The sequence below is a fragment of the Henriciella sp. genome, from assembly GCF_029937755.1.
Taxonomy (GTDB): domain Bacteria; phylum Pseudomonadota; class Alphaproteobacteria; order Caulobacterales; family Hyphomonadaceae; genus Henriciella.
In genome coordinates this window covers 339,013-451,605 of sequence record NZ_JAPYPG010000003.1, presented here as the reverse complement: position 1 = coordinate 451,605, position 112,593 = coordinate 339,013, and the positions used below count along the sequence as shown (strand labels likewise).

General features: G+C 61.4%; 105 protein-coding genes, 1 tRNA gene and 1 riboswitch (2 of these 107 cut by a window edge). Of the genes, 53 read left to right on the top strand and 53 right to left on the bottom strand.

Annotated features, from left to right (window positions below):
- The 3 genes from Q1K29_RS09765 to Q1K29_RS09755 form a co-directional block, all read right to left on the bottom strand.
- Positions 1-48: the beginning of a hydantoinase B/oxoprolinase family protein gene (locus Q1K29_RS09765; RefSeq protein ID WP_300394020.1), read on the bottom strand. Its footprint begins 3,576 nt before the window's first position; the window shows 48 of its 3,624 coding nt (coding positions 1-48); the start codon lies at positions 46-48; its stop codon lies off the left edge, out of view.
- Complete coding sequence (locus Q1K29_RS09760; RefSeq protein ID WP_300394017.1) at positions 45-1,277, bottom strand: divalent metal cation transporter; 1,233 nt, start codon at positions 1,275-1,277, stop codon at positions 45-47. Before Q1K29_RS09760 ends, Q1K29_RS09765 begins: the two co-directional genes overlap by 4 nt.
- Positions 1,278-1,352: 75 nt before the next feature.
- The gene (locus tag Q1K29_RS09755) at positions 1,353-2,948 is read right to left on the bottom strand and encodes a tetratricopeptide repeat-containing sulfotransferase family protein (RefSeq protein WP_300394014.1); all 1,596 of its coding nucleotides are present in this window, start codon (positions 2,946-2,948) and stop codon (positions 1,353-1,355) included.
- A gap of 150 nt (positions 2,949-3,098) precedes the next feature.
- On the opposite strand from Q1K29_RS09755, the gene Q1K29_RS09750 reads away from it, so the two are divergent.
- Positions 3,099-5,651: a TonB-dependent receptor gene (locus Q1K29_RS09750; RefSeq protein ID WP_300394011.1), complete on the top strand. Its 2,553-nt coding sequence runs from the start codon at positions 3,099-3,101 to the stop codon at positions 5,649-5,651.
- Between the two features lie 74 nt (positions 5,652-5,725).
- Here the strand turns inward: Q1K29_RS09750 and Q1K29_RS09745 are convergent, their stop codons facing one another.
- The 6 genes from Q1K29_RS09745 to Q1K29_RS09720 are packed head-to-tail and all read right to left on the bottom strand — an operon-like array spanning position 5,726 to position 11,488.
- Positions 5,726-6,160 carry a hypothetical protein gene (locus Q1K29_RS09745; RefSeq protein WP_300394008.1) on the bottom strand — a complete coding sequence of 145 codons (435 nt, stop codon included), beginning with the start codon at positions 6,158-6,160 and terminating at the stop codon, positions 5,726-5,728.
- The gene (locus Q1K29_RS09740; protein ID WP_300394005.1) at positions 6,157-7,374 is read right to left on the bottom strand and encodes a class I SAM-dependent methyltransferase; all 1,218 of its coding nucleotides are present in this window, start codon (positions 7,372-7,374) and stop codon (positions 6,157-6,159) included. Before Q1K29_RS09740 ends, Q1K29_RS09745 begins: the two co-directional genes overlap by 4 nt.
- A 13-nt stretch (positions 7,375-7,387) precedes the next feature.
- On the bottom strand, positions 7,388-8,647 hold the full coding sequence (locus Q1K29_RS09735; protein WP_300394003.1) for a class I SAM-dependent methyltransferase: 1,260 nt from the start codon (positions 8,645-8,647) through the stop codon (positions 7,388-7,390).
- A gap of 11 nt (positions 8,648-8,658) precedes the next feature.
- Positions 8,659-9,714: an NAD(P)-dependent oxidoreductase gene (locus Q1K29_RS09730; protein ID WP_300394000.1), complete on the bottom strand. Its 1,056-nt coding sequence runs from the start codon at positions 9,712-9,714 to the stop codon at positions 8,659-8,661.
- Positions 9,638-10,495, bottom strand: a complete 858-nt coding sequence (gene rfbF, locus Q1K29_RS09725) for a glucose-1-phosphate cytidylyltransferase (protein WP_300393997.1) — start codon at positions 10,493-10,495, stop codon at positions 9,638-9,640. Before rfbF ends, Q1K29_RS09730 begins: the two co-directional genes overlap by 77 nt.
- Positions 10,496-10,525: 30 nt before the next feature.
- Complete coding sequence (locus tag Q1K29_RS09720; protein WP_300393994.1) at positions 10,526-11,488, bottom strand: glycosyltransferase family 2 protein; 963 nt, start codon at positions 11,486-11,488, stop codon at positions 10,526-10,528.
- Positions 11,489-12,012: 524 nt separating this feature from the next.
- Between Q1K29_RS09720 and groES the strand changes: the two genes are divergently transcribed.
- On the top strand, positions 12,013-12,327 hold the full coding sequence (gene groES / locus Q1K29_RS09715) for a co-chaperone GroES (protein ID WP_300393991.1): 315 nt from the start codon (positions 12,013-12,015) through the stop codon (positions 12,325-12,327).
- Positions 12,328-12,365: 38 nt separating this feature from the next.
- Positions 12,366-13,994, top strand: a complete 1,629-nt coding sequence (groL, locus tag Q1K29_RS09710) for a chaperonin GroEL (RefSeq protein ID WP_300393988.1) — start codon at positions 12,366-12,368, stop codon at positions 13,992-13,994.
- 258 nt (positions 13,995-14,252) lie between these two features.
- Here the strand turns inward: groL and Q1K29_RS09705 are convergent, their stop codons facing one another.
- The gene (locus tag Q1K29_RS09705; protein WP_300393985.1) at positions 14,253-15,047 is read right to left on the bottom strand and encodes a crotonase/enoyl-CoA hydratase family protein; all 795 of its coding nucleotides are present in this window, start codon (positions 15,045-15,047) and stop codon (positions 14,253-14,255) included.
- 232 nt (positions 15,048-15,279) lie between these two features.
- Between Q1K29_RS09705 and Q1K29_RS09700 the strand changes: the two genes are divergently transcribed.
- Positions 15,280-15,666: a globin gene (locus Q1K29_RS09700; RefSeq protein WP_300393982.1), complete on the top strand. Its 387-nt coding sequence runs from the start codon at positions 15,280-15,282 to the stop codon at positions 15,664-15,666.
- A gap of 193 nt (positions 15,667-15,859) precedes the next feature.
- Entirely contained in the window at positions 15,860-16,276 is a 417-nt protein-coding gene (locus tag Q1K29_RS09695) for a CBS domain-containing protein (RefSeq protein ID WP_300393979.1), read from the top strand.
- Between the two features lie 16 nt (positions 16,277-16,292).
- On the opposite strand, the gene Q1K29_RS09690 is transcribed toward Q1K29_RS09695, so the two are convergent.
- The 4 genes from Q1K29_RS09690 to Q1K29_RS09675 form a co-directional block, all read right to left on the bottom strand.
- Positions 16,293-17,525, bottom strand: coding sequence for a GGDEF domain-containing protein (locus Q1K29_RS09690; RefSeq protein ID WP_300393977.1), 1,233 nt, complete (start codon positions 17,523-17,525; stop codon positions 16,293-16,295).
- A gap of 164 nt (positions 17,526-17,689) precedes the next feature.
- A complete protein-coding gene (locus tag Q1K29_RS09685; protein WP_300393974.1) occupies positions 17,690-18,028 on the bottom strand; it encodes a TraR/DksA C4-type zinc finger protein in 339 nt (112 codons plus the stop codon).
- Between the two features lie 12 nt (positions 18,029-18,040).
- A complete protein-coding gene (locus Q1K29_RS09680; protein ID WP_300393971.1) occupies positions 18,041-19,369 on the bottom strand; it encodes a cytochrome P450 in 1,329 nt (442 codons plus the stop codon).
- A gap of 89 nt (positions 19,370-19,458) precedes the next feature.
- Entirely contained in the window at positions 19,459-20,328 is an 870-nt protein-coding gene (locus Q1K29_RS09675) for an ROK family protein (RefSeq protein ID WP_300393968.1), read from the bottom strand.
- A gap of 89 nt (positions 20,329-20,417) precedes the next feature.
- On the opposite strand from Q1K29_RS09675, the gene Q1K29_RS09670 reads away from it, so the two are divergent.
- The gene (locus Q1K29_RS09670) at positions 20,418-22,052 is read left to right on the top strand and encodes an alpha-glucosidase family protein (protein WP_300393966.1); all 1,635 of its coding nucleotides are present in this window, start codon (positions 20,418-20,420) and stop codon (positions 22,050-22,052) included.
- Positions 22,053-22,062: 10 nt separating this feature from the next.
- Here Q1K29_RS09670 and Q1K29_RS09665 read toward each other — a convergent pair whose 3' ends face one another.
- Complete coding sequence (locus tag Q1K29_RS09665; protein ID WP_300393963.1) at positions 22,063-25,188, bottom strand: efflux RND transporter permease subunit; 3,126 nt, start codon at positions 25,186-25,188, stop codon at positions 22,063-22,065.
- A complete protein-coding gene (locus Q1K29_RS09660; RefSeq protein WP_300393960.1) occupies positions 25,185-26,285 on the bottom strand; it encodes an efflux RND transporter periplasmic adaptor subunit in 1,101 nt (366 codons plus the stop codon). The genes Q1K29_RS09665 and Q1K29_RS09660 overlap by 4 nt, the downstream gene beginning before the upstream one ends.
- Positions 26,286-26,586: 301 nt before the next feature.
- On the opposite strand from Q1K29_RS09660, the gene Q1K29_RS09655 reads away from it, so the two are divergent.
- The 6 genes from Q1K29_RS09655 to Q1K29_RS09630 all read left to right on the top strand — a co-directional run bounded on the left by Q1K29_RS09655 (position 26,587) and on the right by Q1K29_RS09630 (position 36,570).
- Positions 26,587-27,897 carry a D-arabinono-1,4-lactone oxidase gene (locus tag Q1K29_RS09655; RefSeq protein ID WP_300393958.1) on the top strand — a complete coding sequence of 437 codons (1,311 nt, stop codon included), beginning with the start codon at positions 26,587-26,589 and terminating at the stop codon, positions 27,895-27,897.
- The gene (locus Q1K29_RS09650) at positions 27,894-29,075 is read left to right on the top strand and encodes an alanine racemase (RefSeq protein ID WP_300393955.1); all 1,182 of its coding nucleotides are present in this window, start codon (positions 27,894-27,896) and stop codon (positions 29,073-29,075) included. The genes Q1K29_RS09655 and Q1K29_RS09650 overlap by 4 nt, the downstream gene beginning before the upstream one ends.
- Before the next feature lie 85 nt (positions 29,076-29,160).
- Positions 29,161-29,775: a TetR/AcrR family transcriptional regulator C-terminal domain-containing protein gene (locus tag Q1K29_RS09645; RefSeq protein WP_300393952.1), complete on the top strand. Its 615-nt coding sequence runs from the start codon at positions 29,161-29,163 to the stop codon at positions 29,773-29,775.
- Positions 29,776-29,916: 141 nt separating this feature from the next.
- Positions 29,917-33,267, top strand: a complete 3,351-nt coding sequence (locus tag Q1K29_RS09640) for a transglutaminase family protein (RefSeq protein WP_300393949.1) — start codon at positions 29,917-29,919, stop codon at positions 33,265-33,267.
- 3 nt (positions 33,268-33,270) lie between these two features.
- Positions 33,271-35,673, top strand: coding sequence for a circularly permuted type 2 ATP-grasp protein (locus tag Q1K29_RS09635; protein ID WP_300393947.1), 2,403 nt, complete (start codon positions 33,271-33,273; stop codon positions 35,671-35,673).
- 9 nt (positions 35,674-35,682) lie between these two features.
- Positions 35,683-36,570 carry a transglutaminase family protein gene (locus Q1K29_RS09630; RefSeq protein ID WP_300393944.1) on the top strand — a complete coding sequence of 296 codons (888 nt, stop codon included), beginning with the start codon at positions 35,683-35,685 and terminating at the stop codon, positions 36,568-36,570.
- Here the strand turns inward: Q1K29_RS09630 and Q1K29_RS09625 are convergent.
- From Q1K29_RS09625 to Q1K29_RS09615, 3 genes are all read right to left on the bottom strand, one after another.
- Positions 36,567-37,487 (bottom strand): oxygenase MpaB family protein, encoded by a 921-nt coding sequence (locus Q1K29_RS09625; RefSeq protein ID WP_300393941.1) that lies wholly within the window; start codon positions 37,485-37,487, stop codon positions 36,567-36,569. The genes Q1K29_RS09630 and Q1K29_RS09625 overlap by 4 nt on opposite strands.
- A 155-nt stretch (positions 37,488-37,642) precedes the next feature.
- Positions 37,643-40,237 carry a TonB-dependent receptor gene (locus Q1K29_RS09620; protein WP_300393938.1) on the bottom strand — a complete coding sequence of 865 codons (2,595 nt, stop codon included), beginning with the start codon at positions 40,235-40,237 and terminating at the stop codon, positions 37,643-37,645.
- A 123-nt stretch (positions 40,238-40,360) separates the two neighbouring features.
- Positions 40,361-41,563: an acyl-CoA dehydrogenase family protein gene (locus Q1K29_RS09615; protein ID WP_300393935.1), complete on the bottom strand. Its 1,203-nt coding sequence runs from the start codon at positions 41,561-41,563 to the stop codon at positions 40,361-40,363.
- Between the two features lie 113 nt (positions 41,564-41,676).
- On the opposite strand from Q1K29_RS09615, the gene Q1K29_RS09610 reads away from it, so the two are divergent.
- Positions 41,677-42,432 (top strand): helix-turn-helix transcriptional regulator, encoded by a 756-nt coding sequence (locus Q1K29_RS09610; RefSeq protein ID WP_300393932.1) that lies wholly within the window; start codon positions 41,677-41,679, stop codon positions 42,430-42,432.
- A 106-nt stretch (positions 42,433-42,538) separates the two neighbouring features.
- Positions 42,539-43,396, top strand: a complete 858-nt coding sequence (gene cpaB / locus Q1K29_RS09605; protein ID WP_300393929.1) for a Flp pilus assembly protein CpaB — start codon at positions 42,539-42,541, stop codon at positions 43,394-43,396.
- Between the two features lie 78 nt (positions 43,397-43,474).
- Here cpaB and Q1K29_RS09600 read toward each other — a convergent pair whose 3' ends face one another.
- The 10 genes from Q1K29_RS09600 to Q1K29_RS09555 all read right to left on the bottom strand — a co-directional run bounded on the left by Q1K29_RS09600 (position 43,475) and on the right by Q1K29_RS09555 (position 55,035).
- Positions 43,475-44,416: a type II secretion system F family protein gene (locus Q1K29_RS09600; RefSeq protein ID WP_300393927.1), complete on the bottom strand. Its 942-nt coding sequence runs from the start codon at positions 44,414-44,416 to the stop codon at positions 43,475-43,477.
- 17 nt (positions 44,417-44,433) lie between these two features.
- Positions 44,434-45,387 carry a type II secretion system F family protein gene (locus tag Q1K29_RS09595; RefSeq protein ID WP_300393925.1) on the bottom strand — a complete coding sequence of 318 codons (954 nt, stop codon included), beginning with the start codon at positions 45,385-45,387 and terminating at the stop codon, positions 44,434-44,436.
- A gap of 10 nt (positions 45,388-45,397) precedes the next feature.
- Positions 45,398-46,837 carry a CpaF family protein gene (locus Q1K29_RS09590; RefSeq protein WP_300393922.1) on the bottom strand — a complete coding sequence of 480 codons (1,440 nt, stop codon included), beginning with the start codon at positions 46,835-46,837 and terminating at the stop codon, positions 45,398-45,400.
- On the bottom strand, positions 46,837-48,027 hold the full coding sequence (locus Q1K29_RS09585) for a hypothetical protein (RefSeq protein ID WP_300393920.1): 1,191 nt from the start codon (positions 48,025-48,027) through the stop codon (positions 46,837-46,839). Before Q1K29_RS09585 ends, Q1K29_RS09590 begins: the two co-directional genes overlap by 1 nt.
- Positions 48,024-49,445: a type II and III secretion system protein family protein gene (locus Q1K29_RS09580; protein WP_300393917.1), complete on the bottom strand. Its 1,422-nt coding sequence runs from the start codon at positions 49,443-49,445 to the stop codon at positions 48,024-48,026. Before Q1K29_RS09580 ends, Q1K29_RS09585 begins: the two co-directional genes overlap by 4 nt.
- A 146-nt stretch (positions 49,446-49,591) precedes the next feature.
- Positions 49,592-50,965 carry an NAD-dependent succinate-semialdehyde dehydrogenase gene (locus tag Q1K29_RS09575; protein WP_300393915.1) on the bottom strand — a complete coding sequence of 458 codons (1,374 nt, stop codon included), beginning with the start codon at positions 50,963-50,965 and terminating at the stop codon, positions 49,592-49,594.
- A 24-nt stretch (positions 50,966-50,989) separates the two neighbouring features.
- Positions 50,990-52,228, bottom strand: coding sequence for an ectoine hydrolase (gene doeA, locus Q1K29_RS09570; RefSeq protein ID WP_300393912.1), 1,239 nt, complete (start codon positions 52,226-52,228; stop codon positions 50,990-50,992).
- A complete protein-coding gene (locus Q1K29_RS09565; RefSeq protein ID WP_300393909.1) occupies positions 52,225-53,448 on the bottom strand; it encodes an aspartate aminotransferase family protein in 1,224 nt (407 codons plus the stop codon). The genes doeA and Q1K29_RS09565 overlap by 4 nt, the downstream gene beginning before the upstream one ends.
- A gap of 37 nt (positions 53,449-53,485) precedes the next feature.
- Positions 53,486-54,724, bottom strand: a complete 1,239-nt coding sequence (gene doeB2, locus Q1K29_RS09560) for a N(2)-acetyl-L-2,4-diaminobutanoate deacetylase DoeB2 (protein WP_300393907.1) — start codon at positions 54,722-54,724, stop codon at positions 53,486-53,488.
- 128 nt (positions 54,725-54,852) lie between these two features.
- Positions 54,853-55,035, bottom strand: a complete 183-nt coding sequence (locus tag Q1K29_RS09555) for a NepR family anti-sigma factor (RefSeq protein ID WP_300393904.1) — start codon at positions 55,033-55,035, stop codon at positions 54,853-54,855.
- 191 nt (positions 55,036-55,226) lie between these two features.
- Between Q1K29_RS09555 and Q1K29_RS09550 the strand changes: the two genes are divergently transcribed.
- On the top strand, positions 55,227-55,847 hold the full coding sequence (locus Q1K29_RS09550; protein ID WP_300393901.1) for a TetR/AcrR family transcriptional regulator: 621 nt from the start codon (positions 55,227-55,229) through the stop codon (positions 55,845-55,847).
- A gap of 12 nt (positions 55,848-55,859) precedes the next feature.
- Here Q1K29_RS09550 and Q1K29_RS09545 read toward each other — a convergent pair whose 3' ends face one another.
- Positions 55,860-56,483 carry an exopolysaccharide biosynthesis protein gene (locus tag Q1K29_RS09545; protein ID WP_300393899.1) on the bottom strand — a complete coding sequence of 208 codons (624 nt, stop codon included), beginning with the start codon at positions 56,481-56,483 and terminating at the stop codon, positions 55,860-55,862.
- A gap of 67 nt (positions 56,484-56,550) precedes the next feature.
- Positions 56,551-57,255 (bottom strand): TetR/AcrR family transcriptional regulator, encoded by a 705-nt coding sequence (locus Q1K29_RS09540; protein WP_300393896.1) that lies wholly within the window; start codon positions 57,253-57,255, stop codon positions 56,551-56,553.
- Between the two features lie 32 nt (positions 57,256-57,287).
- Here Q1K29_RS09540 and Q1K29_RS09535 point away from each other — a divergent pair, with 32 nt between their 5' ends.
- From Q1K29_RS09535 to Q1K29_RS09505, 7 genes are all read left to right on the top strand, one after another.
- Positions 57,288-58,523 (top strand): efflux RND transporter periplasmic adaptor subunit, encoded by a 1,236-nt coding sequence (locus Q1K29_RS09535; protein ID WP_300393893.1) that lies wholly within the window; start codon positions 57,288-57,290, stop codon positions 58,521-58,523.
- A 12-nt stretch (positions 58,524-58,535) separates the two neighbouring features.
- Complete coding sequence (locus Q1K29_RS09530) at positions 58,536-61,676, top strand: efflux RND transporter permease subunit (protein ID WP_300393890.1); 3,141 nt, start codon at positions 58,536-58,538, stop codon at positions 61,674-61,676.
- On the top strand, positions 61,673-63,094 hold the full coding sequence (locus Q1K29_RS09525) for an efflux transporter outer membrane subunit (protein WP_300393887.1): 1,422 nt from the start codon (positions 61,673-61,675) through the stop codon (positions 63,092-63,094). The genes Q1K29_RS09530 and Q1K29_RS09525 overlap by 4 nt, the downstream gene beginning before the upstream one ends.
- 76 nt (positions 63,095-63,170) lie before the next feature.
- Positions 63,171-64,679, top strand: a complete 1,509-nt coding sequence (locus Q1K29_RS09520; protein ID WP_300393885.1) for an NAD(P)/FAD-dependent oxidoreductase — start codon at positions 63,171-63,173, stop codon at positions 64,677-64,679.
- Positions 64,680-64,753: 74 nt separating this feature from the next.
- Positions 64,754-64,830 (top strand) — tRNA-His (locus Q1K29_RS09515).
- Positions 64,831-65,064: 234 nt separating this feature from the next.
- Positions 65,065-66,279: an OmpA family protein gene (locus Q1K29_RS09510; protein WP_300393882.1), complete on the top strand. Its 1,215-nt coding sequence runs from the start codon at positions 65,065-65,067 to the stop codon at positions 66,277-66,279.
- A gap of 323 nt (positions 66,280-66,602) precedes the next feature.
- Positions 66,603-67,835 (top strand): OmpA family protein, encoded by a 1,233-nt coding sequence (locus Q1K29_RS09505; RefSeq protein ID WP_300393879.1) that lies wholly within the window; start codon positions 66,603-66,605, stop codon positions 67,833-67,835.
- Between the two features lie 341 nt (positions 67,836-68,176).
- On the opposite strand, the gene Q1K29_RS09500 is transcribed toward Q1K29_RS09505, so the two are convergent.
- The 4 genes from Q1K29_RS09500 to Q1K29_RS09485 all read right to left on the bottom strand — a co-directional run bounded on the left by Q1K29_RS09500 (position 68,177) and on the right by Q1K29_RS09485 (position 72,099).
- Positions 68,177-70,447, bottom strand: a complete 2,271-nt coding sequence (locus tag Q1K29_RS09500; protein WP_300393876.1) for a S9 family peptidase — start codon at positions 70,445-70,447, stop codon at positions 68,177-68,179.
- 96 nt (positions 70,448-70,543) lie between these two features.
- Positions 70,544-70,921: a limonene-1,2-epoxide hydrolase family protein gene (locus tag Q1K29_RS09495; protein ID WP_300393873.1), complete on the bottom strand. Its 378-nt coding sequence runs from the start codon at positions 70,919-70,921 to the stop codon at positions 70,544-70,546.
- 103 nt (positions 70,922-71,024) lie between these two features.
- Complete coding sequence (gene msrB / locus Q1K29_RS09490; protein WP_300393870.1) at positions 71,025-71,447, bottom strand: peptide-methionine (R)-S-oxide reductase MsrB; 423 nt, start codon at positions 71,445-71,447, stop codon at positions 71,025-71,027.
- 196 nt (positions 71,448-71,643) lie between these two features.
- Positions 71,644-72,099 carry a MaoC family dehydratase gene (locus Q1K29_RS09485; protein WP_300393867.1) on the bottom strand — a complete coding sequence of 152 codons (456 nt, stop codon included), beginning with the start codon at positions 72,097-72,099 and terminating at the stop codon, positions 71,644-71,646.
- A 194-nt stretch (positions 72,100-72,293) separates the two neighbouring features.
- On the opposite strand from Q1K29_RS09485, the gene Q1K29_RS09480 reads away from it, so the two are divergent.
- Entirely contained in the window at positions 72,294-72,647 is a 354-nt protein-coding gene (locus tag Q1K29_RS09480; protein ID WP_300393864.1) for a DUF4870 domain-containing protein, read from the top strand.
- 114 nt (positions 72,648-72,761) lie between these two features.
- Here the strand turns inward: Q1K29_RS09480 and Q1K29_RS09475 are convergent, their stop codons facing one another.
- The 5 genes from Q1K29_RS09475 to Q1K29_RS09455 all read right to left on the bottom strand — a co-directional run bounded on the left by Q1K29_RS09475 (position 72,762) and on the right by Q1K29_RS09455 (position 77,508).
- Positions 72,762-74,312, bottom strand: coding sequence for an acyl-CoA synthetase (locus Q1K29_RS09475; protein ID WP_300393860.1), 1,551 nt, complete (start codon positions 74,310-74,312; stop codon positions 72,762-72,764).
- Between the two features lie 126 nt (positions 74,313-74,438).
- Positions 74,439-74,939, bottom strand: coding sequence for a hypothetical protein (locus Q1K29_RS09470; RefSeq protein WP_300393858.1), 501 nt, complete (start codon positions 74,937-74,939; stop codon positions 74,439-74,441).
- Between the two features lie 149 nt (positions 74,940-75,088).
- Positions 75,089-75,274: a hypothetical protein gene (locus Q1K29_RS09465; RefSeq protein ID WP_300393855.1), complete on the bottom strand. Its 186-nt coding sequence runs from the start codon at positions 75,272-75,274 to the stop codon at positions 75,089-75,091.
- Positions 75,275-75,453: 179 nt separating this feature from the next.
- Complete coding sequence (locus Q1K29_RS09460; RefSeq protein ID WP_300393852.1) at positions 75,454-76,413, bottom strand: sterol desaturase family protein; 960 nt, start codon at positions 76,411-76,413, stop codon at positions 75,454-75,456.
- Between the two features lie 171 nt (positions 76,414-76,584).
- Entirely contained in the window at positions 76,585-77,508 is a 924-nt protein-coding gene (locus Q1K29_RS09455) for a sterol desaturase family protein (RefSeq protein ID WP_300393850.1), read from the bottom strand.
- 134 nt (positions 77,509-77,642) lie between these two features.
- Between Q1K29_RS09455 and Q1K29_RS09450 the strand changes: the two genes are divergently transcribed.
- Together Q1K29_RS09450 and Q1K29_RS09445 are read left to right on the top strand one after the other, a co-directional pair.
- Positions 77,643-78,560 carry a crotonase/enoyl-CoA hydratase family protein gene (locus Q1K29_RS09450; RefSeq protein WP_300393847.1) on the top strand — a complete coding sequence of 306 codons (918 nt, stop codon included), beginning with the start codon at positions 77,643-77,645 and terminating at the stop codon, positions 78,558-78,560.
- Between the two features lie 159 nt (positions 78,561-78,719).
- On the top strand, positions 78,720-79,157 hold the full coding sequence (locus tag Q1K29_RS09445) for a GFA family protein (RefSeq protein WP_300393844.1): 438 nt from the start codon (positions 78,720-78,722) through the stop codon (positions 79,155-79,157).
- Between the two features lie 56 nt (positions 79,158-79,213).
- Here Q1K29_RS09445 and Q1K29_RS09440 read toward each other — a convergent pair whose 3' ends face one another.
- Complete coding sequence (locus Q1K29_RS09440; protein WP_300393841.1) at positions 79,214-80,671, bottom strand: MFS transporter; 1,458 nt, start codon at positions 80,669-80,671, stop codon at positions 79,214-79,216.
- Between the two features lie 182 nt (positions 80,672-80,853).
- Here Q1K29_RS09440 and Q1K29_RS09435 point away from each other — a divergent pair, with 182 nt between their 5' ends.
- From Q1K29_RS09435 to Q1K29_RS09365, 15 genes are all read left to right on the top strand, one after another.
- Positions 80,854-81,318 (top strand): hypothetical protein, encoded by a 465-nt coding sequence (locus Q1K29_RS09435; RefSeq protein ID WP_300393838.1) that lies wholly within the window; start codon positions 80,854-80,856, stop codon positions 81,316-81,318.
- 84 nt (positions 81,319-81,402) lie between these two features.
- Positions 81,403-82,602, top strand: coding sequence for a DUF2336 domain-containing protein (locus Q1K29_RS09430; protein WP_300393835.1), 1,200 nt, complete (start codon positions 81,403-81,405; stop codon positions 82,600-82,602).
- A 133-nt stretch (positions 82,603-82,735) separates the two neighbouring features.
- Entirely contained in the window at positions 82,736-83,239 is a 504-nt protein-coding gene (locus Q1K29_RS09425; RefSeq protein ID WP_300393832.1) for a Na+/H+ antiporter subunit E, read from the top strand.
- Complete coding sequence (locus tag Q1K29_RS09420) at positions 83,236-83,550, top strand: monovalent cation/H+ antiporter complex subunit F (RefSeq protein WP_300393829.1); 315 nt, start codon at positions 83,236-83,238, stop codon at positions 83,548-83,550. Before Q1K29_RS09425 ends, Q1K29_RS09420 begins: the two co-directional genes overlap by 4 nt.
- Positions 83,543-83,908, top strand: a complete 366-nt coding sequence (gene mnhG / locus Q1K29_RS09415) for a monovalent cation/H(+) antiporter subunit G (protein ID WP_300393826.1) — start codon at positions 83,543-83,545, stop codon at positions 83,906-83,908. Before Q1K29_RS09420 ends, mnhG begins: the two co-directional genes overlap by 8 nt.
- The gene (locus Q1K29_RS09410) at positions 83,908-84,507 is read left to right on the top strand and encodes a DUF4040 domain-containing protein (protein WP_300393823.1); all 600 of its coding nucleotides are present in this window, start codon (positions 83,908-83,910) and stop codon (positions 84,505-84,507) included. The genes mnhG and Q1K29_RS09410 overlap by 1 nt, the downstream gene beginning before the upstream one ends.
- The gene (locus Q1K29_RS09405) at positions 84,504-84,962 is read left to right on the top strand and encodes a Na(+)/H(+) antiporter subunit B (protein WP_300393820.1); all 459 of its coding nucleotides are present in this window, start codon (positions 84,504-84,506) and stop codon (positions 84,960-84,962) included. The genes Q1K29_RS09410 and Q1K29_RS09405 overlap by 4 nt, the downstream gene beginning before the upstream one ends.
- Complete coding sequence (locus Q1K29_RS09400; RefSeq protein WP_300393817.1) at positions 84,963-85,502, top strand: cation:proton antiporter subunit C; 540 nt, start codon at positions 84,963-84,965, stop codon at positions 85,500-85,502.
- On the top strand, positions 85,499-87,034 hold the full coding sequence (locus Q1K29_RS09395) for a monovalent cation/H+ antiporter subunit D family protein (RefSeq protein WP_300393814.1): 1,536 nt from the start codon (positions 85,499-85,501) through the stop codon (positions 87,032-87,034). The genes Q1K29_RS09400 and Q1K29_RS09395 overlap by 4 nt, the downstream gene beginning before the upstream one ends.
- Positions 87,031-88,509, top strand: coding sequence for a proton-conducting transporter membrane subunit (locus Q1K29_RS09390; RefSeq protein ID WP_300393810.1), 1,479 nt, complete (start codon positions 87,031-87,033; stop codon positions 88,507-88,509). The genes Q1K29_RS09395 and Q1K29_RS09390 overlap by 4 nt, the downstream gene beginning before the upstream one ends.
- On the top strand, positions 88,509-88,895 hold the full coding sequence (locus Q1K29_RS09385; RefSeq protein WP_300393807.1) for a hypothetical protein: 387 nt from the start codon (positions 88,509-88,511) through the stop codon (positions 88,893-88,895). Before Q1K29_RS09390 ends, Q1K29_RS09385 begins: the two co-directional genes overlap by 1 nt.
- Entirely contained in the window at positions 88,892-90,640 is a 1,749-nt protein-coding gene (locus Q1K29_RS09380) for a Na(+)/H(+) antiporter subunit D (RefSeq protein WP_300393805.1), read from the top strand. The genes Q1K29_RS09385 and Q1K29_RS09380 overlap by 4 nt, the downstream gene beginning before the upstream one ends.
- 198 nt (positions 90,641-90,838) lie before the next feature.
- Positions 90,839-91,255, top strand: a complete 417-nt coding sequence (locus tag Q1K29_RS09375; RefSeq protein WP_300393801.1) for a MucR family transcriptional regulator — start codon at positions 90,839-90,841, stop codon at positions 91,253-91,255.
- 168 nt (positions 91,256-91,423) lie between these two features.
- A complete protein-coding gene (locus tag Q1K29_RS09370; protein WP_300393799.1) occupies positions 91,424-91,918 on the top strand; it encodes a PAS domain-containing protein in 495 nt (164 codons plus the stop codon).
- Between the two features lie 92 nt (positions 91,919-92,010).
- Positions 92,011-92,388: a helix-turn-helix domain-containing protein gene (locus tag Q1K29_RS09365; RefSeq protein WP_300393796.1), complete on the top strand. Its 378-nt coding sequence runs from the start codon at positions 92,011-92,013 to the stop codon at positions 92,386-92,388.
- Here the strand turns inward: Q1K29_RS09365 and Q1K29_RS09360 are convergent.
- Together Q1K29_RS09360 and Q1K29_RS09355 are read right to left on the bottom strand one after the other, a co-directional pair.
- The gene (locus Q1K29_RS09360; protein ID WP_300393793.1) at positions 92,351-92,776 is read right to left on the bottom strand and encodes a SufE family protein; all 426 of its coding nucleotides are present in this window, start codon (positions 92,774-92,776) and stop codon (positions 92,351-92,353) included. The genes Q1K29_RS09365 and Q1K29_RS09360 overlap by 38 nt on opposite strands.
- Before the next feature lie 89 nt (positions 92,777-92,865).
- Positions 92,866-93,888, bottom strand: coding sequence for a hypothetical protein (locus tag Q1K29_RS09355; RefSeq protein ID WP_300393791.1), 1,023 nt, complete (start codon positions 93,886-93,888; stop codon positions 92,866-92,868).
- 152 nt (positions 93,889-94,040) lie between these two features.
- Here Q1K29_RS09355 and Q1K29_RS09350 point away from each other — a divergent pair, with 152 nt between their 5' ends.
- Positions 94,041-95,729, top strand: a complete 1,689-nt coding sequence (locus tag Q1K29_RS09350) for a HAMP domain-containing sensor histidine kinase (RefSeq protein WP_300393788.1) — start codon at positions 94,041-94,043, stop codon at positions 95,727-95,729.
- Positions 95,730-95,737: 8 nt separating this feature from the next.
- Here the strand turns inward: Q1K29_RS09350 and Q1K29_RS09345 are convergent, their stop codons facing one another.
- Entirely contained in the window at positions 95,738-95,989 is a 252-nt protein-coding gene (locus tag Q1K29_RS09345; RefSeq protein ID WP_300393785.1) for a hypothetical protein, read from the bottom strand.
- 110 nt (positions 95,990-96,099) lie between these two features.
- Between Q1K29_RS09345 and Q1K29_RS09340 the strand changes: the two genes are divergently transcribed.
- From Q1K29_RS09340 to Q1K29_RS09330, 3 genes are all read left to right on the top strand, one after another.
- Entirely contained in the window at positions 96,100-96,441 is a 342-nt protein-coding gene (locus Q1K29_RS09340; protein ID WP_300393782.1) for a DUF1491 family protein, read from the top strand.
- Positions 96,442-96,497: 56 nt separating this feature from the next.
- Positions 96,498-97,082 carry a thymidine kinase gene (locus Q1K29_RS09335; RefSeq protein ID WP_366524190.1) on the top strand — a complete coding sequence of 195 codons (585 nt, stop codon included), beginning with the start codon at positions 96,498-96,500 and terminating at the stop codon, positions 97,080-97,082.
- Between the two features lie 174 nt (positions 97,083-97,256).
- Complete coding sequence (locus Q1K29_RS09330) at positions 97,257-97,802, top strand: rhodanese-like domain-containing protein (protein ID WP_300393777.1); 546 nt, start codon at positions 97,257-97,259, stop codon at positions 97,800-97,802.
- Between the two features lie 58 nt (positions 97,803-97,860).
- On the opposite strand, the gene Q1K29_RS09325 is transcribed toward Q1K29_RS09330, so the two are convergent.
- Complete coding sequence (locus Q1K29_RS09325; protein ID WP_300393774.1) at positions 97,861-98,340, bottom strand: hypothetical protein; 480 nt, start codon at positions 98,338-98,340, stop codon at positions 97,861-97,863.
- Positions 98,341-98,548: 208 nt separating this feature from the next.
- Between Q1K29_RS09325 and Q1K29_RS09320 the strand changes: the two genes are divergently transcribed.
- Both Q1K29_RS09320 and Q1K29_RS09315 read left to right on the top strand, forming a co-directional pair.
- On the top strand, positions 98,549-99,364 hold the full coding sequence (locus Q1K29_RS09320) for a ferredoxin--NADP reductase (RefSeq protein ID WP_300393771.1): 816 nt from the start codon (positions 98,549-98,551) through the stop codon (positions 99,362-99,364).
- 15 nt (positions 99,365-99,379) lie between these two features.
- The gene (locus Q1K29_RS09315; protein ID WP_300393768.1) at positions 99,380-99,847 is read left to right on the top strand and encodes a GNAT family N-acetyltransferase; all 468 of its coding nucleotides are present in this window, start codon (positions 99,380-99,382) and stop codon (positions 99,845-99,847) included.
- Here the strand turns inward: Q1K29_RS09315 and aroC are convergent.
- Positions 99,844-100,932: a chorismate synthase gene (gene aroC / locus Q1K29_RS09310; protein ID WP_300393764.1), complete on the bottom strand. Its 1,089-nt coding sequence runs from the start codon at positions 100,930-100,932 to the stop codon at positions 99,844-99,846. The genes Q1K29_RS09315 and aroC overlap by 4 nt on opposite strands.
- Before the next feature lie 150 nt (positions 100,933-101,082).
- Between aroC and Q1K29_RS09305 the strand changes: the two genes are divergently transcribed.
- Entirely contained in the window at positions 101,083-101,841 is a 759-nt protein-coding gene (locus Q1K29_RS09305; protein WP_300393758.1) for an SDR family oxidoreductase, read from the top strand.
- Between the two features lie 19 nt (positions 101,842-101,860).
- Positions 101,861-102,532, top strand: a complete 672-nt coding sequence (pdxH, locus tag Q1K29_RS09300; RefSeq protein WP_300393755.1) for a pyridoxamine 5'-phosphate oxidase — start codon at positions 101,861-101,863, stop codon at positions 102,530-102,532.
- Positions 102,533-102,542: 10 nt separating this feature from the next.
- On the opposite strand, the gene Q1K29_RS09295 is transcribed toward pdxH, so the two are convergent.
- From Q1K29_RS09295 to Q1K29_RS09280, 4 genes are all read right to left on the bottom strand, one after another.
- Positions 102,543-103,415, bottom strand: coding sequence for a fatty acid desaturase (locus tag Q1K29_RS09295; protein WP_300393753.1), 873 nt, complete (start codon positions 103,413-103,415; stop codon positions 102,543-102,545).
- Positions 103,415-103,609, bottom strand: a complete 195-nt coding sequence (locus tag Q1K29_RS09290; RefSeq protein WP_300393749.1) for a hypothetical protein — start codon at positions 103,607-103,609, stop codon at positions 103,415-103,417. The genes Q1K29_RS09295 and Q1K29_RS09290 overlap by 1 nt, the downstream gene beginning before the upstream one ends.
- A gap of 177 nt (positions 103,610-103,786) precedes the next feature.
- Entirely contained in the window at positions 103,787-104,236 is a 450-nt protein-coding gene (locus Q1K29_RS09285; protein WP_300393746.1) for a glyoxalase superfamily protein, read from the bottom strand.
- 208 nt (positions 104,237-104,444) lie between these two features.
- Positions 104,445-105,452 (bottom strand): glycerophosphodiester phosphodiesterase family protein, encoded by a 1,008-nt coding sequence (locus Q1K29_RS09280; RefSeq protein ID WP_300393743.1) that lies wholly within the window; start codon positions 105,450-105,452, stop codon positions 104,445-104,447.
- A 105-nt stretch (positions 105,453-105,557) separates the two neighbouring features.
- Between Q1K29_RS09280 and Q1K29_RS09275 the strand changes: the two genes are divergently transcribed.
- From Q1K29_RS09275 to Q1K29_RS09265, 3 genes are all read left to right on the top strand, one after another.
- Positions 105,558-107,183: a long-chain-fatty-acid--CoA ligase gene (locus Q1K29_RS09275; RefSeq protein ID WP_300393740.1), complete on the top strand. Its 1,626-nt coding sequence runs from the start codon at positions 105,558-105,560 to the stop codon at positions 107,181-107,183.
- Between the two features lie 95 nt (positions 107,184-107,278).
- Positions 107,279-108,181: a DUF1499 domain-containing protein gene (locus tag Q1K29_RS09270; protein WP_300393737.1), complete on the top strand. Its 903-nt coding sequence runs from the start codon at positions 107,279-107,281 to the stop codon at positions 108,179-108,181.
- A 30-nt stretch (positions 108,182-108,211) separates the two neighbouring features.
- A riboswitch (ZMP/ZTP riboswitch) is annotated at positions 108,212-108,293 on the top strand.
- A 21-nt stretch (positions 108,294-108,314) separates the two neighbouring features.
- Positions 108,315-109,016, top strand: coding sequence for a DJ-1/PfpI family protein (locus Q1K29_RS09265; RefSeq protein ID WP_300393734.1), 702 nt, complete (start codon positions 108,315-108,317; stop codon positions 109,014-109,016).
- Here Q1K29_RS09265 and Q1K29_RS09260 read toward each other — a convergent pair.
- From Q1K29_RS09260 to Q1K29_RS09250, 3 genes are all read right to left on the bottom strand, one after another.
- A complete protein-coding gene (locus tag Q1K29_RS09260; protein WP_300393731.1) occupies positions 109,013-109,924 on the bottom strand; it encodes an MBL fold metallo-hydrolase in 912 nt (303 codons plus the stop codon). The two genes, Q1K29_RS09265 and Q1K29_RS09260, sit on opposite strands and share 4 nt — an antisense overlap.
- Before the next feature lie 48 nt (positions 109,925-109,972).
- Positions 109,973-110,908: a hypothetical protein gene (locus Q1K29_RS09255; protein WP_300393728.1), complete on the bottom strand. Its 936-nt coding sequence runs from the start codon at positions 110,906-110,908 to the stop codon at positions 109,973-109,975.
- Positions 110,909-111,032: 124 nt separating this feature from the next.
- Positions 111,033-111,443 carry a TIGR01244 family sulfur transferase gene (locus tag Q1K29_RS09250; protein ID WP_300393725.1) on the bottom strand — a complete coding sequence of 137 codons (411 nt, stop codon included), beginning with the start codon at positions 111,441-111,443 and terminating at the stop codon, positions 111,033-111,035.
- A 122-nt stretch (positions 111,444-111,565) separates the two neighbouring features.
- Here Q1K29_RS09250 and Q1K29_RS09245 point away from each other — a divergent pair, with 122 nt between their 5' ends.
- Together Q1K29_RS09245 and Q1K29_RS09240 are read left to right on the top strand one after the other, a co-directional pair.
- A complete protein-coding gene (locus Q1K29_RS09245; RefSeq protein ID WP_300393722.1) occupies positions 111,566-112,537 on the top strand; it encodes an ABC transporter permease subunit in 972 nt (323 codons plus the stop codon).
- Positions 112,537-112,593 carry the 5' portion of an ABC transporter permease subunit gene (locus tag Q1K29_RS09240; protein ID WP_300393719.1) on the top strand. 846 nt of this gene lie beyond the right edge of the window, so the window shows 57 of its 903 coding nt (coding positions 1-57); it begins with the start codon at positions 112,537-112,539; its stop codon lies beyond the right edge, outside the window. The genes Q1K29_RS09245 and Q1K29_RS09240 overlap by 1 nt, the downstream gene beginning before the upstream one ends.

Sequence of the window (112,593 nt, the reverse complement as noted above, 5' to 3'; positions counted from 1 at the left end):
CCAGAACTGCCAGCCCGGCTTCATCGCCCCTGGTGACGTTGCGCTCATAGAGAGGACAGCCCCGTCTCTATGGCCCGCCAGATACCTCGCGCGCCGAGGATCGCTGCAACCAGCACAACCAGGCCGCCAGCCATGTTGGCCAGCTGGCCATTGGCATGGTCCCCAAGAAGGTTACGGCGGTTCATGACGTAAAGCAGGAAGACAGCGATGATCGGAAGCAGCAGGCCATTGGCAGCCTGCGCAATGAGAATCAAGGACACCGCCTTGACGCCAGTGAGCGCGATGCCTGCCCCGATTGCGACGACGGCCAGCGCGATGATACGGAAGCGCGTGGCCGACTTTGAGACATCCTTTCCCGGTATCAGTTCATTCAGCGCGTAGGCGGTCGCCATGGGGGCGGTAACCGCTGAGGTCAGCCCGGCGGCAAACAGGCCTGCGCCGATGAGGTATCTCGCGGACGGGCCAAAGGCGGGCTCGATGGCGAGCGCCATGTCCCGGGCGCTGGAGACATCGATCCCCATGGCGAAAAGACTGGAAGCGGCGGTCGACAGGATCAGGATCGACACAAGGCCTCCGACGCCGATGGAGACGGCCGATTCCCGGCGCGCATCTGTTACGCTGGTCGGGTCGTCATTCCAGCGCTGGCGCGCCGCTGCTGCGTGAAGGAAGAGATTGTACGGTACGATTGTGGTGCCGATCAGCGCGATCGTCGTCAGCAAACCGTTTTCGGGGATGGTCGGCCAGAGGCCGCTTAGAAGATTCAGGGGATCAGGCCGCACGAGAATGGCCGCGAGCGCGAAGGCGGCTGACATGATCAGAACAAGGACGACGAGGATGCGCTCAATCGGTTTGTAACGTCCGATCAGCAGAATGGCGGACGCTGTAACGGCGATGGTCAGGATAAGGAGCCTCCGTGCGCCTTCGCCTGTCATCGCTTCCACGCCCAGGACGCCGCCGACGATATTGCCGCTCTCATAGGCGGCGTTGCCAATGGCGAGCGCGGCGATAATCAGGCCACCGGCGATTGCCGTCCCAAGCGAGCCGGGAGCTGACTTGATGAGCGCTTCACCAAGGCCAAGTCGCGCGCCTGCTCCGAGACGGGCAGACATGTCCTGCAGGATGATGGTCGAGATGGTCGCAAAGATCAGTGCCCAGACCAGCGCGAAACCAAAATTCGCGCCAGCGAGAGTGCACGTCGTTACCGTGCCGGGGCCGATAAAGGCAGCGGCGACCAGTGTGCCGGGGCCTGCCTGAAATCGTTTGCGCCGTGCCGCCATCCGCCGTCCTTGTAACGTCTTGCTGCCTCCAGTCATCCGTAGAGCCTGCAGGATACGGATCAAGGGTTTGGCTCGTCAGCTTTCGATATCGGATTCCTCAAGCAGGCCGGCCTCCTGGAGGATAGCGATGGCAGGCGCGAGCTGTTCGGCAACCTTCCGCCACCGCCCAAGCGAGGATGAATAGAGCGGCTTGCGGACCTGTACCGAACTTGCTGTTGCGACGGGTGCCGCATTTTCATGGAAGGAGAGGCAGGCCGGATCGAATTCCAGGCCGCAGAAGGCCAGCAGGCGGCGGGTCTCACCTTCCTGGTTGGCGATAATTCCTTCGTAATGAACCTCGGTGAACCGGTCGGAAGGCAGCGTATCGCGAAAGTGCGCGATCATGCGGTCAAACCCGGCATAATATCTGGCCGCGGTTTCCAGATCGAGCGCGTAATTGTAATAGGAAAAGCTGGTCGCAAAGAGCTGGCGGTAATTCGAGAGCACGGTATCCAGTGGATGGCGGCGCAGGCAGATGACGCGTGCCTTTGGAAGCGCCTTCAGCATCAGGGGTACATAGAAGGCGTTGAGCGGCATTTTGTCGATAAAGCGCCCCTGTATACCGAGTGTAGCGCGGACCTGCCGGATATAGTCTCTGCCAAGGGTGCCCATATCGGCGCGAGACGATGATGTGAGTGTTTCCGCGTCCAGAACAAATCGCGACGGGGTGTTCAATTGGCGCTTCAGGCAAAGGGCGAAGTCGCTCAGCTCGCCTGCCGAGGTGATGTCCGGGTGACTCGACAGGATGCGATCAACCAGTGTTGTGCCCGTGCGCGGCAGGCCAACGATGAAGATTGGGGCGCTCGGCTCAACCCCCTCGGCGAGCTCGTGATCTGTCGTCGCTATTGCAGCGGTGAACAGCGCTTGATCCTGGGCGAAACTGTAGTCGAGCGTGGCGCGTTTGGCGGCCTTGCCGCGCGCGAACCAGTCCATAGCTTTGGCAGGGCGTCCAAGGTCCTCGAGCGTTTTGCCGATTGCGTGGCAGATATGCAGGAGAGCATCGGCGGCCTGCTCAGGCGGGCGTTTTGAAATCTCGCGGTAGGCTGCTTCGAGGCGGTCCAAATGGTTGCCGTCAAAGGTCTGGCGAGAGACCTGGACGAGCCCTGTCAGAGCGCGCGTATCGGTGGGGGCCAGAGAGAGACACTTTTCATAAGCCTCGCGCGCTCCGTCCATCTGCCCGACGAATTGAAGCGCGACCGCAAGGTTGTAGTGATGATGTGCTGACTGCGGTGCAGCGGCGACAGCCTTTTCATACCAGGGCAGCGCAAGGGCATGCAGTCCAGCTCTGCTGAAGACCACTCCGATCATGTCTAACGTGCTGGCGCTAGTGGGCTGGTAGGTTGCGGCGTCTTTCACGCAGGCGAGCGCCTGGTCTCGTCGATTGAGCGCAATCAAGCTGCGCGCTTTTTGGGCAAGAGTTTCCGCAGGCTCCGCATCCAGGGCAAGTGCACGATCATAAAGATCGATCGCCTTTGCATGATTGTGGTGGTCGGCAGCAACGACACCTAACAGGACATAAGGCTCGCCGAGGTCCGGGTCCTGCTGCAGTGCCTGCAGGCATAGGGCATGAGCCTCCCGATATGCCTGCTTTGCGAGCAAGATTCGCGCTTGAGAGAGCGGGGAAGAGGGCATTTGCTGTCCAGAAATTGATCACTCCTTCACTACAAATGTCACATTCAGTTCACAAGGGCAGAATTCCGGTCAGAGTCCCAAAATTGATTGGGATGACACATTAGCCTGCGGAAGGCTCTCACCTGCTTCGAGTTTAGGAGGAGGTCCAAAATGAAGACAAGTTGGCTTTTGGGAGCGAGTGTGCTTGCCCTCGGTGCGGGAGGGCTCGCATCCCCTGCAATGGCGCAGGAGACAGATGGCGAGGATGAAGTTGCCCGTCAGGACGTGGTGACGGTCACCGCGACCCGCCGTGCCGGAACAGTGCAGGATGTACCCATCAATGTTGCCGCCGTCGGGGCCGCGCAAATTGAAGAGCAGGGACTAGACGAACTCTCCGACCTCATCGCTTTCGTTCCAGGCATCAACATCGTTGACCGTGGCGCCCGTCAGGGTAACCCGATCATCGTTCGTGGCCTGAATGCCGATCCGATCGGATCGGGCGATGGTGACAATAGCGGTGGTGGGACAGTCGCCACCTATCTCGGCGAGGTTCCGCTCTTCATTGATCTCAAACTCAATGACATGGAGCGCGTCGAGGTGCTGCTAGGGCCGCAGGGCACGCTCTATGGGGCAGGCACGCTGGCCGGCGCCATCCGCTACATTCCGGTGAAGCCGCAATTCGACGAGACCATGCTCGAGGCGCGCACGGACATCTACCAGTATTCTGAAGCCGACAGCCTGTCCTATGACACGGGCTTTACCTTCAACCACAGTATCGGTGACCGCTTCGCTATCCGTGGCTCAATCGATTATCTCGACGATTCCGGTTTCGTGGATCAGCCCTATCTGCTGCGCGAAATCGGTGTTTCCAATCCGGACCCGGATTTCTCCGACCCGGCGGATGTAAGCGCCAATCTGCGCAGCGCAGAGGACATCGATACCGAGGAAGCTGTGTCTGGCCGGTTTGCTGCCCGCTGGATGCCGGTGGACTGGATTGATGGCACGCTGACCTATTACTTCCAGGATGTGGATGTTGGCGGGCGCCGGATTTCATCGCAGCGGGCGACTTATCCTGGTGCCGGACCTGAAATCTTCTCGGCCGGTGCTTTCGAAAACGGCAAACGCGTTCCTGAGCCGAACGAGATCAGCAACGAACTTCTGGCGCTTGAGGTCGTGGCCGATCTCGGCTTTGCGGAGCTTACGTCAGCCACTGGGTTTTCCAAGTTTGAGGATGACGGCCAGCGCGACCAGAACGACCTTCTGGTCTCGCTGGAATATTCCTATGAGCTTTTCCCGGCATTTGGGTCGTTCACTCACGAGGTCGGCGAGACGGAAACGTTCACTCAGGAACTACGGCTGGTTTCGACCACAGACAGCAGGTTCAACTGGATTGTGGGCGGATTTTATTCTCAGCAAGAGTCAGTTGCTACGTCAAAGGAGTTTACGCCCGGCTATCCTGACTATGCTGGCTTTGTGACGCCGCGGCCGGATGCGCTCGAATATTTTTCGATCGGCCATAATGAGCTCACGGAATCGGCACTGTTCGGGGAGGTTGGATACGAATTTACCGACAAGCTGACAGTCACGGTAGGCGGACGCTACTATGAGTATGAATTGCTCGATGGCGCCATTACCGAGCGATACTACCCGTCAGGCGATCCGGATGAACCGAATACCACAACGGTTTTCTTCCCGCTCTTCGAGCCATTGGATTTCGAATCTATTTCCCTCAATCAGATTAAGGGACTGCCCTACGATCCGTTTTTGACACAGGAAGACGATGGCTTCCTCTATAAGTTCAATGTTGCCTACGACGTGACGGACGACTTTCTTGCCTATTTCACGGTTTCGGAAGGATATCGCACTGGTGCTTCGAACGGCATCGGTGCTTGTGGAGCGTTCGATTCTACAGCCAATCAAGGCGCGTGCGCTCTTGCACCGGGACAGCAATATGGTCCAAACCCTGAAGACATCGCCCAGTTCGACGAACGCCAGTTCGGTCCGGACAAGACGCGCAACTACGAGATTGGTGCAAAGACGGCCTGGCTTGGTGGAGATCTGATCCTCAACGGGGCAGTCTTCTATGTCGAATGGACCGATCCGCAGGTCGCCTCCGCAACGGTCAACGCCAATATCCCGATAACCGTCAACGCCGCTGGCGCGGAATCGAAGGGTGTCGAGCTGCAGGGCAGCTGGCGGGTCACCGACCAGTTCAACCTTCGGGGCACATATTCATATGCCAAGACCGAGCTGACGGAGGATGTGCCCTTTCTGATCCGTACGATCACCCCGCCGGGCTTTGATACAGCTTTTGAAGACGGTGAAGTGGGTGACCGACTTCCGGGATCACCTGAGAGCCAGTTCTCTGTCTTCGGCAAATATGAAGTCCCGCTCGAGAACGGCAACAGCCTTCTCTTCGATGCAAGCTACGCCTGGCAGGACGACGTTCTGACCCGAACCGGCGGGCGCGGATCTTCCGTGAGCATCCCTTCTTATGGGGTGGCCAATGCCAAGGCGACCTATCAGGCGGAAGACTGGTCAGTGTCCTTCTACGTGAACAATCTGTTCGATGAATACATCGAGACGGGCATTGTCGGCACGCCGCTATCTAACCAGATCGTGTCGGACGAGAATGGCGATCCAGTCACCGTTCGCACGCACTATGCGACGCTGGGGCCACCGCGCACGATCGGTGTCCGGGCGAAGATTCGCTTCGGCAGCTAGGCGCCGGTCCAACGATTGAAGCCCGCCTGGCATAGCACCGGGCGGGCTTTTTTCCTGGCGCGAGGCATCCCTGCTCAGGCGTGGTGGAACATGCCGATCAGTTCATAGCGGCCGGTATTGATTGCCCAGTTCATGGCCAGCGCGAAGCCGCAGAGGCCGATCAGCGCCACAGCGAATGACCGGCCTTTCATCTGTGACACGACAATGCCGGCAATGATGCCGATAAGCGACGCGGAAACATCGCTCATGCTTGCTGTGCGCGAGGCGGAGAAGACCTGCTGGAGGACTTCGATCGCAATCGCGCCTGAGACCATAATCGGAAGCAGGAATTCCATGCGCGCCAGAAAGGTGCGTGAGCGCAGACACAGAATGGTCATCGCGGCAAATGCCATGATGTGTTCGGTCTTGTCGCCGAGCGGATGACGCCAGCCGGGCAGCATGGCAAGCGCCAGGATGATGAGCGCGAAAGCCGCGAGACCTGCAAGTCGAATTAGGGTCGTCCGGTTCACAGACACTTGATCGTCGGCGAAAGGCCGAGCGCCTTCAGGTCGGCGGTGATCTCATCCTCGTAGATGCGGTTCATGACGATGACGAGATCCGGTTTTATCTCGGCCAGTTCGGCGGGCGGCACGATGCGTTGGCCCGTGCCCGGCATGTAGTGATTGTGCCGGTTCGGGTTGATATCGGTGACATGATCGACCTTGTCGCCGAGACCGAGTGAGGTGAGGAAAGAGACAGCCTTGGAACCGGAACCCCAGAGGAGAACCGTTTCTCCCCGCCCTTTCGCGGCGTCGACGACGCCCTGCCAGTCATGCTTTGCCGCCTCGACCCGTTTGGGGAAGGTTTCGACAAGAGAGGCAATTTCGTCGAGGTCATCCTCGATCTCCAGCATTTCGCCGCCAAAACCAGGTACGGCCTCAATGGTCAGATACTGGTCATCATACTCGGTGGAGATATCCGTCACGCGGAATCCGCACGACCGGAAGAGGCGTCCCAGCGAGCCCGGCGTGAAGTAGGAGCAATGCTCGTAATAGATGTCCTCGAAAGCGCAGTGTCGCAGGATACGTAGAGATTCCGGGATCTGGAAGAAGACGGTCGTTCCACCGCCTTCGGTAAGCCCATCACGGATCTGGCGGATGAACTGGGCAGTATTGGTGATGTGCTCAAGCGTCATCTTGCAGCACAGGAAATCAGGCTCGCGCGCGCAATGGGATGGGTCGAAATATTCCGGGATCAATGTAACCCGCTCAGCGCCCTCGACCCCTTCCAGCCGCTCTGGAATGGCACTCGGATCGACGCCAATGCCGGTATTCTCGCCGAGCTGAGAGAGTAGAACCAGAAACTCACCCTTGCCGCAGCCGATTTCCATGACGTTGCGGCCGTGGATGTCATGACGTTCAATCAGCCGCTTGGCGAGATTGGTGTGGAACTTCGAGAAAGTCGGCGAGAAGCCCTGCGTTTCTTCATAGCGCCCGGAATATTCTGTCAGCTCCTGCGTAAAGGCTGCATTGAAAATGAAGCCGCAATCAGGACAGTGGCAAAGCCGCATCTCGCCGGTCTTGCAGGCCAGCGCCTCTTCCTTCGTCGAAAACAGGATACAGGAATTGGTTGGTACATTATCGAGCGCATAGAACAGGTCGGTCTCCGCTGCGCCACAGCTCGGGCAGGCGGCGTGACCGGATGTCTTTTTGATCTGTTCGAGCGGAGCGGTATCGGCAGCCACGGCGAGCTTCCTTCTAGACAATTCTTGGAGAGGGAACCGGAATGATGAATTTGCCCCCGGCGGCGCGGTATTCGGCCTGCTGGGCGAGGATCTCGTCAGCAAAATTCCAGGCCAGCATCAGCACATAGTCGGGCTGTTCGTTGATCAGGGCTTCAGGCTCACGGATTGGCAGGTGGGCACCTGGCATCAGCCAGCCCTGCTTGTTGACGTTCCGGTCGACGACAAAATCAATCTGGCTGGTGTCGAGCCCGCAGAAATTGAGCATGGTCGCGCCTTTGGCGGCGGCGCCGTAAGCGGCGATCGAGTAGCCCTTGGAGTGCAGGTCCGTGATCATCAGATTGAGATCGGTGCGTAGTTTTTCGACGCGCTTGGAGAAGCCTTCGAAATAGGCTGGAGAGTCGAGGCCGATAGCTTTTTCATCCGCAAGCATGGTTTTCACACTGTCCTCGACGGCCTCGAAAGGCTGGACGAACACCCGAAGCGAGCCGCCATGGATGGCAAGTTGCTCAACGCGGTTCAGGTAAAGGCCATGACGGCGGAAAAGGTGGTCGAGTGCTGTCAGCGAGAAGTAGCAGAGATGCTCGTGATAGATCGTGTCGAATTCGACGTGTTCGATGAGTGGCCGCAGGTAGGGCATCTCGATCACGGCGACGCCATCCGGCTTCAGGATCGTGCGGATGCCCTCAACGAAGCCGTTCGTATCCGCCACGTGGGCGAGCACGTTGTTGCCATGCACGATGTCGGCAGGTCCATGCTCTTCACGGACCTTGCGGGCGAGATCGAGCGTGAAGAAGTCATTCAGTGTGCGAACGCCAATTTTTTCGGCCGCTGCCGCTGGTCCGTCCGCCGGGTCGATCCCAAGAACCGGGACGCCTGCCTCGACATAATTGCGCAGGAGATAACCGTCATTGCTGGCCAGCTCGATAACGAGGCTATCGCCACCAAGTGGCTTTTCTTCAAGGCGCGCCAGCACATTGTCGCGTGAATGCGCCATCAGGGCAGGCGAGAACGAGGAATAGTACGGATAGGCGTCAGCAAACAGGACTTCGGGCTTCACCGTCTCGGTGATCTGTACGAGAGAACAGTCAGGACAGACGGCCACGACGAGCGGAAAGCTCAGTTCCGGTGTGTCCTTGTCATTCTGCCGGACCAGTCGGTCGGCCAGCGGTGTGATGCCAAGGTCAAGAAAAGGCGTCAGCGCCTTTGAATCACAGGAGCGGCACGCGGTCTCGGTTTTGGACAGGGCCTCGGGCCGCATCATCGTGTCTGCCATGCTCGTTTCCTTCACGCCGTTTCGAATTGATCGACGGCCTTGAGCTCTCCCGTCAGCGATCCTTCGGCGATCCGCCGCTTGATATGCGCAATGCGCTTGAAGCGTTCACCCTCGAACTCTTCCAGAGTTACGCGCGTCGCGCGATAGGCGTCCAGCAGCTGTTCGACGCCCCTCCGGCATGTCCATTGCGGTTTGAAGCCATGCAGCTTGCGCGCAATGTGATTGCAGTCGACACGGTAGTTACGCTTGTCAGGGCCGGCATCGGTTGCGAAGCCGACCTTCGAGCCCGGAACCACATCGCGCACGATCTCGGCGATTTCGCGGATCTGGTAGTTCTCAGTGGTCTGGCCGACATTGAAGGCTTCCAGGTGGACATCCTCACGCGGGGCTTCGATTGTCGCAATGTAGGCGCGGGCGATGTCCTCGACATGCACGATCGGTCGCCATGGTGAGCCGTCGCTTTTGAGATAGACCTCACCCGTGGTGTAAGCCCAGGCAGTCAGATTGTTTACCACGAGGTCAAAACGCAGGCGCGGAGACACGCCATAAGCGGTCGACGCGCGCAGGAAGGTCGGGCTGAAATCCTCGTCGGCGAATTCTCGCACCGCAAGCTCCACCTCGACCTTGGATGCGCCATACGGCGTGACCGGATTGAAGGTGCCGTTCTCGGCGATGAAGTTGTCGCTGGAAGCGCCATAGTTTGAGCACGAGGAAGCAAAGACAAAGCGCGGCACACCGGCTGATTTGGCCAGCTTTGCCATCCTGATAGATGCCTCAGCATTAATCGTCTGTGTCAGCTCGGGACGGTAGTCACCGAGCGGATCATTTGACAGGCCCGCCAGATGGATGACCGCGTCGAAGCCGCGTAGCTTCTCGACCGCGTCCGGCGATACCACGAAGTCGCGCACATCCAGCTTCCAGCACGGGATGTCAGCAATATCGCCGGTGAATGTGCAGGCCCCGAAAAGGTCACTGTCGAGGCCGTGAACCTCATGCCCTCGCGCGAGCAGGAGCGGGGTCAGAACTGTCCCGATATACCCCAGATGACCTGTGACCAGCACTTTCATCGCTTTCGTCCTTCCATACTTTCCAGGGCGCACTTCCCGAGGCCCAGAGATCATTGAGAATTTGTTTTTCGCGCATCGTATCCATGCACTGCCAGAAGGAGGTGTGCCGGTACGCCATGAGCTGTCCGTCGGCGGCCAGACGCGAAAGCGGCGCTTGTTCGAACATCGTGTCGTCGTCGTCGATATAATCCATCACGCCCGGTTCAAGCACGAAGAAGGCACCGTTGATCCAGCCTTCGCCGATTTGCGGTTTTTCGGTGAAGGTCGTGATCTTGTCGCCATCGAAATTAAGATGGCCATAGCGCGCAGGTGGGCGCACTGCTGTCAGCGTGGCGAGCTTGCCGTGTGAGCGGTGGAATTCGAGCAGCTTGTCGATTTCGACATCTGCGACGCCGTCGCCCCAGGTGACCATAGCCGTCTCGTTGCCAAGCCAGGGTGCCAGACGCTTGATGCGTCCGCCAGTGCCAGTGCTGGCGCCGGTTTCGACCAGGTCCACGGACCAGTCTTCCACCGCGGTGTCAGCATGCTGGGTAATCTCGCCCGAGCGGGTCTGAACGGTCACCGAACCCGAAACGCTGTGATAGTCGCGAAACCAGCGTTTGATATAGTCGCCCTTGTAGCCGAGCGCGACGGCGAAATCGTTGAGGCCGTAATGGGCATAAGTCTTCATGATGTGCCAGAGGATCGGCATGCCGCCAATCTCGACCATCGGTTTGGGCCGGATGTCTGTCTCTTCAGAAAGACGCGAGCCAAGCCCGCCTGCAAGAATACCTACTTTCATGTCCCCAAACTCCCCGCTCTTGTTATGGCCTTAGTGGCTAGTTGATTGACGATGCCGGTTCGGAGAACTCGGTCCTGGGCGTGAGAATGCAGATTTCAGGCCGACTGCGAGTTTCGGTGAAATCATGCTCGTGAGCTCCAGGCTGTATCGCCCCAGTTCACGGGGCCGCAGGCTGCGTGCCCAAAGTACGCGGCGAAGGCGTCTTGGTGAGGCGATGTCACCATGCCGGCGCGCGATCTCGAAGAGGTGGCGTGCCAGATTGATATGCTCTGCAGCGGCTAGCCGGCTCGCCTGACCGTTTTGCCATTTACTGCGCGCGACCTTGTCGTCGATATTGATCGAGCGCACAGGGTGCTCACGATTATAAAAGATGGCCTCATCGACCCGCTTGAACCCCCCGAAGATTGCCATCTCGGCGAGCAAGGCGCGGTCAGACCCGTAATAGGAACGGTGTAGCGTGGACTGTTCGAGCTGAGCCCGGCGGAAAACACCGAAGATCGGAAAGCACGTCCCACTCATTGTGATCGCTTCGCGAAAGCGTTGCGCCGCGTCGTCGGAGAGAATTGATTGCGTTTCATGCCCTGTCGCCACGATTTCCGTGCCGTCGAGGTCTATCCCCGTGGTTGAGGCAAAAGCGACCGCAAGAGATGGATCTGCATCGAGCGTCGCGATGCAGGCTTCCAGAAAATTCGGACTTAGCCGGTCATCATGGGCGCACCATTTGAGATATTCACCAGAGCCGAGTTCAAAGCCACGATTATAGTTCGCCGCGGCGCCAATGTTGCGCTCGTTACGGACATAGCGAACACGCTCGTCGGCTTTCGCGAACCGCTCAATGATCGCGGGGGTTTCGTCATCAGACGCATTGTCAGTGATGATCAGTTCAAAGTCGGTCCAGGTCTGGGCAAGGATGGACTCGATTGCTTCGGCAATGAAATTCGCGCCGTTGTACACGGGCATGGCCAGCGTGATGCGTGCGTCTTTTTTTGTCATGAATATCCCCTCTCCGTACGCGACATCGAAATACTCGAAGCTGTGCCCCGGCATTCTTCGACAGCGACGGATTTTGATTTCTGCGGCAATTCCCCAACTGCCGCGGTCCCTGACCATTTCATATGTGCTACCTAACCTGACTGTCCAGAAATTTCTTTGCATCAGCCATACCAACCGGCCCTATACATCTTTGGGTCGACGCCCGGCCAGTATCGGCACAAGCTGGGGTAGTATCTGGCCTGTTGATGCTGTGCTGAACGGTGGCATTGAGCGTTGACCTTGCGGCAATGCCAGGCGCCTGTTTCAGGCTGATGCGCACCCTGATTCATGCCGTTCTCGATTTGAAACAGCCAAGCCGGAAGATTACGCCAAATTCATGGAGATTGCTAATTGAAAACGATCTCATTCCGGCCCACTTAACAGCATCGTTAGCAGTCTCCGGGCGAGAGTGCCAAAACCGCCCAAAGGGCTGCTGGCGACCATGTTTCTTTAAAACCAACCAGGACTTTTAGGAGGCATCAGCCATGTCATTCCGTCCGCTCCACGACCGCGTTCTCGTGCGTCGCATCGAAGAGAGTGCAACGACTGCGGGTGGCATCATCATCCCCGACACCGCCAAGGAAAAGCCGCAGGAAGGCGAAGTCGTCGCTGTCGGCAAAGGCGCTATTGGTGATGACAATGCGATCATTCCGCTGGACGTCAAAGCCGGTGACCGCGTGCTGTTCGGCAAGTGGTCCGGCACTGAAGTGAAGATCGATGGCGAGGAGCTGCTCATCATGAAAGAGAGCGACATTCTCGGCATTGTCGAGCAAACCAAAACAGCCAGGAAAGCCGCCTGACCGGCGCTTTTAGCATTCCTTTTTGAGGGTAAATCACAATGTCTGCAAAGCAGGTCATTTTCAGTACTGAAGCGCGCGAGCGCATGCTTCGCGGTGTCGATATTCTCGCCAACGCGGTTAAGATCACACTCGGCCCGAAAGGCCGCAATGTCGTCATCGAGAAATCCTTCGGCGCCCCGCGCTCCACGAAGGACGGCGTCACCGTCGCCAAGGAAATCGAGCTTGAAGACAAGTTCGAGAACATGGGTGCGCGTATGATGCGCGAGGTGGCCTCCAAGGCGAACGATGTCGCCGGTGACGGCACAACGACCGCCACGGTTCTCGGCCATGCCATCGTCCGCGAAGGCATGAAGCGGGTGGCCGCTGGCATGAATCCGATGGATCTCAAGCGCGGGATCGACAAGGCCGTCATCGATGTCGTCGGCCACATCCACGCCGACGCCAAGGAAGTCTCCTCCAACTCCGAAATTGCCCAGGTCGGCACCATCTCCGCCAATGGTGACACCGAGATCGGTGACATGATTGCCCGGGCGATGGAAAAGGTCGGCAATGAAGGCGTGATCACGGTCGAGGAAGCCAAGTCGCTCGAAACCGAACTTGATGTTGTTGAGGGTATGCAGTTCGACCGCGGCTATCTCAGCCCGTACTTCGTGACGAATGCCGAGAAGATGACAGTTGATCTCGATGACCCCTATATCCTGCTGCACGAGAAGAAGCTGTCTTCGCTGCAGAGCTTATTGCCGGTGCTGGAAAACGTGGTTCAAAGCCAGCGCCCGCTTCTGATCATCGCCGAAGACGTCGATGGGGAAGCGCTGGCGACTCTGGTCGTCAACAAGCTGCGCGGCGGCTTAAAGGTTGCTGCGGTGAAAGCCCCCGGTTTCGGTGACCGCCGCAAGGCCATGCTGCAGGACATTGCCGTCCTGACGGGTGGCCAGGTCATCTCCGAAGACCTCGGCATCAAGCTCGAAAACGTAACGCTGGACATGTTGGGCAATGCCAAGCGTGTTTCCATTGCCAAGGACGATACAACCATCGTCGATGGGTCCGGCGCGAAGTCCGACATCGAAGCGCGCGTGTCCCAGATCAAGAAGCAGATCGAGGACACGACCTCCGACTATGACAAGGAGAAGCTCCAGGAGCGCCTTGCCAAGCTTGCCGGCGGTGTGGCCGTGATCAAGGTCGGTGGGGCTACCGAGTTTGAGGTCAAGGAACGCAAGGATCGCGTCGACGACGCGCTCAACGCGACCCGTGCCGCTGTTGAAGAAGGCATCCTGGCGGGTGGCGGTGTCGCCCTTCTGCGAGCATCGCGCGCAATCAAGGTGAAAGGCATCAATGATGACGAGCAAGCCGGTATCGACATTGTCCGCCGCGCGCTCGAAGCTCCGATCCGCCAGATTGCCGAGAATGCCGGTATGGAAGGTTCGGTCGTGGTTGCCAATGTGCTCGCCAAGACCGATCGTGGCTACGGTTTCAACGCCCGCACGGAGGTCTATGAGGACCTCGTTGCCGGTGGCGTGATCGACCCGGCCAAGGTGGTCCGTTCAGCCATCCAGAATGCTGCTTCGGTGGCTGGCCTGCTGATAACGACGGAAGCCGGCATTGCCGAGCTGCCCAAGAAGGCTGGCGCTGGTGCGCATGCGGGCGGGATGCCCGACATGGACTTCTAGCTTCTTGCCAATGTGAAACAGGAAGGGCGGCCCCGCGGGGCCGCCCTTATTCTTTTCCGGGCTAGGGAGTCTTACGGATATCCTGCGCAACTCAGCCTTGTTAGTTTTGCCGGGATTGGTTGCACCGGAGCAGGGCCTCCTAATCCTCCATCCGGTTCGCCAAACCTTGCGGTCAGCGTGAGTTGAGGGGCTCACTGCAGGTCGCAACTGCGCCGCCCGGACGAGGATTTCATTTTCCAATCGGGCGGCGCTTTTCTTTTACCGGCCTTTCCAGACGGGCGCGCGTTTTTCAAGGAAGGCGCGCGGGCCTTCCTGTGCGTCTTCGCTGGAGAACACGACCGCCGAAGCTTGGTTGGATTTATTCCAGAGATCCGCTTCCGTCCCGTCGAAAGCCTGCCTCGCCACTTCGAGGCTTTTCTGTACGGCCAGCGGTGCATTCACGCCGATCTGTTTGGCGAGTTCGTGAGCTTCGCCGAGCACTTTGTCCGACGCAACCATCCGGTTGACGAGGCCCAGCTGGTACATGCGTTCGGCTGGCATCGGGTCACCGGTTGCGACGATTTCGAGGGCGATATTGCGGGGCAGGGCGCGCGGCAGACGGAACACGCCGCCGGCGCCGGCAAAGATGCCGCGCTTCACTTCCGGAAGGCCGAAGCGGGAATTGTCGGCGGCCACGATCATGTCGCAGGCGAGCGGGAGTTCGCAGCCACCGGCCAGCGCGTTGCCCCGGACCGCAGCGATCCATGGCTTGGTGCGCGGGTATTTGACGAAACCGGCAAACCCGCCCTCCTTGGTGGAGAGCGCACGGGCGTTACCCTTTGAAATTTCTGACAAATCAGCGCCTGCACAGAAGGTCGACTCAAGGGATGAGGTGAGGATGCAGACGCGCACGTCCGGGTCGCGCTCGGTTTCTTCGCAGATCCATCCGAGTGCGGAAGCCACCGCGCCATTAACAGCATTACGCTTGTCTGGCCGGTTGAGAGTGACGACCGCAATATGGTCCTTCACTTCATAAAGAACTTCATTTCCAACGCTCTCCGGCTTGTCCGACATGGGGATCCTCCTCGTTTTCTGGATATCACATACTCAACATCGCAGGCGGTCAGTGGGCAAGTCTGTCCTCGGGTCATGCCCGGGACACGCCGCGCGAAATCCATGCCGGAAGACGGTCCGAAAACAGTCCGGTTTCACTCCGGAAACAGCCCGGTTCCGAGCCGGAAAATCGTGAACGGGCAAGTGAGACTGAAAGAGTTGGAATTCCCAGTCATCAGCGTTAGGAAGAGGAATGGCTGACGCAGGCGTCATTTTTGAAACACTGGAACGGGCCGGTGAGCTTTGCCCTGATCCGGGACCGCACATCTATGCACGCCTGTTCGAACTCGATCCTGCATTCAGGGATCTCTTTGTCATGGATGCGGGCGGTGAGGTTCGCGCCATGATGCTGGAGACGAGCCTCACCTGCCTCATTGGTGTGGCCGAGGGGGATGAAACCCAAAGGCTTCAGCTGCAGGCCAATCGCAGTCATCATGACGGCTATGGCGTTACGGAAGAGCAGTTCAGTCTCATGTTCGTTGCCATGCGCGACACTTTCCGTGAGCTGCTTGGCGAGGAATGGACTGGAACCCATGAGCGCGCCTGGGCAGAACTGCTGGACGAGCTGTCTGACGTCTGAGCTGCCCTGCAGTTCAGATTGCCCCGTCTTCATGGAACATGGCGCGATTACATGCGTGAATATTTTACTTGGGTCCTTCGGGGCGGATGCCGGATGTCCGCAGAAGGCTCACCGGTCATCCGGCGGCTCGGTAGCGAAACCGCGCGCCCTGACGAAGGACCGGATAGTGAGCCGCTGACGAAGGAGATACGTCATGCAGATCCAGGACATCATGCACAAGGATTGCAGCTATATCGGCGCAGATGAAAGCCTGCAGCTGGCAGCGACCCTGATGGACCGTGAGGATATCGGTGTGCTTCCGGTTGCCGAGAATGACAAGCTCGTCGGGATGATCACCGATCGTGACATCGTCACGCGCGCGGTGGCCGTCAACAAGGATGTGCGTCATACCAAGGTGCGCGAGCTGATGAGCGACAGGGTTCTCTATTGCTACGAGGATGACGACATCGAGAAGGTCGCCGAGAACATGGCCGAGCAGAAGGTCCGCAGACTCCCGGTCATGAACCGGTCCAAGGAGCTTCAGGGCATGGTCACCTTGGGCGACATAGCGGCCGAGGCATCAGGCAACGCTGCGGGCGAAGCCCTGTCGCAGATTTCCCAAGCTGCTTGAAGTCGCGCGCCTGTCCCTAAGACGCAATACGGTTCGGCGAGATGCGTGAGCCGTCGGGCAGGGCGAGGTAGATTTCCCGCCGGATCGGGTCGCCCGCATCATTTGGCGGAGGCGCGCAAACGACCCTGTCGCGCCCGCGTGTCTTTGCCGAATAGAGGGCAGCATCGGCCTGAGGGTAGATATCGCCGAAGGCGGTCCGCTTGCCCAGTTCGGCAATGCCGAAGCTGGCGGTTACGCGCCGCGACTCCGGCAAGCCTGAAAACTCGATCTTCCCGAGAGTCTCACGCAGGCGGCCGGCGAGCTGCCGGGCGCCTGTTGTGTCGGTCCCCGGCAGAAGAAGGCAGAACTCTTCCCCGCCCATGCGGCCGGCCATGTCGCTGGTCCTTGTATTGTCGAGAAGGAAAGCCCCAAACCGGCTGATTACTTCGTCGCCGACTGTGTGACCATGCTCGTCATTGATCTCCTTGAAATGATCAAGGTCGATCAGGATGAGGCTCGCCGCGACTTCGCCGGAACGGGAGCCGCAATAGTGGCGCGCGGCTTCTTCAAAGGCGCGGCGGGTCTTGAGGCCGGTCAGATAGTCGTTCTCGGCATCGGCGCGCAGATCGTTCAGGCGGCTGACCACACAGACAGCGATCAATGATCCGCCCATGGCCAGAACCGAGAACGTGGCCAGGACATTCATGGCGCGCCAGTAGGCTGTGCCGAAGAAGCCTGCATCGGTGATGGTCTGGCCAAGCACATTTACCGGCGAGACAATCACAAGGTTCAGGATGCAGAGCGAAAGAGAGGCGAATACAGCCGTGCCGGTCCAGTTGCGCTGCCATATGCCCCAGAGGTTGGCAAAGGCAACCAGCAGCATGCTGCCATGGAGCATGTTCACCCAGAGAATACGCTGCGAAAGCCCGCCATCGGCGAGTTGAATGACGCAGGCGCACAGAACGCTACCAGCGCCAAGTAGCTGGAGAACGCGCTTGGGTGTGCGCCGCCCGAACGCGTCATGTATCCCGTCGATCAGAAGGTAGAAACCGATAGAGTAGATGGTGTTGTGAGCGACTGCGTTGGCGAGGGTTTCCCGGTCAATGACGAAATGGTTCAGGGAGAAGCCGACAGCGCTCATCAGGAAGGCCAGTGCGAACTTCAGAGCGCTCTTATCCTTCCGGTTATGATACCAGAAGGAGAGGAAGATTGCGCACATGCAACCTGCAACCGCTGGCACGGTCAGCCCGATGATGGCCGCGTGATCCAATTCGCTATTCCTGTCGCTATCCCTACAGTCGAGGAGTAACAGCGAACTCGGAATGAATGCTTAAGGCTGCCCGAAAAAATGGAGAAAACGAGCGGATTTCTTTCTGTTTTCCCGTCAATGAAGGCTTTCATCCCCCGTTTGAAATCCGGCTCTTTCCACCGTTTCTAGCGTGCGCAGGATATGCAGCGGGTGGCGGCGGGGTCTGTCCTGAGCCGGCCTTCGGCAATCGGCTCTGCGCACTCGGTGCAGTAGCCGAATTCGCCATCTTCGATGCGCTGGAGTGCGGCTTGAAGGGCGCGAACGCGCTTCTGGCGCCGGGCTTCGGCTGCGTTTGACATGGCCTGGACCTGAAGTGAATCGATACGCGACACGCGGCCGACGCTCTGCTGGTCAAGCTCGACCGGCTTCCGGTCGCCTTTCGCGCCTTCGCGCAAGGATTTCAGGTCATCGAGCTCGGTCCGGATCAGCGGCTCGAAGGTTGCGGCAAGCTCTTCCTCGGTCATGCCGGCATTGGATCAGAGACCGAGATCGACGCCAAGTTTTGAAATGGCGTGGACGAAATTGTTCGGCGCGATGTCGATCTCGCCAGTCCATTCGGCATTCGGGAAGCGCGCGAGAATCTGGCGGTAGGCGGCTTCGAGCTGCATGTTGGCAACCCGCTGCCCGAGACAGACATGCGGCCCCATGCCGAAGGCGAGATGATCCTTCGCATTGGCGCGGGTGACGTCCATCCGGTCGGGGGTCTCGAAGATTTCCGGGTCCCGGTTGGCGGCGCCGTAATACATCACGACCTTTTCGCCTTCGGCGATTTTCTGGCCATGGATCTCGGCGTCTTCAGTGGCCGTGCGGCGCATATAGATGACGGGCGAGACCATGCGGATCGCTTCGTGCGTCATATTGGTGATGAGCGAGGGGTCGTCCACAAGCTTCTGTTTCTGCTCTGGAAACTCTGTCAGAAGCTTCATCGTGCCCGAGAGCGAATTGCGGGTCGTGTCATTGCCCGCAAAGACGATGAGCAGCCACGAGCCGTCGAGCATCTCATCCGAGAGCTTCGCGCCGTCGACCTCGGCATTGGCGATGGCCGTAAGCAGGTCATCGCGCGGCTCCTTGCGGCGGGCCTGGAGCACGGCCTTCCCGTATTCGAACATCTCCAGCACGTTCTGGACGAAAGCGCCGAACAGCTCCGGGTCGAGCGCGTCGCCCTGGCGCATCGTGTCGCCGGCGCGCTCGAGATAGTGCATCCATTTGACGAGTTTCGGCCGGTCAACCTCCTCCACGCCGAGGATCTCGCACAGCGTGAAGAGAGGCAGTTCGGCGGAGAACATCTCGACCATGTCGAGCGGGCCGCCGGTTTCTTTTGCCTTGGCCTCCATACCGTCGAGCAGGCTTGCGACCTTCATGTCGACGCGCTCTCTCAGATTGGCGACATAGCCCGGCGTGAAAAAGGGCATGTGCTCGCGGCGAAGGCTCATATGGAAGGGCTGGTCGAGGCAGATCATGGCATCGAGCGAGGCGCGGTGCAGCAGCGGGTGCCGCGCGCCCTCGGCCCCGTAATTCATCAGGATGCCACCCTTCTGCGAGGAGAAGACCTTGGTGTTGAGTTCGGTCGCGCGGATATCCTTGTAGCCGGTCAGCGCCCAGAAGCCCGCACCCATTTCCTCGTCATGCCAGCAGACCGGTGCCGTCTCGCGCATCTTCGCGAACGCATCGAAGGGCTGGCCCTCGGTGAACAGGTCGAGATCGGTAAGGTCGGCGGCGGGTTTTGCGTCGAAGGCGAGCGGGTATTTGTGACCCTTGGCGAGATCGGCTTCCTCGACGGCGGTTTCGCTGACATTGGCGAGCATGGTTTTCCTCCCACAAGTCTTCAGGCTTGTTGAGGGGGATGGTCTCAGAAAGACCGGCCAGCGCCAAGCCTGACGCAGCGGCAAAGCGCTCAGCCGGTGAGGGCCTGCTGGGCGAGCATCAGCGCGCCGGTGATCCCGGCATTATCGCCAAGCGCGGCGGGGAGAATGACGTCGGAGAGGTCACCGGTGCGGGTCTGGGCGACATAGCCGCCAAGGCCTGCCCTGGTGTGATGGCGGACCGCGTCGATCAGGCCGGATGTCTTCATGACTCCGCCACCGAAGATGATGCGGCTGGGCATATGGGTCAGCGTGATTGTTCGGGCGAGCTGGGCGAGGTAGCGGGCTTCCAGGTCTACCGCTTCATGGTCGCGCGCCAGCTCAGACAGCGGCTTGCCCCAGCGAGCCATGATGGACGGACCACTTGCGAGGCCCTCAAGGCAGTCATCATGGATCGGGCAGGTCGATTTGGCAGTGTCGCCATCAGGCCGGACGACCGGAATATGGCCCATTTCAAAGTGGCCGATGCCGTTCAGGATACGGCCTTCGTGCACGACACCGGCGCCGATCCCGGTGCCAACGGTGACATAAGCGACGACGGGCGCGTTCTGTCCGGCGCCGTGCGCCCACTCGCCGAGGCAGGCGCCGGAGACGTCGCTCTCGATTTTCATCGGGACACCAAGGCTGGCGAACGCCTCGACATAGGACGCGCCCTGCCAGTTCGGCTTGGAGGTGACGAGCACCTCGCCATGCGTTGGCGAGGCCGGGTCGATATCGACGGGCCCGAAGGCGGCGATGCCGAGCGCGGTGATCCCCTGATATGCGGCGAAGACCTCGCGCACACGGGCGAAGGTCTCATCGGGAGTCGTCGTCGGGATTTCCACGCGATGGAGCACCCGCTCCGGCGTCTCGGCGAGCGCGCACACAAATTTCGTCCCGCCTGACTCGATGGCTGCCAGCATACGCCTGCTATAGCAGTTCCGCTGGCGCAGTCATGTCACTTGCACAAAACTGATGTTAAGGGGGCAGAAGACCGCCCGAGGGGAAGCCGATGTCAGACGAAGCCCGCAATCAGCCCTGGTGGAAGGGCGCCGTGATCTATCAGGTCTATCCACGCAGTTTCCGCGATACGAATGGCGACGGCATCGGCGACCTGAATGGCATCATCGAGGGGCTCGACCATATCGCCTCGCTGGGCGTGGACGCGGTCTGGCTGTCGCCTTTCTTCACCTCGCCGATGAAGGACTATGGCTATGACGTCGCCGACTATTGCGGCGTCGATCCGATGTTCGGGACGCTTGCCGATTTCGACCGGCTTATGGAGAAGGCTCAGGGGCTCGGCCTGAAGGTCATCATCGACCAGGTCTATTCCCACACCTCCGACCAGCATGCCTGGTTCGAGGAGAGCCGGCAGGACCGGACCAACCCGAAAGCCGACTGGTATGTCTGGGCCTATCCCAAGCCGGATGGCGCGCCGCCCAACAACTGGCAGGCGGTTTTCGGCGGCCCGAGCTGGGAATGGGATGCGCGGCGCCAGCAATACTACATGCACAACTTCCTCGTCTCGCAGCCGGACCTGAACCTGCACAATGAGGCCGTTCAGGATGCCTTGCTCGCAGCGGCGCGCTTCTGGCTCGAGCGCGGTGTCGATGGCTTCCGGCTGGATGCCATCAACTTCGCCATGCATGACCGGGCGTTGACCGACAATCCGCCATCGGGCCTCTCCATGGACAGGGTCACCCGTCCATTCGACATGCAGTTTCACACCAATTCCATGTCGCAGCCGGAAATCCCGTTATTCCTAGAACGCGTGCGTGATGTGCTCGACCAGTATGGCGAGACGTTCAGCGTCGCCGAAGTCGTCGGGGCCGACGCCATCGGTGAGATGAAGGCTTTCACCGAGGGCGATGTGCGGCTGCATTCGGCGTACAATTTCGACTTCCTCTATGCGAAGAGCCTGTCGCCGCGGCGGGTCGAGCGCTCGCTGTCGCAGTGGAACGGTGCGGCGGGTGAGGGGTGGCCGAGCTGGGCCTTCTCAAACCATGATGCGCCGCGTGCTGTGACGCGCTGGGCGGCGGCGGAGACCCGCAAGCAGTCGGCAGACCTTCTGGTCCTTCTGCTCCTGTCGCTGCGCGGCAATGCCTTCCTCTATCAGGGCGAAGAGCTCGGCTTGCCACAGGGCCATGTGCCGTTCGAACATTTGAAAGACCCTGAAGCCATTGCCAACTGGCCTAGAACGCTCGGCCGGGATGGCGCGCGGACGCCGTTTCCATGGCAGGCGAAAGCGCCGCATGCCGGCTTCTCGACAGGAGAACCCTGGCTGCCGGTCGACCCGGCGCAGGCGGCCCTTGCTGTGGATGTGCAGGAGCCGGATCCGGTCTCCTCGCTCAATGTCGTCCGGTCGCTCGTGGCGCGTCGCAAGACCTTGCCGGCCCTTCGTTTCGGCCAGATGCGCTTCCTTGAAGCGCCCGACGGCGTGCTCGCCTTCAAGCGGATTCATGAGGGCGAGGAGGTCCTGTGCGTCTTCAATCTTGGTGGCCGTTCGCAGCGTTTTGATCCGCCGGATGGCGGTCAGCTTCAGCTGGTTGCGACAGAAGCCGGGGCGGTCGATGGCGACGCAGCGCTGCCGGAAGCCCTGGAACCATGGACAGGTTACTGGGCGAGCGTTCCAGCCGACCGGGCCTGAAAGCCTTGACCTACTCGGCCGGCTGCTGGCGCTGTTTCTGCTGTTGTTCGGCTTCCTTCAGCTCGTCTTCGAGGGCCCGGGTCTCGTGTGAGCGCGCCTTCGAAAGGCTGGCCACACCGAGATAGATCACGGGCGTGAGGAACAGGGTGAAGACCGCGGCAAGGCCGAGCCCGCCAAAGACGACCCAGCCAATCGAGTTGCGCGACTCCGCGCCTGCGCCCGTCGACAGGATAAGCGGCAGGGCGCCAAGCACGGTGGAGATCAGCGTCATGGCAATCGGCCGGGCACGGATCGTCGCCGCCTCGTAGACAGCGTCCTTCACGCTTCGTCCGACCGAGCGTAACTGGTCAGCAAACTCCACCAGCAGGATGCCATTCTTGGCCATGAGGCCGATCAGCATGATCAGGCCGATCTGGGAATAGATGTTCAGCGATACGCCCGTCAGGAACAGGGCGAAGACCGCCGCCGCCAGGGCGAATGGTACGCTCAGCATGACGACGAGCGGGCTCGTAATGCTCTCGAACTGCGCGACGAGGACGAGCAGCACGATGACGATGGCGAAGCCGTAAGTGATCATCAGGTCGCGATTGCTCTCCTCCAGCGTCGCGGCTTCACCCTGGAGGATCATGCTGATGCCGGCCGGGAGCGTGTCGCGCCCAAGGCGCTCGATCTCGGCAATGGCGTCGGCGAGCGGCAAGCCGGGCTCGATGTCCATCTCGACCTCGATCGCCCGGCGCTGCTCGGTGCGGTCGAGTTCGGCAGCGACGCCTTCCTCGCGGATGTCCGTCAGGGTCGAGATCGGCACCAGGTCGCCATTGGTCGAGCGCACGAACAGGTTGCGCAGGTCGCCGGGGTCACGGATCGCGCCGGTCTCGGATTCAAGGATGATCGGGATGGCCTGATCCTCGACATTCAGGTCGATCAGGTCTTCGCCATCGACCATGGCGCGCAGCGTGACCGAGATTTCGTCCAGCGGCACATTCAGGTCGGCCGCGCGGCGCCGGTCGACCTGGACCGAGAGCTGCGGCTGTGTCGGCTGGTAGGAGATTTCTGGATTGGAGAGGATGTCGTTGGTTTCGATCACGCGCGACAGTTCGCGGGCGGCGGCGTAGATCTCGTCATACTCATTGCCGGTCAGTGCGACCTGGAGACCACCGCCCCGTCCGCCCCAGCCACTGCTGAGGCTGGACCGCCCGAAGACGGAGACCCGTGCACCGGGAATCTCCGACATTGGCCCCTGCAGCGCTTCGATCAGCTCCTGCTGGCTGATCGTGCGGTCTTCCCATGGCGCAAGCCGTGCGGTGATGCCGATGCGGTTGGGGTCGTAGCGTCCGACCACGGTAAAGAGGTTCTCGATCGTGCCGTCGTCGATATAGGGCTGGAGCACCGCTTCGATCCGGTCGGCCTGCTGGTCCATATAGGCAAGGCCCACCCCGTCCGGCCCTGTCGCGAAGACCTCGACGACACCGCGATCCTCAGCGGGCACAAGTTCCTTGTCGAGCGACGTGAAGAGCAGGGCTGCGCCGCCAGCGGCCAGGACGGAGACGAGAACGACGATCAGCGGACGGTTGAGGCATACGCGGAGTGCGGTTTCGTATCCGCGAAGTACCTTGCCTCCGAATTTCTCAAGCACCGTTTTTTTGCGGTCAGCCGGATCGCGTTCGACAAAGCGGAACTTGGAGGCGATCGCTGGAGCAAGGGAAAGGGCGACCACTGAGGAGATGATCACCGAAAGTGACATCACGAAGCCGAATTCTCGGAAGAGCCGGCCCGTTGTCGACGGCAGGAAGGAGATCGGCACGAAGACGGCGACCAGCACGGCCGTGGTCGCGATGACCGCGAAGAAGACCTGCTGGCCGCCAATTACAGCGGCCGCACGCCGGCGCAGGCCGTCGGCCTGTTTGCGCTGGATGTTTTCCAGCACGACGATGGCATCATCCACGATGAGGCCGGTGGCGAGCACCAGTGCGAGCAGGGTAAGCAGGTTGATCGAGAAGCCGAGGACCCAGATGCCGGCCACGGTCCCGATCAGGGAGACCGGAATGGCGAGCGCCGGGATGATGGTGGCTTTGGCCGAGCCAAGGAAGAGCCAGATCGTGCTGACCACGATCAGCACGGTGATGGCGAGTGAGAACAGGACTTCCTCCACCGACTTCTCGATGAAGATGGCTTCGTCGGAGGTGACCTCAAGCGTGATGTCGTCAAAGCGCTTGTTGAGCTGGGCCACTTTCTTCTTGGCGGCCTGCGAAATCTGGATCGTGTTCGAGGTTGCCTGCCTGACAACGCCGAGGCCGATGATCGGTTCGCCGTTCAGGCGAAGGAAGTTTTCGGCATCTGCCGGACCGAGGACGGCTTCGGCAACGTCGCCGATCTTGGTGTCGCCTTCGATATAGATGTCCTTGATCAGCTCGGGCGTGGCGGCTGTTGCTTCGGCGCGGACGATCAGCTCCTGGCTTTCGGACCTGAAACTGCCGACAGGGACGTCGAAAGGTGCTTCGCGCAAGGCATCGGCGACGTCGGCAATGGTGAGCCCGAAGCGCGATAGCCGGAGGGGATCGACGACCACGCGCATCTGCCGTTCACGGGTGCCAAACTCCTGCATCGCGGCCACGCCTTCGATGGCGAGGAATTCGGGTATGATGTCATTGGTGATGATGCGCGAAAGCTCTTCCTCGGAATAGGCATCCGAGATAACGGCCACGGTAAGCACCGCCTGGCCTTCGCTGTCGGCCTTGGTGACAAAGAGGTTCTCGACCCTGTCAGGCAGTTCGCGGGTGACACGGCTGACGGCTTCGCGGACGTCAGAAGCGGCCGTATCGAGATCGACGCCGGGATTGAACTGGATGTTCATCCGCGAGCTGTTCTCCTCACTGGAGGAGCGGATCTCGCGAACCCCGGAGACGCGGGCCACGGCGCCTTCGATGATACTGGTCACTTCGGCGTCGATGGTTTCAGGGGCCGCGCCGGGCAGGGTGGCGCGCACCCCGACCATCGGGCGGTCGACATCCGGCAGTTCGCGCACCTCGACCCCGAGCATGGCGGCAAAGCCGGCGATCACGATAAGCAAGTTGAGGACCGCGGCCAGCAGCGGCCGGCTGACAGAGAGGCCGGGGAGCCCCGCGCCCGGCGGCATCATGGCAGGGCTGCGGACGGGCCGCCCTCCCGGCGGTCATCTCCCGGCCCGGCCAAGGTCTGGCTGCGGCCCGGTGTTTCGACCGGCGTGTTCTGGCGAACCTTCTGGACGCCTTCCTCGACGATCCAGCTACCCTTGGGAATGTCGGCCTTGACCAGCACCATGCCCTTGTTGCGGCTGATGATGGTCACCGGCACGCGGTTGGCGCGGCCATTTTCGACGGCCCAGAGGAAAGCGCCATCGCCGCCCCATACGATCGAGGCTTCGGGAACGGCCGGATAGTCCTGGCCCGGCAGGTCGAAGCCGATGCGGAAACTCATGCCCGGGCGCAGATTGTCCTCGGAATTGTCGATGGCCGCGCGCACGGTATAGGCACGCGTCGTGGCATTGATCGAGCTGTCCACGGTGAGGACTTCGGCTTCATAGGTCTGGTCCGGACTGGAGAAGGGCTCGACCTCGAAGATGTCGCCAGCCTCGATCCGGCCGAAGGTCTGTTCCGGAACCGGGAAATCGACAAACAGGGTCTCGCGTGCATCAAGCCGCGTGATCACGGTATCGGTCGTGATCCGCGCGCCCGGGTCGATGTCGGTGAGGCCGACATAGCCGGAGAAGGGGGCGCGTACGGTGCGGTCTGCCAGCGCGTCGCGGGCGACGTCGAGCTGGAGTTTCGCCTGGTCGTAGGCGGCCTGCGCACGGTCCATCTCGTTACCGGCGATCACGCCGGGTGTGTCGACCTTATTGTAGCGTTCGATGGTGCGTTCGGCGTCGCGCAGGGCGACCTGGGCCTGCTCGACCGCGAGGCGTTCGGCGCGCGACTCCAGCTGCAGCAGGAGCGCGTTCTTCTCGACATAGTCGCCCGCCTCGAAGTTGACGCTGACCACTTCGCCGGACGTCTCCGGATAGATGGTGGCCGAAGACCGCGCGCGGGCGGTGCCGACGGCTTCCACACGGGTCGCTTCGGTCTGGTACTTCACGGCGTGCGGGATGATCTTCACAGCGCGCTCGGTCTGCGCAGGCGGCTGCGCACTTTCCTCGCCCTGGCAGGCGACAAGCGCCAGCGGACCGAGAAGGGCCAAGTATGCGAGTTTGAGGTGTGTCACGCAGGCCACCGTATCAAGACTGTCCTAATCCTTTGTTCAACCGTAATAAAAATTACAGAACGTCTTTCCCGCGCGGATCGCGTCAGCGGGAGAGTCCGGAGCGTGATGTGTCACGCAGATCCTGAACGATCAACCTAGGTTGTTCCGTCGCGGAGGCCAGCATATTCGCTGCGGATTGCATGGATTTTCCCAGGGGACGACGCGGTTTTCCCTGAAATAAGGAAATCAGGCCTTCGTGACTTGCCGGGCGTCGGTCTATAGTTTTCCGGCGAGGGACAGGCTCTGAGGGAGGCAGCCTTTTATGGGGGCAGGCGGACAGAAAGACACATCGGCGACATGGACCAACTGGTCTGGCAACCAGACCACTAGGCCCGACAGGATCGAGCAACCGCAGGATCTGGATGCGCTCAGGCATGTGGTCACGGAGGGTGTGGGCCCGATCCGTGTTGTCGGGGCAGGGCACTCGTTTACGCCCGTCGCTGCAACAGAAGGCACATTACTGAAGCTTGACGGTTTGGGGCTTGTCCACAGTGTCGACAAGAGCGCCAGGCGCGCCTGGGTCAATGCCGGGGCGCGGCTGAAATATCTCTCGCCGGAGCTTGAACGTCACGGCCTCGCCTTCCGCAATCTTGGTGACATCAACGAGCAGTCTCTGGCCGGGGCCATCTTGACGGCGACACATGGCACTGGCGCGGAGCTGCCTTGCCTTTCGGCTGATATCACCGGGCTGAAATTCATGACCGCAAGCGGTGAAATGATGACTGTGGCACGGGGAGCAAACAGCAATGTCTTCGATGCCGCCCGCGTATCGCTCGGCGCGCTCGGCGTCCTGGTCGAGGCGGAAGTGCAGCTGGTCGACAGCTACCGCCTTCACAGGAAGACCTGGGCAGAACCGCTGGATGCGCTGATCGGCCATGCCATGTCGCGCTGGACGACGCGGCGCAATTACGAGTTCTTCTACATTCCTTTCTCAGGCTATGGGATCAATATCTCCCATGAGGAGACCAAAGCCGCCCCCACGCCCAGGCCCGAGCAGGATGACGACGAGGCGGTTCTCGGCCTGAAGCGAGCGCGTGACTATGCCGAGGGTGACGTAAAGGGCCGCCGGGAATACCTGAAGGCGGCCTTCGAGAATTTCGAGGGCGAAGATGTCGTCGGAAACAGCTGGGAGCTCCTCTCCAGCCAGCGCAACATCCTCTTCAACGAGATGGAGTATCACCTGCCGCCGAAGAAGGCGCTCACAGTGCTTTCCGATGTGATTGCACTGATCGAGAAGAAACGCCCGGATGTCTTCTTTCCGATCGAGGTACGCCGTACGGCGGGCGACAATCTCTGGCTGAGCCCCTTCAATGGCGGTGGGCGTGTGTCGATTGCGGTGCATGCCTATCATGAAGACGAATACGACTTCTTCTATTCAGACATCGAACCGATTTTCCGCAAGGCTGGGGGACGCCCGCACTGGGGCAAGCTGCACAGCCTCAACTACAGGGCCCTCTCGGACCTCTATCCAGATTTCGTGACCTTCTGTAAAATCAGGAACGAGCTCGATCCGCATGGACGCTTCCTGTCGCCCTATCTCGCAGACCTGTTCGGTGTGAAAGGGACAGCATGACCCTTCCTTCTTCGCTGACCCCGGATTATTTCGCTTCTCTTTCTGCGGCCCTGGACGCAGCAGGGATCGCGCAGCCGACGCTCATCATCGACCGCGCCAGGCTCGACCATAATATCGATACACTGATGGCGGACCTGCCTGAGGGCATGGGCTACCGCATCGTGGCCAAGTCGCTGCCATCCATTCCGCTCATCCGGTATATCCGTGAGCGCACAGGCACCGATCGTCTGATGACGTTCAACCTCGCCATGTTGCTCCAGATCACGCGCGAGATGCCGGACGCCGACCAGCTTCTCGGCAAGCCTATGCCGGTTGCCGCCGCGCGGGCCTTCTATGCCGAAGCGCGCCGGGACGCGAAAGTGCAGTGGCTGGTCGATACGCCGGAACGGGTCGAGCAGTACATCGCGCTCGCCAATGAGCTGTCGGTTCCCATGCGGCTGGTGCTTGAGATCGATGTTGGCCTGCACCGGGGCGGGTTTTCTGCCGACGAGGCGCTGGAACGAGCCGTTGCGGCCATCAAAAAATCGAACCAGGCAAGATTGACGGGCCTGATGGGGTACGAGCCGCATGTCGCCAAGATGCCTGAAAAAGGCGGGCTGAGGGAACGTGTCCTGCAAGGAGCGTGGGACGTTTACAGAAAAGCGCAGGACCTCGCCGGAGTGGCCGACACGCCTGAGCCGCTGACGCTCAATTCTGCCGGCAGCCCGACCTACCGGCTCTGGCGCGACACATCGCTCGCCAACGAGGTTTCGGCCGGGTCGGTCCTCGTCAAGCCGACGGATTTCGACACCGACCTGCTCGAAGCGCACCTGCCCGCAAGCTTCATTGCCACGCCAGCGCTCAAGGTGCTGGACGGCGTGAATATTGCCGGTTTCGACTTCATCCCGGGACGGGAGCCGGAAATCCCCGAAGGCCACGCAAAAACGGTCTACACGTTTGGTGGTAACTGGATGGCGAAACCTGTCTGGCCGGACGGGCTGGTGGCGAACGACAAGTATGGGCGCTCCAGCAACCAGCAGATGCTGACCGGACCGGCGAGTCTCACGATCCGGGCTGACGAATTCGTCTTCTTCCGCCCGACCCAGTCGGAGGCCGTTTTCCTGCAGTTCGGAGACATTGCCGTCATCGACAATGGACAGGTCGTCGACAGGTGGCCGGTCTTTCCGGCATCGGCATGAACACAACAGTGTGAAGCCCGATAAGACGGGCCGGGACTTGTGCATTAAGTGAAAAACACGCAAGTTTCGCGTGAGGGGAGAACATATGCTGCAGACATCTCAGCAGGATGAGCGCATACCGCTTAATCGCGAGCGTATCGTGGATGCTGCCCTGGCGTTGCTTGACGAAGTGGGGCTGGACAAGCTCAGCACGCGCCGCCTCGCTGACCAGCTCGGCATACGCAATGCCTCACTTTACTGGCACTTCCGCAACAAGGACGCGCTGCTCGATGCGATGACGGCGAGCCTCTACAAGTCTGCAGTTACTGAGCCGGATGTGGACAATCCCGATTTTGACTGGGTCGAGTGGGCGGCTGAAAGCGCGCGTAGTATTCGCCGCACAGCCCTTGCGAAGCGGGATGGCGCGACGATCATGGCCCGGCCTCGTCCCATAGAACCGGAAATGCACCGGAAAATCGAACGAAACATCTTTGTGCTCGAAGATGCAGGGCTTTCCCGGATGGACGCGGAATCGGCGCTTCAGACACTTCGCCGGTTCGCCGTGGGCTCCGCGCTGCAGGAACAGACCAGCGTGGATGACCGGCGTGGCGGCGAAGCCCGTACCGGTGATGGGCTCTTCGAGTTTGGCCTGAGCCTGATCACAGACAGCCTGCGCCGCATCGTTCCGGATGGAGCAGCCGGTCGCTTGCCTGAAAGCTGAGCGCACGCCTGTTTAAAGTGCGCAGGTCATGCCGTGTTGGTGTCGCGGCTGACGCTCCACGAAAACAGGCTTTGCATTCGCGACGGGAATGCGCTCGCATGGCGTTGACAATATCGTCATATCGGGAAGGCGCCGTCATCCATGGCAATCCTCGCCAGTATTCATCACCTCACTCACTACACCTATGACCGCCCGGTCAGCCTTGGCCCGCAGATCATCCGGCTGAGGCCGGCGCCGCACTCGCGTACGCGGATCGTTTCGCACAGTCTCAAGGTCTCCCCGGGCAACCATTTCGTGAACCACCAGCAGGACCCGTACGGCAACTGGCTCTCACGCTTTGTGTTTCCGGACCCGGTGCGTGAGTTCCGGATCGAGGTGGACCTGGTCGCGGATATGACGGTCTACAATCCATTCGACTTCTTCGTTGAGGAGCGAGCCCAGAAATGGCCGTTCGACTATTCCGAAGACTTCGCGCCGGATCTTGCCATCTATCTCAAGCCCGAGCCGCTGACGCCGAAGTTCCAGGCTTTCCTTGAAAGCGTCCCGAGGGAGGCGATGGGCACGGTCGATTTTCTGGTCGATCTCAACCGCCGTGTCTCTGAAGCGGTCGATTACATCGTGCGGATGGAGCCCGGTGTTCAGACGCCGGAGGAGACTCTGACCGTCGGATCGGGCTCGTGCCGGGACTCAAGCTGGCTTCTGGTGCAGCTCCTGCGCAACCTCGGCATCGCGGCGCGATTTGTCTCTGGTTATCTCATCCAGCTGAAGCCGGATCTGGAGGCGCTGGACGGGCCATCGGGCACCGATCACGACTTCACCGACCTGCATGCCTGGGGGGAGGCATACATACCAGGCGCGGGATGGATCGGCCTCGACCCGACATCCGGGCTGCTGACCGGCGAAAGCCATATCCCGCTGGCTGCAACGCCGCATTACCGTAACGCCGCGCCCATCGCTGGCGGGTTTACGGGTGACCCCGATACGAAAACCGATTTCGATTTTGACATGCAGGTCAAACGGGTTGCCGAGCACCCGCGCATCACCAAACCCTTTTCTGACGAGAGCTGGGCCGAACTCGATGCGCTGGGCAACGAGGTCGACGCGGTACTCAAGGAGCAGGATGTCCGCCTCACCATGGGCGGCGAGCCGACCTTTATTTCCATTGATGATTTCGAAGCCGCCGAATGGAACACGGCTGCTGTGGGGCCGACCAAGCGTGCTCTGGCCGACAAGCTGATCCGGCGGCTGCGCGACCGTTTCGCGCCGGGCGGCTTCCTGCATTATGGGCAGGGCAAATGGTATCCCGGCGAGACGCTGCCGCGCTGGACCTTCTCGCTTTACTGGCGCGGTGACGGAAAACCGGTCTGGAACGACGCCTCCCTCATCGCTGACGAGAACGCGACCTATGATGTCGGTCCGAAGGATGCCGAAAAGCTGATGACGGCCATCGCCGGTGAGCTGGGGGTGGAGACCGATGCGGTCGTGCCGGCCTATGAGGACCCGGCCGAGTGGCTGCTCAAGGAAGGCAAGCTGCCGGACAATGTCACGCCGGAGAATTCCGAGCTTAAGGATCCTGAGGCCCGCGCCCGCATTGCCCGCGTTTTCGAGCGCGGCCTGACAGAGCCCTGCAGCTTTGTCCTGCCGGTCCAGCGCTGGCAGTCGAAAGCCGGTGGGCAGCGCTGGCGGACCGAGAAGTGGGAGCTCAGGCGCGGCAAGCTGTTCCTCGTTCCGGGGGACTCGCCAGCGGGTTACCGCCTGCCGCTGGAGTCGCTGCCGCACGTGCCGGAGGCGCTCTACCCTTATATCAACATCACGGATCCGGCTGCCCCGCGCGGCCCCTTGCCCGACTACACGCTGGAAGAGGCGATCGAGCAGACGGAAGAAGCCCCGGCGCGCCAGCCGGTCGCCAGCCGCACCGAAGCCACACCCGGCCAGGACATTCAGGAGCAGACCGTCGACAATTCGACCGAAGCTGTGCGCACGGCGCTGTCGGTCGAGGTGCGCGATGGCAAGCTCTGCGTCTTCATGCCCCCGACCGAAGAGCTGGAGGATTATCTCGACCTTGTTCACGCAGCAGAGACATCAGCCGCGGAGCTGGGCCTGATCGTGCATATCGAGGGCTATGGTCCGCCTACGGATCCACGCCTCAACGTTATTCGCGTTGCGCCCGACCCCGGCGTCATTGAGGTGAATATCCATCCTGCCCATGACTGGCAGCAATGCGTCGAGACGACCGAGACCATCTATGACGAGGCGCGCCAGACGCGGCTCGGGGCGGACAAGTTCATGATCGATGGCCGCCATACGGGCACTGGCGGCGGCAACCATGTCGTGGTCGGTGGAGCGACGCTGCTCGACAGTCCGTTCCTGCGCCGGCCTGACCTGCTCAAGAGCCTGATCCTGCACTGGCAGCGCCATCCGAGCCTGTCCTATCTTTTCTCCGGTGTCTTTGTCGGTCCGACGAGCCAGGCGCCGCGGATCGACGAGGCCCGCCATGACACACTTTACGAGCTTGAGATCGCGCTCTCGCAAATCCCGAAACCGGGTGAAGGGGAGGCCCCGCCGCCCTGGCTGCTCGACCGGCTGCTGCGAAATGCGCTGATCGACGTCACTGGCAATACGCATCGCTCGGAGATCTGTATCGACAAGCTCTACTCACCCGATGGCCCGACCGGGCGGCTGGGGCTGGTTGAGTTCCGTGCCTTCGAGATGCCACCTAATGCGCGGATGAGCCTGGCCCAGCAGCTCCTTATCCGGGCGCTGATCGCGCGGTTCTGGAAGGCGCCAGCCACGGGCAAACCTGTCCGCTGGGGCACCGTGCTGCACGACCGGTTCATGCTGCCGGAGTTTGTCTGGCAGGATTTCATGGAGGTGCTGGATGACCTTCGGGAGCATGGCTTCCCCATCAAGCCGGAATGGTATGCTGCCCAGTTCGAGTTCCGCTTCCCGTTCTGCGGCGAAGTCACCTATGAGAACACCTGGCTGGAACTCAGGCAGGCCATCGAGCCCTGGCATGTGCTGGGCGAGACCGGCGCGATCGGCGGCACGGTGCGATTCACTGACAGCTCTGCAGAGCGTCTCCAGGTGAAACTGAAGAGCGCGGCCCCAGGGCGCTACACGGTGGCTTGTAATGGCCGGCGCCTGCCGATGACGCCGACTGGAGAAAATGGAACCGAGGTTGCCGGATTGCGCTATAAGGCCTGGCAGCCGCCGATCTCATTGCATCCGAAATTGCCCGTGAACACGCCATTGATCATTGATATCTTCGACACATGGTCGAACCACGCCATCGGCGGATGTGTTTACCATGTCGCGCATCCGGGCGGGCGGAACTACGAGACCTTCCCGGTCAATGCAAACGAGGCCGAGGCCCGGCGCCTTGCGCGCTTCGAGCCGCATGGCCACAAGCCTGGCGACTATCTTCCTGATGCCGAGACACCGCATCCGGAGTTTCCAACAACGCTCGATCTGCGCCGGCCGATTGGGGTCTGATCCATGGCCGAGCCAAGCCCCGCCGCGCCCGGAAATATCTGGCAGATGCTGGACTCCTATCAGCCCGCCCCGATTGTCCCGGACGAACTTGTCGATGCACACGGCGACCTGCGCCCGGCCTGGAATGACTTCCTGCAATACCTCTCGGCCCAGAGCCCGGCGGTCATGGAAAGCCTGTTCCGCCGGGGCGATACCTATCTGCGGGACTCCGGCGTCTTTCTCCGTCAGTATACAAATGAAGTGTCCCGTGAGCGGCCATGGCCGCTCTCACATATGCCGGTCCTTATTCATGAGCGTGAATGGGACGAGATTAGTAATGGCCTGAAACAGCGTGCGGATTTGCTGGAACGCGTCGCCGCTGATCTCTATGGCGAGAATACGCTGGTCCGCGATGGCTTCCTGCCTGGCAGGCTGATCGCTGAAAGCCCGGAATGGCTGCGCCAGCTTGTTGGTGTGGAACCGCCTTCAGGAAAGTATCTCCATTTCCTGGCCTTCGAGATCGGGCGCGGGCCGAATGGGCAATGGTGGGTGCTGAATGACCGGACCCAGGCACCGTCCGGTGCTGGCTACGCCCTGGAAAACCGCGTGGCGACCTCGCGCATCTATGCCGAGCACTATGCGAACGCCAAAGTGTTAAGGCTTTCCAGCTTCTTTCGGGATTTCCGTACCAGCCTGCTCAACCTACGCCGCTCGCCGGACCATCATGTCGCGATCATGACGCCCGGACCCTATAGTGAAACCTATTACGAGCAGGCCTATATCGCGCGGTATCTGGGCCTGCTTCTGGTTGAGGGCGAGGACCTGACCGTTCACAAGGGCGAGGTTCATGTGCGGACGGTTTCTGGCCTGCAGCCCGTCGATGTCCTCTGGCGCCGCCTCGATGCGCTTTATTCCGATCCGCTGGAACTTGAAGAAGGCTCGAAGCTCGGCACACCGGGGCTGGTCGGGGCAGCGCGGCGCGGCACGGTGTCGATGGTCAACGCGCTTGGGACCGGCGTGCTCGAGACACGGGCCCTGATGGCCTTTCTGCCCAGAATTGCCCGCCAGTGGCTTGGCGAACCGCTGACGCTTCCGAACATCGCGACCTGGTGGTGCGGGCAGGCGAAGGAACGCCGGCATGTGCTCGAGAATGTCGAGAAGATGATGATTGCCCCGGCGCTCTCGACCCGGATGCCGTTCGACCCGGATGAGACCACGGTTCTGGCCGGGCAGCTTAAATCCTCTGTCCACCCGACGGTCCAGCAGCTGATCGACGAGGAAGGCACGTGGCTGGTCGGGCAGGAGGCGGTGTCTTTCTCAACCTCCCCCGTCTTTGCCGATGGCCGCCTGCAACCGCGCCCCATGAGCATGCGCGTCTTCATGGTGCGCACCGAAGATGGCTGGTCGGTCATGCCGGGAGGGTTTGCCCGCATCGGTCCGGAGGAGGGCTCTACGGTTCTGAACATGCAGAAGGGCGGGTCGGTCGCGGATGTCTGGATCGTCAGTGACAATCCCGTCGATACGCATACGCGGCTTTCGGACGGTACATCGGCTATGCCCCGGGCGCGGCAGGGCGCGCTGCCGAGCAATGCGGCCGAAAATCTGTTCTGGCTCGGGCGCTATGTGGACCGGGCGGAAGGTTTCGCGCGGCTCAACCGGGCCTATCATTCGCGCCTGGCGGATGCCGAACCGCCCGGATCGCTCCTGCTGAGACATCTCTCGGGCTATATGAAGTTTATTGGCCTGGATGTGGCGGACGCGATGCCGCGTGCGCTCGTCGGTGCCATAGACGCCACCTCGCGCACAGCCGGCAGTGTGCGTGACCGTCTATCTCCCGACGGCTGGGCGGCGATTTCCGAAATCGTCGAGACCGTCCACGCCGACAAGGGGGAAGTGACGCCCGGGGACGAGACGGCCCGGCGCATGGTCTGGCTCCTGCGGGAATCGAGCGGGTTCACCGGTCTTGTCCATGAGAACATGTATCGCTTTACCGAGTGGCGGTTTCTCAGCCTCGGACGCTCGGTCGAGCGGCTGATGGCGCTGGCGTCGGCCCTGGCGAGTTTCCTGCACCCCAACGCTCCCGAAGGCGCCCTTGACCTTGCGCTTGAATATGGCGACAGCACCATCTCGCACAGGCGGCGGTATGCCTTCATGGCTTCGCGTTTGTCCGTGATCGAACTATTGGCACTCGATCCGCTCAATCCCCGGTCGCTTATCTTTCATCTGGACGAGCTGAAAGCACAGGTCGGGGCGCTTCCAGGTGCTACGGAAAATGGTCATCCGTCAGAGGTTTATGCGCAAACCCTCCGTATTCACACGAATTTCCGCACGATGAAGGCCGAAGCGATCGATACGAATGCCCTGCTGGATTTCCGGGCGCAGATCGCCACCCTGTCTGACGCGCTCGGCCAGGCTTATATGAGTTGAGGCCGCGCCATGCTGTATGACATCGTTTGCACCATCTCCTACAAGTACCGCACGCCGGTCTGGGCGGGGCGTCACCTGTTGCGCTTCACGCCGCTGGAGCTGCCCGGCGTGCAGCGTGCCGTGGCGGCGAATCTGAACGTCTTGCCGGCGCCGTCCGAGCGCAGCAGGTTTCGAGATTTCTTCGGAAACCAGGCGCACGAAATCGTTTTCGGCAATGCCCATTCCGAAATCGGATTCAGCCTCAAGGCCCGGGTGGAGCGGCTGCAACACCGCCTTGAAGACGGGGCGTCTCTTGCTCTCGATGAGATGCCGAAGGCGCTTGATCGGATCCAGTCGCTGGCGCCGGACTCCCCGCTGCATTTCGTCGGACGCAGTCCGCGCATCCGGCTGAGCCGGCATCTCGGCGACTATGTCGAGGACAGGCTGCCGTTCAATGTGAGCGTATTGGAGGCGGTGCGCACGCTTGGCCGGACCTTGAATTCGGAGATGACGTTCGATGCGACCGCGACGTCCGTGGAGACGTCGCATGAGGAAGCCTTCGAGGCGCGTCATGGGGTCTGTCAGGACTTCTCACATATCATGATCGCTGCTCTGCGCAGTGTTGGCATTCCGGCCGGCTATGTCAGCGGCTTCCTGCGGACGAAGCCGCCTGAGGGCCAGCCGCGGCTGAGCGGAGCGGATGCCATGCATGCCTGGGTGCGCGCCTGGTGCGGGCCGGATCTGGGCTGGGTCGAGTATGATCCGACAAATGCGGTGGATGTCGGCGAGGACCATATTGTCGTTGGCTATGGGCGGGACTATTCCGACGTGTCTCCCGTAAAGGGCGTGCTCAAGGCGGCCACCGCGCAGGAGAGCCGGCAGGCGGTCGATGTCATCCCGCTTGAGACGGCGAGCTAGTTGGAGGCTTCGGCTTCCTGAAAGCCCGGCGCGGAACCGAGAATCCGCTTCTGGGCAGCCGGGCTTTTCCAGGCGAAAGTCCAGGGCAGCCCAAGGCGGGTGGCAGCCTCGGCAGGTGGAGAGCCTTTCACGGGAACGCGGTCGGCCAGCGCGCCCAGCGACTTCAGCGTAAAGCGGGCCGGCGCGCTGACGTCGTATTCCGGACCAAGCTCCAGCACCTCACGGACTTTCGGCGGCAGTATGGAGACCGACGCATTGGCGAGGCTCGATTGCAAGGACTTGGGCACGGCCTTTGCCGCGCGGCCGGACTTCATGATGTCGAGGAATTCGGTGTTGATCTCGTGCGGTTCGAAACGTGGCAGGAGCTTTTCCAGCATGGCATCGAAATCAGCCGGAGAGCGGACAGGATTCTGAACGCCATAGAGGCGGGCGACGGCCTCGCCTTCTTCGTAGAAACGGCGCTTGTCAGCGTCGGAAACCGGTTTCACGAACCGGTCATAGGCCGTGAGGAAGCCGTAGCCGGCGGTTGCAGACACCCAGTCGAGAAGCTCCACATCGAGGGCCTTGTAAGGCTCACCAGACGGGGTCTCACCCTTCACCTTGGCGTGCATGTTGGTGACACCCTGGATGACGCGGCGGGCGGCACTTTGCGGGCCGTAGACGCCGACCATGGCAGCCGTGCCGGTACGCTGCGACCGTCCGATCGGGTCGGTCTTGAAGACGGAGTGATCCCAGACGCCGGAGCGGATGCGCGCATCTGCAAATTCGAGGAGCACGGCGGCCACGCCGCCAATGCCCAGGGCGATCGGATTCTTGAAGACTTTCCAGGAGATCGAATCCGGTGCCGCATAGGCGGGTTCGCCAGGCGGGGACGTATAGTCGATCTTCCAGCCGAGATACGATTTCATCTTTTCCATGGCGCGTGAGCTCCCGTCCAGATCAGTGTCTCACGTGGCAGCCGCAAGGGCCAGAAAAAGCGAACGCCGGCGCCAGAGCGCCTGTTCCGGGCCGGCGCCGGCGTTCGAGGAAACGCGTATCCCGGGAGGAAAATCGGGTCTACGCAGTGAACGGACTAGAAGCGGTACGTGAGAGACGCGCCAAAAGTCCGAGGTCTGCCGGCAAACCGGAGGATCACGTTCGCGTTCGAGGTGATCTGTTGCCAGTAGTATTCATCAAGCAGGTTCTTGCCCCAGATGCTGACTTCCCAGTTCTGATCGATGCCATAGACACCGATCGACCCGTTCACGACGCCGTAGGACGGGATGTCGTAGAGCGGATTGTCCGGGTCACCGGCTGTGGAGTCGCTCTGCCAGCGGGCAGACAGCGCCCCGCGCAGGCCGAGCGTGTCGGTCAGCGTGTCATCATAGAGCAGGCTCAGGCTCATCGTGCGTTCAGGGCTGTACAGGAAAGGATCACCCTGCAGGTTGGTCGGATCGCCGGCGAAGTCGGTCGTCGGGAAGCTGCCATACTCGGTCTGGAGGAGGGTCAGGCCACCCACAGCCGTCAGATAGTCGGTGAGCAGCCAGGTGACCTCGGCGTCGAGACCATAGGCCTCGCCTTCCGGAGCGTTCTGCAGGCGTGCAAGCGCGGTGTAGATGTCGTCCGGGAAGAAGGAAGAAACCTGTTTGTCCTTGTAGTCATAATAGAACAGCGACGCATTGGCCTGCAGGGTCTGGTCGAGGAGGCCCGCCTTCACACCGACTTCATATGCCGTCAGCTGTTCCTGCTTGGCCGGAGCGTTCTGTTCGGCCTTGGAGGCGGCGTTGACCGGGGTCGAGGCCGATTTGAAGCCACGCGAGACCGACGCGAAGAGGAGCAGGTCATCCGTAGGCGTGTAATTGCCCACGACGCGCCAGGAGATGTTGTCCTCGGTCAGGTCCGACGTGACGTTGCCGAAGCGATTTTCCGTCTCGTTATAGGTGTTGCACTGGTTCTCTTCCAACGCCGCAGGTGGGGCGACACCATAGGTCAGCGAATAGAAGACACGGTTGAAGATGTTGACGTTAGGCTGCATCGAGCCGTTCACGTCACGCGAGCAACCGACATAGTCCTGACTGTCTTCCGTGTAGCGGATACCTGTGATCAGCTCGAACTCGTCGGTCAGTTGCCAGTTGGCGTTCGCGAAGATGCTCGCGGTCTCCGTCTCGAATTCACCGATATCCTCGTAAGTCTGGAAGGAGTTGAGGATTTCAGGGAGCGAGTAGGGTTGTCCGGTTTCCGGATCGATGTTCACGCCAGCGACCAGGGCCTCGATCTGAGCGATCTGTGCGGGCGGCAGGAGCGAGGGATCGACCCCCAGCAATGCGGCGACGGTCGGAACCGGTGCAGCGGCGAGACCGGCAGCCACGGTACTGACCTGGTTGCTGTTTGAGTTGTCACGCAGCAGCGTGCGGTTGGAGTCGGTGATCTCGTCCTTGCCGTAATAAGCGCCAACCAGCCAGTCGACACGGTCAGTGGACCCTTCCAGCCGGATTTCCTGGCTCAAGGAGGTGATCTCGCCGTCAACATCCTGGATCAGGATCTGGTAGGGCACGCCTGACCAGTCGAGATTGGCTTCGCGCTGCAGGTCATTGTAGCCGGTCAGCGACACGATCCGCATATTGTCGCCGAACTGGTAGTCGACGCCGAGCTTGTAGCCAATGAAGGTGGAGTCTTCCTCCAGCGGCCCGTCGACCCCTTGACCCACACCGATATCGGCTTCGCGCGCCGAGCGCGGAGCCCAGTCGGCATCCTCGGCGCTGTTTGGCTGGTTGTTGGCGAGGAAGTCAGCCAGTCCGGGCACATTGAACGTATTGCCGTTCGCAGGGTCTGTGGCGGGCGTGAAGGCAAAGCCCTGGCCGCCGATCGTGTCTGACTTGTTGATCCATCCGTTCACGGACATGTCGATATTGAGATCGCTGGTCGGCTGGAAGGCAAGCGCGGCGCGATAGCCGAGCTTGTCGACCTTGCCGCGGTCTTCACCGCGCGAGATCGATTCCTGCCAGCCCTTGTCGCTGGTTTCGTAGCGTGCGGCGAGGCGGCCCTGAACCATGTCACCGAACGGCACATTGATCATGCCTTCGTAGTTGATGGTTTCGTAATTGCCGACATCGAGGGCGGCGAAGCCTTCGAATTCCTCGGATGGCTTGTTGGTGACAACGTTGATCAGGCCGGCTGTGGTGTTGCGGCCGAACAGCGTCCCCTGTGGGCCCTTCAGGACCTCAACGCGTTCGATATCGAAAACGGGGCCTGAGTTCATGATCGGATAGGGGTAGGCGACTTCATCGACATAGGTGCCGACCGTTGATGTGGCAGACAGGTTGATCGTGTTGAAGCCGATGCCGCGCAGCGTGTAGGTCGGCACACCCTGATAGGATTGCGAGACCGAGAAGCTCGGCACGACCGATTGCAGGTCATCGACGCTGTTGACGCGCAGGTCGGACAGTGTGTCCTCGCCGAAGGCCTGGATGTTCATGCCAACGGAGTTGATCGATTCTTCGCGGCGTTGCGCGGTCACCTGAATGGATTGCAGGCGCATGTTGCTATCGTCGGCGGTGGACGTTTCCTCGGCGGCGGGCGTATCGGTCTCGACGGTGCCCTCCTGCGCAACGGCAGGGGCGAGACCGGCAAGGATGAAGAGCGACGCGCCCGTGATAAGGCTGTGGCGTAGTGTGACTGTGGAAACCATGTTTTCCTCCCATAGAGCTGCACCCGGTTTTTTCCCGGGTGTCGATGTGCATGGGAGAGGGTTCGCGAAACGGGGCGCCTGCACAAGCTATCGGAAATGACAGGGCCCCGTCATTATTACAGATCAGAGGCCAAGAAGAAGCTTGGCCATGACGTTTCTCTGCACTTCATTCGATCCGCCATAGATGGAAGCGGCCCGGTTGTTCAGATATCGGGGCATAGCGGTCAGGCTGTGGTCCGGGCCGACAGCTTCTATATTCGAGCCCGGCTGACGCGCCGCCGTCTGCTCGACCGTGCCGTAGAGGCCGGCGGCCTCGATGGCGAGTTCGTCGATCCGCTGCATGGTCTCGGTGCGGGCCGTCTTGAGCATGGAAGAGGCCGGGCCGGGATTCTTGCCACCAGCGAGGGCTGCTGCGACCCGCTTCTCGGTAACGACGATCCCTTCCAGCGCGATCTTCGTGTCGGCATAGCGGCGCATGAACGCTGGCTCGCTGGCGAGCGGATTGCCGCCTGTGCCCGGTTCGGAATGGGCCATGATCCGCACGCGCTCGAGAGCGGCTTCCAGTCCTGCCGATGAGCCGCCGCCACGCTCGAATTCGAGCAGGTATTTCGCAACCGTCCAGCCATCATTCTCCTCGCCCAGCCGGCCTGATTTCGGCACGCGCACGTCATCGAAGAAGACCTGATTGACCTCATGCTCGCCAGCCATGGTGATGATCGGCTCGACCCGGATCCCTGGTGTGTTCATGTCGAGCAGGAGGAAGGTGATGCCTTGCTGCGGCTTGCCTTCCGTAGACGTGCGCACCAGGCAAAACATCTTGTTGGCGTGATGAGCCTGGGTCGTCCAGATCTTCGAGCCGTTGAGGACATAGTCGTCGCCATCGGACACGGCGCGCAGCTGCAGGTTTGCAAGGTCGGATCCCGCGCCCGGTTCGGAATAGCCCTGGCACCAATAGTCCTCGCCTTTGAGGATGCGAGGCAAGTAGTAGGCTTTCTGCTCCTCGGTGCCGAAGCCCATGATGCAGGGCCCCACCATCTGAAGCCCCATGGGCGAAAGCGACGGCGTGCCAGCCTTCGCGCACTCGGACGCGAAGATGTATTTCTGCATTTCGTCCCAGCCTGTGCCGCCATATTGCTCGGGCCAGTGCGGAGCAGCCCAGCCTTTTTCGTTCAGGATGCGCAGCCAGGGCAGATTGTGCTGGGGTTCACTGAAGGCGCTGGTGTTGAGCCGGCCGGCCTCAGCCAGTTCCGGCGGCAGCTTCTCCGCGAGGAAGGTACGGACTTCTTCCCGAAAGGCTTCGTGGTGTGGTTCGAGTGCGAGTTTCATCTGTTGGACCTCCCCTGTATTTATCTTGGCGGACTGCCTCTAAGTCAGTCTTGTACGCAAGCTTGGAAACCGACAAGCTGCCAGTAATAATAGGTTATAACCAGCTTCCTCCCATGATGACTTCGGATCACCATCCGTCTCTTGAAGATCAGCTCGACCTGCTTGCGCGCGAGGTGCGTGATGTCGGCGTCGAAATGGGCCTGCCTTACATTGCCGTGAGCGCAGATATCGGAAGCCCCGAGCCGATGTTCGATCGCGATGGCCGGCCGTTCGCCGAGACCTTCTTCCGCTGGATCGATCCCGAGCTTGAATACTGGAAAGACCGTGCTTTCGCGCTTCGCTCGACGCTGGTGCATTCGACCCGCACCTGTGCGGAGCCGTTCTATTTCGCGGATGGGCGCCTCGGCAGCTGGAGGCCCAATCCTGTGCTGCAGGCGGCCAATGATCCGGAAGAGTATACCGATGCCCGTATCAGGGCGGCGATTGTGTCACCGGTCCACCTGCCGGGTGGGGCAATCGGGGCGGTGGTCTGGGCCACGGACAAGGAGATTGACGTCGAACCGGTATTCCATCGCGAAGCCGAGCACCTCTATGCGCTGACGCTCAAATTCGTTGCGACCTATCATGATGCCCGGGCGATAGGGCCGAAGGGACCTGCGGTTCATCTGACACGCCGGGAAATCCTGTGCCTTAAATGGGCCGCAGCCGGCAAGACGGATGCAGAGATCGCGACCATTATCGACATCTCCCTGCCGACGGTGCGCTTTCACATCACCAATGCCGCGCGGAAGCTGGGCGTGGCCGGCAAGGCGCAGGCGATCCACCGCGCAACGACGCTTGGCTATGTCGGCGGACGGGAGAGCGGCTAGGGGGCCTGTCTTGGTTAAGCGGGCCCGCGCAATTGAATGCCGCGATTTGCGGTGTGTTTAAGCCCGCCGGAATAGTCTGCTCACGTCTTAATGAGTGGATCGACAGATGCAGATTTCCCCGGTCATCACCCTCCTTCTCTCCATCGCCTTTGGTGCGGCAGCCTTGCTCGGAGCGCGCTTGTGGCTCTCTTCCTCCTCCCAGCCGGAAGCGCCGCGCGCCGTTGAGGCGGCCGCACCTGCGATGGAGCCTGTGCTGGTCGCTTCGCGTGACATTCCGCGCGGGGTTTCGGTCAGCGCCGACTGGTTTGCCGTTGAAGAGCGTCCTGTGTCGTCCTTGCCGCCGGGCCATTTCACCTCGGCCGATGCGCTTGAGCAGTCCGGTGACAATCGCCGCACACTGATCGATATTGCGGCCGGGCAGGCCTTGTCTGAAGCGATGCTCCTGGCGCCGGGCATGCGTGCCTCGCTGTCAGCAAAGATTCAGCCGGGCTCGCGCGCCTTTACCATTCGCACTTCGGCAGTTTCTGGTGTCGGCGGTTTTGTCCTTCCGGGAGATCATGTCGACGTGATCTTCACTGAAGACGCTGCCCCGGAGTCGAAAGTCCTGAAGCTGGTCTCCAAGGTGCTCCTGCAGAATGTAGAGGTGCTTGGCGTCGACCTGAATGACGACATGACGGGTGAGCAGGCAGGCGTCTTCGAGACCGCAACGCTCGCCGTCACGCTTGATCAGGCCCAGAAGCTCTCGGTGGCTTCGCAGACCGGCACGCTGTCGCTTGCCCTGCGCGGGAGTGCGGATGAAGCGTTCGAGCAGGCAGAGGCCGTCTCCCTGCGCGAGGAGGAGACGCCGAAGCAGGTCGCCTACACTGCGCCACGCCGTTTCGCGCCGCGCAAGCCGTCCTCATCCACGATCGAGGTCGTCCTCGGTGAGCGGATGAGTGAGCACGACGTCCCTGTGAGCCAGTAGGGCCAAGGGCTTTCCCAAAGCATGTTGATGAAGGTGTGCGCGTGAGACCATGCCGACCGGCTCCCCGCTGCGCTTCCCTCAGGTCTCGCTGAAGACATACATCATGCGGACGACGGCTGGCAGCATGAGCACGACCAGCAGCGATGGAAACACAAAGAGGATCAGCGGCACGACCAGCTTGGCGGGCAGGGCGAGCGCTTTCTCCTCGGCATAGAGCATCCGTTTCTCACGCATATCGGCAGCAAAGACCCGAAGCGTTTCACCGACGCTCGTGCCGAGTTCTTCGGACTGGCGCAGCATCGTGGCGAGTGCGCGGGCCTCGTCGAGACCGAGCCGGTCGGCGAAGTTCTTCCAGGCTTCGGTACGCGCCCGGCCGGCCCGCATTTCGAGATTCAGGATCTTCAGGTGATCGGCGAGGTTCGGATAGCGTTGCACGATTTCCTCGGCCACGCGCTGGACCGCGCCGTCAAGACTGAGCCCGGCTTCGACACAGGCAACCAGCAGGTCCATCATGTCGGGGAAGCCGTTGCGGTATTCCTCCTCGCGGGTCGCCATCTTCTTGTCGAGAATGAAGGAAGGCGCGACGAAGCTGATAATGCCGAGGCCGACCGACATCATGAGCAGGCCGTGTTTGGGCATGTACTGGTCGATCATCGGCCAGCAGAAGAGCAGCAGGATTTGCGGGATGATCAGCGCCACGAAGCGGACGCCGATATAGATGAAGGGCGCGGATTTCGAGTAGTAGCCAGCCTTCATGAGGCGGTGGCGGAGTTTGGTCAGCTCTTCGGAGTTCGGATCGGTAAACCGCCGGCCGAGGTCCTCGATAACGTTCCTGCGTGGTTTTTCGGGATAGGCTGGGGTCCGCGGTGCCCGTGTGCCTTCCCCCTTGAGGCGATCGCTCACCTGGCGTTTGTCGCGCACTGACCGGAAGACCGTGCTGCCGAGGACGAGCATGGTTGCGCCCATCACGATCATGATGATGGTGATCAGCGTGGTATCCTGTGAGCCGCCTGTGGGCATGTGTCACGAGCCTCCTGTCAGACCTTGAAATTGATCATCTTGCGCATGACCAGATTGCCGATCACCATCCAGACAAGGCAGCCGCCAAGTCCATACTGGACGAGTTTCTCGTCGATGACGTCGCCGTAGAATTCCGGTGTGATCATGTACATCGCCCCCATGACGAGGAAGGGGGCGCTGGTCAGGATAAGTGCCGAGGCGCGGCCTTCCGACGAGGCAGCCTGGACCTTCAGGCGCATCTTCTGGCGTGCGCGTACGGTGTGGGCGTTGACCTTGAGGAGGCTTGCCAGGTTGCCGCCGGTCTTGGCCTGCAGGCGAACCGTGGCGGCAAAGAGTTCGACATCCGGCTGGCGGGTGCGCTCTGCGAGCTTGCGCACGGCCTCCTCAAGGCTTGAGCCATAGGAGATCTCATCGGCAGCGAGACCGAATTCGGACCCGATCGGGTCCGGCATCTCGCGCCCGACCAGCGAGACGGCCGTGGGCACCGGGTGGCCGGCCTCAAGGCTGCGAACGATGATCTCAAGCGCGTCGGGCAACTGTTCGCCAAGCTTCTTCTCACGCCGCCCGGCCGTGTGTTTCAGGAAGAGGATTGGCAGCAAGGTCGCCGCAACCAGGGCAGCCGGAATGGAGATGAGGAAACTCTTCAGAAACCAGAAGCTTACCCCGAAGGCGGCCACGCCGAGCCCGGCGGCAATACCGGCCCAGACGGTTGGCTGGAAGTTCAGGCCTGAGCGGGTAACCAGTTCGTTGAACCATGTAAGCGCGAGGCGCTGGTTGCCATCCTGGTCAAGGCCACGCTGGCGGCGCAGCTCCACGATCAGGTCAGCGACGGAGGACTGGCTTTCCTTGACCTTGAGCCGTTGGTTGATCCGTGTCTTGGCAAGCGCGGTCTTGCCGAAGCCGAGCATCGACTGCATCGCCATGAAGGCGGAGCCGAAGGCCAGGACGTAGATGACGGCTTCGATTCCCATAAGCGTCTCGCTACACCTGCAGGAGCGGTGTGGAGGGATCGAAGTATTCGGTCGGAAGATGCACGCCGCGGCGCTGCATCTCGTCGAGGCATTTGGGACGCAGGCCGGAAGCCCGGAACTCGCCGACGACCTTGCCGTCTTCTTCCGTGCGCAGACGGTTGAAGGTAAAGATGTCCTGCATCTGGATGATGTCGCCTTCCTTGCCGGTGACCTCCGTCACATGCGTGAGCCGGCGCGACCCGTCCGACAGGCGCTGGACCTGGATGATGATGCCGATGGCTGAGGCAATCTGCGAACGAACCGCTTCCTGGCTGATACGCAGGCCGCCCATGGCAACCATCTGCTCCAGCCGGCTGATGGCCTCGCGCGGATTGTTGGCGTGGATGGTCGCCATCGACCCTTCGTGGCCGGTATTCATGGCCTGAAGCATGTCGAAGGCTTCCTCGGACCGGACCTCGCCGAGGATCACACGGTCAGGGCGCATGCGCAGCGCGTTCTTGACCAGTTCGCGCTGGCGGATCTCGCCCTTGCCTTCGAGGTTCGGGGGCCGTGTCTCCATGCGCGCGACATGCGGCTGCTGCAGCTGGAGCTCGGCGGCGTCCTCGATTGTGATCAGGCGTTCCTTGTGGCTGATCGCGGCCGAGAGCGCATTAAGCAGCGTCGTCTTGCCCGACCCCGTGCCACCGGAAATGATGCAGGTCACCCGGCACTTCACCGCGCCGTGCAGAAATTCTGCAACTTCCTTGGGCATCGCCTTGAAGGAGATCAGTTTTTCCAGCGTCAGGGGCTTCTTGGAGAACTTCCGTATGGAGACGAGTGGGCCGTCAATGGCGACCGGCTCGACGGCGGCGTTGACGCGGGAGCCGTCCAGCAGGCGCGCATCGACAAGCGGCTGGCTCTCGTCCACCCGGCGCCCGACGGCTGACACGATCCGGCCGATGATGCGACGCAAATGAGCATTGTCGCGAAACTTGGCTTCGGAAAGTTCAAGTTCGCCGCCGCGCTCGACATAGACCTGCTTTGCGCCATTGATCAGGATGTCCGAGATCGATGGGTCTGCCAGCAACGGTTCGAGGGGGCCGAGGCCGGTCATCTCATCATAAACCGAATCCGCAAACTGCGAGACTTCCGCCTGGTTCATCGGAATGCGCTCTTCACGGACGATCTCGGTCACGAGCCGGCGGACCTGTCGGCGCATCTCGGTCTCGTCCAGCTTGTCGAGCATGGCGAGGTCGAGTTCGTCGATCAGCTTGTTATGAACCCGGAGTTTTGCGTCCAGCAGGTCATGCGAGGGCGCATCCGCCTTGGTGTCTGGCGGTTCTGGCGCATCCTCGTCGGAGAAAAGCGGCACGTGTTCGCGTGGGGTGCCGGAGGCTTGATCCTCAGACGGGCGCTCAGCCTCTTCGGCTTCGGGACGCGGTGTTTTGGAGAGGAGGGAGAACCTGGCCATTATGCGCTCTTCCTTGCCTTGATGATCTGGCCGGTCGCTTCGGCCCCGCCTTCCAGCGCACTGATTAGCGTTTCGACATCCTTCGATATACGGTTGCCTGGCTTGGCTTGGCTGACAGCCTGACCGAAATTGACCGAAGCCAGCGCGGCTTCCCAGTCTGACGAGACGGTGCCGTAGACCGGCCGGCCGATCGCTTCCTCGGCCTGGGCAACAGTGACGGCGTTGCCGAAGACCTTCTTCGTCATCCGGTTGAGCAGGATGCGCGGCTGGGCCACGCCGTCGGAAAGGTCCTCGAGCTCTTCGGCCCGGTAGCGCGCGGCATGCAGGGCCGGCACGGTCAGTTCGCTCATCACGATGACTTCGTCGGATCCGGTAACGACAGCCGCGTTCCAGGGCGCGGGCCAGCGCGGCAGATCGATAATGACATGGTCATAGGTTGCGCAGGCAACGTCGAGGACCTTGAGGATGGCTTCCGGCTTGATCGTGCTCCACAGCCGGTCGGAGCGGGGGGCAGACAGCAGGTGGATGCCGTTCTTGTGGCGGGAGATGAAAGCCTGCAGCAGCGCGTCATCGATCCGGTCAGCCGACTGGGTGAGCGCTGACTGGTTCAGATTGGACGGGCAGTTGAGATAGGAGGCACAGGCCCCATCGAAGAAGTTGAGATCGACCAGGCAGACATTGTTGGCACTTTCGCGCTGGCTGATCTGGTAAGCGAGTTCCACGGCAACCAGCGTCGCCCCGGCCCCCCCGACGGAACTCGTGACCGTCCAGCATTTGCCCGTTCCGTCGCCGCTTGTCGTATCCTTCCGGCAGACATGCGCGACCGCTTCTTCGAGGCTCTGGCTGCGGACGGGAGCATCCAGCATGTCCCAGCGCGCCATCGAGATGATGTGCTTAACCGCAAGGACGGGGACATTCTGGCCGATGACAATGCCCGGCAGATCGGGATGGGTTTGTGAGACATGGATCAGCAGTTCGACGAGGTCGAAGCTCGCATCCTGTTCCACGATCAGGACGCCATTGACCTCCTTGGCCGCTGCTTCCAGGGTCGCCGCGACATCGCCGTGCGTGATGACGCTCAGGCCAGGCAGCTCAACTGCGGTCTCGGAGACGTTGCCGCCCCATTGCGGGGCGAACATGTGCAGCCGTGCCTTGCTGGCCGGCGTCGCTGGTGTCTGAGCCCCGGTCATCGGCCAGTAGCCCCCGGCTGCGGAACATAGCCAAGATCCCGCCGCGTCGTCTGCTGCTCGATATTGGCGGAGACAGCCGAGCCGAGCTCCGGTGCAGCCCCGTCGGACATCCGGCCAAGCAGGATGCGTTCCGCCTCCGATGGCTCATGGCTGGATTGCAGAGGATCGGAAAGCTTTGTGCCCTTCGGTGCGGGGTGCACCAGACGCGGCGTGATGATGATGACCAGCTCGGTCTCGTTTTGCCGGAAGCGGTTCGAGCGGAAGAGGGCACCAAGGATGGGCACGTCGCCGATCCATGGGGTCTGCGCGGTCGAGCTGTCGATCGTGTTCTGGATGAGGCCTGCAATCGCGAAGCTTTCGCCATCGGCCAGTTCTACAATGGTGTTGGCGCGCCGGACGCTGAGGGCCGGGATTTCGACATCCGACAGGCGCACCGAATTGCGTGGATCGAGCTGGCTTACTTCCGGACTGACTTCCAGGCTCATCAGGGAATCCGACAGGATGGTCGGCGTGAAGTCGAGGCTGACACCGAACTCACGGAATTCGATGGTGATCGTGTCCTCGTCAGCGGCGACCGGTACGGGGAATTCACCCCCGGCAAGGAAGCTCGCCGTTTCTCCGGAACGGGCAACAAGGTTCGGTTCGGCCAGCGTGCGGATGATGCCTTTTTCTTCCAGCGCCTGCAGGAAGAGGTCGATGTTTACGCTGCCCGAGCTTGTGAAGATGGCGCCGAGCGTCTTCGGCGTGCTGCCGGAAAGCAGGCCTGCGCCGGTCGAGAAGATGAAATCACCGGCGCTGTTCACTTCGCTGCCAAGGCCGATCTGTTTGACATCTTCGCGGGAGGCTTCGACGAAGCGGACTTCCAGCATCACCTGCTGCGGGCTCGTCACCTTCAGGGCGTCTATGACGGCATCGGGGGCATAGCTCGCTGCGATCTCCACGATCTCTGCGGCGGTGGCGTCGTCGGGAACATTGCCGCGCACATGCAGGCGGCTGGCAACGGTGCGCAGATCGAGTTCGACCTGCGGGAAGAGGGCGGCCACGTCGCGTTTGATGGCGCCGAGATCGTGCTGGACCCGCACATCGATCAGTTCGACCAGCCGGCCGTCATCATCATAGACGAGAATGTTTGTGGCCCCGATCGCCCGGCCACGGACATAGAGCCGGTTGTCGGCGGTCGGGGAAGCGTCTGCGATGTCGGGCTGGGAGACGGCAATGCGCTTGAAAGGGCGCGAGATATCGACAGGCCGGGACCGGTTGACCACGACGCTCAGCTCGCGCTCGACAGGGCGGGTCGCCGCAGCAATAGTTGTGTCCCCGCCGGCCAGCGCGACTTGGGCGCCAGCCACTGGCACGAGTGCCGGCGTGGCCAGCAGCGTGGCCAGGAAGAATCCGCGAATGCGCTGTAGAAACAGCATGTTCAGCCCCTGCACCAGAAACCGGGCCGCGGGATTCGCGGCCCCATCAGCCTGTACGGTTAAGGCAGAGGGCTGAAGCCCCACTGAAATGCTGCAATCAAACTTCTTCTAAATTTTCCCTTTCACGACCGGCCGGTATTGAACGCCTATCCGCCCTGAACCGGACCGACCCAGACCTGCTGCGCATTCACGAATTCCATGATGCCGTGCGGGCCCAGTTCCCGTCCGAGTCCGGAGCTTTTTATGCCGCCGGAGGGCAGGCGCGGATCAGTCTTGACGATGCCATTGACGCTGACCTGTCCGGCTTCGATCCGGCGGGCCATTTCCTGACCACGTTCGGCTTTGGTCCAGACGGATGCGGCGAGGCCGTACTCGGTGTCGTTGGCCAGCTCCAGTGCATGCTCGTCATTACGGGCCTTGATGAGGACACCGACCGGACCGAACGTCTCTTCCTTGAAAGCGGTCATGTCCGGGGTGACGTCAGCGAGCAGGGTGACGGGATAGAAATAACCGTCGCCTTCCGGCACTTCACCACCGAAGAGACAGGTTGCGCCCTCGGAGATCGAGGTGCGGACCTGGCGGTCCAGCTCGGCACGCAAATCCTTGCGGGCGATCGGTCCGACATCAGTTTCTTCAAGTTTCGGATTGCCGACCTTCAGGGCACGGAGCTTGGCGCTGAGCAGGTCTTTCATCCGGTCATAGACGCTGTCTTCTACAATGATGCGCTTGGCCGCAATGCAGGACTGACCGGCATTGATGATGCGCGAAAGGGTGAGCACGTCCGCGGCTTTCTCCAGGTCGGCATCGGCGAGGACGATGGACGGGTCGGATCCGCCAAGCTCAAGCACAGCCGGCTTGATCTCGGAGCCTGCAATCTCGGCCACCTTGGAGCCGCCGCGCGATGAGCCGGTGAACGACACACCGCGCACGCGCTTGTCGCGCATCACGGCTTCGACGCGGGGCGTCTCGATCATTAGCGCCTGGAACAGGCCTTCCGGAGCGCCGACAGCGCGGAAGCACTGCTCGATGGCCAGTGCGCAACCGGGCACATGCGGATCATGCTTCATCAGCGCCGAGTTGCCAGCCATCAGGGACGGCGCGCAAAAGCGGAAGGCGAGCCAGAAGGGGGCGTTCCAGGGCAGGATGCCGAGGATCGGGCCGATCGGAAGATGCTGGACATAAGAGACCGTGGCATCCGACTCGATGACCTGCCGGGTCAGATACGCCTCGGCATTGTCTGCGTAATGCTCGGCGCACCACGCACCCTTGTTGACCTCGCCGCGCGCTTCATTGATGGGCTTCCCCATCTCTTCGGTCATGATGGGCGCAAGTGTCTCGACATTGTCGCGCATATGCTTTGCGACGGCCTTCAGCAGGTCGCCGCGTTCAGAGAAGCTTTTCTCTTTCCATTCATGATAGGCCTTCAGCGAGGCGGCGAGTTTCGCCTCGACCTGTTCGTCGGTGTCGGGCGTGACTTCGCGTACGGTTTCACCCGTCGCAGGATTGACGGCTGTCAGCATCGCAGTGTCTCCACTCTGTTCGGATCAGGCGCTTGCGCTCTGTCCGTTGGTCGATTTCGGCTTGGACTTGGTGGTGTCTCCGCTGGAGCTCTTCTTGCCGGGTTTCAGCGTGAACTCCTCTTCCAGCGTGAAGAAGCTCTCGCAGCTATCCTCGGTGACGTAGATGGTATCGGAGATACCGACCGTCTTGTCGCCATCCACGCCCCAGACCCAGGGAATTATATGGAAGGTCATGCCTTCCCTCAGGATTTGCGGGTCGCCCTGCATCAGCGAAAGGATATACCCTTCGTCCCAGCTTGGCGGGAAAGCGATACCGATGGAATAGCCCGACCGGGTGATCAGGGCGCCGCCATGACGGCCGTCAGTGACGATGTCGCGGACGATCTTGTCGGCATCCGAAACGGTCAGGCCCGGCTGGATATATTTCTTCAGCTCCCGGAGGGCCTTGGTCATCTGGCGCTGCGCGCTTTCCATCGAAGCCGAAAGTTTGTCCTGCAGGACGATCGTCCGCATCATGGCCGTGTGATACCGGCGATAGCAGCCGCCTACCTCGAGGAAGACGTGCTCGCCGTCCTGCACCGTGCGGCCTTCCCAGGTGGCATGGCCAATCATGGTACGCGGGCCGGATGTGACATAGGGCATGACAGCAGGCGGTTCACCGCCAGCGCGGAACATGGCGCTGGAAATCGCGGCGCCGATCTCGTTTTCCGTGACGCCCGGCGCAGCGGCTTCGATACCAGCCTTCATGCCGGCTTCGGTCGCCTTGGCTGCTTTCTTCATCACTTCGATTTCGGCCTTGGACTTCAGCGCACGGCCTTCCTCGACGATGCCGAAACAGTCGAGCAGGCGCCCGGCCGTATAGGCCGAGTGGATTCGGTCCTGCTGGTAGGCCGGCAGGAAGTATGAGTTCCGCTCATAGCCGACGGTGCAATTATAGAGACCGTGTTCACGCAGGGACTCGATCAGCTGCTGGATAGCGTCGCCATTATCTGCATAGGGACGGGTCTTCTCGACCCATGTCCGGGCATGGACGTTGGACTCTTCCATGTTCCGGGTGACCATGAAGCAGTCGCCTTCCAGCGGTACGACGAGCGCCTGGAAGAAGGAGTAACCCGTCGTCTGATAATCGGTCAGATACATCAGGTTTTCCGGGTCGGAGATCACGACCGCATCGAGTTTGCGCTCCTTCATCCGCTCGCGCAGGCCTTCCAGGCGCCGCACATACTCCTCGTGCGGGAAGGTCATATCATCGCGCTGTCTCATGCCGGCTCCATCACGCTTTGCATGGCGGCTTCGAGAATATCGAGACCTTCCTTGAGGTCTTCATCCGGAATGGTGAGCGGCGGGATCAGCTTGCCGACGCGGCCCTCGCTGCCGCAGCCGCCGAGCAGGAGGCCCTTGTCGAAACACTCCGCCACAACCTTTTTGGCGAGCGCGCCGTCCTTGGTGTCGATCCCCAAGATCATGCCCTTGCCGCGCACCTCCATGCCCGGCCCGGCCATCTTCTTCAGGCGGTCCTGCATGATGTCGCCCTTGCGGCGGACGTCCTTCATGAAATCGTCGCCCTTGAAGTAGTCCATGGCAACCTTGCCGGCGACGAAGGAGATGCCCTGGCCGCGGAAGGTGCCGGTATGTTCGCCGGGCGACCAGTGCTTGTCGAACTCCGGCTTGTTGAGATTCATCGCGAGGGGCGTGCCGAAGCCGCCAATGCCCTTGGCCAGGGTGATGATGTCCGGATCGAGGTCCATGCCGTCAAAGCTGAAATACGAGCCTGTGCGGCCGCAGCCGGCCTGGATGTCATCGATGATGAACAGCGCGCCGCGATCTCTGGCGAACTGCCGGATTTCCTTCAGCCACTTTTCATCGGCGACATTTACCCCGCCCTCGGCCTGGATCGGTTCGACGAGGATGGCGGCAGGCGGTTCGTATCCGGAGGAGCCGTCGCTGTAGGTTTCTTCCATCCCTTCGAGCGGATGGCCGAATGGCAGGCGGTCGACATAGTGGAGCGGGACACCAGCCGCGTTGCGGAAATAGGAATTGGCTGTCGCGGCGAGCGAGCCAAGCGTCATGCCGTGAAAGCCATTGGTGAAGGCGATGACGCGATGGCGTCCGGTCGCCTTGCGCGCCAGTTTCAGGGCGGCCTCGACCGCGTTCGTGCCGGTCGGGCCGGTGAACTGCATCTTGTAGTCCCAGCCGCGCGGCTTGAGGATGGTCTCGGTGAAGGCCTCAATGAAGTCGCGTTTGGTCGTCGTCATCGTGTCGAGGCTGTGCGGGATGCCATCGGACTGGATGAAGTCGATAATGGCGTCCTTCATCTTCGGATTGTTGTGACCGAAATTCAGCACGCCGGCGCCGCCGAAGAAGTCGATATAGGATTTTCCGTTCTCATCGACCTGTCGCGCATTGGAGGCTGACTTGAAGACGGTGGGGTAGGTCCGGGCATAGCCTCTGACATTCGATTCCCAGCGTTCGAAGATGTCCATGTTCAGTCTCCTTCTCAGTCCATTTGTGCGACAGCGTTCAATCCTGTTGAGCGGTCGATTGCTCGGGTAGTGGCGCCCCGGCGAGGCGCGCATAAATGCGGGTGACGATCGGCAGGAGCCGGTCGTTGAAATCGTAGCGGGGCGAGTGGCAGGGCTCGTGATGCCCGTTGCCGTCATCGGCGCCGATGAGTGCGAACGCCCCAGGGATTTCCTTCAGGTAATAGGAGAAATCTTCCGACGCCATGATCGGCACGGGCAGATCGTTGAAGTGCCAGTCATTGCCCAGATCTTCGGCAATCGCGGCGCGCATCTGGCCGGCTTCACTCGCATGATTGATGGTCGCGTCGTAGCGCGGGAAAATCTCGACCGTGGCCTCTACGCCGTAGGCTTTGGCCTGGGCCTTGGCAATTTCCTCGATCATTCCGTCGATACGCGCCCGGTCGGTCGGATCGGCAATACGGATCGAGCCGGCGAGCCTTGCGGTGTCGGGAATGACGGTTTCACCGCTCGGCGCTTCGATCGAGGTCACGCTGACCACGGCAGCGTTCTGCGGCGTTACGCGACGGGCGATGATCTGTTGCAGGGCCATCGTGACGGCGGAGGCAGCAAGCACCGGATCTCGCGTGTTCTCGGGCTGGCTCGCATGGCCGCCGGATCCCTGAAGCGTGATGCGGAAAGTGCCGTTACCCGCCATGACCGCGCCGTCCGGGCAGACCGCCTTACCGAACGGGATGGCCGGCCAGTTGTGCCAGCCAAAGATGGCATCGATCCCTTTGAGGGCACCGTCCTCGATCATTTTCTTTGCGCCATGCCCACCTTCTTCGGCAGGCTGGAAGAGCAGGGTCACCGGACCGGGCAGCTTGTCTTCGTGGGCTTTCAGCCAGGCCGCAGTGGACATCAGGGCTGCGGAGTGCCCGTCATGCCCGCAGGCGTGCATGCAGCCATCACGTGTTGAAACCCAGTCGTGCTTGTTGGCTTCCCGGATGGGCAGGGCATCGATGTCGGCGCGCAGGCCGATATGCCGGCCGACTGCCTTTGGCGCGAGGGTCGCGACCGTGCCGGTTCCGGCGCATTCACGCCAGCTGATGCCAAGATTGTCGAGGGAGGCGCGGATAGAAGCGGCTGTGTTTTCTTCCTGCCAGGGGAGCTCCGGCTGACGGTGGAGATTCCGACGGAAAGCTACCGAGGCGCCGATCACCTCGTTCCAGTGTTGGATGCCGTCGGTGCCTGTCGGCTTGAACACGATGTCTTCCATGGCTTCAGCGTATATGTCCAATGCGAGACTTCAACCCGTTTTCAGCCCTGAAAACAGCGTATTCGCCGAAAGGGTTTTCTAAAAACTTCTGTGAAACCAAAGAAGAAGTTCGTCTATCTATGCAATTTGAGGTGCAAGCCAGGCGTGTATCAGGCCCGTTTCTTGTCTGCCTTTTCAAGCAGGTCCATGAATTCATCGGGCACGGAACGCGAAACGACGGGATCGTAGGCAGCTTTCAGTCCGCGAGACATGGCGTGCCTGAAAGCCCGCTGCGTCTGACGGGTTTCGAAGCTCCTTGTGCTTCCTTGTTGTTCTCTCTGTCTATCACTCATGATCAAACTCTCAGTTCACCCAACTAACTGATTGACTGACAAACCGTTCCGAAACGTGCTGTGCGAGTGGTTAATAGAACGCTCCCTGTGATTAAGGTCTGGCTGAACCTGTAGGTCTCATGGCCCTGCGCGCAGGCGGCATGATTGACCTTAGGAGAGAAACCTTCGAAGGTTGCGAGGGGAGAGTGTCGATGAGTTCAAAATATCCCTTGCGGACAAAGCGCAAGGCCGAGACCCGCAAGAAGATCGTCCGTGCGGCTCAGGAAATCCTGTACCGCAAAGGCTATGAGGCGACCACGCTGGAGGAGATCGCCGAAGCGGCCGGGGTCCATGTCCAGACGCTCTATCGCCATTTTGCAAACAAGCAGGAGCTGGCCAGTTCAAGCGACTGGAGCTGGTTTCAGCGGTTCAGCGACACGATCAGCAATCCGTCCCGCACGGAAAACACCTTCGAGTTCTGGCGGGGTTGGTTGGAGGTCACGTTTCGTCACCTGACCTCGGATGGAGGGGATGGCTATCGCCGTTACATCACTGTGCGCCATGCCAACCCACCGATCCTGGGACAGCTTTCGACGATCAGGGCCCAGTATGAAGACCTCCTATGTGAATCGCTGGCTGAAGATTTCGGCATGTCGCCGGTCGGACCGGGCAAGCCGCGCCTGGTGGCCGGGATGCTGCTGGCCGGCTCAAGCTATGTCTTGCGGCGCTTCGAGGTGGAAGACGATATCGATCTGATCGGTGAGGCGATTGCCGTTGTCGATGAGGTCGAGAAGATGTTCGGGCACCTCATACGGGAACGCGCGACGAGCTGAGACCCTTCCGCCTTAGCCTCCGCTTCCGCCACCGAGAAACATCTGCCAGGGCACGAAAAGGATCGTGACCGTGATGGCGCCAATCGAGGCGAGATAGCCGAGAAGCATCAACACGCCGTCACGGGCCATGAAGGCAAGTCCGAACAGGACAATAGCCACGCCTGGAGCGGCGACCGCGAAGGGCACGACTTCGAGCGGGATCATTGTCAGGGCAAGAAAGGTTACCAGGATTGCCGCGAGATAGATCGACCAGCGGCCTGTCAGGAAGCGCATGCGCTCTGAAATCAGGCGGTCAATCCGCTTCAGCCACGGCTTGGCGCGCTTGTCGGCTTCCTTCAGCTGTTTCTTGGAAATGGATCGCTTGGCGATGAAGCCCGGCACCCAGATATGCTTTGCCCCGAAGAGGATCTGCGTGCTGAAAAGGATGATCACAAAGCCGACAATGACCGGCAGAATTGGAACCGCGCCGAGGGGCGGCAGGACCACGAGCAACCCGAGAAAGGCGACAATCGGTCCGAAGGAGCGGTCACCAAACAATTCGAGCACGTCACCAAATGTGACCTTGTCGCCCTCAATGTCCTCAATGGCGCTTTCGAGCACGTTCTCGAGCGGGTCGTTCCGCGAAACTTCCGACAAGTCTGGCCTCCACGCTGTATGTTGAATGAGCGCACAAGCGGCGAGAAAGTTCAGCAGTTTCCGTTGTTCAGTCTTTGGCGTGGTCTTGAAGAATTTGCCGCATGATCTGTTTCAGCAGCGGGATCAGCATTTCCCGTTCGATTTCAGGATGACGCACAATGCGTGTTGCCAGGCCACCAAACAGCGAAAGTATGACTTCTGTGCGAGCGTCGGCTTCCGGCAGGCCAAGTTTATCGGCGATGATCGACTTGAACTTCCCCCGCACCTTTTCATCCTGGCGATGCAGGATGCAGGCGATCTGAGGATTGCGCTGGCTCTCGGCAAGGATTTCGAGATTCAGGGCTGACTGGAACGCATCGGCTTTGGACTCCACCATGTCTCTGGCCCTTTCGGCCATGACGTGGACCAGCTCTTCCTTGGGAATGGATTCCAGTTCGGCAAAGCGTTCGGCTGCGGCGTCGGACTCACGGTCGACGATCGCCGCAATAATGGCTTCCTTGCTCTCGAAGTAGTGATAGATGTGACCGACACTCATTCCGGCGCGCTTGGCGATCTTGGCCATTCCGGCGCCGTGAAAGCCGAACTCCACAAAGCAGTCTGAGGCCGCGTCGAGCACCTGATCAATGCGCTGGGCGCGGCGCTTTTCACTGCCGGTTGTCGCTACGGAATTATTTTGCACTGAATTCAATTTCAAACCCTTGACTTGGTGCGGCGCAGCAATAGATAGAACGTTCATTCTAACTAAACGAATTCGTGCTGATATCAAGACCAATCAGACAGCACGTCCCCCGAGAAGGACCAAGAATGGCCGCTCCGATTTCCTCCCTTACTTTCCGGCGCAGTGGCATTGTGGCCGCTGTGGCAACCGTCAGTCTTCTGGCGCTTGCTGCCTGTGGATCTGAAGATGCCAGTCAGGCCGAAGGCCCGCAACAGCAACAGATGCAGCAACAGGCGGCCCGCGTCGAGACCATCACGGTCGAACCCACCGCTGTCAGCAGCGTGCGCTCCCTCCCGGCGCGCGCCACGCCTTTCGCCGAAGCTGAAATCCGCCCGCAGGTCTCTGGCCTGATCGAGAAGCGGCTCTTCACCGAAGGCCAGCAGGTCGAGGCCGGTGAGCCGCTCTACCAGATCGAGGCTTCAGAATATGCCTCTGCTGTCGAGAGCGCGCGCGCCTCGCTCGCCCGGGCTGAAGCAACGGCGGCGACCGCCGGCGAGACAGCCAAGCGTTTCGAGCGGCTTGCCAATATCAATGCCGTCAGCCAGCAGGCCTATGACGAGGCGGTTGCCTCGGCGAAGGAAGCTGAAGCTGAAGTCGGCATTCAGCGCGCCGCACTGGAGCGTGCCCGGATCGACCTGGCCCGCACCATGATCCGCGCGCCGATTGACGGCCAGATTGGCCGGTCCAACTTCACTCAGGGTGCGCTCGTGACAGCCAATCAGGCGCAGCCACTCGCCCGCGTGCTTCAGCTGGACCCGATTTATATCGACATGACGGCGGCAAGCTCGGAGGTGCTGAACTGGCGCCAGGATATCGCTGCCGGCAAGATCCGCTCCACGGGTGAGGCAGATGGCGTGCCGGTGACGGTCCGTTTCGAGAGCGGCCAGGAATATCCGCTTCGCGGCAGTCTCGAGTTCAGTGAAGTCAGCGTCGACGAGGAGGCCGGAACGGTCATCATCCGGGCCCAGCTGCCCAATCCCGATGGGTTGATCCTGCCGGGCATGTTCCTGAAGGCCGAGTTCTCGGCGGGCACGTATGAAAATGCGTTTCTTGTCCCGCAACGGGCCGTGCAGCGTACGCCAAAGGGCGAGCCTTTTGTCTACGTCGTCAGCGATGAAGGCACGGCAAAGCAGGCCATGCTAAGCATCGAATCTGCGCAAGGCTCTGACTGGATCGTGAATGGCGGTCTTGAGGCCGGTCAGCAGGTGATCATCTCTGGCTTCCAGCAGCTCCGTGCCGGGGCGCCGGTCAATGCCATCACTGCCGATCCGGCGAACATGACGGCGATGAAGAGCGATCGCTCTACGGTAACGCCGGAATAACAGGCTTCTCACATGGCAAACTTCTTTATCGACAGGCCGGTTTTCGCCTGGGTGATCGCCATTGTCATTATGGTGGCAGGCGTGATGTCGCTTCGCGCGCTCCCGGTCTCGCAATATCCGGACATTGCACCGACCACGATCTCGGTCAGCGCGAACTATCCCGGCGCGTCCGCGAAGGCGGTGGAAGACTCAGTCACGCAGGTTATCGAGCAACAGATGACGGGGCTCGATGGCCTCGACTATATCTCCTCGACGTCCAGCTCTGCGGGCACCAGCCAGATCACGCTCACATTCGAGACGGGGACAGACCCGGACATTGCGCAGGTGCAGGTCCAGAACAAGCTGTCCCTGGCCACGCCGCTCCTGCCGGAGCCGGTGCAGCGTCAGGGCGTTGTGGTCAACAAGGCCGGCAACAACTTCCTGCTGATCACGGCAATCTATTCGCCGGATGGCACTTTCGACCAGACAGACCTCGGCGACTATATCCGCTCCAACATGTACGACTCCATCAGTCGCGTGGACGGGGTCGGGCAGGTCCAGCAGTTCGGCTCACAATATGCGATGCGTGTCTGGCTCGATCCCGACAAGCTTTCGCAATACAACCTCGTTGCGTCCGACGTGGTGGCGGCCATCCGCGCGCAGAATACGCAGGTCTCCGCGGGCGCGCTTGGTGGCACGCCGGCCGTTGAAGGCCAGGAGATTACTGCAACGATCACCCTCCAGTCGCTCCTGTCGACACCTGACGAGTTCCGTCAGCTCCTTATCAAGACAACGCAAGAGGGCGGTTCGGTCCGGCTTGAGGATATTGGGCGGGTGGAGATAGGCGCCGAAGACTATTCCTTCGTCTCCCGGTTCAATGGCAAACCCGCCTCCGGCTTTGGCGTATCGCTGGCGACAGGGGCGAATGCGCTGGATACGTCGGAAGCCGTCAAGCAACGGGTCACGGAACTCGCCGCGAACTTTCCAGCGGACATGGCCTATGCCTTCCCGGTGGATTCGACACCCTTCATCGAAACATCGATCCACGAAGTGCAGAAGACGCTCATCGAAGCCGTCATCCTCGTCTTCCTTGTCATCCTCGTCTTCCTGCAGAGCCTGCGCGCCTCCTTCATTCCGATGATTGCCGTGCCGGTCGTGCTGCTTGGTACGCTCGTCGTGCTTCTGGCGCTCGGTTTCTCGATCAATACGCTCACCATGTTCGCCATGGTCCTCGCCATCGGTCTGCTGGTCGATGACGCCATTGTCGTGGTGGAGAACGTGGAACGCGTGATGTCGGAAGAGGGGCTCCCGCCTCGCGAGGCGACGCGCAAATCCATGAAGCAGATTACCGGCGCCCTGGTCGGTATCGCGACCGTGCTCTCGGCGGTTTTCATCCCGATGGCCTTCTTCCCTGGTTCTGCTGGCCTGATCTATCGCCAGTTCTCGGTGACCATTGTCTCGGCCATGGCGCTGTCGGTCGTGGTGGCGCTGGTGCTTTCGCCGGCCCTCTGCGCGACGATACTGAAGTCGAATGGCCACGCGTCTTCGGGAGGCGTTCTCGGTGCTCCGGCGGCGTTCTTCAACCGGAACTTCGACCGCGTCCGTTCCGGCTATGAGTCCATCGTCGACCGCGTTCTTCGCCGCCGGTGGCTCTTCGTCGGCGTGTTCCTCGTGATCGTCGCGCTGGTTGGTGTCGGCTTCGTCCGCCTGCCCACCTCCTTCCTGCCGCAGGAAGACCAAGGCCGGGTGATTACGCTGGTCCAGCTGCCCGCCGGCTCCAGCCTCGAGCGGACCGCCGCCGTGATGGAAGACGTCAACGCCTATTACTTTGACACGCACGGCGACAGCATGGAGGGCCTCTTCACCCTCTCCGGGTTCAGCTTCGCCGGGCGGGCCCAGAATAACGGTATCGCATTTGGCGCACTTGCGGACTGGTCAGAGCGGACTGAACCGGGGCAGGGGGCAAGCGAGATTGCAAATGCTGTCTCGGGCCGCTTCGGCGGTTACACAGATGCGCAGATCTTCGCCATTGTCCCGCCGCCGATCTCTGAACTCGGTAATTCGGCTGGCTTCGATATGTATCTGCAGGATGCAGGCGGTGAAGGCCATGACGCGCTCGTGCAGGCGCAGGGGCAATTGCTTGGCACAGCCAATCAGCAAGCCGAACTCGCTGGCGTTCGCCCGAATGGCCAGTCGGATGGGCCTCAATTCAATGTGGACATCGACTATCAGAAGGCGCAGGCCCTTGGCATTGCGGTCAGCGATGTCACGAACATGCTGTCGGTTGCCTTTGGTGGCACCTATGTAAACGACTTCCTCGACCGGGGCCGGATCAAGCGGGTCTATGTTCAGGGACTCTCGGATGCCCGCATGCAGCCCGATGACCTCGGAGACTGGCGCGTTCGTAACGCCAATGGCGGCATGACACCGATCGAGGAAATCGCCTCGTCGGAATGGACCTATGGTTCGCCGCAGCTTCAGCGTTTCAACGGCCTGCCTGCCGTCAACATCCAGGGCAATGCGGCGCCGGGCGTCAGCTCCGGTGTCGCAATGAGCAAGATGGAAGAGGTTGTCGCTGGATTGCCTGGCAACTTCGACATGGAATGGGCCGGCATCAGTGCGCAGGAACGCGAAGCCGGCAATCAGGCCACGCTTCTCTATATCCTGTCCGTGCTGTTTGTTTTCCTCTGCCTGGCGGCCCTCTACGAAAGCTGGGTTGTACCCGTAGCGGTGCTGCTGACCGCGCCGCTTGGCGTCGGCGGCGCCGTTCTGGCGGCTCACCTTCGCGGGCTCGACAATGACATCTTCTTCCAGGTGGCTCTGCTTACGACTGTGGGCCTAGCCTCCAAGAATGCCATTCTGATCGTCGAGTTCGCTCGTAACCTGGAACGTCAGGGCGTGGAATTGCTCAAGGCGGTGGAAGAAGCGGTTCGCATGCGTTTCCGCCCCATCATGATGACCAGTTTTGCCTTTGGCTTCGGCGTGCTGCCGCTGGCACTGAGCTCGGGTGCCGGTGCAGCTGGCCGGGTTGCCATCGGTACGGCTGTCGTTGGCGGGATGATAACTTCTGTCCTGTTTGGGTTGTTCTTTGCCCCGCTATTCTACGTTCTTGTTCGCAAGCTGACGGGCGGGCGCCCGCTAACCAATCACGAGGCTTCGGAGGCCACGGCATGAATCGCAACCTAGTCCTCAGTGCGGTCGCAGGCTCAGCACTCCTGCTTTCGGCCTGCATGACGATCGAGGAACCTTACGATCGTCCCGAAGCGCCGATCCCTGACGCCCTCCCGGTAACAGATGCCAGCGGGCAGACGGTGGAGCCCCTGGTCTGGCAGGAGGTGTTCACTGCCGAAAAGCTGCGGGAGCTGATCCGGCTGGCGCTTGACGAGAACCGCGACCTTCGCATCGCAGCCGCCAATGTCCAGCTGGCCCGCGCCCAGTATGGTGTTTCACGGGCCCAGCGTCTTCCGACGGTCAGTGCTCGCGGTTCGGTCACCGAAGGCGGAACCTTTGAAGATGGCAGCGCTGTCGGTGCCAGCGGTGGGTTTGGCGACAACGCATCCGCAAGCATCGGCGTGACAGCCTATGAACTTGACCTCTTCGGCCGGGTCGCGAACCTCAATGAAGCGGCCCTGCAATCCTACCTCGCCTCGGAAGAGGGCGAGCGGGCGGCCCGCATTTCCATCGCGGCCACGGTCGGTGAGCTCTGGTTGCAGCTTGCGGCTGACAAGGCGCTGCTGGCGCTCGCTGAGGACACCGTCGAAGTGCAGTCGGAGTCGCTGGATCTTACCAGTGAATTGCTTAACGCAGGTGTCGCGACCGAACTGGATGTTCGCCGCGCCTCGGCCAGTGTCGAAACGGCTCGCGCACAGGCCGCCCAGTTTGCGGCCCGCATCGACCAGGACCTGAATGCCCTGCGCCTCGTTGTCGGCACCGACTTGCCGGACGGTGTCTATGAGTCCGCCCAGCTATCACCGGCCCCGCTTGTCGGAGACGTCCCGCTCGGCCAGTCTTCGCTCGTCTTGCTGAAACGGCCTGACGTGCAGCAGGCCGAACGCCAGCTGATGGCAGCCAATGCCAATATCGGTGCCGCCCGCGCGGCCTTCTTCCCGGTCATATCGCTGACGGGGTCGGTCGGGTACGCATCCAGTGACCTTGCCGACCTGTTCGACGGTACGGCGGGCTGGAGCTTTGGCCCATCGGTTTCGTTGCCGATTTTCGATGGTGGGGCCCGGCAGTCCAATCTCGAGATTAGCCAGGCCCGGCGTGAGATTGCCGTTGCCAACTATGAGCAGGCGATCCAGTTCGCCTTCCGCGACACGGCCGATGCGCTTGCCATCGCACGAACGATCGATGAGCGCGTCGATGCGCTGACCCGTCTTGTCGACGACACCTCGGTCACGCTGGACCTGTCGCAGGAGCGCTTTCAGGTCGGGGTCGATGACTATCTTTCCGTTCTCGATTCGCAGCGGCTTTATTACGATGCGCGCCAACAGCTCATCCAGGCCGAACTCGAGCGCCGGCTGAACATCATCGCGCTTTATCGTGCGCTGGGCGCCTGGCCGGATGAGAACGCTTCGGCGGCCTCAGGCTAGGAAATTCGAAGAACATCGAAAAAGTTGACGCGGGTGTCATCTGGACATGCGCGCCGATTGCGTGTTCTCTTCTTTCATGACTGAGACCCATTTCGACGTTCTGATTGTTGGTGCCGGCCTTTCGGGCATCGGCGCTGCGTGGCACCTGCAGAAAAAGTGTCCCGGCAAGTCCTACGCCATTCTAGAAGGCCGCGAGGCGATTGGCGGGACGTGGGACCTGTTTCGCTATCCCGGCATCCGGTCCGATAGCGACATGCATACGCTCGGCTACATCTTCAAACCCTGGAAAGAACGCAAGGCGATTGCCGATGGCCCGTCCATCCTGAAATATGTCCGCGAGACGGCCGAGCAAAACGGGATCGATCAGCACATCCGCTTCAACCATCTTGTGAAGCGATCGAGCTGGGATTCGAACACGGCGACCTGGTCGGTCGAGGCCGAAGACGCAAAGACCGGTGAGATGCACCGCCTGACCTGCGACTTCCTCTACATGTGTTCGGGCTATTATTCCTATGAGGGCGGCCACCGGCCGGACTTCCCGAATGAAGAGGCTTTTGCGGGCAAGATCGTGCATCCACAGGAATGGCCGGAAGATCTCGATTATTCCGGCAAGAAAGTCGTTGTTATCGGATCTGGCGCCACGGCGGTTACCCTGGTGCCGGAAATGGCGAATGAGGCCGAGCATGTAACGATGCTGCAGCGCTCACCCACTTATGTGGTGTCGCGGCCGGCGGAAGACGCGCTGGCCAACCGTTTGCGGAAAGTGCTGCCGGAAAGCTGGGCCTATGGCGCGACCCGGTGGCGCAACATCCTGTTCCAGATGTTCTTTTTCAACATGGCCCGCAAGCGGCCTGAAAAGGTCAAGGAACGCATTCTCGGTATGGCGCAGGAGGAACTCGGTCCGGAGTTCGATGTCGAAACCCACTTCACGCCAAGCTACAACCCATGGGACCAGCGTCTCTGCCTCGTCCCGGACAGTGACCTCTTCAAGTCACTCAAAGAGGGATCGGCATCTGTCGAGACCGATCACATCGAGCATTTTGACGAGACCGGTATCCAGCTGAAGAGCGGCAAGCATCTCGATGCTGACGTCATCGTCACGGCGACCGGGCTCAAACTTGTCTTTCTTGGGGGAATGGAAATCGTTGTCGATGGCAGCGTGATCGACCCTTCGGAGATCCATGGGTATCGTGGGGTCATGTTCGAGAACATCCCGAACCTGGTTTCTACATTCGGCTACACGAACGCATCCTGGACGCTTAAGGCTGATCTTACTGCCGACTTTGTGACCCGGTTGCTCAAATACATGGATCGTAAGGCTTATGCCGAAGTGCGGCCGGAAGCGGGAGAACCTATAGGGGACGAGCCCTGGCTGGATTTCAGCTCCGGCTATGTGACGCGCGCCATGGAACATTTCCCGAAACAGGGCGACCGGATGCCGTGGCGGCTTCATCAGAATTATGTGAAGGACATCTTTGCGCTCAGGCATGCAAAGTTCGAAGACGGCGTTCTGGTGTTCCGCAGCCGCCAGACGGGCGGGGTCGATGTTGATGATCCGGCAAGTGCGGCCGTTGCGGCCGAGTAGGCCTGTTTGCGACTGTAACAGCCCGGCAAAACCTCTTGAACGCTGTCCGCGCAACGCGTATGTCACCCGCCAGTGCCGCCTTAGCTCAGTTGGTTAGAGCGCTAGATTGTGGATCTAGAGGTCTCCCGTTCAAACCGGGAAGGCGGTACCATTCCAGGTTCTGGCATTCGTGATAGGCAAGTCGGAATCGCTCTGGCAGGGCATCCTGCATTATGTTGCATTTCCGTCGCGCAAACGAAAAAAATCAATTAGTTCAGGTTTGATGCGACTTGGGACCTCGTCTCTTACGAGAATCTTCTATAGACAAATATGCTTACGGTTTTTTCCGTTTGTCTCTGCGGTCGGTGGGCAATAGTGCCCATGCGGCTCACAAAAGGGAGTGAGTATGAGAAAAACTCTGATGTGCGCGACAGCTGCGACCGCTATAGCGTCGATTGGCAATGTCGCGATTGCCCAGGACGGCTGGTATGGCCGTGCCGATCTCGGGTATACTTTTGAAGGCACGCTTGACCACGATGCCGAGCCGGATTCCCAGTATTCTCTGGGTGGAGATTCTTCGGTCAGCCAAGGGCTCGCTGGTGGACAGCTTGGCCTCGGTTACGGCTTCGACAACGGCTTCCGTCTTGAAACCACTGTCGGCTATCGTGGTGGCGCCCTGGAACCTGACGATGTCGTAAATGGTGGTCCGGCCGTTGATGCGCCGCCTTACCGTTATGACCAGGGGTCCGATGGCAAGATCGCTATCTGGGACGTGATGTTCAACGGCCTCTACGACTTCAATCCTGAAGGCGCCGTGCAGCCGTATGTGGGTGCCGGTATCGGTCTGGCCCAGATCAACGCCAAGGCCTTCAGCCTTCGTGCGCTGCTGCCTGACGACACAGCGACCACGGTCAATGGCTTCAGCGATCAGGACACGTCGATTGCTTACCAGTTCCTGGCCGGCGTGGGTTATGATCTTTCCGAGAAGCTGACGCTTGATGTCGGCTACAAGTACTTCGTTGCTGAGGATTTCGACTTTAGTGGTCGTGGTCCGGGAACGCCCACCAATCCGCGTATCCCGGTGGCCTATGAAGGTGCCTATCAGGATCACAGCGTGACGGTTGGTCTGCGGTATCAGTTCGCGGCTCCACCGCCGCCACCGCCTCCGCCACCGCCGCCACCGCCGCCACCTCCGCCGCCGCCACCTCCGCCTCCGCCGCCGCCACCGCCGCCGGAAGAGCCGGAAGAGGCCCCGCAGGCAGCATGCTCCACGCTCAACCAGGCCTTCGTGGTCTACTTCGAGTGGGACCGCTCTGACCTGACGAGCCAGGCATCGGCTGTGATCGACCAGGCGGTTGCGAACATCCGGGCCCGCCAGGATTGCGCTCCGAGCAATGTGACCATCGTTGGTCACACCGACACCTCGGGTGCCCAGTCCTACAACGCCCGTCTGTCGCAGCGTCGTGCGGCTTCTGTGGCCACCGCTCTTAACGAGCGTGGCGTCGGATCCGACATGATCTCGACCGAAGGCCGTGGTGAGAACGATCTCGCCAAAGAGACCCGCGATGGCGTCCGTGAGCCGCTTAACCGCCGCTCCGAAGTGACCATCATCGTTCGCTAGGGCGACGGTCTGACACGACACCTTTTGAAATGGCCCGGCTTCACCGCCGGGCCATTTTTTTAACAAAGCAGGGTTGCGGGGCGGCAAGAATGCCGGTTGTCTCACACCATAAGCCCCGCCACATATGGACATTCAAAGCAGGCTGATGCCCCTTTGGAGGGGCGGCTCAGGTGCAACACTAGTCCATGAAATTATATAAATTTCTGCCAGATGCTCTCGTCTCTGGAACAAAACTTCTTTAGACGAGTAATCACACGGAATGGTCCGTTATCTCTGCGGTCGGTGGGCAATAGTGCCCATACGGCTCACAAAAGGGGATGAGTATGAAGAAAACTCTGATGTGCGCGACAGCCGCGGCCGCAATTGCGTCGGCTGGTAATGTCGCAGTTGCCCAGGACGGCTGGTATGGCCGTGCCGATCTTGGGTATTCCTTTGAGGGAACCCTCGATCATGACGCCGAGCCGGATTCGCTGTATTCCCTCGGTGGCAACTCTGAACTTGATGGCGGTCTCGCCGGTGTTCAGCTTGGCCTCGGTTACGGCTTCGACAACGGCTTCCGTCTTGAAACCACTGTCGGCTATCGTGGTGGCGCCCTGGAACCTGACGATGTCGTAAATGGTGGTCCGGCCGTTGATGCGCCGCCTTACCGTTATGACCAGGGGTCCGATGGTAATATCCAGCTCTGGGACCTGATGTTCAACGGCCTCTACGACTTCAATCCTGAAGGCGCTGTTCAGCCTTATGTGGGCGCCGGTATCGGTCTGGCCCAGATCAACGCCGAAGCCTTCAGCCTCCGTGCGCTGCTGCCTGACGATACAGCGACCACGGTCAATGGCTTCAGCGACAAGGACACGGCGCTGGCTTACCAGTTCCTGGCCGGCATCGGTTATGACCTCACCGAGCAACTCACGCTGGACCTCGGCTACAAGTACTTCATGACCGACAATTACGACTTTGACGGTCGTGGTCCGGGAACGCCCACCAACCCGCGTATCCCTGTCGCTTATGAAGGCGCCTATCGCGATCACAGCGTGACGGTTGGTCTGCGGTATCAGTTTGCGGCTCCACCGCCGCCACCGCCGCCGCCGCCTCCGCCACCGCCGCCACCGCCTCCGCCGCCACCTCCGCCTCCGCCGCCGCCACCGCCGCCGGAAGAGCCGGAAGAGGCCCCGCAGGCAGCATGCTCCACGCTCAACCAGGCCTTCGTGGTCTACTTCGAGTGGGACCGCTCTGACCTGACGAGCCAGGCATCGGCTGTGATCGACCAGGCGGTTGCGAACATCCGGGCCCGCCAGGATTGCGCTCCGAGCAATGTGACCATCGTTGGTCACACCGACACCTCGGGTGCCCAGTCCTACAACGCCCGTCTGTCGCAGCGTCGTGCGGCTTCTGTGGCCACCGCTCTTAACGAGCGTGGCGTCGGATCCGACATGATCTCGACCGAAGGCCGTGGTGAGAACGATCTCGCCAAGGAGACCCGCGATGGCGTCCGTGAGCCGCTTAACCGCCGCTCCGAAGTGACCATCGTGGTCCGCAGCGGTGGGTCGAACACCTAAGTCGACCTGCTGTAAGTACTACAGATTGGAGATGGCCCGGCTTCACCGCCGGGCCATTTTCTTTTGCGTAATGGCAGGGCGCGCGCTGGCCCTTCGAACGGGACATACAGGCGCGTCGCAAGCCTGCTTCCTGTGGGGTGGCCTGGGGGACAGATCGGCCCGGCAGGCGCCAAACCGCGTTCCAGAACCATTCCAGAAACAGCCCAGTTCCAGCCCAGTTTCTGCGCGCGTCCGCCCTTTCCGGCCTTCCGACAAAAAAGCCCGCGCCTCACTCACGAGACACGGGCTCTTTTCATCTTACGCGAAGATCACCGCCACAAAGGCCGGCCTCCCCCAATGGCCTAGTCGTTCGCCTCGCGGGAGACGTCCAGGCTTTCGGCCTTGCCGACGGCGGCCAGGGCGAAGGCGTATTCCACGGCGGTTTCCTTCAGGCCTTCGAACCGGCCGGTCGAGCCGCCATGACCGGCATCCATGTTGATGCGCAGGAAGTAGGGCCCGGCCTCGGGGGCCTCATGGCGCAGCTTGGCCGCCCATTTCGACGGCTCCCAGTAGGTCACGCGCGGGTCAGACAGGCCGCCGGTGATCAGCATGGCCGGATAGGGCTTGTCGCCGACCTGGTCATACGGGCTGTAGGCCATGATCGTGTCATAGGCTTCAGCATCGGTGATCGGGTTGCCCCATTCGGGCCATTCCGGCGGGGTGAGCGGCAGGCTCTCATCCGACATTGTGTTGATCACGTCGACGAAGGGCACAGCCGCGATGATGCCGCCGAACAGCTCCGGATCCATGTTGGAGGCCGCCCCCATGAGCAGGCCGCCGGCCGAGCCGCCATGGCCGACCACGTGGCCTTCGGACCCATAGCCGTTCTCGACCAGGTACCGCCCGGCAGAGACATAGTCCTTGAAGGTATTCGTCTTCTTCTCGAGCTTGCCGTCGAGGTACCACTGATAGCCCTTGGCCTGAGAGCCGCGGACATGGGCGATGGCATAGATGAAGCCACGATCGACCAGCGACAGGCGCGAGGTCGAGAAGCTTGCCGGAATGGTGATGCCATAGGAGCCATAGCCGTAGAGGAGCAGCGGCGCGGAGCCATCGACCGGTGTATCGGCGCGGCGCAAGATGGTTACCGGAACCGTCTCGCCATCCCAGGCCGGAGCTTCGATGCGCTCGACGACATAGTCCTCCGGATTGTGGCCGGAAGGGACTTCGCGGGTCTTGCGCAGCGTGCGCTCGCGGGTCGCCATGTCATAGTCGTAGACCTGGTCGGGACGGGCCGGTGAGGCATATTCGAAGCGCATCACGGTGGAGTCATACTCGCCCGCGCCGAGGCCGAGGTCATAGGCGGCCTCGTCCATGGCGATCGTGTGCTCCCCGCCGCTCTCGCGATCACGGATGACGATGCGGGGCAGGGCATTCTCGCGCTCGATCCGCACAAGATGATCCTTGTAAGGGTCGAGGCCGAGCACCAGCGTGCCCGGACGGTGGGGAATGACTTCTTCCCAATTGTCGCGGCCCGGATTGTCGATCGGCGCTTTCACGACCTTGAAGTCCACAGCGCCGTCGGCATTGGTCAGGATGTAGAACGCGCCATCCCAATGGGAGACGGAATACTCCTCGTCTTCCTTGCGCGGGGCGACCAGCTTCGGCTCAGGCGTTTCCGCATCGGCCGGGAAGAACCAGACCTCGCCGGAGGTGTGCCCGCCCGTCTCGATCAGGATGAAGTCTTCCGACTCGGTCTTGTCGACGCCGACAAAGAAGCCCGGGTCTTCCTCGCGGTAGATCTCGACATCCTCGCCGGTTTCGAGATTGCGCTGGAAGACGGCTGTCGGGCGGCCCATATCGTCACGCTCGACCCAGTAGAGCAGGTCGGAATTCGCGCCCCAGACAAAGCTGCCATAGGTGCCTTCAATCGGCTCACCCACCGCTTCGCCAGTCTCGATGTTGCGGACACTGATTGTGTAATATTCGCTGCCCTGGGTATCGATGGCAGAGGCCAGCAGCTTGTGATCCGGGGACTGGTCGAGGCCGCGGATGGAGAAATAGCTTTCGCCTTCGGCTTCCTTGTCGCCATCGAAGAGGACGGTTTCAGGCGCATCGGCCTGGAAAGCCTGGTCGGCGGGCTTGCGCGCATAGATCGGATATTCGCCGCCTTCGCGGTAACGGACATAATAGGCGTAAGGCCCGTCCTTGGCCGGGACCGAACTGTCATCTTCCTTGATACGCCCGCGCATTTCCTTGAGCAGCGTTTCGCGCAGGCTCTCGGTCGGCTCTTCGAGGGCGGCCTTGGTGTAGGCGTTCTCGGCTTCAAGGTATTCGCGGATGTCCTGGCGCAGTACGCTCGGATCGCGCATGACCTGCTGCCAGTTGTCATCCTTCATCCAGTGATAGGGGTCGGTGCGCTCGCGACCGACCTGTTCGAAGGTTTCCAGTTCGCGCTTGGCGGCGGGCGGAGTCATCGCTGCGGTCTCAGCCTTGTCTGCATCACTTGTCTGCGTCGTGGTTGTTGCGGTTTCGCTCATGGTGTCGCTGGGCTCCGTTGTTCCGGATTGCGTGGTGCACCCTGCAAGTAGGGCGGCGCCGGCGGCAGTTGCCAGCAGAAATTTCAGACGCATGTAAGTTAGCTCCCCTTCATATCGAGAAGCGGGACCGTAAAGCGTTCGCAGGGCCTGTCTAGCGCGCCAATTGCCCCAGCTTCCGGTGACCGGTGTTCAGCCCTTCAGCGGGCGCATATAGGTCGCCATGTCGAAATAATCTCTCCACACCGCAATCTTGCCGTCAGACATCTCGAAGACGCCGCAGCAGGGGAGATCGACGCTGGTTTCGCCGACTTTTGTCCGGTCGAGCCGCTCGGCAAAAACGGTGTCTCCGCTGGCCGAAATGGCAAGCAGGTCCCATTCGGTGCTGGTCCAGTCCGCGATGAATTTCTCGATAAAGCCCTTCAGCGCGGCCTGACCCTGAACCGGCTGGAGCGGCATGTTGTGATATACCCCATCCTCGGTGAAGAAGGAGACGAGTTCGTCCACATCCAGCCGGCTCCAGGCGTCTATGAAGTCCCGGATGATTTCAATGTTGCGTGCTTCGGTCATCAGGCCGTTTCCTCCAGATCAAGCTGATGCCCTGATCCTAGAAGGAGAATGACCGTCTCACCAGACGCTGACACGCGTTCCGTGGCGAGAGGACCCGGTTGGGTCAGGCCGGACGGAAATCGAGCACGACGCCATTGATGCACCAGCGCTCACCGGTCGGTGGCGGACCGTCCTTGAAGACGTGGCCCATATGCAGGCCGCAGGTCGCGCAATGGCACTCCTTGCGGGGCATGATCATCTTGAAGTCGGTCTTGGTATCGACGGCGGTTTCGCGGATCGGCTTGTAGAAGCTCGGCCAGCCGGTGCCGGAATCGAACTTGTGCTCCGAGGACCAGAGCGGCGTGCCACAGCCGACGCAGTGATAGACGCCGTCGCGCTTCTCGTCATTGTGGTTGCCGGGGGTGAAGGCACGCTCGGTGCCGTCCCTCACGCCGACGCGGAACTGTTCGTCGGTGAGGATTTCGCGCCATTCCTTCTCGGATTTCGAGACGCGCTTGAAATTGTCGGCCGGTTTGGGCGGAAGCATGTAGCGGCTCCTTTGTCTGCCGGGACAGATATAGGTCTGCCGGGGCCAACAAAAAAGCCGGGCGCGATGGCCCGGCTTTATAGCTAATGCCCAGATTCCGCTTTCCCAGCGAAAGCTGGGACCCAAGGCGGCTGGGAAACAAGGTCTCAACCGCCGTGGGTCCCATCTTTCGGTGGGGAGGCGGCTAGTTTGCCCCTCAGCCGTAGACTACCGTCAGGGTCTCGGCGACGAGCGCCGGGCGCTCCTGGCCTTCAACCTCGATCGTGGCTTCCATGCGTGTCTGCTTGCCGCCGGCCTTGTCTTCGACCGCGAGGCACTTCTGGCGCAGGCGGACCTTGGAGCCGACCGGAACCATGTTCGTGAAGCGCACCTTGTCGGAGCCGTAATTGATGCCGCGGGTCGTGCCTTCGATGCGCAGGACCTGCGCGCCGAGCATCGGCAGCAGCGAGAGCGTCAGGAAGCCGTGCGCGATCGGTCCGCCCATTTCCTTGGTGGCGCGTTCGACATCGACGTGAATCCACTGATGGTCGCCGGTCGCGTCAGCGAACTTGTTGACGCGCTCCTGGTCGATCGTGACCCAGTCGGACACACCGATTTCCTGGCCTGCAATGGACTCCAGGTCGTTATAATGAACTTTCTTCGGGTCAGCCATTGGCGTGTTTCCTTCCTCAAGACGTTGAATTGATGGCGCACTTTTGCGTGGGAAACACGCCCGGGGCAATAGTTGTCTCAGGGATAGGTTGCCGCGCCCCTGCAAAGCCTTGCCCGGGCGGCAGCGGATTTGCGGCGTGACGCGAACAGGAATACCGTCTGCGGCACGCTTGATCGAAAGGGGAAGGGCTTTCCATGTCAGACACGCAACTGTCGATCGATCCGGGCCAGAAGGGCAATGTCAATCTGATCTACATTCTCTACCTGATCAGCCTCGTGGTCGGTGTGACCAGCATCATTGGCGTCATCATGGCCTATATTGGCAAATCGGGTGCCTCGCCGGCGCTGGTGAGCCACTACAACAACCAGATCAACATTTTCTGGAAGATGCTGGTCTTCGCGATCATCGGCGCGGTGCTGTCGATCGTGCTTGTCGGCTTCCTTGTGCTGCTGGCAGCCGTGGTCTGGTTCATCATCCGGGTGGTGAAGGGGATGCAGGCGTTGTCCGCCGACCAGCCGATCGAGGATCCGGGGAGCTGGGGCATCTAGCGAGGGTTTTCTTATCCGCCTCCCCACCGAAAGGTGGGGCCCATGGCGGCTGGAAGATATGCTCTCAACCGCCATGGGCCCTGACTTTCGTCAGGGAAGTGGTACGCAGAGACATCAGACGATGCGGCTGTCCTTCTTGCCCCAGTAGCGGTCTTGCACGAGGCGCTTGTAGAGCTTGCCGGTCGGGTGACGGGGCAGGGCCGGATCGAAGTCGACCGTTTTCGGGCATTTGATCTTGGCGAGTTTCGAGCGGCAGAACTCCAGCAGCTCCTCGGCCACCTCATCGCTTTCGGCCACGCCTTCGGCGAGCTGGACGACCGCCTTCACTTCCTCGCCGAACTCGTCATTCGGCACACCGATCACGGCGACATCCGCCACTTTGGGATGGGTGATGAGGACGTTCTCGGCTTCCTGCGGATAGATGTTCACGCCGCCGGAAATGATCATGAAGGCCTTGCGGTCTGTCAGGTAGAGGAAGCCATCCGCGTCGAGGCGCCCGACATCGCCGAGGGTCGACCAGTCGGGATGCTTCGGGTTGAGCGCGCCTTTCGTCTTCTCCGGATCGTTGTGATAGTTCGGCGGCGTGGTGCCGCTGTAATAGATCGTGCCAGGTTCGCCGACGGGGAGTTCATTGCCTTCCTCGTCGCAGATGTGCAGCTCGCCATGCACCGGTTTGCCGACGGAGCCCTTGTGGTTCATCCAGTCATGCGAGTTGATCCAGGTCATGCCGTTGCCTTCCGAGCCGGCATAATACTCCTCGATCACCGGGCCCCACCATTTGATCATCTGCTCTTTCACCGGGACCGGGCACGGTGCGGCGGCATGGATGGCCGAGCGCAGCGAGGACACGTCATATTTCTCGCGGACTTCTTCCGGGAGCTTCAGCATCTTCACGAACATGGTCGGCACGAGCTGGGTGTGGGTGACGTTGTATTTTTCGACCAGCTCGAGGAATTTCTCCGGGTCGAACTTCTCCATGATGATCAGCGTCGCGCCGAAGCGGGTGAAGGTCATGCACCAGCGCAGCGGGGCGGCGTGATAGAGCGGGGCCGGCGAGAGGTAGACCATATCCTGGCCGTCAGCCTTGGCGAGCGCCTTGGCCAGCGCCAGCAGGACATTCGGCTCATCGATCTTCTGGCCAAGCTCCAGCGGGGGGCGGATGCCCTTGGGCCGGCCGGTGGTGCCTGAGGAGTAGAGCATGTCGGTCCCGGCCATCTCGTCTGCGATGGGCGTGTCCGGTTTCTTGCCGCACAGTTCCTCGAGCGGCTGGTATTCGACAATGTCGCCATCGATGGACCAGTAGGCATCGATACTGGTGATCTGACGCACTTCGGTGGCGACGCCGCTGAGGCTGGCCGATGCGATCAGCACTTTCGCCCCGGAATCCTCGACAATGTACTGGACCTCCGGCGCCGTCAGGCGCGACGAGATGCAGACATAATAGAGGCCCGAGCGCTGCGCGGCCCAGGCAATCTCGAAATAGCGCGGGCTGTTCTCGGCGAAGATGGCGATCGTGTCGCCCGGCTTGACGCCGCTGTCGCGGAACAGGTGAGCGATCTGGTTGGAGCGCTGGTCGAGCTGCTTGAACGTGACCGCCTCTCCCGAACTCGCCATGATGTAGGCGGGGGCGTCAGGCTTCGATTTGGCGAAATGGCTGGGATGCATGGCTCTGTTATCTCCTCCGGTCGCGCGCCGCTGTCAGGACGCGGCGCGTCTGTGCACTCTTCGAAGGCTTTTTTAGCAATCGCGCAAGGCGCGTCCATGCCCGACGCAGCGGAAGGGCTGCAGGCCTCAGGCGCGTCCGCCGGTCAGGGCGTGGAGACTGCCCGGGCGGGCGCGCTGGAGCGGACGCTTCCCGGCCGTCTCCGGCAGGATGATGTCGTAGCCATGACAGGCAAAGGCGCCAGCGATCTGGTCGACCAGGCCGGTGATCGTCTGGTCGGGACTGCAGGCGGTCAGCCAGGTGAGATGGGCATCGCGAAGCGCGTCATCCTGCATCTGGGCGGCGGCGAAGACGGTGAGCAGGGAGAGCTCGTCGCGGGTGATACGGGCACAGCCCGGCATGGCGAGACTGACCTTGCGCCGCCCGTCATGCCCGATGAAGCGGGCCAGGGCCAGCATGTGGCCAAGCAGCGGCGCACCGGAGTGCCCGAAGGCGTGCTCGAAGCCGCGCACAATGGTGCAGCAGCCGGCCCCGCCCATGGCACAGGCGCGGAAGCCCCAGATCACGATACCGGAGCCCTTGCCGAGGTCCGGCAGGTAGGTGTCTTCGAGGAATGTGCTGCTGCGCATTTTGGGGAAGCTCCAGGCGATTGCGACGGGAAAGGGATGGCAGGAAAGGGATGCCGTGACGCCCCTCGGTCAGGGCAATCAAAGGAGGAAGACGCGCTGCCTCTGTCCGCTGCCAGAGCGACTTGGCCGGGGCGTCACGGCAAACGGGGTCAGGCGGCCTTTCGCTGTGTGAGGTGCGTCAGGCAGGTTTCCAGCCAGTCCCGGTGGCGCGCGATCGCCTCGACGCGACGCTGATTGCCCGGCTCGTCAGCCTGAACCGAGGCCAGCCAGTCCTGCATCATGGAGACCTGCTCGCGCAGCCACGCTTCATCATGCTGATCGTTCGCGCTTTTCATCGACCCTCTCCGATCGGCTTCTGATGAGCACGATATGATAATGAGAATGAATTGCAAGTACGAATTTGCAATTCCCGGCATCGGGGGCGGAGGTGGTCGGTGCGCTCGCACCGGGCCGGGCGTTACAGGGATCGGCTTTTGAGGGGAAAGGCAGGGCGTGACCGCGATCAGGCCCCGGATCATTCCGCGGCGATGCGCATCACGTTCGGTGACGACTGTTCCTCATAGGCGTCGGTTTCGGCCTCGTCGGCCTGCCGGGCGAGCCAGTCGGCCTTGAGTTCGTCGCTGCGCTGGTGATGGCCATCGGGCGACCAGCCAGGCGGGTTGAAGGCACGCATCGCCCAGCGGTGGGGCTTCAGCCCGTCGCGCCAGAAGTCCGCGAAGAGGCCGCCAAAGCCATGATAGGCGACGATCACCGGATTGTAGCTCGTCAGCGGTTTGACGAGGCCAAAGTGTGTTGCTTCCTCCGCGTCTTCCGGCACGAAAGTGCCGAACAGCCGGTCCCACAGGATCAGCGTGCCGCCGAAATTCGCATCGAGATATTGCGGATTGGTCGCATGGTGGACGCGGTGATGCGAGGGCGTGACGAAAACCGCCTCGACGGGGGCCGGCAGTTTGCCGATGGCTTCGGTGTGAATCCAGAGCTGGTAGGCGAGATGGACCGCAGACGCGCCGAGTACGACGGCGATGGGAAAGCCCATCAGCACCATCGGGACGCCGGTAAAGACCAGACCGGTCAGCGGTCCGGTCCAGGGCTGGCGGAGCGCCGTGGTGAGGTTGTAGCGCTCGGAGGAATGGTGGGTGACATGCTCGGCCCAGAACCAGCGCATGCGATGGCCGGCGCGATGCTTCCAGTAATAGAGAAAGTCATGAACGAGAAAGCCGAGCAGGGCGCTCATGATGCCGAGATCCAGCGCGAAGGGGCGAACACTGGCGGCCAGCGCCAGTCCGCCCAGCGAAAGAAAGGCCAGCGTCGAGTTCAGAATGATGTTGCCGAGCCCCATGGTGAGGGAGGTCGCCGCATCCTTTACGCAATAGCTGCCGGCGACATGCCCGCGGCGCACCGCCCACCATTCGGTCGTAATGGCTGCCAGAACGATGGGCGTTGCAATCATCCCCAGCACTGGCAGATCCGGCATGCGTTTCGACCTCTTGTCGGTAGCTCACGTTTGGTCACGTAAACGTGAACTGCCGGGAAACCTCAAGAGTTCCGGCCTGCGACACGCTGTCGGGCAATCCTGCTGCACATATTACAGGCGTGAGCTGCAATTCATGATCGTTGGGGATGGGCGCGCGCACGGCGCGAAGGCTCAGGCCTTTGGCAGGCCCGGCGTGCCGGCGTCTTCCGGATGCTCCGCGATCCACGCGGCTTTCAGCTCGTCGGATCGGGTGTGCTTGCCATCCGGGCTCCACCCCGGTCCGTTGATGGCACGGCGCACCCAGCGGTCCGGCCGCAGACCGTCACGCCAGCAATCCTTCGCCAGTCCGCCAGCCTCGTGAAAGGCGACGGCCAGCGGATTATACGAGCCGAGCGGTTTGACGATGCCATACTTTGGCGGGTCGTTTTCCAGCTCCGGCACGAAGCTGCCGAACATCCTGTCCCACACAATGAAGACACCGGCATAATTGCTGTCGAGATAGCGCGGATTGGTGGCGTGGTGGACGCGGTGATGGCTGGGTGTGTTCATCACTGCCTCGAACCAGCCCGGCATCTTGCCGATCGATTCGGTATGGATCCAGAACTGGTAGACGAGGTTCAGCCCGCCGGCGAAGAAGATGAAGAGTGGGTGGAAGCCGAGGATGACCAGCGGCAGGCCGACCAGGATGAGCCCCGTGAACGGCCCGAACCATGGCTGCCGGAGCGCCGTCGTCAGATTGTAGTGCTCGCTGGAATGGTGCGTCACATGCTCCATCCAGAACCAGCGCATCCGGTGGGCGAAACGGTGCTTCCAGTAATAGACGAAGTCATAGGCGACGAAGAGCACGAGGAGGCTCCACCAGGTTACCGGGATTTCGATCAGCCGGTAGGGCCAGGCGAGCATCATCATCCACAGCGCAATGGCGCCGGTGATCGTGTTGACCACGAGGTTGCCAGTGCCCATGGCGAGCGAGGTGATGGCATCCTTCGTCTCATAACGCCCGCCCGCGCGGCCGGACTTTACCGCCCACCATTCCCAGATGACGGCAAGGATAAAGGCCGGCGCAGCCAGCGTGGTGGGCGATGGGAAGTCCATGATCCGGAAAATGACACGTGCGTCAGTATTTTTGAAGATGGCAATCGCCGTTCCGGTTTGTGCTTGACGGACGCGGGGGAAATCCGCCTCTCTGGCGCCAGCGATAGTCAGATACACGAAAAGGGAGACCGCCGATGAGCGCGACCGTCATTAAGGAATTCGAGCAGATCAAGCTGGAGAAGGAGAATGGCATTGCCGTCCTGACGCTGCACCGTCCGGAGAAAATGAACGCCTTCACCGGCAAGATGATGCAGGAAATGATCGCTGCCTTCGACGAGACCGACAAGGATGACGATGTGAAGGTCGTCATCGTGACGGGCGACGGCGAGCGGGCGTTCTGTGCCGGCGCGGATCTGTCGGAGGGCGCAAAGACCTTCGACTATGATGCGCGGGCCGAGTCCGGCGAAGCGGGCCGCACCGACAAGACCGACATCCAGCGCGATGGCGGCGGTCGCGTGACGCTGCGCATCTTCGAAAGCCTGAAGCCCGTGATCGGTGCGATCAATGGCGCGGCTGTCGGCATCGGGGTGACCATGCAGCTGCCGATGGACATCCGCATTGCATCCGACAATGCGCGCTTCGGCTTTGTCTTCAACAGCCGCGGCATCAACCCGGAAGCGGCCTCAAGCTGGTTCCTGCCGCGTCTTGTCGGCATCTCGAAAGCACTGGAATGGTGCTATACCGGCCGCGTCTTCCCGGCCTCCGAAGCGCTGGCCGGCGGGCTGGTCTCGGAAGTCGTGCCGCAGGCTGACCTGATGAGCCGCGCCAAGGAACTCGCCACCGAGATCGCCTCGAAGACGGCTCCGGTCTCCAACGCGCTGACCCGCCAGATGATGTGGCGGATGCTGGGTGCGAGCCATCCGATGGACGCCCATATCGTCGATTCGGCCGCCATCTATGAGCGCGGCCAGTCGCCGGATGCGAAGGAAGGCGTGATGAGCTTCCTCGAGAAGCGTCCGGCCGAATACACCGTTCCGGTGTCATCCGGCATGCCGAGCTTCTTCCCCTGGTGGGACGATCCGGCCTTCAAGTGGATTTCCAAGAAGGGCTAAGGCTCGCCTCAAAGATTGGGACGGGCAGCCAGGGGTATGTCTGGCTGCCCGTCCGCAGGAGGCCGGCTCGGGCGTCTAGGGGAGGAAAGCACCGGCTCCTGTCCCTTCAGACGCACGAGATGGGCGTTTCCGTCGCTCCGACGAATAAAATAATTCCCTATGATCCACGAGAAGAAGCAGGGGCTTTCGATGGACAATCTGGCGACGGGACAGTGCCTTTGTGGTGCTGTGAGGTTCCGCATATCGGGAGAGTTTGAGAGCTTCTTCCTTTGTCATTGCGGGCGTTGCCGCAAGGATAGCGGTTCAGCCCATTCGGCGAACCTGTTTTCGTCCACGGCGAAAATTACCTGGTTGTCAGGCAGGGAAAATATCAAGGAATTCCGGCTTTCCGGGACACAACACATGAAGTGCTTTTGCACGGACTGCGGTTCCGCGCTGCCATTTTCCCAAGCGAACGATGGTGTGCTTGTCGTACCAGCAGGGTCCCTTAATAGCCCGACCGGCATAGGGCCTAACGCGCATATTTGCTTTTCCAGTCGCGCGCATTGGGACAACGATCTCGCCTCCCTCGAAAGGATCGACGGCCTGCCCGGTTGAGGGGGCGATCTGGCGGCGCATCCCGGGGAGCAACCAGACGATGAGCGCGCTCAGCGCTACACGTGATCGCTTTTCATGTTCCAGATCGGCGTGCGGATCACCATCCAGACAATGAGCATCGTCATGCCCAGCGCCGGGACCACGGCAACCCGTTGTGGCTGGTCGGGGAAGAAGTCGACCAGCCAGCCCATGATGGCCGCGCCGAACGGGGCCCCGGCCATGAAGCCGAGCTGGTAGATCGACAGCACGCGGGCGAGCTGGTTCTTCGGGGCGGCGTCCTGAACGATGGAGCGGCTCATCGCGATGGAAACACCGGCCGCCAGCCCCCATGCAAATACGATCAGCAGAAAGACGTAGTGCGGCGGCTTGGCCAGCATGATCAGGATGGCCAGCGAGCCGAGGAGTTGCGCAGTCAGAAGCAGGCGTCCCGGCCGCTTGATGTTGTGGAAGATCGAGAGCGTGACAGATGAAACGAAGGCGCCGAGCCAGAAGGTCACGAACATGTCGCGGATGCCGTCCGAGGCGAGGCCGTAAATGTCCCGGTTGATGATGGGCAGGACGACCAGGAAGGAGCCGATCACGAAGATGCCGACGCCGAACATCAAAGCCGTCATCGCCCAGAGCCTCGCATTGGCCATCACCACCTGAAAGCCTTCATGGATATCGCCGAACGCCGCGCCGATGCCTGAGCGGCCGGTCCGCACGCCCCGGCCACGCGCGAGGAAGATCGCAAATCCGGTGCCGAGGCCAAGGATGATGGCCTGGAAAGTCAGCAGTTCCCAGCTGGGGATCGGTCCGATGGAGAATCCACCGAGCCAATCGGGCATACGGGTCATTTTGTCGGCATACCCGCCGACGATGAGGCCGGCGATCTGGGCGGCAAACTGCGCAATGGTCGCAAAGGCGACGCCCTGTTGCAGGGTCACGCCGGAGCCGATGCGGGCCCGCCGGTCGACCACTTCGTTCAGGACCGAGTCGCGCGCGGGCATCATGAAGGCCCCGACCGTGCCGATGGCGAGGCCGTAGATGATCATGTAGCCGTAAATGAGATTGCCGGTCGCCAGGACGAAGGCGAGGCCCGCCGCAGGCAGGGCCGCGCATAAGTGAAGGATCATCAGCAAGGGCTTGCTGCGGGCCCGTTCGGCCACGACGCCGCCCAGCAGCAGGAAGATCACCGACGGGCCCGACAGTGCCATATTGGCCAGGCCGAGCTCTGTGCCGTCGAGGCCCAGCCGGTTGGTGATGAGGTAAGGGAAGAGCACCATCTGCAGGCCGAAAGCCATGTACCAGCTGCACTGGATCATCAGATAGGCAGGCAGTTCGGATTTGACCTTGCGCTTGGTCCGCCGCGCAAACAGCGAGCGGGCGGTGAAGTCCAGCGAAATGCCGGCACCGGTCGCGCTGTCTATACCGCTGACGGGTGACTTGATCTGGACTGTGCGGTCTTCTTCAAGACCTTCGAGGTCCACATCCTCGTCTTCGTCATTCCGCTGGCCGCGACTTTCATCCGTCATGCCGAACGCTCTCACACCACAAACGGGGCACTGTATAGGCGGGGCTGCAGGTGAAAAGCAAAAAGGCAGTGCTGTTGCGCGAGGGAAACTTCGCCGGACACTGTGATTAACGTGTCATTGTGTTCTGCGGGGCCGGCGACTATCCTCGCAAGCCTGTGTTGCGGTGAGAGGGACGAACCGGCATGCGTGGATTGCGCCATCTGGTGAGCTGGCTGCTCGCCCTTTTCCTGATTTTCATGTTCCTGCAGGCCACGGTGCATCCGCTGCCCAATCCGCCCGAAGGCATGGTGAAGCTGTTCGACCGGCCGGGGGAGAATATCGTCTTCCAGACCATGGCGGACAAGACCGGTCTTTACTGGCTGGAGCCGGCAGGCCGGGTGGCGGTCGCAATCATCGAACTGTTGATCTGCCTGTTGCTTCTCATCCCATACAGCCGCCGATTCGGTGCGGTGCTCGCTTTCCTGCTGCTCGCAGGCGCGGTCATGGCCCACCTGTCGCCCGATATCCTCGGGCGCGATGTGCCGGTCTCGGTCGGTGCCAGCGAAACAGATGGCGGGCGACTGTTTGCGCTCTCCATCGCCATGCTGGCGTCTTCCATGTTGCTGATCTTCGCGCATCCGGGAAAACGGCGAAATCCCTTCCGGTAAAAGGCTGGGCCGCCTTGCAGCCATACCGCTTGTTAACACCTGTTTGCGAGTTTGAGGGTTCAGCAAACTGACCCGGCTTACACGATGGCAGACATTGCAGACTTCAATGACGCTCCGAAAAGTGGCCGCGCGCGCAGGCTGCTGCTCCGGCGGCTGATCGACTTCGTCGCGCTTCCGGCAACGGCTGCCGCGCCGCAGGATCGCTCCATGGCGAGCGATATCCTGCTCGACATGCTGTTTCACGCCGAAGATGACGAGCGGATTTTCTGTGCCCAGCGACTCAGCATCACGAAAGAGGCCCCCCGCCGCCTGATGCGTTATCTCGCCCAGTGCGACCTGTCGGTCGCCCGCCATGTTCTGGAAGACAATGATGTCTACGATTCCGCCGACCTTTGCGAATTCATCGAGAACACGACGATCGATCACCGCCTGCTGATTGCGCGGCGCAAGCGCATCCTGCCCTGTGTCGCCGAGCGTCTTTGCAAGCGCGAGGAACCGGCTGTGCTCAAGGCGCTGTTGAATAACAAGGGTGCTGAAATCCCCGAGTCAGGCATGGACTTGCTGGTGAAGCATTCGCGCAGCGTGGAGGGTCTCACCAATCTTCTGATCAAGCGTCTCGAACTCATACCGAGCCAGGCCATGGCCATGTTCTGGTGGTCGGATGGGCCCACACGCCGCACCATCCTGCAGCGTCAGGCGGCCGACCGGCTCGAACTCGTTGATTTGTGTTCAGATGTGTTTGCCGTGGCGGCTGCTGAAAAGTGGGGCGACCCGGTTGCCCGCAAGACGCTTCAGCTGATCGAGCGGCGCCAGCGCAACCGCCAGGCGATCGACAAGAGCCCGTATGACAGTCTCGAACATGCTGTCGAAGTGGCCTCCGAGGAGGGGCTGGGCCCAGAACTGGCTCAGGAGATCGGCTTTCTTGCCGGTGTGAAGCCTGTGACGATTGCGAAAATTCTGTCTGATTCAGGCGGGGAAGGGCTCGCCGTTCTGTGCAAGGCGACGGGCCTGAAGCGGCCATACCTGACACTGCTCTGGAAGGCGTTGCGCCGTCCGATGGAGTTGTCCTCCGGTGAGCCGCATCCCCAGTTCGAATATATGAAAGAGACCTATGAGTTGCTCGCCGTGGCCAAGGCCCAGACGACGCTTCGCTACTGGAACTGGTCCCTGTCATCATCCTATTCGCCAAGCCAGGCCGCGCGCGCCAGCGAGGACGAGCTTGCCCCCGGGCAGGCGGAATACTCCGCCTCCCAGCGCACGGCGCGCCTCGTTTTCGGCAACTAGGCGGTTGTCGGCTGGGCAAAAGCAGCTCCCGCGTCAAAATGGCCCCCTACAGCCGCTCGGGTCTGGTCAAACCTGATGTGAGCAAGTAACAGCGACGGGTAAGGGAATTTACGTAATTTCGGAGCGGGTTCGCGTGGGCTATTTACTGGGGCTGATCGTCGTCTTGGGGGCGCTCTGGCTCGGCCTGTCGGGCATCTACGAGCCGCTGCTCCTGACGCTGTCAGTTATCTCCATTGCCATTTCCATCCTCCTGGCCGCCCGCCTCGAAACGGTCGACCGTGAAGGCGTTCCATATGCGCGTACGCCGCAGCTCTTTGCCTACTGGGCCTGGCTGCTGGTCGAGATCTTCAAAGCGAACTGGCCGGTCATCAAGGCATGCGTGCGCGCCGATCTCGATATCAATCCGGCGCTGGTGAAGGTGAAGACGCGCTGTGAAAGCGACTTCGCCAAGACGATCTTCGCCAATTCCATCACGCTGACGCCGGGCACGGTGACGGTCGAGGTGGAAGGCGACAAGCTGCTCGTCCACGCCCTGTTCGAGGAAGAGGCAACGCCTGATTCCTTCGCCGAGATGGATGAACGGTCCGCACGCGCTGCCGATGGGCGCAAATCCTCCAAGGGGGAAGTGACCGCATGATCGGAGCGGCTGCCATCGGACTGATCGTTGCCATCGGCCTCATGCTGATTCGCGCGCTGAGCGGGCCGACGCTGTATGATCGCGTGCTGGCGATGAACTCGCTCGGCACAAAGATCGTGCTGTTTATCGGGGTTCTCGGCTTTGTGCTCGGGCGCCCGGATTTTCTTGATATTTCGGTGCTCTACGCCCTGATCAACTTCGTTTCGACGATCGCGATCCTGAAATTCTTCCGTTACCGCTCCTTCCAGGTGCCGCTGATGCGCCGCACCATGCCGCAGCGCCGCTCCCAGTCGGGAGGTGACGATGCCTGAGGTCATGGACGTGATCATGGCGGTGAAGCCGGTGCTTGGCGCTTTCCTCTGCCTTGTCGGGGCGGGGCTTGCCATCATCGGTACGGTCGGCGTGCTGCGCTTTCCCGATTTCTACACCCGCCTGCATGCCGCCAGTATCACCGATACGGGTGCGGCCACGCTGACGCTTGTCGGTATGGCGCTTCTCGCGCCGACCTGGCTGATCGTGTTCAAGCTTGCCGCCATCTGGCTGTTCCTGTTCCTGACCGGGCCGACCGGTTCGCACGCGCTGGCCAATGCCGCGCATACCGCCGGCCTCCAGCCCGTCATCGGCCGCCAGCGTGACGGCGCGGGTGCTGACGATGAAGGAGGCGCGTGATGACCGGATATGAAGGCGCCAATCTCGCCATTGCGCTGATCAACGTCGTCCTGCTCGGCCTGCTGTTCGTCTCGGCGATCGCGATTGCGCGCATGCGCAGCCTGTTTGCCATCGTGATGCTGTCGGGCATCTACTCGCTGATCTCGGCGACCTGGTTTGTCGCGCTCGATGCCGTCGACGTGGCGTTTACCGAGGCGGCTGTGGGCGCGGGGATCTCGACCGCGCTGCTGCTCGGCGCAATGCTGCTGACCTCGCGCACGGCCAAGCCCGAGAAGGGCAAGAGCACCATCATTCCGCTCTTCGTCGTCATCGCGACGGGGTGCATGCTGGTCTATGCGACCATCGACCTGCCGGCCTTCGGGGATCCGGACAGCCCGGCCAACACCTATGTCGGCACCGACTATATCGAGCGCACGCCGCAGGAGATCGGTGTCCCGAACATCGTCACGGCGGTTCTCGCCTCCTATCGGGGGTTCGATACGCTGGGCGAGGTCGGCGTGGTCTTCTCCGCTGCGCTGGCGGTGATCCTGCTGCTCGGCTTCGGTGAACGCTCGCTCTCGGCGACCATCGGGCGCAAGAAGGGAGGCCGGGACGGATGAGCCAGAAGACCGACCACCACGTCATCCTGCGCGTTGTCGCCAAGCCGCTGATCCCGATTATCGCGCTGTTTGCCTTCTATGTGCAGTTCCATGGCGACTATAGCCCCGGCGGCGGCTTCCAGGCCGGTGTCATCCTTGCCGTGGCGGTGATCCTCTACTCGCTGATTTTCGGCATCACGCCGGCGATGAGGGCCGTGCCGCCGGTGTTTACCCGCTCGCTCGCGGCCATCGGCTTCCTGCTCTATGGCGGCGTTGGTGTCTGGGCGCTGCTGATGGGCGGGAATTATCTCGACTATGATGCGCTCTTCAACGAGCCGCCCGGCGGGCATGACGGCCAGCACTATGGCATCCTGTTGATCGAGCTTGGCGTCCTGCTGGCGGTGGCCGGCTCGATGCTGTCGATCTTCTACGCCTTTGCGGGCCGGGTCACCGAAATCAAGGATGAGGACTGGTAGATGCTGGAATTCATTCTCGAGCGCGGCAATTACTGGGCGATCATCGGCCTGATGATGATCGGCCTCTACACGCTGTTTGCCGCAACCAATCTGATCAAGCGGCTGGTCGGCCTGTCGATCTTCCAGACCTCGATCATCCTGTTCTACATCTCGCTCAGCCGTATCGATGGCGGCACCGCGCCGATCCTCTACGGCAAGGATGCGAAATCCCATGGCGGCGGGCATGGCGAGGAAGCCGCGGCAAGCCACGCCGCCGACGCGACCCATGCTGCCCCGGATGCTGCGCAGAATGCCGTCGATGCTGCCCATGGCGCAGCCAGCCACGGCATGGAACATGTCTATTCCAACCCGTTGCCGCACGTCCTGATGCTGACAGCAATTGTGGTCGGCGTGGCGACCCTGGCGGTCGGGCTCGCCATCGTGGTCCGCATCCGCGAGGCCTATGGCACGATCGAGAGCGACGAGATCCGCGAGATGGACCTCGACGTCGCGCTCGCTGAATATGCTGAAGATCATCCTGGCGAGGCGAACCCGGCATGATGGAGTGGATCCTGCAGATGGTGCCGGCATGGGCCGAAGCGCATGCCCCGGCCTTGATGATTATTCTGCCGCTGATGGCGGCACCGCTTTGCGTGTTCCTGCCGGGGCAGGGGCGTACGGCCTGGCTTATGACGGTCGTCGTGACCGGGCTCTGCCTGCTGCTGTCGCTTGTCCTGCTGGCGCAGGTCCGCTCAGTCGAGGGCGGGGCCATCATCTCCTACGCCATGGGTGGCTGGGCCCCGCCGCACGGGATCGAATTCCGCATCGATGCGCTGAACGTGCTGGTTCTGATGCTGGTCAGCGCGATTGCCTTCCTGACGAGTATCTTCGGCTGGCCGACCGTCCAGGCGGAGATCAACGAACAGAAGCGCGCCATGTTCTTCGGCGCTTTCCTCGTTTGCTTCATGGGCCTGCTCGGCGTCACCTCGACGGGCGACGCGTTCAACCTCTTCGTCTTCCTCGAACTCTCCTCGATTGCGACCTATGTGCTGGTCGCGCTCGGCTCCGGGCGTGATCGCCGGGCGCTGCCTGCGGCGATCAACTACCTCCTCATGGGCACGATCGGCGCGAGCTTCTATGTCGTCGGTGTCGGCTTCCTCTATGCCTCGACGGGCACGCTCAACATGGCCGACCTCTCGCTGCAGCTTCAGGATGTTGGCGGCAATCGGGCGGTTCAGGTCGGTTTTGCCTTCATCCTTGTCGGCCTCGGCCTGAAGGCGGCGATGTTCCCGCTGCACCAGTGGCTGCCGAACGCCTATTCCTACAGCCCGAGCTTCGTCACCGCCTTCCTCGCGGCGACCGCGACCAAGGTCGCGATCTATGCGCTGGTGCGCTTCCTCTTCTCTGTCTTCTCGCTGGAATACATCTTCGAGGGTGCAAGCCTCGCCATGATCCTCGCGCCAATGGGCATTGCGGCGATGCTGGCCTGTTCCTTCCAGGCGATCTTCCAGACCGATGTGCGTCGCACGCTGGCCTATTCCTCGGTGGCGCAGGTCGGCTACATGCTGCTCGGCATCTCGCTTGGCACGGCCGCCGGTGTGTCCGCGGGCATGTTCCACCTGGTGAACCACGCCCTGATGAAAGGCGCGCTGTTCATGGCTGTGGCCGGTGTCGTCCTGACCTATCAGGGCACCCGTATCCACGACTTTACCGGCCTTGGCCGCAGTGCGCCGTGGACGATGACGGCTTTCGCCATTGCCGCGCTCTCGCTGATCGGCGTGCCGCTGACGGCAGGCTTCCAGTCTAAGTTCGCGCTTGTTTCGGCGCTGCTGGATAGCGGCTGGTGGTGGGCGGCGATGATCGTGGTGTTCTCCTCGGTCCTGGCCGTGATCTATATGGGCCGGATCCTGGAGGCGGTGTTCTTCCGGCCGCCCAACAATCCGCAGAAGCGCCACAAGGAAGCCCCGCTGCTCCTGCTCCTCCCGCTCTGGGTGCTGGCGCTCGCCAATATCTGGGTCGGCATCAGTGGCAGCTTTGTTTCCGGCCTCGCCGATGATGCCGCCGCCGCCCTGTTCATCGGAGGCGTGAAATGACCGGTGAGACGCTGATCCTTGCGGCCCTGATCATCCCGCTGCTGACGGCAGCCGGCATCTTTTTCACCGGGCGCCTGCCGGATGTGCGTGAGGGTGTAACGCTGCTTGGTGCTGCCGCGCTGTTTGTCGTTGCGATCGGGCTGGCGGCCACGGTCAGCGGTGACAATCCTGCGAGCCTGGCGCTTGGCACGTCGGTGCCGGGGCTGGAATTCGCCTTCAAGATGGAGCCGCTGGGCGCCATGTTCGCGCTGGTCGCGAGCGGTCTGTGGATCGTCAACAGCTTCTATTCCATCGGCTATATGCGCGGGAACCGGGAGCGCAACCAGACGCGCTTCTATATCTGTTTTGCCATTGCCCTGCTGGGCGCGGTGGGCGTCGCCATGGCGGCGAACCTGTTCACGCTGTTCGTCTTCTACGAAGTGCTGACGCTGTCGACCTTCCCGCTGGTCGCCCACAAGGAAGACGCAAATGCCCTGCGTGGCGGGCGCATCTACCTGATGACGCTGCTGGCGACCTCGATCGGCCTGTTCCTTGTCGCCATCATCTGGACAGCCACGCTGGCCGGCAGCATGGACTTCGTTCCCGGCGGCCTGCTTGCCGGCGTGGAGGGCGTGACGCCCGTCATTGCGAGCGTGCTGTTGATCCTGTTTGCCTTCGGGATCGGCAAGGCAGCCCTGATGCCGGTACATTTCTGGCTGCCGAACGCGATGGTCGCGCCAACGCCTGTCTCGGCCCTGCTGCACGCGGTGGCCGTCGTGAAGGCCGGTGTGTTCACCATGGCGAAGGTGGGGCTCTATGTCTTCGGCATCGACCTACTGAAGGAGACCCCGGCGCGCGACTTCGTGCTTGCGGTGGCGTGTTTCACGATCATCGTCGCGTCACTGATCGCGCTGACCAAGGATGATCTGAAGGCACGGCTCGCCTATTCGACGGTTGGCCAGCTCGCTTATGTAACGGCGGGCGTGATGCTCGCCACACAGGCCGGCATGATGGGCGGGGCGCTGCAGATCCCGGCGCACGCCTTCGGCAAGATGACGCTGTTCATGTGCGCAGGCGCGATCTATGTCGCGACCGGCAAGAAGGCGATCTCTGAAATGCGTGGCCTGGGCCGGCGGATGCCCTGGGTGTTCGGCGCCTTCCTGGTCGGCTCCCTGTCGATTATCGGCATTCCGCCTTTTGCCGGGGCCTGGCCGAAAGTGCTTCTGATGCTCGGTTCTGCCGATTCCGGCGACAGCTATGTCGCCTGGGTACTGATCATCTCTTCGCTGCTGAATATCGCCTACCTGCTGCCGATCGCGATCCTCGGCCTGATGCCGCCGAAGGGCACGCCGGAGCCGGCGCCCTACAAGCGTCCGGAAGGGGCACCGATGTTTACCGTCGCCGCCCCGGTCTTTACCGCCGTCGGAACGCTCGTCCTGTTCTTCTTCATGGGCGCGCTCTATGATTTCCTCTTGCCAGCCATTGGAGGCCAGTGATGAGCGACTCCACCAAGCCGCCGCATCTGAGCGATCATGGTGAGCATGCGCTGCCGGATGACAGCCATACCAGGCCAACGGCCAAGCTGCTTTTCGGCTGGACGTCAAAGCCGTGGACGGGCCGTCTCCTCTTTATCCTGTTCGCCGTGGCCTCGCTGGGCCTGATCCTGGTCGAGCCGCTGCTCGAGATGGCGGCCGGGGAGGGGCATCACTTCCGCCACGCCTATTTCAATATCGACGCGATCACGGGCTTCTATGCCTGGTGGGGCTTTGGCTCCTTCGCGCTGGTTGTGCTGGCGGGCTGGCCGCTTGGCCGGCTGATGCGCCGCGAAGAAGACTATTATGACGACGAGTCAGAGCCTGCCGGTGAGGAGCCTCACCCATGAGCGGATTGCTGGGCACGATCAATCCCGGGCTTGTCCTGATCCTTGCCGGCCTGATCGCCGGTATGACGCCTGTGCAGCGGGTCCGTCAGGGCCTGGCGCTGGCGGCGCCGGTCATCGCTCTGCTGATGCTGCTGACGGCAACGCGGGACACCGACCTCGCGACGATGAGCATGATGGGCTTCGACATGGTGTTCTACCGGGTCGACGGGCTGTCCTTCATCTTCGCGCTCGCCTTCCTCATCGCGGCCCTCATCAATGCCGTCTATGCGCTGCACCAGGACAGCCAGATCGAGGACTCCATGGGGCTCGCCTATATGGGCGCGGCCGTGGCGGCCTGTTTCTGTGGTGACTTCATCAGCCTGTTCGTCTTCTGGGAGCTGACGGCCGTCACGTCGGTCTTCCTGATCTTCCAGTCCGGCACACGCGCCGCCTACAAGGCGGGGATGCGCTATCTCGGCCTGCATGTCCTGTCAGGCGTGCTGCTGCTGTTCGGTGCGATGCAGCTCTACTTCGCGACCGGCGATATCTCCGTACGCCAGCTCGAGCTTGGCAATCCGGGTGTGCTGCTGATCTTCCTCGCGCTCGGCATCAAGGCGGGCTTCCCCTTCTTGCACACCTGGCTGGCCGACGCCTATCCGAAAGCGACGGTGACCGGCACGGTGGTGCTGTCTGCGTTTACGACGAAGCTCGCCATCTACGCGCTGGCCCGCATCTTCCCGGGCGAGACGAGCCTTGTCTGGATCGGCGCAATCATGACCGTCTATCCGGTCTTCTTCGCGGTGGTGGAGAACGATCTGCGCAAGGTCCTGTCTTTCTCGCTCAACAACCAGCTCGGCTTCATGGTCTGTGCGATCGGTATCGGCACGCCGCTGGCGCTGAATGGCGCCGCCGCCCACGCCTTCAGTCACATCATGTACAAGTCGCTGCTGTTCATGAGCATGGGCGCGGTCCTCTACCGCACCGGCACGACCAAGGCGACCGAGCTGGGCGGGCTTCACCGCACGATGCCGTGGACGACCGTCTTCTGCCTGATCGGGGCGGCCTCGATCTCGGCCTTCCCGCTGTTCTCGGGCTTTGTCTCGAAATCGCTGTCGATGAGCGCGGTGGCCTATGCCGGCTTTGTCATCCCGTGGCTGATGCTGCTGTTTGCCTCTGCCGGCGTGCTGGAGCATTCGGGCATCAAGATCCCGTACTTCGCCTTCTTCGGCCATGACAGCGGCAAGCGGCCCAAGGAAGCGCCGTTCAACATGCTGCTCGCCATGGGCGCGGCCGCCTTCATCTGTGTGGGCGTCGGCCTGCCGGCCCTGATCCCGGGCTTCGGCTTCGACTGGCTGTACTCGATCCTGCCCTATGCCGACGATCCGAAGACAATGGGATACGAGCCCTACACGGCCGATCACATCCTCACGCAGATGCAGCTCCTGATCCTGGCGATCTTCGCCTTCGTGGTGCTGCAGCGCATCGGGGCCTATCCGCCGGAGAAGCGGGGCATCATCCTCGATACCGATATCCTGTGGCGCAAGCTCGGCTATGGCCTGGCGCGCTGGAGCGGGTCGGTCTGGACCAAGGTCGGGCCGACCATGAGCGGTGTCTTCGGCAGCTTGTCCTCACGCGCCTTCCGCCGGCTTGAAGCGGCTTTCAGCCCACGCGGCACGCTGGCGCGCGGCGAGCTCTATAACAGCATGGCTGTGTGGACGGTCGTCCTGTTGGGGCTGTCCCTGCTCGTGGCCTTCTTCATCCGCTAGAAACAGGCATCCCAAGAAATCGGAATGTCTTTCTCTCAAAGGTTGCGCAGAAAAGATGCGCCTGACCAAGAGTAACTTGGATCAAGGTGCAGAATTCGGTAACTGTCATTTTCCTTTAGCTTTGAGGACTGCACCTGTTTACACTTGTGTCTGATTGTATGATGACAGCTTTATCGTAAAACAGTGTTGGAGTAGACAGTGGACGCATCCGCAGAACAAGGCGCATCGACCAAGATTGAAGCGCTCGAACGCACGACAGAAATCGTGGCGGCCTATGTGAGCAACAATCCCGTCCAGAGTAGTGAGCTTTCCAATCTCATTCGCAGTGTGCACGCGACCCTGACCGGCCTGTCGGGCACGGCTGTCGAGAGCCCGGATGTAAAGCCGGCCATTCCGGTCAAGAAGTCGGTGACCGATGATTACATCATCTGTCTTGAAGACGGGAAGAAGTTCAAATCCCTGAAGCGCCACCTTCGGGCAAAGTACGACATGACGCCCGAGGAATACCGCGAAAAGTGGAACCTGCCTTACGACTATCCGATGGTCGCGCCGAGCTATGCGCGCAAGCGCTCCAAGCTTGCAAAGCAGATGGGTCTCGGGACTGGAAAGAAGTAACAGGACAGACCGAATTTATACTTCGTTTCGCTTCCGTAATTTGAACGTTACGATTTCGAAACGAAGTATTTCTTCAGTCATGGTTAATTTTTTACATCCATAACTCTTGTCGGCGGAATCGAATTCGGTCACACCTAGACGTATCACAACGTCACGGGGGTGGCTGAGATGAATGCAAAAGCAGGATTCCGCGGGCTGAATGCCGCACAGAGAGAGATTGTTGCCCATTGGCATAGCGTCCGGGGCACGCGTCTTCTTCCAGGAAAAAGCGATATCGATCCCGGTGCGCTGCGCGCCCATCTGGCGTCGATCTCGATCGTCGAGGTGGATGACCGGGGCGAGGCGCGCTTCCGCATCGCCGGGTCCGGCCTGCGCCGGATACTTGGCGGCGAGATGCGGGGCCGGGCTTTGCGTGAGCTCGACAGGGAGAAGGCAGAGATGTGGTCGCTCGGCCTTTCAGCCGCAATTGATCGCGCTGTCCCGGTTGGCGGTATCATCGACAGGGCGAAGGATCGCCACGCCTGGCTGCGCCTGCCGCTCGGCGGCGGGGCGGGGGCGGCAAGCCTGGTCCTCTGTCACGATGTGCTGGTGGCCCATGAAAGCACGGACGATCCCAAACCGTTCGGCATCTTTTCCGGCCGGCCCCATGGCCTTGCAGCCTGATTCTCTTCGGGATTGATTTCCTGATATAGGAAAAATATCCTACACCTGTGCCGGGAGCCTAGGATTGGCTCATCGGACATCAGGAGTTGGATATGAACAGATCATCGCGTCAGAATGATGAGCAGAATGTACGCCTCGCTGCAGGCCTGACCGGCTTTTCGCTGGGTATCCCGGCAGAGACGATCCTCAACCAGGCGGAGCGCGAGCACCGGATCGCCCGGGCCCGCCAGGTCACCATGTATCTCAGCCATGTCGTGCTGGGCATGAGTCTGGCGCGCATCGCCGGGGCGATGGGCCGTGACCGGTCGACGATTGCGCATGGCTGTCACCGGATCGAGGATTTCCGTGACGATCCGCAGGTCGATGACTGGCTGGATGATCTGGAGATTCGCTTGCGCGCAGCCGCCTGTATCGGGGGCGGGCAGGCGCCGGTTACCCCGCCGCCGATTGAGCGCCTGCAACTGTCCTGATGCGCTCCAGCATCGAGTTCAGACCGTTGGAGCGTTGTGCCGAAAGCGCGCCTGTCACCCCGATCTGTTCGAGAAAGGCGGGCGTGTCGAAGGCGAGGATCTCCTCGCGCCTTGCCCCGGAGAAGAGGCGGATCAGCAGGGCGATCAGTCCGGAAACGATCATCGCATCGGACTCGGCGCGGATTTTCAGCGCGCCGTCATCCTCATCCTCAAGCACCATCCAGACCTGGGAAGCACAGCCGCGCACACGGGTTTCTTCGGTCCGTTCTTCGGGTGCGAGCGGGGGATTGGCCTTGCCCAGGTCGATGATGTGGGCGTAGCGGGTTTCCCAGTCATCGAGAAACTCGAACTCGGCGGAGATATCGTCGGCGCGGTCCTGAACAGTCATGGAGGCTATTTGGGCTGGCTTGGTCCAAAAGAAAACCCCGGCGCATCAAAGACGCACCGGGGAATAAGAGATTGAAAAGTAAGGGAAGCTTACTTGCTGACCTTGCTGATGCAAGTGCCAACCTCAGCAAGCGCATGCTCACCGATGCAGAAAGGCACTTCGAAGTGCTGGTGCGCGGCGGCCACACATTGCTGCAGGTTGAGCTGTGCCATGTTGAGACAGCCGGCGGTCTGCTTTTCGGTCATTGCGCGCTGCATCGGGGCAGCGGCGGCGCCGTCACCACCAATCACGCGGTAGGCGGCAAGCGTTGCGATCTGGTCTGCAATCGGCTCCTTGCCGGAGGCGATGCCGCGGTTGGAGATGCCAATCGCGCTGGCCACATCCGGCACACGGATGGCCGAGGCGGCGCTTGAGACATTCTCCCAGATCGAGGGAGCACCGCTCTTGCCGGCGGAGACGAGAACCGTATCGATGCCCGGTGCGGAGAAGGCGCTGACCATGTCCTTGCGAGCCGGACGGCCAGTGAGCGAGGAAGCGCGCAGCTGGGTGGCAATGGCGCCGGAATCTCCGACCCTGCCTTTTGCCCAGCCCTGGCCCTGAAGCGAATAGGCCTGTTCCTTGACGAAGGCGGCCGTGGTCGCAAGACGCTTGGAGTCGGCATCGACAGCGCCGAGGGCGGAGCGGACCGCCGAGTTGCCACCGTTCAGCGAGCGGGCATAACGCACATCATTCTGAAGGCCGCGGACGAAGACGTCCTTGCCGTAGAAGCCTTCAATATCGCGCACGGCGGCGCGGAATTCGGGGTTCTGGGAGGCGACGAGGGCCGAGTAGGCCATCCAGCCGCGGGTGAGCTGTTCGGAATTCTGTCCGCCCAGCTCTTCCAGAGCCGTCTGGATATCGGACGAACTCTTGAAGCTGTTGCGTTTGATGTCGGTAACATCGCCATGGAATGTCGCGTACACTGCGGCGGCCGATGATAGCGGGTCCGGGGCAGTTGCTGATTCCGGTGCGGCTGCGTTTTGCACTTCAGGTGCAGGCGCTGTCTGGGCGGTTGCAGTAAAGGCAAGCGCAACAGCGCCAAGCGCGGCCGCATGCATACGGGTCAGTTTCATCGTCAGGCTCCCTCGCATTAGCTGACTATATGGTGACCTATCATTCCGGGATTTCAAAGCGTATTCTACCCCCAGAAATCGGTTCCTGCTGAAAGTTTAATCTTTCAACGTTACCAACAATGACTAACAAATCTGACTGGTCTGTTAACACAATGCGCAAAACCTTCCTTTCGGGTATTTTTCTGCTCTGGCTCGTCCTTGTGGGCGTGGCGACGGCTTTCGTGGCTGTCCGGGGAACCGATGTGCGCATTATCGCGGTCGCGGTCGCGCTCTGTATCCTGCCTGTCTTAACCACATGGCCGGTCGCGCGTGGCGGGCTGGACTGGCCGCGTGGCCGGCGCGCGCTCCTGGTCTGCCTGCCATGGATCGTCATGAGCAGCCTGTTTGTCGCCGCCTCCGGGGGCATGGCGTCGCCGGCGCTGGTCTTTGTGCTGTTTCCGCCGCTCTTCGCGCTCGCCTTCGGATGGAGACGCCTTGCCGTGGAGACAGCGGTGTTCTCGCTCGTCGCAACCTTCTGTGCCGTCCTGGTATCCGGCCAGATGGCGGGGATGCCGGGGGCCGGTGGCCTGCGTGAGGCGAGCGAAATGTATGCCCTGGCGGGCCTGTGCCTGGTGCCGTTCCTGATCGCCGGTTTTGTCCGTCAGGATCATCTTGATGGCGGAGGGCTGCCGGTTGCGGGGACCGTTCCGCCACAGACGCCGCCTTCTGTCACACGCGACCTGCCGCCTGCCGCCGACAGCCCGGCTGCCGGGCTCGATCCGATCGACGCGGCCAACAATAATAACGCTGAGGCTGGTGAGACGATTGTCGATGTCACCCGCGAAGGCCGCATCCGGTCTGTCTCCGGGCCGGTGCCGCAGGGCGTCAATTTCCATGTCGGGCGGGTCTTCATCGAGAGTTTCCCTGCGGCGCTGCGTCAGCCTGTGGCGACCCGCATCAGCAATGGCGGTACCTTCCGGCAGACGCTCGGCAATGGCTCTACGGTCGAGATCACCGTGGACCGCCACGATCTCGGCATGCGGGTTTTCCTCACCGAGGTTACGGAGACCACTGATCCTGCCGAGGCGGTAGCGCCGGGGACTGATGCCGATGACCTTTCCCGCGCCGAAGCCGTGGAAACCGCACTGGCTGAGCGGACCGCCTTCTTCGCCGGTCTCGGCCATGAGCTGAAGACCCCGCTCAATGCGATCCTCGGCTTTGCCGACATCATGCGGTCTGAACTGCGCGGACCGATGCCTGAGGGGTATCGCGACTATGCCGCGCTTATCCATGAAAGCGGGCAGGACCTGCTCCTCATGGTCGAGGACATCCTCGATTATGCCAAGTCCGAATCCGGCCATGCGCGGCTGGACTCAGAGCCGGTCGACCTGGTCGCCAGCGGCGAATCCGTCATCGCCCAGCTCTCCGGACAGGCCCAGCGCTCCGACATCAAGGTGACCTTGCTGGCCAAGGCGGAGGTGTGGGCGCAAGCCGATCCGCGCGCCGTGCGCCAGATCTGGCAGAACCTGCTGTCGAATGCGATCAAGTATTCCGACATTGGCGGGACGATCCTGCTCGATGCCAAGGCGGGCCGCGATGCTGTCGCGCTGTCTGTGCGCGATCATGGCGCCGGCATGGATGAGGCTGACCTTGAGCGGATCGCGAAACCCTTCCAGCAGGGAAGCAATGCCCGTGGACGCGCCGGGACGGGGCTTGGTCTTGCGGTGGTGAAATCCTTTGCCGACGAGATGAAGGGCCGGGTCATCATCGATACAGCGCCGGGGCAGGGCACACGGGTGAGGGTCGTCCTGCCAAAGGCCGACCCAAGGGATGTCGCTGCTGTTGAGGATGCTGCCGAGTAAGGGGCGATCTACCAGGGATTCGACTGGTGCTGGCGCCGCTCGATCTGGGACTCCCGCCACATCAGAAGAAAGCCGGTCGCCATCAGGCAGCCCAGGACAACAAGCGCGACTTCCATCGGGAAAATTCCGGACTGCACAGCGTCCTGCGCCCGGCTCGACACGATTTCCGTATTGGAAGAGGACAGGTTCGAGGCGTGCTGATTGGCTGTGCGGGCAGCCTGTGTGCCAGCGGAATTGAGCAGCGGAAGAAACAAGGTCATGCTGTCGGGCCTCGCCTGGTTACCAGTATCTTAATCTGGAACAGGCGGTGCAAGCGCCATGCCGCGAACAGATAACGAGGAATGTGTAGCAGGATATGCAGGAAGAGAGATTGCCGACATGGCTCTGGGTCGATGCGCTGATCCGCCGGGCGCAGGTGGCCGGGGCATCCTGCTTCGTGCTGCAGAAGGGCGACCGTTCGCGCGGGGACGTGCTTGTTACCGTGGCCAACCTGCATGGCGGCGCGCGGGCCTATGTGCCCCGCACCAGCATGGAGGGCGAGCGCATCTTCTCCGATGTGCGGCTGCAGGGCGTCGGCGAGGACGAAGCGTCCGTGAATGAGTATGTGCGCCGCGCCCGCGAGCGCGACCCTGACCTCTGGGTGCTCGAGATCGAGGACCGGGACGGGCGCCATTTCCTGACCGAACCTGTGGAAACGCCCGAGGAGTCCTGAGCCGCGCGCAGCTGCGGCTTGGCATGGCCAGCCGTTTCCGCAATACCGGATTCGACATGGCGAAACTCTATTTCATCTACGCGGCGATGAATGCCGGCAAGTCGACCATCCTGCTGCAGTCGGCGTACAATTACCGCGAACGCGGCATGCAGGTCATGTTGTGGACGTCCGGTCATTATCGCGAGGGGCAGGAGGAAACCGCCGAGATCAGCTCCCGCATCGGGCTGAATGCGCGGGCACATCTCTATCGCGAGGAGATCGATCTCTTCGAGGCCATCACGGCCATGAAGAATGACGGGGCCGTGGATGCGGTCTTCATAGACGAGGCGCAGTTCCTCGCGCCCGGACAGGTCTGGCAGCTCGCCCGGGTGGCCGACCAGCTGCACATCCCGGTCATGTGCTACGGCCTGCGCACAGACTTCCAGGGCAAGCTGTTTCCCGGCTCGGCCGAACTGCTGGCGATTGCCGACCAGCTGCGGGAGGTCCGCACGATCTGCCATTGCGGGCGCAAGGCGACGATGACTGCCCGGGTGGATCCGGAAGGCAAGGCGATCACCGAAGGCCAGCAGGTCGAGGTGGAAAAGTCGCGCTATGTTTCCCTGTGCCGGAAACACTGGGAAGCCGCGACGAAGATTCACTGAAACCTGTAATGTTCCCGGGCAGGCTCGCGCGTCTGCCGGGTGAAAAATGATTCTGATCCGGAACGATTTTGCCGGCCCTCGCAGCAATTTTATCCCGCAATAGCCCGGACTTGACCGCAAAGTTGCCCGAATCTCCGCCGACTGTCTCTCTCATGGGATAGAGGAGACAGACCCATGGGCGCCCGCCGTAACACCATTCTTGGCCTCGCCACGATCATCGCCTTCGTTGCCACCGGCATGCTTGCCAATGCCGGCGCGCAGGAGGGCGATCCGGTCAAAGGCTCAGCCGAGATCGATTATCCGGGCTTCGCCGCGATGAGCGACGAGGTCATGGCCTATCGTGAGAGCCGCCTGGTCAGCCTCGTGGACTTCAATGAAATGAAGGACCAGCCTGACACGATCATCCTCGATACGCGCAGCCAGTTTGCGTTCGAGGCCGGCCATGTCGATGGCGCGGTTCATCTGAACTTCTCGGACTTCACCGACGAGAAACTGGCTGATGTGATCCCGACCAAGGACACCCGCATCCTCATCTACTGCAACAACAATTTCGAGGATGATATCGAACCGGTGATGCTGAAGCGCGCGCCGCTGGCGCTCAACATCCCGACTTTCATCAATCTCTATGGCTATGGCTATGAGAATGTCTATGAGCTGGGCGAGATGGTCTCCACCAGTGACGCGGATGTGAATTGGGTGAGCTCCCTGCAGACGCCCTGACCCCCGAGGCAGCGACCCCCATTCAAGCGGGCGCGAGGAGCATCCTCGCGCCCGTTTTTCATTGTGCGGGGTCCTGGTCTGCCGGGCATTTCTGCTCCGAACCGAGCGCCTGTCGCATGAAGAATTGCGCCTGCAGCTGCACGCTCTGGGGCAGGTCCTCGACGATGATCGCTTCCCCATGATCGACGGCCTTGTGGAGATATGGGCACGTCTCCTCCGGCACGTCCTTGCCGTGGATCTTGATCGATATGGACGTCTTGGTGAGATAGGTATTCAGATAGGCATACTCGGTCAGCGCCCGCTCTTCGGCGGAAAGACCGCCTGCCGCATCGATCGCCTTGATCTGGGCCAGCGTTTCATTGCAAGGTCCTTTCGCGATTGTGAAGTCCGATGCCTTTGCGGCCTCTGTCATGGCGTTCTCGCACGACTCCATGCTGGCGCCGAGCTTGTCCGCGACCGGGCCGGTCTGAGCGTGAGCCGCTGCTGGGAATGCCACAAAGCCTGCGGCGAACGCGAATGACAGGACTTGGTTTTTCATGATGATAATTTCCCTCCGTTTCCTCTCGGGCCGGATGCGGTCCGGCCTGTCGCCGAACGGCTCCTGTCGTCGGGCCTATCAGCTGGGTGGAGCTGTATGAAGGGCGTCGGTCTGTTTTAGTTCTGCTAATGCGATCATTTGTTGCCTTGCACAATTGCGCCCGGGCGGTCATGTCACGCAGCGAACATAATCGTTTCAGGATCAGAGCATGACATCTGCGAGCCAGGAAACAGCCACGCCGCGCGTTAATCCGAATGCCCCGAGCGAGGAGACCGTGCTGTCGGTCGAGCACTATACCGACCGACTCTTCTCCTTCCGTATCTCGCGCCCGCAAAGCTTCCGCTTCCGCTCGGGCGAGTTCGTGATGATCGGTCTGCCGCAGGAGAGCGGCAAGCCGATCCTGCGCGCCTATTCGGTCGCCTCTCCGGCCTGGGACGACTCGCTTGAGTTCTACTCCATCAAGGTGCCGGACGGTCCGCTGACCTCGCGCCTTCAGAAAATCCAGCCGGGCGACAAGGTTCTGCTCGGCAAGAAGCCGACCGGCACGCTCGTCCTCGACGCGCTGACGCCCGGCAAGCGGCTCTACATGTTCTCCACCGGTACCGGCTTTGCGCCCTTCGCAAGCCTGGTCCGCGATCCGGAAACCTATGAGAAGTTCGAAGACGTGATCGTCACCCATACCTGCCGCGAGAATGGCGAGCTGCAATATTCGACCAAGCTGGTCGAGGATCTCGTCAACGATCCGCTGGTCGGTGAGATGGTGCACGGCAAGCTCAAGCTCTTCACCTCCTGCACGCAGGAACAGTTCGAACGCATGGGCCGTCCGACCGACCTCATCCGCTCCGGCGACCTGTTCAAGGCGCTCGACCTGCCGCCGCTCGACCCGTCGACCGACCGTGCCATGATCTGCGGCTCGATGCCGATGACGCTCGAAATGAAAGAGCTGATGATCGAAGCCGGTCTGACCGAAGGCTCCAACGCCGCGCCGGCCGAATTCGTGATTGAAAAGGCCTTCGTCGGGTAGCACAGTTGGCAGGACATGGTTCGGGTTCGTCCATACGCGCCCGCTGACGCGGCAGCTTTCAAATCGCTCAATCTGGCCTGGATCGAGCAGCTGTTCGATATTGAGCCCTCTGACCTTGCCCAGCTCGACGATCCGCAGACCGTGATCATTGATGCGGGGGGATGCGTCCTTATTGCTGAAATTGAGGGTGAGCCTGTCGGTACCGCGGGGCTTGTCCGCGGGCATGAACCGGGTGTGCTCGAACTCGTGAAGATGAGTGCGCGCGCCGACCTTCGCGGCAAGGGCGTGGGCAAGGCCCTGATGAGCGCCTGCGTGACAGCCGCGCGCGACATGGGGGCAAGCCGTATCTGGCTGGAATCCAACCGCAAGCTCGATGCCGCACTTGGTCTCTATCGCGCGGCCGGCTTCCGCGAGCTTGCCTGCGGTGAGGAGACACCATCGCCCTATAGCCGCTGTGATATCCAGATGGTGCTCGACCTTTAGCCCATCTGCCCGCGATGACGCAGCTTCGCGTCCGCCAGCACGCAGGCGAGCATGGCTTCGGCGACCGGAACGGCGCGGATCCCGACGCATGGATCGTGACGGCCCTTGGTGCGGACATCGACCTCCTCGCCATCACGGGTGACCGACTGGGTCATCGTCAGGATCGACGAGGTCGGCTTGATCGCGATGCGCACGACAACATCCTGCCCGGTCGAGATGCCGCCGGCGACGCCGCCATTATTGTTCGACAGGAAGCGCACGCCCTCATTGCCCATGCGCATCTCGTCGGCATTCTGTTCACCGGAGAACGCGGCAGCGGCGAAGCCTGCGCCGATCTCGACGCCCTTGGCCGCATTGATGCTCATCATCGCTCCGGCGAGTTCCGCATCGAGCTTGCCATAGACCGGCGCGCCCCAACCGGCCGGAACGCCGGAGGCCTGCACCTCGACCACAGCGCCAGCGCTTGAGCCGGCCTTGCGGGTCTCGTCGAGAAACGCTTCCCACTTTGCGGCGGCGGCTGCGTCCGGGCACCAGAAGGGGTTCCTTGTCGTCTCGTCCCAGTCCCACGCCTCGCGGTCGATGGCGTGCGGGCCGATCTGGACGACGGCGCCGCGGATCTGGTTGTCATCGCCCAGAACGCGCCGCGCGACGGCGCCGGCAGCGACACGGGCCGCCGTTTCGCGCGCCGAGCTGCGCCCGCCGCCGCGATAGTCGCGGATCCCGTATTTCTGGTCATAGGCATAGTCGGCATGGCCGGGCCGGTAGCGATCGCGGATTTCGGAATAGTCCTTGGAGCGCTGGTCGACATTCTCGATCATCATCGAGACCGGCGTGCCGGTGGTCACCTGGCCGTCGGTGCGATCGTCCTCGAAGACGCCTGACAGGATGCGCACCTGGTCCGGCTCCTTGCGCTGGGTGACGAAGCGGCTGGTGCCGGGCTTGCGGGCATCAAGGAAGGCCTGGACGAAGGCCTCGTCCAGTTTCAGGCCCGGCGGGCAGCCATCCACGACGCAGCCAAGCGCGGCCCCGTGGCTTTCGCCCCAGGTGGTGACACGGAAAAGGTGGCCGAAAGTGTTATGCGACATGGTTGAGCCTTGAAGCGCAAATCGGCGGGTTTGAACAGACCCGTCTCCGGCGTCATGCAAACATATCGCCAATTCCTCGCACAATCATTGATAAGTCCTTGAAATCCAATACCCTCAGGGGCTCAGAAAAACAGCAAGGGCAGGACTTCGATGACCTACGACCTCTCCGGCAAGAATGCCGTCGTCACAGGCGCCAGCCGTGGCATCGGCGAGGCGATTGCACGCACGCTCGCAGAAAACGGCGCCCGCGTCGCGCTCATCGCGCGCAACACCGAGGCGCTCGACAAGATCGCGAAAGACCTTCCCAACGATCCGGTCGTCCTGCACGCCGATCTCGGCTCTCCGGAAGGCTGGAAGCCGCTCGCAGAAGCTATCCTTGAGCAGCTCGGGCCGGTCGATATCCTGGTCAACAATGCCGGGGTCAGCGTTTACGAACCGGCCGGCAAGGTGACGGAAGAAAATCTCGACGCGACGCTCACCATCAATGTCCGCAACCTGATCCTGCTCACCGATGCGCTGACCGATAGCCTGAAGTCGCGCAAGGGCAACATCGTGAACATCTCTTCGGTCTCGGCGAGCACGGGCAGCATCGGGCAGATCGCCTATTCCGCCTCAAAAGGCGCGGTGAACTCCATGACGCGAAACATGTCGATCGACCTTGGCCGGTCCGGGGTGCGCGTAAATGCCGTGGCGCCGGGTGTTATCGACGATGGTATGTGGAAGACCGCTTTCGAAAGCGGTGCTGTCGACCGGGAAAAGACAATGGAGCGGATCGGCAAGGTGGTGCCGCTGGAAGGCCGCTGGGGCAGTGCGCAGAATATTGCCGATGCTGTGACTTTCCTGGCGTCAGACAAGGCGGATTACATCACCGGGCAGGTGCTTCGTGTGGATGGTGGCATTCTGGCTTGAACGAAAGACAGGAACAAAGATGAGCGAACACGAATCAGCGCAGGTCATTCCGCCCAGTCCGAGTGCGGAAGAGTATCAGAAGGACAGCGAGGGCAAGCCACTCATTCCTGATGTGGCCGACCCAATTCCACTGTTCCGCGACTGGATGGCGGCCGCGCGCGCGGCTGAGCCGAACGATTCCAATGCCATGTCGCTGGCGACGGTCGATACGCATGGCCGCCCTGACGTGCGCATCGTCCTGCTCAAGGACATCTCCGAAAACGGTTTTGCCTTCTATACCAATTTCGGCAGCGTGAAGGGCGTCCAGCTCAAGGACAATCCTGTTGCCGCGCTCGGGTTTCACTGGAAATCGCTGCGGCGCCAGGTGCGTATCCGTGGCGTGGTCCAGCCGGTCCCGGCAGACGAAGCCGACGCCTATTTCGCCTCACGCGCCCGCGAAAGCCGTTTGAGCGCAATCGCGTCCGACCAGTCGCGTCCGCTGCCATCCCGCGAGACTTTCGACGAGCGTATTGCTGCGCTCCAGAAGGAATATGAAGGCCGCGATGACATTCCGCGCCCGAAGACCTGGGGCGGCTACAGGCTTGTGCCCGACGAGATGGAGTTCTGGCAGGATCAGGCCTTCCGGATGCACGACCGGCTGAAATTCGTCCGCAAGGCCGGCGTCTGGACGCATCACCGGCTTTATCCGTAAGACGCCCGTCTTAAAGGTCGTGAACGTTCGCGCCGCGCGCTTCAAGGATGGGGCGCATTTCCCAATAGGCTTCTTCGGTACGCAGCAGCGGAATGCGCGGGTGCAGGTGATGCACGATGTGAAACTGCATGCCGAATGAGAGGATATTGCCGACCGCGGCGCGGAAGCTGCGCGTGGCGCGCAGGCGACCTGTCTCTTTCGCCGGATGGTGCGGGGCCCAGCTCAGATAATACTGGATGTAGGTGTAGGCGAGATGGTGGGGCAGCCACCACAGACAGGCTGCCTCGATGGCGTGACCGGACCAGGCCAGGCCAAACAGAATGACATACCAGCCAAACCGGTAGAGGGCGCCTGCTCTGAGTGCATCAAACCGCTTCAGGCGGATCAGCGTGCGGCCATAGGCGTTGAAGGCCCCTTTTCCACGCGGCTGGCGGTTCTCGATCGTTCTCCAGATGGCGTGCCACGGGCCATTAGCGCGAGAAGAGATGTCCGGATCGAAATCGTCATGATTGGTGTGAAGGTGATGCTCGCGGTGCGTGATCTTGGCGACCTGATAGGGCAGGGCGAGCGGGATCGTGGAGAGATACCCGACGGTTTCGTTAAGCCAGAAAAGCTTCGATCCCGGGCGGGCGATAATGTCATGCTGCGCCTCGTGGGAGGGCAGGTAGCTGATCGTGGCCGTGATCGTGGCAATGATCAGCCCGAGCCAGACAGGGATCAGCCCCATGAAAACAAGCGGCCAGAGCGACACCCACAGAGCGAGGTTCACAAAGGCGCCAATGACGGTGAACCAGGGGAATTTCCCGATATGGCGGCGCGCGATCTCACGCTCCATATACTGGAGTTCGCGATCGGAAAGCTGGCTGAGGTCGCGTTCGCTCATCAGATCCATCGTCCCCTTATCTGTGCTGGAAGGCCGAGGGCTGCACCGACAATGAACCCGCAATGCAGTGCGCTCAGACCGAAAGGTGGTGTCCAGCCGGAGGCTTCAATGAGCTGGGCCGTCAGCGGCACAAGGAAGCCGACCGCGAAGAACAGCGGTCCGAGATAGAAGAATGTCCTCAGGATAGAAACCACGCTGAAACCCCAACCCCGGCGGTATCGGGCAAAGTGAACTGCCCGGTGCCGCCCTCTATGACGCTTTCCTATACAAGGATGATAAACAGCAGGTTTCCGCGTCCCGAAAATACGGGACAATCATTCTCTTTTTGGTAGAAATTCAAAATCTGCCGGGAAAATCCCGGCAGATTGATGCTAGATCAGATGAGCGCTATCGCGCTGGAGGACCAGGTGCGGAACGCCGTCGCTGGTCTTGTTCCAGGAGACGCCATCGTCGGAAATCATTGCACTGACACGTTGGCGAAGCCCTGAAAAGCTATCGAATTCAACAACATCCACGGGCTCGTCAAAGTGCAAAACGACCTCGTACCCCATGCCGCCGGCAAGTTCGCGTACGCCGTGCACGCGGCCCTGAAAGGGCTGTTTGAGGTAACGGCCCGATACGCGCTCTCCAACCTGCAGGGGAATTTCCGGCTGGTTGGAAAGGCGCGCGGAAGCGGTGTTCCAGTCGCGATAGCCCAGCTCATGCGCGACGGCTTCCAGCGCATTGGCGTGACTGAGGCTTTTGCCGCGAGTGGCGGACTCGGCACGCAGTTCACGCGCACGTGCTTTCGCCTGCGCACGGGTAGTAATGGTATATGTCATCGGGAGACGACCCTCTCATCTGGACCGGGCAAAAGAAGCGGGCGTTCGCCTTGCCGCAGGCCGGTCTCAAATAAAGAGATAGGGACCTGTCACAAAATCGGGGATGAGCCCCGGAGATCTTCACCATCGGACAGTGATGTCCGGCGAACGGCAGGCGTCTCAGACCTGAGGCGGGCAGATAGGCCTGCTTTCCCGGTCCGTCAAGCCGCTAGTCCCGGAAGTCGCCCATACATTCCTTTCGGGCGATGTCCTGCGCGGTCCCGATCCAGCCATCAGCACGGGCGAGGCGGTAGGGCTCATCGGTTGCCAGCATGGTCAGCCCGCCGCGGGCAAGCTCGCTATACTCGGATGGGTCGTCATCGGCCCAGTACTGATCATCGAGGCGTTCACCCGGACGCCCCAGCGTGCCGAAGGCGCTCTCGATGCCCTTGCCGGCGAGCGCCTTCCACTTGCCGGGGACCGGGGTGCTGGTACCGGTCCAGGCGATGAGATTGTCGGGGTCGATCCCGCTCTCCAGCAGCTCGGCCTCATGCTGCGGGCCGCCGATACCGGCGGTCATCATCATCTCAGGCGCCAGCTTCGCGACCTGCCGGGCCTGGTCGTCATTATAGGTGATGAGGATGACGTTCGACGTTGCGCCGGCGTCGCGCACGGCGGAGACGATCTTGCGGAAGCTGGTCGTTTCCTTGCGGTCGAGTTCCAGGATGGCATCGTTTTCGACCGCCCAGTCGAGGGCCGCGTCGAGCGTTGGCGGATTGAAGTCGGTCACGGTGCCCTCATTGTCGACAAGGTCGAGCGAAGCGATCGCCGCCCAGTCGGTATCGGCGACTGCGCCGGAGCCACTGGTCGTGCGCCCGAGCGTGCGGTCATGCATCAGGAAGAGCGTGCCATCCCGGCTCTCGGCGATGTCGACTTCCATCACGAAGGCCGCACTGGAGAGGGCATGATCAAGAGTCTCGATCGCGTTTTTGGGATAGCCGGGCGCGGGGCCGCCGCGATGCGCGGCCAGGAGCAGGCCCCCTTCCTCGCGCACGCAGTCGAAGAGCGTGGCCAGCTTCGTTTCGCCCGATTGCACGTCGCCAGCATCCGCATCCATGTCGGTGCTGGTCATTTCACCGCCGGGTTCGGAATAGGTTTCTGGCGGGGCCGTCTGCTCGCAAGCTGCCAGCAGACCGGCGCCGATTGCTGCAAAAACAAGGCTCTTGGGACACTTCATCAGGGAGAACACCTTTCCTTTTCTTGCTGGCTACCCTAACGGGACGTAGAAGGATTGTGAACGCTACGAAATGCACGCGCCGCCAGAGCGCAGGAGGAGAAGACAATGCAAGGATTGATGCAGAGCTGGCAGCTGACCGTGGACAAGGTCCTGGATCATGCCGCCCATAATCATGGTGACCGCGAGATCGTCACGCGCACGGTTGAGGGCAATATCACGCGCACGAATTACCGGAAGCTTCGCGAACGCGCCAAGCAGGTTTCCAGTGCGCTGAAGGATGAAGGCATCAAGCTCGGCGACCGGGTCGCCACGCTCGCCTGGAACACCGACAAGCATATGGAAGCCTGGTATGGCACGATGGGCATCGGGGCTGTGCTGCACACCATCAATCCGCGTCTTCACCCTGACCAGATCGCCTATATCGCCAACCACGCCGAAGACCGTATCCTGATGTTCGATACGACCTTCCTGCCGCTGGTCGAGGCCGCGAAACCGCAGCTGAAGACGATCGAGAAATTCATCATCCTGACCGACCCGGACAATATGCCGGAGAACTCGCTCGGCGCGGTGTCCTATGAGCTCTGGATCGATGGCCGCTCGCAGGATGTCGAGTGGGGCGGCTTCGACGAGAATACCGCTTGCGGGCTCTGCTACACCTCGGGCACGACGGGCAACCCGAAAGGCGTGCTCTATTCCCACCGCTCCAACGTGCTCCACACTTTCATCACCATGGGCGTCGACACGCTGGGCATGGGCGCGGCTGATGTCGTCCTGCCGGTGGTGCCGATGTTTCACGCCAATGCCTGGGGGCTTGCCTTTGCCTGCCCGGCGACCGGCGCAAAGCTCGTCATGCCGGGCGCCGACATGTCCGGCAAGGCGATCTACGAACTGCTCGACAAGGAGAAGGTAACGATCACCGCGGCCGTGCCGACGGTCTGGCTGCTGCTGCTGGCCTATCTCGAAGAAAACAATCTCAAGCTGCCGCACCTGCGCAAGGTCGTCATCGGCGGCTCGGCCGTGCCGGAGCGGATCCTGCGGGCCTTCGAGGAGAATTACGATGTCGAGGTCTTCCATGCCTGGGGCATGACGGAACTCTCGCCGCTCGGCACGCTCGGCGCATTGCCGGCGCACCTGGTCGACGCCCCGCATGAAGAGCAGATGACCTATAAGCTGACGCAGGGCCGTCCGCCCTTCGGTGTCGAACTCAAGATCGTCGACGACAATGGCGATGACCTGCCGCGTGACGGGGAAACCTCCGGCCGGCTGGTCTGCCGCGGTCCGGCCATTGCCTCTGCCTACTTCAAGGGCGATGGCGGCGAGGTGCTGGACGAGAATGGTTTCTTCGACACGGGTGACGTGGCGACGCTGGACGAGCACTCGACAATGCAGATCACCGACCGCGCCAAGGATGTGATCAAGTCCGGCGGCGAGTGGATTTCCTCCATCGACATCGAGAACTTCGCAGTCGGCCATCCGCAGGTCGCCAATGCCGCCGCGATCGGCATCTACCACCCGAAATGGGATGAGCGCCCGCTGCTGATCGTGCAGCCGGCACCGGGTGAGACACCCTCCAAGGAAGAGGTGCTCAAGCAGCTGGAAGGCAAGATAGCCAAGTGGTGGACGCCGGATGATGTCCAGTTCGTGGAAGAAATTCCGCTCGGCGCGACCGGCAAGATCAACAAGCTCAAGCTGCGGGAAATGTTCAAGGACTATACACTCCCGACAGCCTGACCGGACCGATCGCGTCCGCTCACGCTTTGCTTTCCGGCCTTGCCCTCAGGCGCCAAGACGATATGTCTCGCGCCTGAGGAAACGGGAGCGAGTGAATGAGTGATACTGTCCAGAGTGCAGGCTGGCGCACGAAACTGTCGGGCGCGGCGCTTGTCGTTTCCATTCTTGCGGTCATCTGGTTCGCTGCAGCAGCGCTGGGGACGAAGTACGGGCTCTGGGGTTGGCAGTTCGGCCTTGGCACGATGACCATTGGATGGGGCCCGCCCATTGCCTTTATCGCAACCGGCCTCGCCGGCATCGCGCTGATCGTCGGTTTCATCAAGTCGCCGCGCACCCAGCCGGTCATTCTCGGGCTCGCGGCGCTGCTCATCGCGCTGATGCTGCTCTTCCGCCTGATCGGCTTTGGCGCCCAGGCCGCGAGCCTCCCGCCGATCCATGATATCCAGACCGACTGGGATGATCCGGTCCGCTTCTCAGACACGTTGCTCGCCCAGCGCAAGAGCGCCGACGCGATGAACCCGGTCGAGGACGATCCGGTCATTCCGGAAGCGCCGGGCATCGAGGACCGCTGGCCCGGCATGGGCGGACGCCATGTCTCCGAAGTTCAGGAAGAGGCTGAGCAGGAACGTGTCGAGGATGGCGAGACCGTCCCGCCGGCCTATGACCGCCCGATCGAACCGGTCTATTTCGACCAGTCTCCCGGCGAGGTCGCCGCCTATGCGCTGCGCATCGCCGAGAACCGCGGCTGGGACATCTTCACGAAGCCGGAAATGGGTGAGGATGTCGAGCAGACCATGCTCGAAGCGACAGTCACATCCGGCTGGTTCGGGTTCAGGGATGACGTCGCCGTTCGTATCCGTTCCGTCGAAGGCGCGACGCGAGTCGACATGCGCTCCATCAGCCGCGTCGGCCTGTCGGACCTCGGCGTGAATGCCAAGCGCGTGTCGAGCTTTCTCTCCGAACTCCAGGACCGGGCAGACGGACGTCTCGAGCCGTGATCGACGGCGCGATGATTTAAGCGTATAGGAGACGGGCTGCGTGACTGGCGCTTAAGGTGGGTCACCACCGTGGAGCGCAGCATTGGACAAGCCGTGCGCCTGGGCATGAACCTCACCTCATGGAGGGCTGCCCATGCCCGACCTGTCTCCGATTTCCGTCGCATTCCTCGTCTTTCCGAACGTCACCCAGCTGGACCTGACCGGCCCGGCGCAGGTGCTCTCGCGGCTCGGCAATACGACGGTCGATCTTGTCTGGAAGACGCGTGACCCCGTGCCGACCGATTCCGGCTTTCCCCTGCTGCCGACGAAGACCTTCGGGGAGATGGGCCAGGCCGATATCCTCTGCGTGCCGGGTGGTTTCGGGACGGTGGATGTCATGCAGGATGCAGAGGCGCTCGACTGGGTCCGCCGGATGGGAGAGGGGGCCGACTGGGTCACCAGCGTCTGTACCGGTGCACTTGTGCTGGGCGCGGCTGGTCTGCTGAGCGGCTATGAAGCGACGACCCACTGGGCGTCGCATGAGCAACTCGCCTTCTTCGGCGCGAGCCCCACGAAGCAAAGAGTCGTTCTGGACGGCAATCGCCTGACCGGAGGCGGCGTGACGTCGGGCATCGATTTCGCGCTGGCGCTGGCCGCCCGCATCCGTGGCGAGGACCACGCGAAATTCATCCAGCTCTCCATCGAATACGACCCGCACCCGCCGTTTGATTCCGGCACTCCGGACAAGGCCGGCCCGGCGACGCTCGAGCGCTATTGGGCGCTGGTCAACAAGGCCGCGCCGGGGCGTGTGGACAAGGTGAGAGAGATTGCGAAGGGCTTGGGGTTCGCGCCTTAACCCGTCTTCTGGAGCGCCTTCCAGGCAAATTTCGACCGCACGGTGGGCGTGGTGTCTGCCGTCTCGACTAGGCCTTCCTCGACCAGCTTGAGCATATGGCCCAGCACCGACATGGCGGCAGCCGGATGCAGGCGCTTGTCGACATCAGCATACATGGTCTCGACCATGCGCGGGATGTTCGTCTCGCCGGATTTCAGATGCTTGATGATCGCGGATTCGCGGTCGAGGCGGTGCTGGCGGTAGGCCTGGATAAAGCCGTTCACATCCTCGCGGACAGCTTCGCCATGAGTTGGCCAGAGGATGTCAAAATTGCGGGCCTCGATCTTGTCGAGCGAGCGCATATAGTCGGCCATGTTGCCGTCCGGCGGCGCGACGATTGTGGTCGACCAGCCCATGATGTGATCGCCCGACAGGCAGGCATTCTCTTCACGGAGCCCGAAACAGAGATGGTTCGAGGTATGGCCAGGGGTCTCGATGACGTCGATCGTCCAGCCGGGGCCGGAGATGACGTCGCCATCGCCAACCTTCACGTCCGGCATAAAGCCCAGATCGTCGGCCGATCCAAGCTCGCCCTTGGCTGTCGGCTCGCCGCAGTTCTTTGCGTAAGTCTTGCAACCCGCCCAGTCGGCCAGCGGCTGGGCCAGCGGGGAGTGGTCGGAGTGTCCGTGGCTGACGAGAACATGCGTGATGGTCTCGTCCTTGAGGACCTCTTTCAGGACCTCGAAATGCTCTGGCAGGTCGGGGCCCGGATCGAGCACGGCAACCTCGCCATGGCCGATGATATAGACGCCGGTTCCGACAAACGTGAACGGACCGGGATTGTTCGCGACAACGCGGCGGATCAGCGGAGACACCTGCTCCACTTTACCATATTCAAAATCAAACTCTTTGACGAACGGGATGCCCATGGGACCTCTTCGGCAGTTTTCGAATCGCCCATCAGATGTAGGACGTGACTAGGCTGACCGCTTCCCGGTAAACGCAGTGACGAAGGCTTTGGCCATGCGGCGGGTCGACTTCAGCTTGTGAGCAAGCTTCAGTGCCACCGGCGGGCCCATATCCGTCTTGTTTGCGTCCACAATGAAGATGCGACCTGAAGCCCGGTCGCGTAACACGTCTACGCCGCCCCAATCCAGCCCGAGCTCTGCGGCAAAGCGCTCAATCACAGCAATTTCATCGGTTGAGTAGCAGTTCCTGGGCTCGTCGAGCAAAACTTCAGCATTCTCGTTCAGGAATCGGCGGGCCAGCGGGCGGCGCTTGCGGAAGACGACCGTCGGACTGCCGCCGACAATGCAACAGCGCAGGTCTTCGACCAGGCCGCCATCGATCTCGTTGTCGATCAGGCGCTGATAGGTCTTGTCGTCGAGCGGCTCCATCGGACCTTCGATGATTCGTCCGTCATGACAGGCATTCTTCTCCGACTTTTCCACCATCGGGCCCTCATAGGAGCGCGGATCGACCTTCAGGCTGTAGCCGGCCGCGCGCTCGAAAGCGGAGGCGACATTGGATTTGGAGATGTCGGTGCACCCGAAATTGACCAGTTTCGCGCCGGGCTTGGTCTTTGGGGCCTCATGCGTGACATGTGTCGAGTCGTCGAACTGGAAAACGATGTCGGCCGTGGAGACGTCGGAGATCAGCTTTGCGCCGGAGGCATGCATGACCGGCCAGATGAAATACCAGGGCCGTGGTTTGTCGGGGTGGAAGGCAATGGTGGGGCGCTTGTGCCCGGTGATTCGACGCCAGGTGCGCCAGGACTGGGCCAGTGTGTAGAAGGTCAGCCAGGTGAAGATATCGTTGGCCAGCTGATAATTCGCCGGGACGCGGTGCCCGGTCTTCTTCACCAGCCAGGCGCCGTCCTCGTACTTGAAATCTGTCAGCCAGTTACGTGACATCCAATTTCTCCTCACCGCCCCCTCAGACGTAGCAAAAGTGGATCGCACGCCATGCCAGCAGTTTCAACCATTTACGGCTGTAGCACGAGGGTGCTCCCGCTCACTTTGGCACACGATTTATTGATCAGAGCAGGGATTTGAGACTGGAGAGATCATAGCCTGCATCTGCGGCCGTATCGACGATTTCGTCGGCCTGGCCCTGTCCGCCATGGCTAAGTGCCCACGCCGTGATCGAGCGTGTGCCAGTGCGGCAATAAGCCAACACCGGAGTCGGCGCTTCGTTCAAAATTGACTGCATGCGTTCGATGATTTCCGGGGTCGGCGCGCCCGAAAAGGGCAGGGCGACGAAGGTGATTCCCTTCCCCTCGGCCTTGGTGCGAATCGAGCCCATGCGCGGCTGGTCGATCCCGCCTTCCCCATCCGGGCGATTGGCAATAATCGTCTTGTATCCCCGGGAGGCGATCTCCTCCACATCCGACTCGTCAATCTGGGGGGCGACAGCGAAATAGTCTGTCACTTTGCGGATGTCGGCCATCTGTTACCTCGGTGTCATGTAGCGTTGACAAGCGAACCTGTGGCGTGAACCTAGGATCGCGGGGTCGGAGTTCCAAGAGCCGATAACCGCTTCTGGTGAAACGGAAAAGAGAAAAGCCCGACGTGTCAGCGCTACAGAGAAGCCTCTCCCGTATTCCCTGGGCTTATGTCTTACGCCGGCTGCTGTTCGCGATTCCGACGCTTCTCGTCATCATTGCCGTTGCCTTCTTCATGATGCGCCTGGCCCCGGGCGGGCCGTTCGATGGCGAACGCAAGCTGAATGCGGCGACCGAGGCGGCCATCAAGGCAAAATTCGGCCTCGACCAGCCGCTTTGGAAGCAGTTCACGGACTATCTTCTCGGCGTCCTGCAGGGCGATTTCGGCCCTTCCATGAAGACGCTCGGCAAGTCGGTGAACGACCTTATCGCCGACGGCCTGCCGGTCAGTCTCGCGGTCGGTTCGCTGGCAATGCTGGTGGCACTGACAGTGGGCACCGCGCTCGGCGTTTTTGCCGGGCTGCGCCAGAACACGGCGGGCGACTATACCGTTATGGGGATCGCCATGGCGGGCATCTCCATCCCGACCTTCGTGACCGGCCCGATCCTGATCCTGACGCTGGCACTCGGTGCCGGCCTGTTCGCCGTTGGCGGACTGGGTGAATATCCCAATATCGGGATGAGCCTGCACAATATGACGCTGCCAGTGCTGACCCTGGCGCTGCCGCAGATCGCGATCATTTCGCGGCTGATGCGCGCCTCGACCATCGAGACGATGCGCTCGCCGCATGTGCGCACCGCCCGCGCCAAGGGCCTTGCCGAGCGCACGGTGATCATGCGCCACGTCCTGCCATCGGCGGTGCTGCCGCTGGTGTCCTATGCCGGCCCGGCCATGGCGCGGGTGATGACCGGCTCGCTGGTCATCGAGCGCATCTTTGGCCTGCCGGGCATGGGCTCCTACTTTGTGGATGGCGCGATCAACCGGGACTATACGCTCGTCATGGGCGCGCTCATCATCTACGCGACCCTGATCGTCATCTTCAATCTGATCGCAGACATCCTCTACGCCCTCCTCGATCCCAAGGTGAAGTACGACTGATGGTTGATACGCTCGACATGACAGGCCGCAAGGACCCCGTGGAGCAGGCGATCGCT

What these genes read in the sequence shown, in the direction of transcription:
- Q1K29_RS09760 (WP_300394017.1), bottom strand. Translation starts at nt 1,277, where the DNA reads ATGGCGGCACGGCGCAAACGATTTCAGGCAGGCCCCGGCACACTGGTC.
- Q1K29_RS09755 (WP_300394014.1), bottom strand. Translation starts at nt 2,948, where the DNA reads ATGCCCTCTTCCCCGCTCTCTCAAGCGCGAATCTTGCTCGCAAAGCAG.
- Q1K29_RS09750 (WP_300394011.1), top strand. Translation starts at nt 3,099, where the DNA reads ATGAAGACAAGTTGGCTTTTGGGAGCGAGTGTGCTTGCCCTCGGTGCG.
- Q1K29_RS09735 (WP_300394003.1), bottom strand. Translation starts at nt 8,647, where the DNA reads ATGGCAGACACGATGATGCGGCCCGAGGCCCTGTCCAAAACCGAGACC.
- Q1K29_RS09730 (WP_300394000.1), bottom strand. Translation starts at nt 9,714, where the DNA reads ATGAAAGTGCTGGTCACAGGTCATCTGGGGTATATCGGGACAGTTCTG.
- rfbF (WP_300393997.1), bottom strand. Translation starts at nt 10,495, where the DNA reads ATGAAAGTAGGTATTCTTGCAGGCGGGCTTGGCTCGCGTCTTTCTGAA.
- Q1K29_RS09720 (WP_300393994.1), bottom strand. Translation starts at nt 11,488, where the DNA reads ATGACAAAAAAAGACGCACGCATCACGCTGGCCATGCCCGTGTACAAC.
- groES (WP_300393991.1), top strand. Translation starts at nt 12,013, where the DNA reads ATGTCATTCCGTCCGCTCCACGACCGCGTTCTCGTGCGTCGCATCGAA.
- groL (WP_300393988.1), top strand. Translation starts at nt 12,366, where the DNA reads ATGTCTGCAAAGCAGGTCATTTTCAGTACTGAAGCGCGCGAGCGCATG.
- Q1K29_RS09705 (WP_300393985.1), bottom strand. Translation starts at nt 15,047, where the DNA reads ATGTCGGACAAGCCGGAGAGCGTTGGAAATGAAGTTCTTTATGAAGTG.
- Q1K29_RS09700 (WP_300393982.1), top strand. Translation starts at nt 15,280, where the DNA reads ATGGCTGACGCAGGCGTCATTTTTGAAACACTGGAACGGGCCGGTGAG.
- Q1K29_RS09695 (WP_300393979.1), top strand. Translation starts at nt 15,860, where the DNA reads ATGCAGATCCAGGACATCATGCACAAGGATTGCAGCTATATCGGCGCA.
- Q1K29_RS09685 (WP_300393974.1), bottom strand. Translation starts at nt 18,028, where the DNA reads ATGACCGAGGAAGAGCTTGCCGCAACCTTCGAGCCGCTGATCCGGACC.
- Q1K29_RS09680 (WP_300393971.1), bottom strand. Translation starts at nt 19,369, where the DNA reads ATGCTCGCCAATGTCAGCGAAACCGCCGTCGAGGAAGCCGATCTCGCC.
- Q1K29_RS09675 (WP_300393968.1), bottom strand. Translation starts at nt 20,328, where the DNA reads ATGCTGGCAGCCATCGAGTCAGGCGGGACGAAATTTGTGTGCGCGCTC.
- Q1K29_RS09670 (WP_300393966.1), top strand. Translation starts at nt 20,418, where the DNA reads ATGTCAGACGAAGCCCGCAATCAGCCCTGGTGGAAGGGCGCCGTGATC.
- Q1K29_RS09665 (WP_300393963.1), bottom strand. Translation starts at nt 25,188, where the DNA reads ATGATGCCGCCGGGCGCGGGGCTCCCCGGCCTCTCTGTCAGCCGGCCG.
- Q1K29_RS09655 (WP_300393958.1), top strand. Translation starts at nt 26,587, where the DNA reads ATGGGGGCAGGCGGACAGAAAGACACATCGGCGACATGGACCAACTGG.
- Q1K29_RS09650 (WP_300393955.1), top strand. Translation starts at nt 27,894, where the DNA reads ATGACCCTTCCTTCTTCGCTGACCCCGGATTATTTCGCTTCTCTTTCT.
- Q1K29_RS09645 (WP_300393952.1), top strand. Translation starts at nt 29,161, where the DNA reads ATGCTGCAGACATCTCAGCAGGATGAGCGCATACCGCTTAATCGCGAG.
- Q1K29_RS09640 (WP_300393949.1), top strand. Translation starts at nt 29,917, where the DNA reads ATGGCAATCCTCGCCAGTATTCATCACCTCACTCACTACACCTATGAC.
- Q1K29_RS09635 (WP_300393947.1), top strand. Translation starts at nt 33,271, where the DNA reads ATGGCCGAGCCAAGCCCCGCCGCGCCCGGAAATATCTGGCAGATGCTG.
- Q1K29_RS09630 (WP_300393944.1), top strand. Translation starts at nt 35,683, where the DNA reads ATGCTGTATGACATCGTTTGCACCATCTCCTACAAGTACCGCACGCCG.
- Q1K29_RS09625 (WP_300393941.1), bottom strand. Translation starts at nt 37,487, where the DNA reads ATGGAAAAGATGAAATCGTATCTCGGCTGGAAGATCGACTATACGTCC.
- Q1K29_RS09620 (WP_300393938.1), bottom strand. Translation starts at nt 40,237, where the DNA reads ATGGTTTCCACAGTCACACTACGCCACAGCCTTATCACGGGCGCGTCG.
- Q1K29_RS09615 (WP_300393935.1), bottom strand. Translation starts at nt 41,563, where the DNA reads ATGAAACTCGCACTCGAACCACACCACGAAGCCTTTCGGGAAGAAGTC.
- Q1K29_RS09610 (WP_300393932.1), top strand. Translation starts at nt 41,677, where the DNA reads ATGATGACTTCGGATCACCATCCGTCTCTTGAAGATCAGCTCGACCTG.
- cpaB (WP_300393929.1), top strand. Translation starts at nt 42,539, where the DNA reads ATGCAGATTTCCCCGGTCATCACCCTCCTTCTCTCCATCGCCTTTGGT.
- Q1K29_RS09600 (WP_300393927.1), bottom strand. Translation starts at nt 44,416, where the DNA reads ATGCCCACAGGCGGCTCACAGGATACCACGCTGATCACCATCATCATG.
- Q1K29_RS09595 (WP_300393925.1), bottom strand. Translation starts at nt 45,387, where the DNA reads ATGGGAATCGAAGCCGTCATCTACGTCCTGGCCTTCGGCTCCGCCTTC.
- Q1K29_RS09590 (WP_300393922.1), bottom strand. Translation starts at nt 46,837, where the DNA reads ATGGCCAGGTTCTCCCTCCTCTCCAAAACACCGCGTCCCGAAGCCGAA.
- Q1K29_RS09585 (WP_300393920.1), bottom strand. Translation starts at nt 48,027, where the DNA reads ATGACCGGGGCTCAGACACCAGCGACGCCGGCCAGCAAGGCACGGCTG.
- Q1K29_RS09580 (WP_300393917.1), bottom strand. Translation starts at nt 49,445, where the DNA reads ATGCTGTTTCTACAGCGCATTCGCGGATTCTTCCTGGCCACGCTGCTG.
- Q1K29_RS09575 (WP_300393915.1), bottom strand. Translation starts at nt 50,965, where the DNA reads ATGCTGACAGCCGTCAATCCTGCGACGGGTGAAACCGTACGCGAAGTC.
- doeA (WP_300393912.1), bottom strand. Translation starts at nt 52,228, where the DNA reads ATGAGACAGCGCGATGATATGACCTTCCCGCACGAGGAGTATGTGCGG.
- Q1K29_RS09565 (WP_300393909.1), bottom strand. Translation starts at nt 53,448, where the DNA reads ATGGACATCTTCGAACGCTGGGAATCGAATGTCAGAGGCTATGCCCGG.
- Q1K29_RS09555 (WP_300393904.1), bottom strand. Translation starts at nt 55,035, where the DNA reads ATGAGTGATAGACAGAGAGAACAACAAGGAAGCACAAGGAGCTTCGAA.
- Q1K29_RS09550 (WP_300393901.1), top strand. Translation starts at nt 55,227, where the DNA reads ATGAGTTCAAAATATCCCTTGCGGACAAAGCGCAAGGCCGAGACCCGC.
- Q1K29_RS09535 (WP_300393893.1), top strand. Translation starts at nt 57,288, where the DNA reads ATGGCCGCTCCGATTTCCTCCCTTACTTTCCGGCGCAGTGGCATTGTG.
- Q1K29_RS09530 (WP_300393890.1), top strand. Translation starts at nt 58,536, where the DNA reads ATGGCAAACTTCTTTATCGACAGGCCGGTTTTCGCCTGGGTGATCGCC.
- Q1K29_RS09525 (WP_300393887.1), top strand. Translation starts at nt 61,673, where the DNA reads ATGAATCGCAACCTAGTCCTCAGTGCGGTCGCAGGCTCAGCACTCCTG.
- Q1K29_RS09520 (WP_300393885.1), top strand. Translation starts at nt 63,171, where the DNA reads ATGACTGAGACCCATTTCGACGTTCTGATTGTTGGTGCCGGCCTTTCG.
- Q1K29_RS09510 (WP_300393882.1), top strand. Translation starts at nt 65,065, where the DNA reads ATGAGAAAAACTCTGATGTGCGCGACAGCTGCGACCGCTATAGCGTCG.
- Q1K29_RS09505 (WP_300393879.1), top strand. Translation starts at nt 66,603, where the DNA reads ATGAAGAAAACTCTGATGTGCGCGACAGCCGCGGCCGCAATTGCGTCG.
- Q1K29_RS09500 (WP_300393876.1), bottom strand. Translation starts at nt 70,447, where the DNA reads ATGCGTCTGAAATTTCTGCTGGCAACTGCCGCCGGCGCCGCCCTACTT.
- Q1K29_RS09495 (WP_300393873.1), bottom strand. Translation starts at nt 70,921, where the DNA reads ATGACCGAAGCACGCAACATTGAAATCATCCGGGACTTCATAGACGCC.
- msrB (WP_300393870.1), bottom strand. Translation starts at nt 71,447, where the DNA reads ATGCTTCCGCCCAAACCGGCCGACAATTTCAAGCGCGTCTCGAAATCC.
- Q1K29_RS09485 (WP_300393867.1), bottom strand. Translation starts at nt 72,099, where the DNA reads ATGGCTGACCCGAAGAAAGTTCATTATAACGACCTGGAGTCCATTGCA.
- Q1K29_RS09480 (WP_300393864.1), top strand. Translation starts at nt 72,294, where the DNA reads ATGTCAGACACGCAACTGTCGATCGATCCGGGCCAGAAGGGCAATGTC.
- Q1K29_RS09475 (WP_300393860.1), bottom strand. Translation starts at nt 74,312, where the DNA reads ATGCATCCCAGCCATTTCGCCAAATCGAAGCCTGACGCCCCCGCCTAC.
- Q1K29_RS09470 (WP_300393858.1), bottom strand. Translation starts at nt 74,939, where the DNA reads ATGCGCAGCAGCACATTCCTCGAAGACACCTACCTGCCGGACCTCGGC.
- Q1K29_RS09465 (WP_300393855.1), bottom strand. Translation starts at nt 75,274, where the DNA reads ATGAAAAGCGCGAACGATCAGCATGATGAAGCGTGGCTGCGCGAGCAG.
- Q1K29_RS09460 (WP_300393852.1), bottom strand. Translation starts at nt 76,413, where the DNA reads ATGCCGGATCTGCCAGTGCTGGGGATGATTGCAACGCCCATCGTTCTG.
- Q1K29_RS09455 (WP_300393850.1), bottom strand. Translation starts at nt 77,508, where the DNA reads ATGGACTTCCCATCGCCCACCACGCTGGCTGCGCCGGCCTTTATCCTT.
- Q1K29_RS09450 (WP_300393847.1), top strand. Translation starts at nt 77,643, where the DNA reads ATGAGCGCGACCGTCATTAAGGAATTCGAGCAGATCAAGCTGGAGAAG.
- Q1K29_RS09445 (WP_300393844.1), top strand. Translation starts at nt 78,720, where the DNA reads ATGATCCACGAGAAGAAGCAGGGGCTTTCGATGGACAATCTGGCGACG.
- Q1K29_RS09440 (WP_300393841.1), bottom strand. Translation starts at nt 80,671, where the DNA reads ATGACGGATGAAAGTCGCGGCCAGCGGAATGACGAAGACGAGGATGTG.
- Q1K29_RS09435 (WP_300393838.1), top strand. Translation starts at nt 80,854, where the DNA reads ATGCGTGGATTGCGCCATCTGGTGAGCTGGCTGCTCGCCCTTTTCCTG.
- Q1K29_RS09430 (WP_300393835.1), top strand. Translation starts at nt 81,403, where the DNA reads ATGGCAGACATTGCAGACTTCAATGACGCTCCGAAAAGTGGCCGCGCG.
- Q1K29_RS09420 (WP_300393829.1), top strand. Translation starts at nt 83,236, where the DNA reads ATGATCGGAGCGGCTGCCATCGGACTGATCGTTGCCATCGGCCTCATG.
- mnhG (WP_300393826.1), top strand. Translation starts at nt 83,543, where the DNA reads ATGCCTGAGGTCATGGACGTGATCATGGCGGTGAAGCCGGTGCTTGGC.
- Q1K29_RS09410 (WP_300393823.1), top strand. Translation starts at nt 83,908, where the DNA reads ATGACCGGATATGAAGGCGCCAATCTCGCCATTGCGCTGATCAACGTC.
- Q1K29_RS09405 (WP_300393820.1), top strand. Translation starts at nt 84,504, where the DNA reads ATGAGCCAGAAGACCGACCACCACGTCATCCTGCGCGTTGTCGCCAAG.
- Q1K29_RS09400 (WP_300393817.1), top strand. Translation starts at nt 84,963, where the DNA reads ATGCTGGAATTCATTCTCGAGCGCGGCAATTACTGGGCGATCATCGGC.
- Q1K29_RS09395 (WP_300393814.1), top strand. Translation starts at nt 85,499, where the DNA reads ATGATGGAGTGGATCCTGCAGATGGTGCCGGCATGGGCCGAAGCGCAT.
- Q1K29_RS09390 (WP_300393810.1), top strand. Translation starts at nt 87,031, where the DNA reads ATGACCGGTGAGACGCTGATCCTTGCGGCCCTGATCATCCCGCTGCTG.
- Q1K29_RS09385 (WP_300393807.1), top strand. Translation starts at nt 88,509, where the DNA reads ATGAGCGACTCCACCAAGCCGCCGCATCTGAGCGATCATGGTGAGCAT.
- Q1K29_RS09380 (WP_300393805.1), top strand. Translation starts at nt 88,892, where the DNA reads ATGAGCGGATTGCTGGGCACGATCAATCCCGGGCTTGTCCTGATCCTT.
- Q1K29_RS09370 (WP_300393799.1), top strand. Translation starts at nt 91,424, where the DNA reads ATGAATGCAAAAGCAGGATTCCGCGGGCTGAATGCCGCACAGAGAGAG.
- Q1K29_RS09365 (WP_300393796.1), top strand. Translation starts at nt 92,011, where the DNA reads ATGAACAGATCATCGCGTCAGAATGATGAGCAGAATGTACGCCTCGCT.
- Q1K29_RS09360 (WP_300393793.1), bottom strand. Translation starts at nt 92,776, where the DNA reads ATGACTGTTCAGGACCGCGCCGACGATATCTCCGCCGAGTTCGAGTTT.
- Q1K29_RS09355 (WP_300393791.1), bottom strand. Translation starts at nt 93,888, where the DNA reads ATGAAACTGACCCGTATGCATGCGGCCGCGCTTGGCGCTGTTGCGCTT.
- Q1K29_RS09350 (WP_300393788.1), top strand. Translation starts at nt 94,041, where the DNA reads ATGCGCAAAACCTTCCTTTCGGGTATTTTTCTGCTCTGGCTCGTCCTT.
- Q1K29_RS09345 (WP_300393785.1), bottom strand. Translation starts at nt 95,989, where the DNA reads ATGACCTTGTTTCTTCCGCTGCTCAATTCCGCTGGCACACAGGCTGCC.
- Q1K29_RS09335 (WP_366524190.1), top strand. Translation starts at nt 96,498, where the DNA reads ATGGCGAAACTCTATTTCATCTACGCGGCGATGAATGCCGGCAAGTCG.
- Q1K29_RS09330 (WP_300393777.1), top strand. Translation starts at nt 97,257, where the DNA reads ATGGGCGCCCGCCGTAACACCATTCTTGGCCTCGCCACGATCATCGCC.
- Q1K29_RS09325 (WP_300393774.1), bottom strand. Translation starts at nt 98,340, where the DNA reads ATGAAAAACCAAGTCCTGTCATTCGCGTTCGCCGCAGGCTTTGTGGCA.
- Q1K29_RS09320 (WP_300393771.1), top strand. Translation starts at nt 98,549, where the DNA reads ATGACATCTGCGAGCCAGGAAACAGCCACGCCGCGCGTTAATCCGAAT.
- Q1K29_RS09315 (WP_300393768.1), top strand. Translation starts at nt 99,380, where the DNA reads ATGGTTCGGGTTCGTCCATACGCGCCCGCTGACGCGGCAGCTTTCAAA.
- aroC (WP_300393764.1), bottom strand. Translation starts at nt 100,932, where the DNA reads ATGTCGCATAACACTTTCGGCCACCTTTTCCGTGTCACCACCTGGGGC.
- Q1K29_RS09305 (WP_300393758.1), top strand. Translation starts at nt 101,083, where the DNA reads ATGACCTACGACCTCTCCGGCAAGAATGCCGTCGTCACAGGCGCCAGC.
- pdxH (WP_300393755.1), top strand. Translation starts at nt 101,861, where the DNA reads ATGAGCGAACACGAATCAGCGCAGGTCATTCCGCCCAGTCCGAGTGCG.
- Q1K29_RS09295 (WP_300393753.1), bottom strand. Translation starts at nt 103,415, where the DNA reads ATGAGCGAACGCGACCTCAGCCAGCTTTCCGATCGCGAACTCCAGTAT.
- Q1K29_RS09285 (WP_300393746.1), bottom strand. Translation starts at nt 104,236, where the DNA reads ATGACATATACCATTACTACCCGTGCGCAGGCGAAAGCACGTGCGCGT.
- Q1K29_RS09280 (WP_300393743.1), bottom strand. Translation starts at nt 105,452, where the DNA reads ATGAAGTGTCCCAAGAGCCTTGTTTTTGCAGCAATCGGCGCCGGTCTG.
- Q1K29_RS09275 (WP_300393740.1), top strand. Translation starts at nt 105,558, where the DNA reads ATGCAAGGATTGATGCAGAGCTGGCAGCTGACCGTGGACAAGGTCCTG.
- Q1K29_RS09270 (WP_300393737.1), top strand. Translation starts at nt 107,279, where the DNA reads ATGAGTGATACTGTCCAGAGTGCAGGCTGGCGCACGAAACTGTCGGGC.
- Q1K29_RS09265 (WP_300393734.1), top strand. Translation starts at nt 108,315, where the DNA reads ATGCCCGACCTGTCTCCGATTTCCGTCGCATTCCTCGTCTTTCCGAAC.
- Q1K29_RS09260 (WP_300393731.1), bottom strand. Translation starts at nt 109,924, where the DNA reads ATGGGCATCCCGTTCGTCAAAGAGTTTGATTTTGAATATGGTAAAGTG.
- Q1K29_RS09255 (WP_300393728.1), bottom strand. Translation starts at nt 110,908, where the DNA reads ATGTCACGTAACTGGCTGACAGATTTCAAGTACGAGGACGGCGCCTGG.
- Q1K29_RS09250 (WP_300393725.1), bottom strand. Translation starts at nt 111,443, where the DNA reads ATGGCCGACATCCGCAAAGTGACAGACTATTTCGCTGTCGCCCCCCAG.